The organism is Candidatus Mycolicibacterium alkanivorans (assembly GCF_022760805.1).
Classification (GTDB): Bacteria; Actinomycetota; Actinomycetes; order Mycobacteriales; family Mycobacteriaceae; genus Mycobacterium; species Mycobacterium alkanivorans.
Genome location: NZ_JAIVFL010000001.1, coordinates 2,453,888 through 2,568,845, shown reverse-complemented (window position 1 = coordinate 2,568,845; position 114,958 = coordinate 2,453,888). Strand labels below are relative to the sequence as shown.

101 protein-coding genes, 10 pseudogenes and 2 riboswitches (2 of these 113 cut by a window edge) are annotated in these 114,958 nt (G+C 67.2%); of the genes and pseudogenes, 68 read left to right on the top strand and 43 right to left on the bottom strand.

Annotated features, from left to right (window positions below; translation table 11 throughout):
- Window positions 1–1,027, top strand: partial view of a phosphoketolase family protein gene (locus K9U37_RS12730; protein WP_243071996.1) — the final stretch only. The gene continues 1,412 nt to the left of window position 1, outside the view; 1,027 of the gene's 2,439 nt are visible here — the last part of the coding sequence; its start codon lies beyond the left edge, outside the window; it ends in the stop codon at window positions 1,025–1,027.
- Window positions 1,028–1,098: 71 nt separating this feature from the next.
- Window positions 1,099–1,866, top strand: coding sequence for a CPBP family intramembrane glutamic endopeptidase (locus K9U37_RS12725; protein WP_243071995.1), 768 nt, complete (start codon window positions 1,099–1,101; stop codon window positions 1,864–1,866).
- 67 nt (window positions 1,867–1,933) lie between these two features.
- Here K9U37_RS12725 and K9U37_RS12720 read toward each other — a convergent pair whose 3' ends face one another.
- The gene (locus K9U37_RS12720) at window positions 1,934–2,938 is read right to left on the bottom strand and encodes a zinc-binding alcohol dehydrogenase family protein (protein ID WP_372489569.1); all 1,005 of its coding nucleotides are present in this window, start codon (window positions 2,936–2,938) and stop codon (window positions 1,934–1,936) included.
- A 147-nt stretch (window positions 2,939–3,085) separates the two neighbouring features.
- Here K9U37_RS12720 and K9U37_RS12715 point away from each other — a divergent pair, with 147 nt between their 5' ends.
- Window positions 3,086–4,087 (top strand): Acg family FMN-binding oxidoreductase, encoded by a 1,002-nt coding sequence (locus tag K9U37_RS12715; RefSeq protein ID WP_243071993.1) that lies wholly within the window; start codon window positions 3,086–3,088, stop codon window positions 4,085–4,087.
- 12 nt (window positions 4,088–4,099) lie between these two features.
- Here the strand turns inward: K9U37_RS12715 and K9U37_RS12710 are convergent, their stop codons facing one another.
- The 5 genes and pseudogenes from K9U37_RS12710 to K9U37_RS12695 all read right to left on the bottom strand — a co-directional run bounded on the left by K9U37_RS12710 (window position 4,100) and on the right by K9U37_RS12695 (window position 7,666).
- Window positions 4,100–4,396, bottom strand: a complete 297-nt coding sequence (locus tag K9U37_RS12710; RefSeq protein WP_243071992.1) for a GlsB/YeaQ/YmgE family stress response membrane protein — start codon at window positions 4,394–4,396, stop codon at window positions 4,100–4,102.
- 146 nt (window positions 4,397–4,542) lie between these two features.
- Complete coding sequence (locus tag K9U37_RS12705) at window positions 4,543–5,571, bottom strand: APA family fibronectin-binding glycoprotein (protein WP_243071991.1); 1,029 nt, start codon at window positions 5,569–5,571, stop codon at window positions 4,543–4,545.
- A gap of 175 nt (window positions 5,572–5,746) precedes the next feature.
- Window positions 5,747–6,232, bottom strand: coding sequence for a TOBE domain-containing protein (locus tag K9U37_RS20690; RefSeq protein ID WP_443627158.1), 486 nt, complete (start codon window positions 6,230–6,232; stop codon window positions 5,747–5,749).
- 138 nt (window positions 6,233–6,370) lie between these two features.
- A pseudogene (locus K9U37_RS20685) lies at window positions 6,371–6,820 on the bottom strand (ATP-binding cassette domain-containing protein); the annotation flags it as partial.
- A 33-nt stretch (window positions 6,821–6,853) separates the two neighbouring features.
- Window positions 6,854–7,666, bottom strand: a complete 813-nt coding sequence (locus K9U37_RS12695) for an ABC transporter permease (RefSeq protein WP_243071989.1) — start codon at window positions 7,664–7,666, stop codon at window positions 6,854–6,856.
- Between the two features lie 136 nt (window positions 7,667–7,802).
- On the opposite strand from K9U37_RS12695, the gene K9U37_RS12690 reads away from it, so the two are divergent.
- From K9U37_RS12690 to K9U37_RS12675, 4 genes are all read left to right on the top strand, one after another.
- A complete protein-coding gene (locus tag K9U37_RS12690) occupies window positions 7,803–8,474 on the top strand; it encodes an SDR family oxidoreductase (protein WP_243071988.1) in 672 nt (223 codons plus the stop codon).
- 151 nt (window positions 8,475–8,625) lie between these two features.
- The gene (locus K9U37_RS12685) at window positions 8,626–9,996 is read left to right on the top strand and encodes a type II NADH:quinone oxidoreductase Ndh (protein ID WP_243071987.1); all 1,371 of its coding nucleotides are present in this window, start codon (window positions 8,626–8,628) and stop codon (window positions 9,994–9,996) included.
- Window positions 9,997–10,136: 140 nt separating this feature from the next.
- Entirely contained in the window at window positions 10,137–10,499 is a 363-nt protein-coding gene (locus K9U37_RS12680) for a heme-binding protein (RefSeq protein WP_243071986.1), read from the top strand.
- A gap of 88 nt (window positions 10,500–10,587) precedes the next feature.
- On the top strand, window positions 10,588–11,958 hold the full coding sequence (locus K9U37_RS12675) for an ATP-binding protein (RefSeq protein WP_308197374.1): 1,371 nt from the start codon (window positions 10,588–10,590) through the stop codon (window positions 11,956–11,958).
- A 43-nt stretch (window positions 11,959–12,001) separates the two neighbouring features.
- Here K9U37_RS12675 and K9U37_RS12670 read toward each other — a convergent pair whose 3' ends face one another.
- Window positions 12,002–12,415 carry a PaaI family thioesterase gene (locus K9U37_RS12670; protein WP_243071985.1) on the bottom strand — a complete coding sequence of 138 codons (414 nt, stop codon included), beginning with the start codon at window positions 12,413–12,415 and terminating at the stop codon, window positions 12,002–12,004.
- A gap of 87 nt (window positions 12,416–12,502) precedes the next feature.
- Here K9U37_RS12670 and K9U37_RS12665 point away from each other — a divergent pair, with 87 nt between their 5' ends.
- From K9U37_RS12665 to K9U37_RS12625, 9 genes are all read left to right on the top strand, one after another.
- On the top strand, window positions 12,503–12,919 hold the full coding sequence (locus K9U37_RS12665; RefSeq protein ID WP_243071984.1) for a BlaI/MecI/CopY family transcriptional regulator: 417 nt from the start codon (window positions 12,503–12,505) through the stop codon (window positions 12,917–12,919).
- A gap of 14 nt (window positions 12,920–12,933) precedes the next feature.
- Window positions 12,934–13,860, top strand: a complete 927-nt coding sequence (locus tag K9U37_RS12660; RefSeq protein WP_243071983.1) for a M56 family metallopeptidase — start codon at window positions 12,934–12,936, stop codon at window positions 13,858–13,860.
- Between the two features lie 52 nt (window positions 13,861–13,912).
- Complete coding sequence (gene gnd, locus K9U37_RS12655) at window positions 13,913–15,376, top strand: NADP-dependent phosphogluconate dehydrogenase (protein WP_243071982.1); 1,464 nt, start codon at window positions 13,913–13,915, stop codon at window positions 15,374–15,376.
- A gap of 102 nt (window positions 15,377–15,478) precedes the next feature.
- Entirely contained in the window at window positions 15,479–16,915 is a 1,437-nt protein-coding gene (locus K9U37_RS12650; protein ID WP_243071981.1) for a GuaB1 family IMP dehydrogenase-related protein, read from the top strand.
- Window positions 16,916–17,114: 199 nt separating this feature from the next.
- Window positions 17,115–18,476: a hemolysin family protein gene (locus K9U37_RS12645; RefSeq protein ID WP_243071980.1), complete on the top strand. Its 1,362-nt coding sequence runs from the start codon at window positions 17,115–17,117 to the stop codon at window positions 18,474–18,476.
- Window positions 18,476–19,528, top strand: a complete 1,053-nt coding sequence (locus tag K9U37_RS12640; protein ID WP_243071979.1) for a hemolysin family protein — start codon at window positions 18,476–18,478, stop codon at window positions 19,526–19,528. Before K9U37_RS12645 ends, K9U37_RS12640 begins: the two co-directional genes overlap by 1 nt.
- Complete coding sequence (locus K9U37_RS12635) at window positions 19,521–20,417, top strand: 3-methyladenine DNA glycosylase (protein ID WP_243071978.1); 897 nt, start codon at window positions 19,521–19,523, stop codon at window positions 20,415–20,417. The genes K9U37_RS12640 and K9U37_RS12635 overlap by 8 nt, the downstream gene beginning before the upstream one ends.
- 29 nt (window positions 20,418–20,446) lie before the next feature.
- A complete protein-coding gene (locus K9U37_RS12630) occupies window positions 20,447–22,615 on the top strand; it encodes a malate synthase G (protein WP_243071977.1) in 2,169 nt (722 codons plus the stop codon).
- A 115-nt stretch (window positions 22,616–22,730) separates the two neighbouring features.
- The gene (locus K9U37_RS12625) at window positions 22,731–24,626 is read left to right on the top strand and encodes a vWA domain-containing protein (RefSeq protein ID WP_243071976.1); all 1,896 of its coding nucleotides are present in this window, start codon (window positions 22,731–22,733) and stop codon (window positions 24,624–24,626) included.
- A 52-nt stretch (window positions 24,627–24,678) separates the two neighbouring features.
- Here the strand turns inward: K9U37_RS12625 and gcvP are convergent, their stop codons facing one another.
- The 12 genes from gcvP to K9U37_RS12565 form a co-directional block, all read right to left on the bottom strand.
- Complete coding sequence (gene gcvP, locus K9U37_RS12620; protein ID WP_243071975.1) at window positions 24,679–27,522, bottom strand: aminomethyl-transferring glycine dehydrogenase; 2,844 nt, start codon at window positions 27,520–27,522, stop codon at window positions 24,679–24,681.
- A 56-nt stretch (window positions 27,523–27,578) separates the two neighbouring features.
- Window positions 27,579–27,677: riboswitch (glycine riboswitch) on the bottom strand.
- Window positions 27,678–27,775: riboswitch (glycine riboswitch) on the bottom strand.
- Window positions 27,776–27,839: 64 nt separating this feature from the next.
- A complete protein-coding gene (locus tag K9U37_RS12615; RefSeq protein ID WP_243071974.1) occupies window positions 27,840–28,487 on the bottom strand; it encodes a MerR family transcriptional regulator in 648 nt (215 codons plus the stop codon).
- A 257-nt stretch (window positions 28,488–28,744) separates the two neighbouring features.
- On the bottom strand, window positions 28,745–29,239 hold the full coding sequence (locus K9U37_RS12610; RefSeq protein ID WP_243071973.1) for a bifunctional nuclease family protein: 495 nt from the start codon (window positions 29,237–29,239) through the stop codon (window positions 28,745–28,747).
- Between the two features lie 49 nt (window positions 29,240–29,288).
- Window positions 29,289–30,020, bottom strand: a complete 732-nt coding sequence (gene ftsR / locus K9U37_RS12605) for a transcriptional regulator FtsR (protein WP_243071972.1) — start codon at window positions 30,018–30,020, stop codon at window positions 29,289–29,291.
- A complete protein-coding gene (garA, locus tag K9U37_RS12600) occupies window positions 30,021–30,503 on the bottom strand; it encodes a glycogen accumulation regulator GarA (RefSeq protein ID WP_243071971.1) in 483 nt (160 codons plus the stop codon).
- Window positions 30,504–30,662: 159 nt separating this feature from the next.
- Complete coding sequence (gcvH, locus tag K9U37_RS12595) at window positions 30,663–31,058, bottom strand: glycine cleavage system protein GcvH (protein WP_243071970.1); 396 nt, start codon at window positions 31,056–31,058, stop codon at window positions 30,663–30,665.
- 22 nt (window positions 31,059–31,080) lie between these two features.
- Window positions 31,081–31,857, bottom strand: a complete 777-nt coding sequence (locus K9U37_RS12590) for a DUF881 domain-containing protein (RefSeq protein ID WP_243071969.1) — start codon at window positions 31,855–31,857, stop codon at window positions 31,081–31,083.
- 1 nt (window position 31,858) lies between these two features.
- Entirely contained in the window at window positions 31,859–32,191 is a 333-nt protein-coding gene (locus K9U37_RS12585) for a small basic family protein (RefSeq protein ID WP_243071968.1), read from the bottom strand.
- Between the two features lie 30 nt (window positions 32,192–32,221).
- On the bottom strand, window positions 32,222–33,133 hold the full coding sequence (locus K9U37_RS12580; protein ID WP_243071967.1) for a DUF881 domain-containing protein: 912 nt from the start codon (window positions 33,131–33,133) through the stop codon (window positions 32,222–32,224).
- A complete protein-coding gene (locus K9U37_RS12575) occupies window positions 33,117–33,740 on the bottom strand; it encodes a CDP-alcohol phosphatidyltransferase family protein (RefSeq protein WP_243071966.1) in 624 nt (207 codons plus the stop codon). The genes K9U37_RS12580 and K9U37_RS12575 overlap by 17 nt, the downstream gene beginning before the upstream one ends.
- Before the next feature lie 16 nt (window positions 33,741–33,756).
- Complete coding sequence (gene secA2, locus K9U37_RS12570) at window positions 33,757–36,087, bottom strand: accessory Sec system translocase SecA2 (RefSeq protein ID WP_243071965.1); 2,331 nt, start codon at window positions 36,085–36,087, stop codon at window positions 33,757–33,759.
- A gap of 50 nt (window positions 36,088–36,137) precedes the next feature.
- The gene (locus K9U37_RS12565) at window positions 36,138–37,781 is read right to left on the bottom strand and encodes an acetolactate synthase (protein WP_243071964.1); all 1,644 of its coding nucleotides are present in this window, start codon (window positions 37,779–37,781) and stop codon (window positions 36,138–36,140) included.
- Window positions 37,782–37,989: 208 nt separating this feature from the next.
- On the opposite strand from K9U37_RS12565, the gene K9U37_RS12560 reads away from it, so the two are divergent.
- Together K9U37_RS12560 and K9U37_RS12555 are read left to right on the top strand one after the other, a co-directional pair.
- Window positions 37,990–39,906 (top strand): ABC transporter ATP-binding protein/permease, encoded by a 1,917-nt coding sequence (locus K9U37_RS12560; protein ID WP_372489568.1) that lies wholly within the window; start codon window positions 37,990–37,992, stop codon window positions 39,904–39,906.
- A 107-nt stretch (window positions 39,907–40,013) separates the two neighbouring features.
- Window positions 40,014–41,927 (top strand): ABC transporter ATP-binding protein/permease, encoded by a 1,914-nt coding sequence (locus K9U37_RS12555; protein WP_243071963.1) that lies wholly within the window; start codon window positions 40,014–40,016, stop codon window positions 41,925–41,927.
- Between the two features lie 143 nt (window positions 41,928–42,070).
- Here K9U37_RS12555 and K9U37_RS12550 read toward each other — a convergent pair whose 3' ends face one another.
- From K9U37_RS12550 to K9U37_RS12530, 5 genes are all read right to left on the bottom strand, one after another.
- On the bottom strand, window positions 42,071–42,757 hold the full coding sequence (locus tag K9U37_RS12550; RefSeq protein WP_372489509.1) for an Rv1815 family serine proteinase: 687 nt from the start codon (window positions 42,755–42,757) through the stop codon (window positions 42,071–42,073).
- A gap of 129 nt (window positions 42,758–42,886) precedes the next feature.
- A complete protein-coding gene (locus K9U37_RS12545; protein WP_243071962.1) occupies window positions 42,887–43,477 on the bottom strand; it encodes a LysM peptidoglycan-binding domain-containing protein in 591 nt (196 codons plus the stop codon).
- A gap of 267 nt (window positions 43,478–43,744) precedes the next feature.
- Entirely contained in the window at window positions 43,745–44,869 is a 1,125-nt protein-coding gene (locus K9U37_RS12540; protein WP_243071961.1) for a cation:proton antiporter, read from the bottom strand.
- Between the two features lie 4 nt (window positions 44,870–44,873).
- Window positions 44,874–45,356, bottom strand: a complete 483-nt coding sequence (locus K9U37_RS12535) for a cation:proton antiporter regulatory subunit (RefSeq protein WP_243071960.1) — start codon at window positions 45,354–45,356, stop codon at window positions 44,874–44,876.
- A 179-nt stretch (window positions 45,357–45,535) separates the two neighbouring features.
- Window positions 45,536–46,723, bottom strand: a complete 1,188-nt coding sequence (locus K9U37_RS12530) for an MFS transporter (protein WP_243071959.1) — start codon at window positions 46,721–46,723, stop codon at window positions 45,536–45,538.
- 68 nt (window positions 46,724–46,791) lie between these two features.
- Between K9U37_RS12530 and malQ the strand changes: the two genes are divergently transcribed.
- From malQ to K9U37_RS12510, 4 genes and pseudogenes are all read left to right on the top strand, one after another.
- A complete protein-coding gene (malQ, locus tag K9U37_RS12525; protein WP_243071958.1) occupies window positions 46,792–48,933 on the top strand; it encodes a 4-alpha-glucanotransferase in 2,142 nt (713 codons plus the stop codon).
- 7 nt (window positions 48,934–48,940) lie between these two features.
- On the top strand, window positions 48,941–49,441 hold the full coding sequence (locus K9U37_RS12520; protein ID WP_243071957.1) for an NUDIX hydrolase: 501 nt from the start codon (window positions 48,941–48,943) through the stop codon (window positions 49,439–49,441).
- 36 nt (window positions 49,442–49,477) lie between these two features.
- Window positions 49,478–49,995: pseudogene (locus tag K9U37_RS12515) on the top strand (LLM class flavin-dependent oxidoreductase); the annotation flags it as partial.
- A gap of 2 nt (window positions 49,996–49,997) precedes the next feature.
- Window positions 49,998–50,441 (top strand): nuclear transport factor 2 family protein, encoded by a 444-nt coding sequence (locus tag K9U37_RS12510; RefSeq protein ID WP_243073356.1) that lies wholly within the window; start codon window positions 49,998–50,000, stop codon window positions 50,439–50,441.
- On the opposite strand, the gene K9U37_RS12505 is transcribed toward K9U37_RS12510, so the two are convergent.
- The gene (locus K9U37_RS12505; RefSeq protein WP_243071956.1) at window positions 50,438–51,688 is read right to left on the bottom strand and encodes an HNH endonuclease signature motif containing protein; all 1,251 of its coding nucleotides are present in this window, start codon (window positions 51,686–51,688) and stop codon (window positions 50,438–50,440) included. The two genes, K9U37_RS12510 and K9U37_RS12505, sit on opposite strands and share 4 nt — an antisense overlap.
- 383 nt (window positions 51,689–52,071) lie before the next feature.
- On the opposite strand from K9U37_RS12505, the gene K9U37_RS12500 reads away from it, so the two are divergent.
- The 4 genes and pseudogenes from K9U37_RS12500 to K9U37_RS12485 all read left to right on the top strand — a co-directional run.
- Complete coding sequence (locus K9U37_RS12500; RefSeq protein ID WP_243071955.1) at window positions 52,072–53,520, top strand: serine/threonine-protein kinase; 1,449 nt, start codon at window positions 52,072–52,074, stop codon at window positions 53,518–53,520.
- A 113-nt stretch (window positions 53,521–53,633) separates the two neighbouring features.
- The gene (locus K9U37_RS12495; protein ID WP_243071954.1) at window positions 53,634–53,906 is read left to right on the top strand and encodes a hypothetical protein; all 273 of its coding nucleotides are present in this window, start codon (window positions 53,634–53,636) and stop codon (window positions 53,904–53,906) included.
- A gap of 110 nt (window positions 53,907–54,016) precedes the next feature.
- Window positions 54,017–54,242 (top strand): annotated as a pseudogene (gene sdhC, locus K9U37_RS12490) (succinate dehydrogenase subunit SdhC); the annotation flags it as partial.
- A gap of 75 nt (window positions 54,243–54,317) precedes the next feature.
- Window positions 54,318–54,410 (top strand): annotated as a pseudogene (locus tag K9U37_RS12485) (succinate dehydrogenase/fumarate reductase iron-sulfur subunit); the annotation flags it as partial.
- Window positions 54,411–54,557: 147 nt separating this feature from the next.
- Here the strand turns inward: K9U37_RS12485 and K9U37_RS12480 are convergent.
- Window positions 54,558–55,811 carry an NAD(P)/FAD-dependent oxidoreductase gene (locus tag K9U37_RS12480; protein WP_243071953.1) on the bottom strand — a complete coding sequence of 418 codons (1,254 nt, stop codon included), beginning with the start codon at window positions 55,809–55,811 and terminating at the stop codon, window positions 54,558–54,560.
- A gap of 37 nt (window positions 55,812–55,848) precedes the next feature.
- Window positions 55,849–57,699 (bottom strand): molybdopterin-dependent oxidoreductase, encoded by a 1,851-nt coding sequence (locus tag K9U37_RS12475; protein WP_243071952.1) that lies wholly within the window; start codon window positions 57,697–57,699, stop codon window positions 55,849–55,851.
- 282 nt (window positions 57,700–57,981) lie between these two features.
- Between K9U37_RS12475 and K9U37_RS12470 the strand changes: the two genes are divergently transcribed.
- A complete protein-coding gene (locus K9U37_RS12470) occupies window positions 57,982–58,314 on the top strand; it encodes a cupin domain-containing protein (RefSeq protein ID WP_243071951.1) in 333 nt (110 codons plus the stop codon).
- Window positions 58,315–58,726: 412 nt separating this feature from the next.
- Here the strand turns inward: K9U37_RS12470 and K9U37_RS12465 are convergent, their stop codons facing one another.
- Window positions 58,727–58,825, bottom strand: coding sequence for a hypothetical protein (locus K9U37_RS12465; RefSeq protein ID WP_243071950.1), 99 nt, complete (start codon window positions 58,823–58,825; stop codon window positions 58,727–58,729).
- Window positions 58,826–59,142: 317 nt separating this feature from the next.
- On the opposite strand from K9U37_RS12465, the gene K9U37_RS12460 reads away from it, so the two are divergent.
- The 3 genes from K9U37_RS12460 to K9U37_RS12450 all read left to right on the top strand — a co-directional run bounded on the left by K9U37_RS12460 (window position 59,143) and on the right by K9U37_RS12450 (window position 60,614).
- Window positions 59,143–59,520 carry a DUF488 domain-containing protein gene (locus K9U37_RS12460; protein ID WP_243071949.1) on the top strand — a complete coding sequence of 126 codons (378 nt, stop codon included), beginning with the start codon at window positions 59,143–59,145 and terminating at the stop codon, window positions 59,518–59,520.
- A gap of 332 nt (window positions 59,521–59,852) precedes the next feature.
- Window positions 59,853–60,068: a hypothetical protein gene (locus K9U37_RS12455; protein ID WP_243071948.1), complete on the top strand. Its 216-nt coding sequence runs from the start codon at window positions 59,853–59,855 to the stop codon at window positions 60,066–60,068.
- A gap of 129 nt (window positions 60,069–60,197) precedes the next feature.
- On the top strand, window positions 60,198–60,614 hold the full coding sequence (locus K9U37_RS12450; RefSeq protein ID WP_243071947.1) for a hypothetical protein: 417 nt from the start codon (window positions 60,198–60,200) through the stop codon (window positions 60,612–60,614).
- A 146-nt stretch (window positions 60,615–60,760) separates the two neighbouring features.
- Here K9U37_RS12450 and K9U37_RS12440 read toward each other — a convergent pair whose 3' ends face one another.
- Window positions 60,761–61,321, bottom strand: a complete 561-nt coding sequence (locus tag K9U37_RS12440) for a hypothetical protein (RefSeq protein WP_243071946.1) — start codon at window positions 61,319–61,321, stop codon at window positions 60,761–60,763.
- A 150-nt stretch (window positions 61,322–61,471) separates the two neighbouring features.
- On the opposite strand from K9U37_RS12440, the pseudogene K9U37_RS12435 reads away from it, so the two are divergent.
- A pseudogene (locus tag K9U37_RS12435) lies at window positions 61,472–61,711 on the top strand (MFS transporter); the annotation flags it as partial.
- On the opposite strand, the gene dtd reads toward K9U37_RS12435, so the two are convergent.
- The gene (dtd, locus tag K9U37_RS12430; protein ID WP_243071945.1) at window positions 61,689–62,120 is read right to left on the bottom strand and encodes a D-aminoacyl-tRNA deacylase; all 432 of its coding nucleotides are present in this window, start codon (window positions 62,118–62,120) and stop codon (window positions 61,689–61,691) included. The pseudogene K9U37_RS12435 and the gene dtd sit on opposite strands and share 23 nt — an antisense overlap.
- A gap of 81 nt (window positions 62,121–62,201) precedes the next feature.
- Window positions 62,202–63,638 carry an aldehyde dehydrogenase family protein gene (locus K9U37_RS12425; RefSeq protein WP_243071944.1) on the bottom strand — a complete coding sequence of 479 codons (1,437 nt, stop codon included), beginning with the start codon at window positions 63,636–63,638 and terminating at the stop codon, window positions 62,202–62,204.
- Window positions 63,639–64,493: 855 nt separating this feature from the next.
- Between K9U37_RS12425 and aceA the strand changes: the two genes are divergently transcribed.
- From aceA to K9U37_RS12410, 3 genes are all read left to right on the top strand, one after another.
- Window positions 64,494–66,785, top strand: a complete 2,292-nt coding sequence (gene aceA, locus K9U37_RS12420; RefSeq protein WP_243071943.1) for an isocitrate lyase ICL2 — start codon at window positions 64,494–64,496, stop codon at window positions 66,783–66,785.
- Between the two features lie 457 nt (window positions 66,786–67,242).
- Window positions 67,243–67,749 (top strand): Rv2253 family sensor-like surface protein, encoded by a 507-nt coding sequence (locus K9U37_RS12415; RefSeq protein WP_243071942.1) that lies wholly within the window; start codon window positions 67,243–67,245, stop codon window positions 67,747–67,749.
- Between the two features lie 92 nt (window positions 67,750–67,841).
- Window positions 67,842–69,257 carry an NCS2 family permease gene (locus K9U37_RS12410; protein ID WP_243071941.1) on the top strand — a complete coding sequence of 472 codons (1,416 nt, stop codon included), beginning with the start codon at window positions 67,842–67,844 and terminating at the stop codon, window positions 69,255–69,257.
- 176 nt (window positions 69,258–69,433) lie between these two features.
- On the opposite strand, the gene K9U37_RS12405 is transcribed toward K9U37_RS12410, so the two are convergent.
- A complete protein-coding gene (locus K9U37_RS12405) occupies window positions 69,434–70,039 on the bottom strand; it encodes a glycoside hydrolase family 16 protein (protein ID WP_308197373.1) in 606 nt (201 codons plus the stop codon).
- A gap of 175 nt (window positions 70,040–70,214) precedes the next feature.
- Here K9U37_RS12405 and K9U37_RS12400 point away from each other — a divergent pair, with 175 nt between their 5' ends.
- Window positions 70,215–71,534, top strand: coding sequence for a hypothetical protein (locus K9U37_RS12400; protein ID WP_243071939.1), 1,320 nt, complete (start codon window positions 70,215–70,217; stop codon window positions 71,532–71,534).
- Window positions 71,535–71,850: 316 nt separating this feature from the next.
- Here K9U37_RS12400 and K9U37_RS12395 read toward each other — a convergent pair whose 3' ends face one another.
- A complete protein-coding gene (locus K9U37_RS12395) occupies window positions 71,851–73,230 on the bottom strand; it encodes an MBL fold metallo-hydrolase (protein ID WP_243070387.1) in 1,380 nt (459 codons plus the stop codon).
- A 101-nt stretch (window positions 73,231–73,331) separates the two neighbouring features.
- Here K9U37_RS12395 and K9U37_RS20535 point away from each other — a divergent pair.
- Window positions 73,332–73,421 (top strand): annotated as a pseudogene (locus K9U37_RS20535) (universal stress protein); the annotation flags it as partial.
- A gap of 42 nt (window positions 73,422–73,463) precedes the next feature.
- Here the strand turns inward: K9U37_RS20535 and K9U37_RS20045 are convergent.
- The 3 genes from K9U37_RS20045 to K9U37_RS12380 all read right to left on the bottom strand — a co-directional run bounded on the left by K9U37_RS20045 (window position 73,464) and on the right by K9U37_RS12380 (window position 75,647).
- Entirely contained in the window at window positions 73,464–74,351 is an 888-nt protein-coding gene (locus K9U37_RS20045; RefSeq protein WP_308197372.1) for an HAD-IC family P-type ATPase, read from the bottom strand.
- Between the two features lie 76 nt (window positions 74,352–74,427).
- Entirely contained in the window at window positions 74,428–75,435 is a 1,008-nt protein-coding gene (locus K9U37_RS20040) for an HAD-IC family P-type ATPase (protein WP_272888118.1), read from the bottom strand.
- A gap of 56 nt (window positions 75,436–75,491) precedes the next feature.
- The gene (locus tag K9U37_RS12380; protein WP_243071938.1) at window positions 75,492–75,647 is read right to left on the bottom strand and encodes a hypothetical protein; all 156 of its coding nucleotides are present in this window, start codon (window positions 75,645–75,647) and stop codon (window positions 75,492–75,494) included.
- A 369-nt stretch (window positions 75,648–76,016) separates the two neighbouring features.
- Here K9U37_RS12380 and ctaD point away from each other — a divergent pair, with 369 nt between their 5' ends.
- From ctaD to K9U37_RS12285, 19 genes and pseudogenes are all read left to right on the top strand, one after another.
- Window positions 76,017–77,762: an aa3-type cytochrome oxidase subunit I gene (gene ctaD, locus K9U37_RS12375; RefSeq protein ID WP_243071937.1), complete on the top strand. Its 1,746-nt coding sequence runs from the start codon at window positions 76,017–76,019 to the stop codon at window positions 77,760–77,762.
- Between the two features lie 104 nt (window positions 77,763–77,866).
- The gene (locus tag K9U37_RS12370; protein WP_243071936.1) at window positions 77,867–79,201 is read left to right on the top strand and encodes a plasmid pRiA4b ORF-3 family protein; all 1,335 of its coding nucleotides are present in this window, start codon (window positions 77,867–77,869) and stop codon (window positions 79,199–79,201) included.
- Between the two features lie 299 nt (window positions 79,202–79,500).
- On the top strand, window positions 79,501–80,640 hold the full coding sequence (locus K9U37_RS12365; RefSeq protein WP_243071935.1) for a 3-oxoacyl-[acyl-carrier-protein] synthase III C-terminal domain-containing protein: 1,140 nt from the start codon (window positions 79,501–79,503) through the stop codon (window positions 80,638–80,640).
- Window positions 80,637–81,581, top strand: coding sequence for a hypothetical protein (locus K9U37_RS12360; RefSeq protein WP_243071934.1), 945 nt, complete (start codon window positions 80,637–80,639; stop codon window positions 81,579–81,581). Before K9U37_RS12365 ends, K9U37_RS12360 begins: the two co-directional genes overlap by 4 nt.
- A 59-nt stretch (window positions 81,582–81,640) precedes the next feature.
- Window positions 81,641–81,901 (top strand): acyl carrier protein, encoded by a 261-nt coding sequence (locus K9U37_RS12355; protein WP_243071933.1) that lies wholly within the window; start codon window positions 81,641–81,643, stop codon window positions 81,899–81,901.
- Window positions 81,898–84,846, top strand: a complete 2,949-nt coding sequence (locus tag K9U37_RS12350; protein ID WP_243071932.1) for a type I polyketide synthase — start codon at window positions 81,898–81,900, stop codon at window positions 84,844–84,846. Before K9U37_RS12355 ends, K9U37_RS12350 begins: the two co-directional genes overlap by 4 nt.
- Complete coding sequence (locus K9U37_RS12345) at window positions 84,843–85,016, top strand: hypothetical protein (protein ID WP_243073497.1); 174 nt, start codon at window positions 84,843–84,845, stop codon at window positions 85,014–85,016. Before K9U37_RS12350 ends, K9U37_RS12345 begins: the two co-directional genes overlap by 4 nt.
- Window positions 85,013–86,650 (top strand): fatty acyl-AMP ligase, encoded by a 1,638-nt coding sequence (locus tag K9U37_RS12340; protein WP_308197431.1) that lies wholly within the window; start codon window positions 85,013–85,015, stop codon window positions 86,648–86,650. Before K9U37_RS12345 ends, K9U37_RS12340 begins: the two co-directional genes overlap by 4 nt.
- Before the next feature lie 50 nt (window positions 86,651–86,700).
- Window positions 86,701–88,491, top strand: coding sequence for an FAD-dependent monooxygenase (locus K9U37_RS12335; protein WP_243071931.1), 1,791 nt, complete (start codon window positions 86,701–86,703; stop codon window positions 88,489–88,491).
- A gap of 113 nt (window positions 88,492–88,604) precedes the next feature.
- Window positions 88,605–89,687, top strand: coding sequence for a methyltransferase (locus K9U37_RS12330; RefSeq protein ID WP_443627150.1), 1,083 nt, complete (start codon window positions 88,605–88,607; stop codon window positions 89,685–89,687).
- 32 nt (window positions 89,688–89,719) lie between these two features.
- The gene (locus K9U37_RS12325; RefSeq protein WP_243071930.1) at window positions 89,720–90,931 is read left to right on the top strand and encodes an acyl-CoA dehydrogenase family protein; all 1,212 of its coding nucleotides are present in this window, start codon (window positions 89,720–89,722) and stop codon (window positions 90,929–90,931) included.
- Window positions 90,932–91,184: 253 nt separating this feature from the next.
- The gene (locus K9U37_RS12320; protein ID WP_243071929.1) at window positions 91,185–91,973 is read left to right on the top strand and encodes a CDP-diacylglycerol diphosphatase; all 789 of its coding nucleotides are present in this window, start codon (window positions 91,185–91,187) and stop codon (window positions 91,971–91,973) included.
- 101 nt (window positions 91,974–92,074) lie between these two features.
- Window positions 92,075–92,215 carry a hypothetical protein gene (locus K9U37_RS12315; protein WP_243073496.1) on the top strand — a complete coding sequence of 47 codons (141 nt, stop codon included), beginning with the start codon at window positions 92,075–92,077 and terminating at the stop codon, window positions 92,213–92,215.
- Window positions 92,216–92,218: 3 nt separating this feature from the next.
- A complete protein-coding gene (locus tag K9U37_RS12310) occupies window positions 92,219–93,337 on the top strand; it encodes a YeiH family protein (protein ID WP_372489508.1) in 1,119 nt (372 codons plus the stop codon).
- Window positions 93,338–93,433: 96 nt separating this feature from the next.
- The gene (locus tag K9U37_RS12305) at window positions 93,434–93,586 is read left to right on the top strand and encodes a hypothetical protein (protein ID WP_243071928.1); all 153 of its coding nucleotides are present in this window, start codon (window positions 93,434–93,436) and stop codon (window positions 93,584–93,586) included.
- Between the two features lie 279 nt (window positions 93,587–93,865).
- Entirely contained in the window at window positions 93,866–95,899 is a 2,034-nt protein-coding gene (locus K9U37_RS12300) for a toprim domain-containing protein (protein WP_243071927.1), read from the top strand.
- A gap of 15 nt (window positions 95,900–95,914) precedes the next feature.
- On the top strand, window positions 95,915–98,041 hold the full coding sequence (locus K9U37_RS12295) for a DNA gyrase subunit A (RefSeq protein ID WP_243071926.1): 2,127 nt from the start codon (window positions 95,915–95,917) through the stop codon (window positions 98,039–98,041).
- A 20-nt stretch (window positions 98,042–98,061) separates the two neighbouring features.
- Window positions 98,062–98,178 (top strand): annotated as a pseudogene (locus K9U37_RS12290) (DNA-binding protein); the annotation flags it as partial.
- Window positions 98,179–98,403: 225 nt separating this feature from the next.
- The gene (locus K9U37_RS12285; RefSeq protein WP_243071925.1) at window positions 98,404–99,495 is read left to right on the top strand and encodes a hypothetical protein; all 1,092 of its coding nucleotides are present in this window, start codon (window positions 98,404–98,406) and stop codon (window positions 99,493–99,495) included.
- Between the two features lie 42 nt (window positions 99,496–99,537).
- Here K9U37_RS12285 and K9U37_RS12280 read toward each other — a convergent pair.
- The 4 genes and pseudogenes from K9U37_RS12280 to K9U37_RS12265 form a co-directional block, all read right to left on the bottom strand.
- Window positions 99,538–99,680 (bottom strand): annotated as a pseudogene (locus tag K9U37_RS12280) (transposase); the annotation flags it as partial.
- Between the two features lie 329 nt (window positions 99,681–100,009).
- On the bottom strand, window positions 100,010–100,486 hold the full coding sequence (locus K9U37_RS12275; protein WP_243071924.1) for an LppA family lipoprotein: 477 nt from the start codon (window positions 100,484–100,486) through the stop codon (window positions 100,010–100,012).
- Window positions 100,487–100,584: 98 nt separating this feature from the next.
- The gene (locus K9U37_RS12270; protein WP_243071923.1) at window positions 100,585–102,402 is read right to left on the bottom strand and encodes an alpha/beta hydrolase; all 1,818 of its coding nucleotides are present in this window, start codon (window positions 102,400–102,402) and stop codon (window positions 100,585–100,587) included.
- 9 nt (window positions 102,403–102,411) lie between these two features.
- A complete protein-coding gene (locus K9U37_RS12265; protein WP_243071922.1) occupies window positions 102,412–102,741 on the bottom strand; it encodes a WXG100 family type VII secretion target in 330 nt (109 codons plus the stop codon).
- Window positions 102,742–103,042: 301 nt separating this feature from the next.
- Between K9U37_RS12265 and K9U37_RS12260 the strand changes: the two genes are divergently transcribed.
- The 7 genes from K9U37_RS12260 (at window position 103,043) to K9U37_RS12230 (ending at window position 110,253) form a co-directional block, all read left to right on the top strand.
- A complete protein-coding gene (locus K9U37_RS12260; RefSeq protein WP_243071921.1) occupies window positions 103,043–103,255 on the top strand; it encodes a hypothetical protein in 213 nt (70 codons plus the stop codon).
- Window positions 103,256–103,444: 189 nt separating this feature from the next.
- On the top strand, window positions 103,445–104,635 hold the full coding sequence (locus tag K9U37_RS12255) for a serine/threonine-protein kinase (protein ID WP_243071920.1): 1,191 nt from the start codon (window positions 103,445–103,447) through the stop codon (window positions 104,633–104,635).
- A gap of 744 nt (window positions 104,636–105,379) precedes the next feature.
- On the top strand, window positions 105,380–105,808 hold the full coding sequence (locus K9U37_RS12250; protein ID WP_243071919.1) for a hypothetical protein: 429 nt from the start codon (window positions 105,380–105,382) through the stop codon (window positions 105,806–105,808).
- The gene (locus K9U37_RS12245) at window positions 105,736–108,252 is read left to right on the top strand and encodes a DEAD/DEAH box helicase (protein WP_243071918.1); all 2,517 of its coding nucleotides are present in this window, start codon (window positions 105,736–105,738) and stop codon (window positions 108,250–108,252) included. Before K9U37_RS12250 ends, K9U37_RS12245 begins: the two co-directional genes overlap by 73 nt.
- On the top strand, window positions 108,249–108,659 hold the full coding sequence (locus tag K9U37_RS12240) for a transposase (protein WP_243073352.1): 411 nt from the start codon (window positions 108,249–108,251) through the stop codon (window positions 108,657–108,659). Before K9U37_RS12245 ends, K9U37_RS12240 begins: the two co-directional genes overlap by 4 nt.
- A gap of 878 nt (window positions 108,660–109,537) precedes the next feature.
- On the top strand, window positions 109,538–109,948 hold the full coding sequence (locus K9U37_RS12235; protein ID WP_243071917.1) for a type II toxin-antitoxin system RelE/ParE family toxin: 411 nt from the start codon (window positions 109,538–109,540) through the stop codon (window positions 109,946–109,948).
- Window positions 109,945–110,253, top strand: a complete 309-nt coding sequence (locus tag K9U37_RS12230; protein WP_078292487.1) for a type II toxin-antitoxin system RelB family anti-toxin — start codon at window positions 109,945–109,947, stop codon at window positions 110,251–110,253. The genes K9U37_RS12235 and K9U37_RS12230 overlap by 4 nt, the downstream gene beginning before the upstream one ends.
- Before the next feature lie 164 nt (window positions 110,254–110,417).
- Here K9U37_RS12230 and K9U37_RS20530 read toward each other — a convergent pair.
- Window positions 110,418–110,493: pseudogene (locus tag K9U37_RS20530) on the bottom strand (hypothetical protein); the annotation flags it as partial.
- A gap of 324 nt (window positions 110,494–110,817) precedes the next feature.
- On the opposite strand from K9U37_RS20530, the gene K9U37_RS12225 reads away from it, so the two are divergent.
- From K9U37_RS12225 to K9U37_RS20525, 4 genes and pseudogenes are all read left to right on the top strand, one after another.
- Window positions 110,818–111,138, top strand: coding sequence for a PIN domain-containing protein (locus tag K9U37_RS12225; protein WP_243071916.1), 321 nt, complete (start codon window positions 110,818–110,820; stop codon window positions 111,136–111,138).
- A 516-nt stretch (window positions 111,139–111,654) separates the two neighbouring features.
- Window positions 111,655–111,924 (top strand): type II toxin-antitoxin system TacA family antitoxin, encoded by a 270-nt coding sequence (locus tag K9U37_RS12220; RefSeq protein WP_068132094.1) that lies wholly within the window; start codon window positions 111,655–111,657, stop codon window positions 111,922–111,924.
- A 3-nt stretch (window positions 111,925–111,927) separates the two neighbouring features.
- Window positions 111,928–112,440, top strand: a complete 513-nt coding sequence (locus tag K9U37_RS12215) for a GNAT family N-acetyltransferase (protein WP_243071915.1) — start codon at window positions 111,928–111,930, stop codon at window positions 112,438–112,440.
- Window positions 112,441–112,456: 16 nt separating this feature from the next.
- Window positions 112,457–113,203 (top strand): annotated as a pseudogene (locus tag K9U37_RS20525) (TOTE conflict system archaeo-eukaryotic primase domain-containing protein); the annotation flags it as partial.
- Window positions 113,204–113,380: 177 nt separating this feature from the next.
- Here the strand turns inward: K9U37_RS20525 and K9U37_RS12210 are convergent.
- Complete coding sequence (locus K9U37_RS12210; RefSeq protein WP_243073351.1) at window positions 113,381–113,641, bottom strand: Ltp family lipoprotein; 261 nt, start codon at window positions 113,639–113,641, stop codon at window positions 113,381–113,383.
- The gene (locus K9U37_RS12205; protein WP_243071914.1) at window positions 113,608–114,018 is read right to left on the bottom strand and encodes a DUF2510 domain-containing protein; all 411 of its coding nucleotides are present in this window, start codon (window positions 114,016–114,018) and stop codon (window positions 113,608–113,610) included. Before K9U37_RS12205 ends, K9U37_RS12210 begins: the two co-directional genes overlap by 34 nt.
- A 329-nt stretch (window positions 114,019–114,347) precedes the next feature.
- On the opposite strand from K9U37_RS12205, the gene K9U37_RS12200 reads away from it, so the two are divergent.
- Both K9U37_RS12200 and K9U37_RS12195 read left to right on the top strand, forming a co-directional pair.
- Entirely contained in the window at window positions 114,348–114,515 is a 168-nt protein-coding gene (locus K9U37_RS12200) for a hypothetical protein (RefSeq protein WP_176138410.1), read from the top strand.
- 85 nt (window positions 114,516–114,600) lie between these two features.
- Window positions 114,601–114,958: the start of a TIGR02391 family protein gene (locus K9U37_RS12195; protein WP_243071913.1), read on the top strand. Its footprint extends 491 nt past the window's final position; 358 of the gene's 849 nt are visible here — the first part of the coding sequence; it begins with the start codon at window positions 114,601–114,603; its stop codon lies beyond the right edge, outside the window.

Below are 114,958 nucleotides of genomic sequence, written 5' to 3'. Positions count from 1 at the left end.
GCTCGAGGGCTACCTGCTGACCGGACGCCACGGGCTGTTCAACTGCTACGAGGCGTTCATCCACATCATCGACTCGATGTTCAACCAGCACGCCAAGTGGCTCAAGGTCACCGACGAGATTCCGTGGCGGCGTCCGATCGCCAGCCTCAACTACCTGTTGTCCAGTCACGTCTGGCGCCAGGACCACAATGGCTTCAGCCATCAGGACCCCGGCTTCATCGACCACGTCGTCAACAAGAGCGCCAAGGTGGTCCGGGTCTACCTGCCGCCGGATGCCAACACGCTGCTGTCCACCTACGACCACTGCCTGCGCTCGCGGCAGTACGTCAACGTCGTGGTCGCGGGCAAGCAGCCGCACCCGAACTTCCTCACCATGGAGCAGGCGGTCGCGCACTGCACCCGGGGCCTGGGCATCTGGGAGTGGGCCGGCAACGAACAGCTCGGCGAGGATCCCGACGTGGTGATCGCCGCGGCCGGCGACGTCCCCACGCTCGAGGCGCTGGCCGCCGTCGACCTGCTGCGCCGCCACCTCCCCGAGTTGAAGGTGCGCTTCGTCAACGTGGTGGACCTGATGCGCCTGCAGGACGAGGCCGAACACCCGCACGGGCTGTCCAGCCGGGAGTTCGACATGATCTTCACCGCCGACAAGCCGGTCATCTTCGCCTACCACGGGTATCCGTGGCTGATTCACCGGCTGACATACCGTCGCAGCAACGACAGCCGCATCCACGTCCGCGGCTACAAGGAGGAGGGCACCACCACCACCCCATTCGACATGATGATGCTCAACGACCTGGACCGCTACCACCTGGTCATCGACGTGATCGACCGCGTCCCCTTCCTGCAGTCGCAGTGCGCGACGTTGCGTCAGCAGATGGTCGACAAGCGGGTGGCCGCCCGGGAGTACACCCGCGAGCACGGCGACGACGTCCCCGAAGTGCGCGATTGGGCGTGGCCGGGCGCACGTGACGCCGAGGTGGCCGTGTCGATCGATGCCACCGCGGCCACCGGCGGTGACAACGAATAACGCGGGAGGTGGCCGGGGTCACGCGGCAACCGGCCCGGATTCTTCTTGCGCGCGCGTACAATAGTCAGCAAATGTCCGAGTCGAACGCGATAGCCGCGCAGCATCCCCATCCCGCGCTCTCGCAGTTGTCGGCGCTGCACCACTTCCACGGCTACGTCGACGTCGCCGTGGTCGTGGTGGTGCTGGCCATCACCAACCTGATCGCCCACTTCACCACGCCGTGGGCGAACATCGCGGTGGTCCCCGCCGCGGCGATCGGCCTGGTGCTGCTGGTGCGCTCGCGGGGTCTGGGCTGGGCTGAGCTGGGCCTGGGCCGCGAGCACTGGAAGTCCGGTGCGCTGTATGCGCTAGGCGCGGTGCTGCTGGTTCTGACCGTGATCGCCGTCGGCGCGATGCTGCCGTGGACCCGCCCGATGTTCCTCAACAACCACTACGCGACGTTGTCGGGTGCGCTGGTGGCCTCGATGATCATCATCCCTTTGCAGACCGTGATCCCCGAGGAACTGGCCTTCCGCGGTGTCCTGCACGGCGCGCTCGACCGCGCCTGGGGCTTCCGCGGGGTGGCGGCCGCCGGCTCGCTGCTGTTCGGCATGTGGCACATCGCCACCTCACTGGGGCTGACGAGCAGCAACGTCGGGTTCACCCGGCTTTTCGGCGGCGGCGTGGTCGGCATGCTGGCCGGTGTCACCATGGCCGTGCTGGCCACCGGTGCGGCCGGCTTCGTGTTCACCTGGCTGCGCAAGCGCAGCGGCAGCCTGATCGCGCCGATCGCCCTGCACTGGTCGCTGAACGGCCTGGGCGCGCTGGCCGCCGCCCTGGTGTGGCACCTGTCCACCTGACTGACGTCGGCGCTTGGTGCGCCGCGCCCGGAACTCCCGGTTCATGATCTAGGGTCCCCTCAGCGGCTCACGGCAGCAACACTGCCGCGCCGGCGATGCGGCCCTCGACCAGGTCGGTCAGCGCGCGGTCGGCCTGCTCCAGCGGATACTCCGGGCCGGTCACCTCGATGCGGTGCCGACCGGCGAAGGCCAGGAACTCGCGGGCGTCGGCGCGGGTGTTCGACGTGACCGAGCGAATCTGACGTTCCTGGAACAGGTGTCGCTGATAGTTCAGCGACGGGATGTCGCTGAGGTGGATACCCGCCACCGCCAGGGTGCCGCCTCGGTCGAGTGCCTCCAATGCGGGCAGCACCAGCTCTCCGACCGGGGCGAACAGGATCGCGGCGTCCAGCTTCACCGGCGGCGGATCGGCCGCCCCCTGCGCGGAGGCCGCACCCAGATCCAGGGCCAGCCGGCGAGCCTCCGCACCGCGCGTCATCACGTGCACCTCCGCACCCTGAGCCAGGGCCACCTGGGCGGTGAGGTGTGCGCTGCCGCCGAACCCGTACAACCCCAGCCGGCCACCCGCCGGCAGCTGCGCGCGCAGCAGTGACCGGTAGCCGATGATGCCCGCGCACAGCAGCGGAGCCAGCTCGCTGTCGGAGTAACCGTCGGGCAGGTGGTGCGCGAAAGCCGCTGGAACAGTGGCGAACTCGGCATAGCCGCCGTCGGCGTCCCAACCGGAGTAGCGCGAATTCGGGCACAGGTTCTCGTCGCCGCGCAGACAGTACTGGCACACCCCGCAGGTGTGCCGCAGCCAGGCGATGCCCACCCGGTCCCCGACGGCGAAGCCGTCACCGGCGTCCGGGCCGACCACCACCACCTCGCCGACCACCTCGTGGCCGGGCGTCACGCCCGGGCGATGGACCGCCAGATCGCCCTCGCTGACGTGCAGGTCGGTTCGGCACACCCCGCACGCCCGCACCGCCACCAACAGCTCGTCCGGAGCCGGCAGCGGGACCTCGGCCGAAGCGTCGAATTCCAACGGGTTGCTTCGCATCGGGCCGGGCCGGCGCACGCGCCAGGCGCGCATCGTGGTCGGGACCGTGAAACCTGCCATGTACCCATCGTGCAACGAAGGGACCAATGGCCCACGATCGGGGCCTTTCGATGACTGTGCCGTCAGGGTTTTCGGTGTGACGGTGGGATGGACACCCGACCGGTCAGGCAAGGAGTCAGCATGGAGAAGGAACTGCCCGACAAGGCGACCGTGGAGGCCGCGCTGGCGCTGGCGGTCCGTGCCCCATCAGTGCACAACTCACAGCCGTGGCGCTGGCGGGTCGGCGACGAGAGCGTGCACCTGTACGCCGACCCCGCCCGGCACCTGCCCCACATCGACCCCGCGCGGCGCGACCTGACCTTGAGTTGCGGTGTTGCGCTGCAACACTTCACCGTCGCCCTCTCGGCACTGGGCTGGGCCTCCGAAGTGCATCGCTTCCCGAACCCGGCCGACCCCGACCACCTGGCCGCCGTCGAGATCATCGGCCCGTACGTCGCCGACCAGGAGATCGCGCTGGCCGCCGCCATACCCCGGCGCCGCACCGACCGCCGCTGGTTCTCCTCCTGGCCGGTGCCCAGCGGCGACATCGCGCTGATCGCCTCGCGTGCCGCCCGCTCGGGCGTCTCGCTGCGCCGGGTCGAGGAGGAGGGTGAGCTCGCGCAGGTGGTGACCCGCGCTGTGCGACAACACCTCAGCGATCCCGAGTACCTGGCCGAACTGGCGATGTGGAGCGGCAGGCACGGCTCGCCCGCCGGGGTGCCCGCACGCAACACCCCCTCAGCCGAGAAGCAGGGAAAGTTCGCCCCGCGGGTCTTCGCCAACCCGGTGCTCGAACAGCCCTGCGGCGTGGAAGCACGCGACGACGCCGGGGTGGTTCTGGTGCTGGCCACCGCAACCGACGACCCGGCGGCACAGTTGCGTGCCGGGGAGGCCACCGGGACCGCCCTGCTGACCGCGACGGCCCTCGGTCTGGCCAGCTGCCCGCTGACCGAGCCCCTCGAACTCGCCGACACCCGCGAGGAGGTGCGCACCAAGCTGCTCGACGGCGACGGCTTTCCGCAGATGCTGCTGCGCGTCGGCTGGTCGGCGCTCAACGCCGATCCGCTACCGGCCACCCCGCGCCGACCGCTGTCGGACGTGGTGGTGCACCTGGACGGAACGCCGCTGCAGACGCCCGGCTGAGCCGGTCCCCGCCTACTTGCGGACCTTGCTCAGGATCCACAACAGGATCACCGAGCCCAGGATCGCGGTGAACAGCGTGAACCACCAGCCGCCCTCGGCGGTGTTCAGGAAGAAGCTCAGCAGGAAGCCACCGATCAGCGCGCCGACCACACCGATGACGATGTTCATCAGGATGCCCGAGCCGCCGCCCTTGACGATCTTGCCCGCGATCCAGCCCGCGATCGCGCCGATGATGATGTAGCCGATCCAGCCGACGCTGGTCAGCGTCGAGGAACGGGCGAGGAATTCGGTCGCCGCCAACATGTCCATCAGGATCTCTCCTCGGTGTCGCCGGCCGGGCGTGGCTGCCGGGCCGTCATCACACTGGTATACCTCCGCCGGGTACCGATTCGCGCGTTGAACCGGCCACATCGTCAGTTACCGGCGGCCAGCGATCCTGCTGGCCGCAAAGGGGCTCAGCCGGCCGGCTGCATCTCCGGCACCGGCGTCTGGACCGGGACGGGCACGCCGAGCGGAATGCGGCCACCGGGGGTGGGCGCCGGCGTCTCAGGTGCCGGGGCGTTCGGGTCCGGCGCCGGCGGAGGCGGCGGGCTGTACGGGCGGACGGACTCGGCCAGCGCCTTGGCGGCCGCCGGGTCGATCGGGTCCTTGGCGGTGCCCAGCCAGACCACGAACCACCGCTGGTTGCGCAGGTTCATCGGGGCGTTCGGCTGCGCCGTGCCCACCACGCCGGCCCAGATCTGACCGTTGGGCTTGCTGGTGTCGGTGAACTTGACCTCGTAGGAGGAGAAGTAGCCGGGCATGTCACCGGCCTGCAGCACACCGGTCTGCTGGTTGACCCGGACGCCTGGGAACGGCATGAAGAACTCGCCCATGTCCGAGGCCAGCCGGACCGCGGCCTTGCTGTTGTCCTGTTCGGCGCCAGCGAAGAGCTTCAGGTCGAGGCGGCCGAGCAGGACGCTCGTGTCGTTGGCCGTCGGCGCGGGCTGTCCGTTCTGGGCGGGACCGATCTCCTTGCTGAGCAGGGCCTGGCCGTAGTTCAGGCGAGAGGCATCCGAGACCACCCAGCCGGCTGGCAGCAGGTAGCTGAAGCCGCCGGTGGCGTTGTCGACGCGGCCGGGCTCGGGAGCCGGCGCAGGAACCGGTGCGGCATTGGGGTCGGCTGGCGGGGGCGCCGGGGCGTTGGGGTCGACCGGCACCGGGGGGCGCCGGGGCGTTGGGGTCGACCGGCACCGGGGCGCCGGTGCGGGTGGACCGGGCGCCGGAGCCTGGGCGTTCGGGTCGGCCGGCGGCGGGACATCGGTGGCCGGGGGGGCTGCCGGGGCAGCGGCCGTCGTGGACGGCGGCGCGGGGGCCACGGGATCGGCGGTCGCCGAGGTCGGCGGCAGGGCGATCGTGACGGCACCACCAGCCGCGGTCACGGCCGTGACCACGAGCGCTGTCCAACGGCCCGGGCGTCGTGATGTCGGGTCCGGCTCAGTCATGGCGATGAACCTACCGTGTTACAGCCGTGACGCAAGTGTGGCCTGCTCACGATGTGGTGCATGGCGCCGCTGTGGTGAATCCACAAATTTTCGCAACAGACCAGTTCAGCGGCCGGTACCAGCAGTCCGTTCCGGCAACCCGGCCCCGGCTCCGGTGACCGGCGGCGGGCCGTCCTCACAGCTGTCGCACAGTGGGGCGCGCCGCGGGGTGAAGGCCCACCTCCTGGGCTTTGACGTTGAACCACACCGCGTCCCCGGCAGTCAGTCGAAGGTCCGCGGCGGCCTCGGCGGTGATATCGGCGGCAAGTCCAGGCGCGCCGTCGGCCTGCTGGCCACCGCGAACCCGCACCGTCGCGCCGTTGGCGTCGAGTTCGGCGACGGTCACCTTCACGCAGTTGCGCGGGCTGCCGGCCGGCTGGTCGCGGTACACCGCCACCGCCGCCGGGGTGAACACCGCGATCACGGCCGACTGCTCGGCCAGATCCTCTGCGGGGGTGCCGTGCCACGGTGTGCCGTCGGCCGCGCGCACGGTGTGCGGGCCGTCCAGGACGCCGCGCACCACGTTCACACCCGCAATGCGTGCCCCGAACAGGCTCCGCGGGGCGGCGAGCACCTCGGCGACCGGCCCGATCTCGGCTACCGCGCCCCCTTCGATCACCATCACCCGATCCGCCAGGGTCAGGACGTCGAGCAGGTCATGGGTGATCAGGACGGTCGCGCGCCCGTCGGTGGCCGAGACCCGGCGAAGCACCGCCCGCACCGACGCGGCGACGGCGATGTCGAGCCCGGCCAGCGGTTCGTCGAGCAGCAGAACCTCCGGCTCGGCCGCCAGCGCGCGCGCGATCGCCACCCGCTTGGCCTGCCCGCCTGACAATTCCCCGGGTTTGCGGGCGGCCAGGTCCGCCACGCCCACATCGGCCAGCCAGCGGGCGGCGGCCCGCCGGGCCTTCGCCCGGCCCGCTCCCCGGCTTCGCGGTGCGAACTCGGCGTTGGCCTGCACGCTCAGGTGCGGAAACAGCAGCGGATCCTGCAGCAGCAGTCCGACCCGACGGTCGTGGGCGGCCACCTGGATACCGGCTGAGGTGTCGGTGAGCGTCCGTCCGCCGACCCGTACGACACCCGTATCGGGCCGCAGCAGACCGGCGATCACGTCCATCGTGGTCGACTTGCCGGCTCCGTTGGGGCCGAGAACGGCCAGCACCTCTCCGGCAGCGACGTCGAATTCGACGTCGAGCCCGCGTTGCCGCACCGCGGCCCCGACGTGCAGCTCAGCCATCGGCGCTCATGCGGAGTTCCAGCCGGACAACCGCCTGGCGCCCACGGCGAGGACGACGACGGCGGCCACGGCGACCAGCAGGATCGACAGGGCCACCGCGGCGTCGGGGTCGGCTTCGCGCTGAAGGTAGATCTCCAGCGGGAGCGTCCGGGTGACGCCCTGCCGGGACCCGGCGAAGGTGAGCGTCGCGCCGAACTCGCCCAGCGAGCGGGCGAAGGCCAGCACCGCACCCGAGACCAGGCCGGGTGCCAGCAGCGGCAGCGTGACCCGCCACCACACCGTCGCCGGGCGGGCCCCCAGCGTCGCGGCCACCAGGTCGTAGTCGGCGCCGGCGGTCCGGGCGGCACCTTCCAGCGCGATCACCAGGAAGGGCAGCGAGACGAATGTCTGCGCCAGCACCACCGCCGTCGTGCTGAAAGCGATGCGGATCCCCGCGGTCTCCAGGTACTGGCCCAGCAATCCCATCCGGCCGAAGGCATACAGCAGCGCGATGCCGCCGACCACCGGCGGCAGCACCAGCGGCAGCAGGATCAGCGGCCGCAACGCCCGGACAACTCGGCCGTCGCTGCGGGCCAGCACCAGTGCCATCGGCACGCCCACCAACACGCACAACACCGTGCTGGCCACGGCGGTGCGCAGGCTCAGCAGCAGGGCGGCCTGCGAGGGCGTGCTGGTGATCAGCGGCCAGAACTGCGGCCAGTCGACCCTCACCGCCATCGCCACCAGCGGCAGCACCACGAACCCCGCACCGAGGACGGCCGGGGCGTACACCCAGCCCGGCAGCCAGATGCTGGCCCCGGGCGTCCCGATCCGCCTCATTGGGCTCACTTTAGGGCGAAACGCGACCTCGTGTCCGGATCGTGTCGGAGCCGCATTAGCACCTTTAGCTACTGTCCAGTAACATTCCTCTGCGAACACTGGAATCCCAGCATTGGGCACGAGGAGGTCAAAGGCGATGGACGTGCTGGTCACCGGCGGCGATACCGAACTGGGTCGAATCGTCGCAGAAGGCTTCCGCGACGCCGGCCACAAGGTCGTCATCAGCGGCGCCCGCCGAGACGACCTCGAGGTCGCGGCCAAGGAACTCGAAGTCGACGCCATCGTCTGCGACACGACCGACCCGTCGGCCCTGGCCCAGGCGCGCAGCCAGTTCCCGCACCACCTCGACACCATCGTGCACGTGCCCGCGCCGCACTGGGTCGGCGGTGACCCGCGCACCTACACGCTTGCCGACACCGCCAGCGCCTGGCGCGCCACCCTGGACGCCACGGTCGTCTCGGCCGTCCTGCTCGTTCAGAACATCGGCGACCACCTGCGTTCCGGTGGCGCCGTCGTCACCGTCGCGCCGGAGAACCCGCGCGACGGCAGCGCCGAGGCCGCGGTCAAGGCCGCACTGTCCAACTGGACCGCCGGCCGGGCCGACCACTTCGGCACCCGCGGGATCACCGTCAACACGGTGGCCTGCGGCCACGGCGCGGAGCCGTCCTACGACGGGCTGAGCACCACACCGCCGTCGGTGGCTGCCGAAATCTGCCGCCTCGCGCTCTTTTTGACCACCCCCGCGGCGCGTCACATCACCGGTCAGACACTGCACGTCAGCCGCGGTGCGCTGGCCAGCTTCGACTGATTCACCGGCCGTTCGCCGACGATGAATATTGTCGGCTCGGTAACGATTCGACGGTGGCTGACATCACGTAGGCCGATCCGGGACCGACGCGAAGTCTGCGGGCAGGGCGACTACCGTAGGGGTGTCCTGTGCAAGTCGTTGAGGAGCGAAAATGACCCACCCCGGTGCCACCCCATCGGATAAGCACAAGGTCGTCATCATCGGATCCGGCTTCGGCGGGCTCACTGCCGCCAAGAAGCTCAAGCGTGCCGATGTCGACATCAAGCTGATCGCCAAGACCACCCACCACCTGTTCCAACCGCTGCTGTACCAGGTGGCGACGGGCATCATCTCCGAGGGCGAGATCGCCCCGCCCACCCGCGTGGTGCTGCGCAACCAGCAGAACTGCCAGGTCCTGCTCGGCGAGGTCACCCATGTCGACCTGAAGAACCAGACCGTCGACTCGATCCTGCTGGGCCACACCTACCGCACGCCCTACGACACGCTCATCGTGGCCGCCGGGGCCGGTCAGTCGTACTTCGGCAACGACCACTTCGCCGAGTGGGCGCCCGGCATGAAGACCATCGACGACGCGCTGGAACTGCGCGGACGGATCCTCGGTGCCTTCGAGCAGGCCGAGCGATCCAGCGACCCGGAACGCCGCGAGAAGCTCCTGACCTTCGTCGTGGTCGGCGCCGGCCCGACCGGCGTGGAGATGGCCGGGCAGATCGCCGAATTGGCGGATCACACCCTCAAGGGCGCGTTCCGTCACATCGACCCCACCGAGGCCAGGGTGATCCTGCTCGACGCCGCACCGGCGGTGCTGCCACCGATGGGCGAGAAGCTGGGTCAGAAGGCGGCCGCGCGGCTGGAGAAGCTGGGCGTGGAGATTCAACTCGGAGCCATGGTCACCGACGTCGACCGCAACGGCATCACCGTCAAACACAGCGACGGCACGATCAACCGCATCGAGGCTGCGACCAAGGTGTGGTCGGCCGGTGTCTCGGCCAGCCCGCTGGGCAAGATCATCGCCGACCAGTCCGGCGCCGAGATCGACCGGGCCGGCCGGGTCAAGGTGCTGCCGGACCTGACCGTTCCGGGGCATCCCAACGTCTTCGTCGTCGGCGACATGGCCTTCGTCGACGGCGTTCCCGGCATGGCGCAGGGCGCGATCCAGGGCGCCCGCTATGCCGCTAAGCAGATCAAGGCCGAACTCAAGGGCGCCGACCCGGCCGCCCGCGAGCCGTTCGAGTACTTCGACAAGGGCTCGATGGCCACCGTGTCACGCTACTCGGCGGTGGCCAAGGTCGGCCGAATCGAGTTCAGCGGCTACTTCGCCTGGCTGGCGTGGTTGTTCCTGCACCTGATCTACCTGGTCGGGTTCAGGGCGCGGCTCACCACCGCGCTGTCGTGGATCGGCACCTTCATCGGCAGCCAGCGCGGCCAGCTGACGATCACCGAACAGCAAGCCTACGCCCGTACCAGGATCGAACAGCTCGAGGAGATCGCGGCCTGCGTCGAAGACGAGAAGGCTGCTTCCTGACTCCGAAAGTCGTTGCCCCGATTGGCCGTCAGCTTCCTGTTGGCTGAGGATCACCCGCCAGCGGCGGCGAAAGCACCGTGTCACGCACCGCGCATGCCCTACCATCATCAGCGAATACAACTCCAAACCGAGGGGGCCCCATGTCATCAAGTCGTTCTGTGCGTCGCGTAGCCGCGGCAGCGCTGGGCGCAGGTGCGGTGTTGCTGAGCATGACGGGCCCCGCCGCGGCCGCCCCGCCGCCGAACTGCACCACCGCAGACATGACCGGCATCATGTCCGGCGTGTCCGCGGCGATGGCGGCATACCTGTTCAGTCATCCGGACGTCAACAACTTCTTCACCAGCCTGCAGGGCCTGCCGAAGAAGGAGGTCGCGGCCCGGACCCAGGGGTACCTGGACGCGAATCCGTCGATCCGCGCCGACCTGGACAACATCCGCCAGCCGTCGACCGACTTCCGCAATCGGTGCGGCATCGGACAGCGCCCGCTCGTCCCCAACGCCTAGCCGTCGCACCTGGTTCGCCGGCGCACTCTAAGGTGGTCGGCGTGATTGTCCGCTGTGAGTCCGTCGCGCCGGGCGACGGTGAACCGTCGTGGTCGTGAGGCCCGACGAGTTCGTCTACCGGGCGCTGCAGCGGTTGCCGACGCGGGTGCTGTCGTTGCGCACCATCGTCATCGTCGCCGCCCTGTCGGTGGTCGCGCTGGTGCTGACGCTCGGTATCTGGGTGTGGGTCGGCGTCACCAACGACCAGTACAGCCAGCTCGACCGACGGCTGGACTCGGTGAGTAGCCTGGGCGACTTCAGCTCACTGCTGTCCAGCACCCGGCCGCCGGCCGAAGGAACCACCACCCCGGACGGCAACCTGGTGCGCACCGTTCGCGTCGGCGGCATGGCCATCTCGGTGCCGCCCGACGTCGTCCTGCCCGAGCTGGCCAACGGCTACGCCAACACCACGATCGACGGCGTCGAGTACCGGGTGCGGACGTTCTCGGTGTCCGGCGCGACGATCGCGCTGGGAGCACCCCTTGCCGAGACCAAGCACCGCATCAACGAACTGCACCTGCGGGTGCTGCTCATCTGTGCCGGGGTCATCATCGGCACCGTCGTGGTGGGGTGGCTGATCTCGCTGATCATGGTCAATCCGTTCCGGCTGCTGGCCCAGCAGGCCCGCGCCATCAACGCGCAATCCAACCCCGACGAGGTGCAGGTGCGCGGGGTGCGCGAGGCGGTGGAGATCGCCGAGGCGGTCGAGGGGATGCTGGCCCGCATCGGCGACGAGCAGGCCCGCACCAAGGCCGCCCTGGAGTCCGCCCGTGACTTCGCCGCCGTGGCCTCCCACGAACTGCGGACTCCCCTGACGGCGATGCGGACCAACCTCGAGGTGCTCGCCACGCTGGATCTGGCTGCCGAGCAGCGCAACGAAGTAATCGGCGACGTGATGCGCACCCAGAGCCGCATCGAAGCCACCCTCACCGCACTCGAGCGCCTGGCGCAGGGCGAGCTGACCACGGCCGACGACTTCGTGCCGTTCGACATCGCCGACCTGTTGGACCGGGCCGCGCACGACGCCGAACGGACCTTCCCGGAGCTGAAGGTGTCGCTGGTGCCCTCGCCGGCGGTGTTGATGGTCGGGCTTCCGGTCGGCCTGCGGCTGGTGATCGACAACGCGATCGCCAACGCGGTCAAGCACGGCGGGGCCACCGAGGTGCGGCTGGCGGTCACCAGCTCGGCCGAGGGTGTCGAGATCACCGTCGACGACAACGGCAGCGGCGTGCCGGAGCACGAGCGGGCCGCGGTGTTCGAGCGGTTCTCCCGCGGCTCGACGGCGTCCCGCTCGGGATCCGGCCTCGGGCTGGCCCTTGTCGCACAGCAAGCCGAATTACACGGCGGCACAGCGTGTTTGGATACCAGCCCGCTGGGTGGGGCGCGGCTGGTGCTCAAGCTGTCCGGCCGTCAGGAGTAGAGCCGCTCGCCCTGCCAGGTGGAGATGCTGCCACCGCGGGCCATCAGGCCTCGAGATTCTGCAGACGCACCTGGCCGCGGGCGACGATGCGGTCCTGCTCGTCGCGGATGGTCACCAGCCACAACTGCTGGCGGCGGCCCCGGTGCACCGGCTCGGAGACGCCGTAGACCGTGCCCGAGCCGATGGCGCGCAGGAAGTCGGTGTTGTTGTTGACCCCGACGACGTTGCCGCCGCCGTTGGCGGACAGCCAGACGAAGGCCGACGTGCTGGCCATCGACTCGATCATCGCGCAGTACACGCCGCCGTGGACGATGCCCATCGGCTGCAACAGCTTGGGCTGTACCTGTAGCCGCGCCTTGGCGCCGTCCACGGTCAGCTCGGTGAACTCCAGTCCGAGCAGGTTGTCGAACGGTGCGTCGAAGGCGATCTTCTCGGTCAGCGACTCCTCTTGTGGCATGCCCTTGTGTTTACAGGCAAGTTGGATACGACGCCCGGTAGTAACCGGGAGTACGCTTGACTTCAGTGCTTTTGGAGATGAACGGATATGCCTAAGTTGACTCGTCTCGGCGAACTCGAACGCGCGGTGATGGATCACCTGTGGGCCGCCGGCGAGCCGCTGACGGTCCGCCAGGTGCATGAGGCCCTCTCCGCCGAACGCGACCTGGCCTACACCACGGTGATGACGGTCCTGCAGCGGTTGGCCCGCAAGAACCTCGTCTCTCAGATTCGTGACGACCGGGCACACCGGTACGCACCGGTCCACGGCCGCGACGAGCTGGTGGCCGGCTTGATGGTGGACGCGCTGGACCAGGCCTCCGACTCCGGTAGCCGGCAGGCGGCGCTGGTGTATTTCGTCGAGCGTGTGGGCGCCGACGAAGCCGAGGCGTTGCGCCGGGCGCTGGCCGAACTGGAGTCCAAGGACCGCTCAGCCTGGCCCGCTGGCGATGCCCCCATCGCCTGAGGGACACTGTCAGCGTGTCCGCGCTGGCCTTCGTTCTCGTAGCGCTGTTGCTTGTCGGCCCCGTGCCGGCCCTGCTGGCACGGGCGTCCTGGCCCATGCGCGCGCCCCGGGCCGCCATCGTGCTCTGGCAGTCGATCGCCGCCGCCGCCGTCCTGTCCGCCTTCAGCGCCGGACTGGCCATTGCCAGCAGGCTTTTCGTCCCCGGACCCGATGGCCGGCCGACCGCCACCATCACCAGCGAGACCCAGGTACTGGGCTGGCCGCTGTGGCTGGCCTACGTATCGGTCTTCGCGCTGACGCTGCTGATCGGCGGCCGCCTGGCGGTTGCCGTCGTGCAGGTCGCAATCGCCACCCGACGCCGCCGTGCCCACCACCGGACGGTCGTCGACCTGCTCGGTGACTGCCGCCACGGGATGAACGGGCTTCGGGTGCTGCACGTCTCCGAACCGCTGGCCTACTGCCTGCCCGGTGTGCGCAGCCGGGTGATCCTCAGCGAGGGCACACTGTCCGCGCTGAGCGACCCCGAGCTCGTCGCGATCCTCAGCCATGAACGTGCGCACCTGCGCGCCCGCCACGACCTGGTACTCGAGGCTTTCATCGCCGCCCACACCGCCTTTCCCCGGTTCGTTCGCAGCGGTAGCGCGCTGGCCGCGGTCCGGCTGTTGGTGGAGATGCTCGCCGATGATGCCGCGGTGCGCGCCGCGGGACCCGCTCCCCTGGCCCGGGCCCTGGTCGCCTGCGCCGCGGGGCACACCCCGTCGGGTGCATTGGCCGCCGGCGGCCCCACGACGGTGATCCGGGTCCAGCGGCTGGCCGGCCGGCCCAACAGCGGGTGGCTGTCGATGGCCGCATACACCGCCGCCGCGGCGGTCCTGTTCGTCCCGACCGTCGCGGTCGCCGTCCCGTGGTTGACCGAGCTGCACCGGCTCTTCGCTACGTAGATCTGCTAAACCCGCTCTGCCACAACATAATCGGACAATTGAAAGGCGCTTGATGAGCCTGTCGCAGACGAGCAGCACCAACAGTACCGCACAGATCGGCGTCACCGGCCTGGCCGTGATGGGTTCGAACATCGCGCGCAACTTCGCCCGCCACGGCTACACCGTCGCGCTGCACAACCGTTCCGTCGCCAAGACCGATGCGCTGCTCGAACAACACGGCTCGGACGGCAAGTTCGTCCGCTCGGAGACCATCGAGGAGTTCCTGGCCGCGCTGGAGAGGCCGCGCCGGGTGCTGATCATGGTCAAGGCCGGCGATCCCACCGACGCCGTCATCAACGAGCTAGCCGACGCCATGGAGCCCGGCGACATCATCATCGACGGCGGCAACGCGCTCTACACCGACACCATCCGCCGCGAGAAGGCCATGCGCGAACGCGGCCTGCACTTCGTCGGTGCCGGCATCTCCGGCGGCGAGGAGGGCGCGCTCAACGGCCCGTCGATCATGCCCGGCGGCCCCGCCGAGTCCTACAAGACGCTCGGCCCGCTGCTCGAGGAGATCTCGGCTCACGTCGATGGCGTCCCATGCTGCACCCACATCGGCCCGGACGGTGCCGGTCACTTCGTGAAGATGGTCCACAACGGCATCGAGTACTCCGACATGCAGCTCATCGGCGAGGCCTACCAACTGCTGCGCGACGGGCTGGGACTGTCCGCCCCGCAGATCGCCGACGTGTTCACCGAGTGGAACTCCGGCGACCTGGACAGCTTCCTGGTCGAGATCACCGCCGAGGTGCTGCGCCAGATCGATGCCAAGACCGGTAAGCCGCTGGTGGACGTCATCCTCGACGAGGCCGAGCAGAAGGGCACCGGCCGCTGGACGGTGAAGTCCGCGCTCGACCTCGGGGTGCCGGTCACCGGCATCGCCGAAGCCGTGTTCGCCCGGGCGCTGTCCGGGTCGGTGCCACAGCGCCGGGCCACCACCGGGCTGGCTTCCGGCAAGCTCGGCGAGAAGCCAACGGATGCACAGCAATTCACCGAAGACGTGCGCCAGGCGCTGTACGCCTCGAAGATCATCGCCTACGCGCAGGGCTTCAACCAGATCCAGGCCGGCTCGGCCGAATACACCTGGGGCGTCACACCCGGCGATCTGGCAACGATCTGGCGCGGCGGCTGCATCATCCGGGCCAAGTTCCTCAACCGCATCAAGGACGCATTCGACGAGAACCCCGACCTGCCGACGCTGATCGCCGCGCCGTACTTCCGCAGCGCGGTCGAGTCGGCGATCGACAGCTGGCGTCGGGTGGTGGTCACCGCCACCGAGCTGGGCATCCCGATCCCCGGGTTCGCCTCGGCGCTGTCCTACTACGACGCGCTGCGCACCGAGCGGCTGCCCGCCGCACTCACCCAGGGTCTGCGCGACTTCTTCGGCGCCCACACCTACGGCCGCACCGACGCCGCCCCCGCGGCCCGGTTCCACACACTGTGGAGCGGCGACCGCAGCGAGGTCGAGGTCTAGGTTCCCCTAGCGCGAGCAGACACAAAGGCCCCCAAACGCCCGGCGTGTCGAGTGCTTTTGCGTCTGCTCGGCAGGGAAACCGGGGCCAACTAGGCTGGTCGGGTGCGATTCCTCGACGGCCACCGGCCTCCGTACGACCTGACCTACGACGACGTCTTCATCGTCCCCAGCCGCTCCGACGTCACCAGCCGCTTCGACGTCGACCTGTCCACCGCCGACGGCACCGGGACCACGATCCCCGTCGTGGTCGCCAACATGACCGCGGTGGCGGGACGGCGGATGGCCGAGACGGTCGCCCGCCGCGGCGGCATTGTGGTGCTGCCGCAGGACCTCCCGATCGAGGCGGTCAAGCAGACCGTCGACTTCGTCAAGAGCCGTGATCTGGTCGCCGACACTCCGGTCACCCTCGGGCCCGAGGACTCGGTGTCCGACGCCGTCGCCCTGATCCACAAGCGGGCCCACGGCGCGGCCGTCGTCCTGGCCGACGGCAGGCCCGTCGGCCTGGTCACCGAGGCGGCCACCATCGGCGTCGACCGTTTCGCCCGGGTCCGCGATATCGCGGTCACCGATTTCGTCGTCGCTCCGGTACACACCGACCCGCGCCAGGTGTTCGAAAAGCTCGAGCACGCACCGGTCGACGTGGCCGTGCTCACCGGCGACGACGGATCGCTGGCCGGGGTGCTCAGCCGCATCGGCGCGGTACGCGCCGGCATCTACCGTCCCAACGTCGACGACGCGGGCAGGCTGCGGATCGCCGCGGCGGTGGGCATCAACGGCGACGTGGCGGCCAAGGCGCAAGCGCTGGCCGAGGCCGGCGTGGACGTCCTGGTCGTCGATACCGCGCACGGCCACCAGCTCAAAATGCTCGACGCGATCAAGGCGGTCTCGTCGCTGGGCCTGGGCGTCCCGCTGGCCGCAGGCAACGTCGTCTCCGCCGAGGGCGCCCGCGACCTGATCACCGCAGGAGCGACAATCGTCAAGGTCGGAGTGGGCCCCGGTGCGATGTGCACCACCCGGATGATGACCGGCGTCGGCCGCCCGCAGTTCTCCGCTGTTCTCGAATGTTCCAACGCCGCACGGCAACTCGGTGGACACGTCTGGGCCGACGGCGGAGTCCGCCACCCCCGCGACGTGGCACTGGCGCTTGCGGCGGGCGCCTCCAACGTGATGATCGGCTCCTGGTTCGCCGGTACCTACGAGTCCCCCGGCGACATGATGCACGACCGGGACAACCGCCCTTACAAGGAGAGCTACGGCATGGCCTCCAAACGCGCGGTCGCCGCGCGCACCAGTGGCGACAGCGCCTTCGACCGCGCCCGCAAGGCGCTTTTCGAAGAGGGCATCTCCACCTCGCGGATGGCCCTGGACCCCGACCGCGGCGGTGTGGAGGACCTCCTGGACCACATCACCTCCGGGGTGCGCAGCACCTGCACCTACGTCGGTGCCTCCACCATCGCCGAACTGCACGAACGGGCCGTTCTCGGGGTGCAGTCGGCGGCCGGGTTCGCCGAGGGACATCCACTGCCGACGGGCTGGTGAGCCGGTCCGGGGGCCTCGAGCCGCTACCATAGGGATTTGTTCGAGCTCCAACGAGGAAAGGGATCTGAGTGCCGCAGGCACCCGTCGAGACCCTCGCGGAGCGGGCTGCCCGGACCGAGCAGGCACCGGACGAAGCCGACGCCGAACCCTCCTCTAGTCAGCCGGGCACGAGGCCCGGCGGCCTATCGGTGAGGACACCATGAGCGTCGTCACCATCCTGCTCAGCCTGCTCGGATTCATCCTCCTGACCCTCGGCACCGCGGTGTTCGTGGCGGCCGAGTTCTCCCTGACCGCACTCGAGCGCAGCACCGTCGACGCCAACGCCCGTCTCGGCGGGCGCCGCGACAAGATGGTCCAGCGGGCCCACCGGACGCTGTCCTTCCAGCTCTCCGGCGCCCAGATCGGCATCTCGATCACCACGCTGATCACCGGCTACCTCGCCGAACCGTTCATCGCCCGGCTGCTGGCCCCGGTGCTGACCTCGGCCGGGGTGCCCGAGCGCTGGATCGACGGCAGTGCCCTGACTCTGGCGCTGCTCATCGCCACCTCGGTGTCGATGGTCTTCGGCGAGTTGGTGGCCCAGTACCTTGCCGTGGCCGTGCCGCTGCGCACCGCGCGGGTGGTCGCCGGCCCGCAGGTGATGTTCTCGGTGCTGTTCGCCCCGCTGATCCACCTGACCAACAAGACCGCCAACCGGGTGCTCAAGCGGTTCGGCCTCGAACCCGCCGACGATCTGCGCTCGGCGCGCTCGCCTCAGGAGCTGGTCTCGCTGGTGCGCACCTCCGCTCGGCGGGGCGCGCTGGACCAGACCACGGCGTCGCTGGTGGACCGCTCCCTGCAGTTCGGCGGGCGCACCGCCGAAGAGCTGATGACCCCGCGCTCCAAGATCGAGTCGCTGGCGGCCGACGACACCGTGGCCGACCTGTTGGCGATGGTCCGGGACACCGGGCACTCCCGGTTCCCCGTCACCCGCGGTGACCTCGACGAGACGATCGGTCTGGTCCATCTCAAGCAGATCTTCGAGGTGCCGCACCCCGAGCGGGAGCGCACCCGACTTTCCGTGCTGGCCCGCCCGGTGCCGGTGGTGCCCTCCACGCTCGACGGTGACGCGCTGATGTCGGAACTGCGGGCCACCGGCCTGCAGACCGCGCTGGTGGCCGACGAATACGGCGGCATCGCCGGCATGGTCACCGTCGAGGACCTGATCGAGGAGATCGTCGGCGACATCCGCGACGAGCACGACGAGTCGACCCCGGACGTCGAACGCGTCGGCGACGGGTGGCGGGTTTCGGGCCTGCTGCGCACCGACGAGGTGGCCGAGGCAACCGACTTCCGCGCTCATGAGGGCGACTACGAAACCATCGGCGGCCTGGTGATGCACGCGCTGGGCCACATCCCCGAAGAGGGCGAGTCGGTGGATCTGACCGGCTTCGACACCGAAGCGCCGCTCGACCGGCAGCCGCGCTGGACGGCGACCGTGGCGCGGATGGACGGCAGGCGCATCGACCTGGTCGACCTGGTGCCGGCCCCGGCCGAGCCGAGTCCGGAGGACGACGACTGATGGGCGACATCTTCGCGATCCTGCTGACCCTGCTGCTGATCCTGGCCAACGCGTTCTTCGTGGCTGCGGAGTTCGCCCTGATCTCGGCTCGCCGCGACCGGCTCGAGGCACTGGTCGAGCAGGGCAAGCGCAGCGCGCTGATCGTCATTCGGGCCGGTGAGAACCTGTCGGTGATGCTGGCCGGCGCGCAGTTGGGCATCACGCTGTGCTCGATCGTCCTGGGCCGGGTCGGCGAGCCGGCGGTGGCCCACCTGCTCGCCAAGCCGTTCGACCTGCTCGGCGTTCCCGACGCGGTGCTGCACACGGTGTCGTTCGTCGTCGCGATCACGGTGGTGGTGATCCTGCACGTGTTGCTCGGCGAGATGGTGCCCAAGAACATTGCGCTGGCCGGCCCGGAGAAGACCGCCATTCTGCTGGTGCCGCCATACCTGTTATGGGTCAAGGCAACCCGGCCGATCATCGCGTTCTATGACTGGTGCGCACGGATGACGGTGCGGGCGATGGGCATCGAACCCAAGACCGAGCTGGAGAACACCGTCTCGATGGTCGAGCTCTCGGAGATGATCGCCGAGTCGCTGTCGGAGGGTCTGCTGGACCCCGAGGAGCACACGCGCCTGTCGCGGGCGCTGCAGATCCGCAACCGGGTGGTCAACGACGTCGCGGTGCCGCTGGCCGAGATCTTCTCCGTCGCGGTCGCCGGCGAAGGTGCCCGACCCACTGTCGCCGCCATCGAACAAGCCCTGGCCACGACCGGGTACTCGCGCTTCCCGCTCACCGACCCCGCCGGGCAATTCGTCGGCTTCGTGCACATCAAGGACGTGCTCGACCAGATCGACGACCCCGGCGCGGTGATCGACGGCTCGGCGGTGCGGCCATTGCCGCAGCTGCCCGCTGACATGCCACTGCCGGACGCGCTGTCCCGGTTGCGCCGGGACAACAGCCACTTGGCCATGGTCACCAGGGCTGATGGCAACGTATGCGCGATGGTGGCGCTGGAGGACCTCGTCGAGGACCTGGTCGGCACGGTTCGCGACGGGATGCATCGTGCCTGAGCTCGTCCTCGCCGAGGACGACTGGCTCGACCGGGCCGCCGCGCACCGGGAGCGGGTCGAGGCGTTCACCGCGCCGCACCGCCGCCGCGCCCAACGTGGTGAAGCGCACCCCGTCTGGGATTTCCTGTTCACCTACTACAGTCTGCGGCCGCGCCAGCTGCGGGTTTGGCATCCGGGCTACGGCACCGCGCTGGCCGGGACGTCAGCCGCGCAGTACCTCAACCGCGCCGGCTACGTCACCACATCCTCCGGGGTCACCGTCGGCGAGTCCTACCTGCCGGCCAGGCTCGACACCGTCGGCTTCATCGCGGGTCTGCTGCGCGCCACCGCCGAGCGGCCGGCCCAGTACGGCTGCTTCGGCATGCACGAATGGGCGATGGTCTACCGCACCGACGACGTTCGCCACGACCGGGTGCCGCTGCGGCTGGGCACCGCCGGGACCGACGCCGTCGTCGAGTCAATGCCGTTGCGCTGCAGCCACTTCGACGCCTTCCGCTTCTTCACGCCGGCGGCGGCGCCGCGCAATCACGGTGCCCTGAGCCGCGAGACCCAGATCGACTGGGAGCAGCCCGCCTGCCTGCACGCGAACATGGACTTGTACAAGTGGGCTTACAAACTGGGCCCGCTGGCCGACTCACAGCTGCTGCTGAACTGCCTGCAGCTGGCCGCCGACGCCCGCGAGCTCGACATGCGGGCCAGCCCATATGACCTGACGGACTTCGGCTTCCAGCCGATCGCCGTGGAGGAGCCCGGTGGCCGCGCGGAATACGTGCGGCGCCAGGGCGCTGTGGCCGAGCGCGCCGCGCCGCTGCGCGCGGCACTGCTCGAACGCTGTGAGCAGCTGCTCAATGCCGCTGCCGGGGCACGAGGCCGCGTTACCGGCGGGTAAGATGAATTGATTGTCTTGAGGGAGGACAGATGACCGAACGCGTTTCCGTGGGCAACCTGCGTGTGGCCCAGGTGTTGTACGACTTCATCACCAACGAGGCGTTGCCCGGTATCGGTGTCGATCCCGACAGCTTCTGGTCCGGCGTGGACAAGGTGGTGGCCGACCTCAGCCCGCAGAACTCCGACCTGCTGGCCCGCCGCGACGAGCTGCAGGCGCAGATCGACAGGTGGCACCGCCAGCGCATCATCGGCGGCATCGACGCCGGTGAGTACAAGCAGTTCCTCGCCGATATCGGCTACCTGCTGCCCGAGCCCGAAGACTTCAGCATCGCCACTTCCGGCGTCGACGACGAGATCACCACGACCGCCGGCCCGCAGCTGGTGGTCCCCATCCTCAACGCCCGCTTCGCGCTGAACGCCGCCAACGCCCGCTGGGGATCGCTCTACGACGCCCTGTACGGCACCGACGTGATCAGCACCGAGGACGGCGCCGAGCCGGGCACCAGCTACAACAAGGTCCGCGGCGACAAGGTCATCGCCTACGCGCGCAACTTCCTCGACCAGGCCGTTCCGCTGGAAACCGGCTCGTGGAGCGACGCCACCGGCCTGTCCGTCGTCGACGGAGCTCTGCAGATTGCCCTCGGTGACGACCATTCCACCGGCCTGGCCAGCCCGGAGAAGTTCCTGGGCCACACCGGCACGCTCGGCTCGCCCGACTGGTCGGTGCTGCTGATCAACCACGGCCTGCACATCGAGATCCTGGTCGACCCGGAATCCCCCGTCGGATCCACCGACAAGGCCGACATCAAGGACGTCGTGCTCGAGTCCGCGATCACCACGATCATGGACTTCGAGGACTCGGTGGCCGCCGTCGACGCCGACGACAAGGTGCTGGGCTACCGCAACTGGCTCGGCCTGAACAAGGGCGACCTCGCCGAAGAGGTCACCAAGGGCGACAAGACCTTCACCCGCGTGCTCAACGGCGACCGCACCTACACCGCCCCTGACGGCTCGGAGTTCACCCTGCCCGGGCGCAGCCTGCTGTTCGTCCGCAACGTCGGGCACCTGATGACCAACGACGCCATCGTCGACGCCGACGGCAACGAGGTCTTCGAGGGCATCCAGGACGCCCTGTTCACCACGCTGATCGCCATGCACGGGCTGAACGGACAAAACAGCCGCACCGGCTCGATCTACATCGTGAAGCCCAAGATGCACGGGCCCGACGAGGTGGCGTTCACCTGCGAGCTGTTCAGCCGGGTCGAGGACGTTCTCGGGCTGCCGCAGAACACCATCAAGGTCGGCATCATGGACGAGGAGCGCCGCACCTCGGTGAACCTCAAGGCCTGCGTCAAGGCCGCCGCCGACCGGGTGGCGTTCATCAACACCGGCTTCCTGGACCGCACCGGCGACGAGATCCACACCTCGATGGAAGCCGGCCCGATGATCCGCAAGGGCGCGATGAAGACCCAGCCCTGGATCCTGGCCTACGAGGACCAGAACGTCGACGTCGGCCTAGCCACCGGGTTCTCCGGAAAGGCGCAGATCGGCAAGGGCATGTGGGCGATGACCGACCTGATGGCCGACATGGTCGAGCAGAAGATCGGCCAGCCCCGCGCCGGGGCCACCACCGCCTGGGTGCCCTCGCCGACCGCGGCCACCCTGCACGCCATGCACTACCACTACGTCGACGTCTACGCGGTGCACAAGGAACTGGCCGGCAAGACCCGCACCAGCATCGACCAGCTGCTCACCATCCCGCTGGCGGCCGAACTGGCCTGGTCGCCGGAGGAGATCCACGAAGAGGTCGACAACAACTGCCAGTCCATCCTCGGCTACGTGGTGCGCTGGATCGACGCCGGCGTCGGCTGCTCGAAGGTGCCCGACATCCACAACATCGCCCTGATGGAGGACCGCGCCACGCTGCGCATCTCCAGCCAGCTGCTGGCGAACTGGCTGCGCCACGGCGTGATCACCGAAGACGATGTCAGGGCGAGCCTGCGCCGGATGGCCGCGGTGGTCGACGAGCAGAACGCCAAGGACCCCGAATTCCGTCCGATGGCGCCGGATCCGGAGGGCAGCATCGCCTTCCAGGCCGCTCAGGATCTCATCCTGGCTGGTGCGAGCCAGCCCAGCGGCTACACCGAGCCGATCCTGCATCGCCGTCGCCGGGAGTACAAGGCCAGCGTCGGGGCCTGATCGGCTGTCGACTCGCCGCCGATCGGGGGCGGACCGCTGATCGCTAGACTCGTGCGGGATCCGGCGGCACACTTCGTGCGAACCGTTCGACGAAAGTAAGGATCACCTCACCGCCATGGGCAGGCACAGCAAACCCGGTCCCGGGGAATCCTTCGGTGAACCGGATGAGCCCGCCGACTCGTCGGACTCGACGGGTTACACCGCCGACGACGCCCCCGACTACGACGATCGAGGCGAACCGGATGCCACGGCCACCGCAGCCCGGCGGCGCGTCGCCGCCTGGGAGGGCGGCCACCGCAGCGAGGGCGGTCGGCGTGGTGTGAGCATCGGTGTGATCGCCGCCCTGATCACCGTCGTGGTGGTAGTGGGTGGGGTCATCCTGTGGCGCTTCTTCGGCGGCGTGCTGTCCCACCGCTCGACCGAAGCGGCCCAGCAGTGCCTGTCCGGCACCGCCAATGTCCCGGTGGTGGCCGACGCCTCGATCGCCGACAACGTCACGAAGTTCGCCGAGACCTACAATGCCCAGGCCACCCCGGTCGGCGACCGGTGCGTGAAAGTCGTTGTCACTGCGGCCGACTCCGACGCGGTGATCAACGGATTCGTCAGCAACTGGCCCGGCAACCTCGGCGAGCGCCCGGCACTGTGGATTCCGGCCAGCGCGGTGTCCTCGGCCCGGCTGCAGGCCGTCGCCGGCAAGGAGATCGTCACCGATGCGCGCTCCCTGGTCACCTCACCGGTGCTGCTCGCGGTACGCCCCCAGCTCAAAGACGCACTGGATCAACAGGGTTGGGGAGCACTGCCAGGGCTGCAGACCAATCCGACGGCCCTGGACTCGCTGGACCTGCCCGGCTGGGGACCGCTGCGCCTGGCCCTGCCGACCGCCGGGGACAGTGACGCCACCTACCTGCTGGCCGAGGCGGTCGCGGCGGCATCGGCTCCGCCGGGCGCCCCGGCCACCGCGGGCCTGGGCGCGGTCAACGCCTTGGTGGCCGGTCAGCCCAAGCTGGCCGACAACACCGCCGGGGAGGCGTGGAGGGCGCTGCTGGCTTCCGGAGACCCGGCTGCCGCCCCGGTGCATGCGGTGGCCACCACCGAACAGCAATTGTTCCAACGTGTTTCGTCGATCTCGGATGCCAAGGCGAACATCGCCGGCTGGCTGCCACCGGGTCCCGTCGCGCTGGCTGACTACCCCACCGTGCTGCTGGCGGGCAACTGGCTGGCCGAGGAGCAGGTCAGTGCGGCCAGTGAGTTCGCCCGCTACATGCGCAAGCCCGGGCAGCTCGCGGAACTCGCCAAGGCCGGGTTCCGCGCCGAGGGCACCAGCCCGCCGGGTAACGACGTGGTGAGCTTCGGGCCGCTGGGCGCACCGCTGGCCGCGGGTGACGATTCGGTGCGCGCCACGGTGGCCGCCGCGCTGTCCGCCCCTGCGGCGGGGGCAGCCACCACGATCATGCTCGACCGGGCGATGTCCGGGGACGAGGGCGGAAAGCCGCGGCTGGCCAACGTCGTGACGGCACTGGACAACCGGATCGGCGCGCTGCCGCCCAACGCCGCCGTGGGGCTGTGGACGTTCAACGGTGTCGCCGGCCGCTCGGTGGTGCCGATGGGCCCGCTGTCCGACCAGGTCGACGGTCAGCCACGCGCGGCCGCGTTGACGAACACCCTCAACGGGCTGTCGCCGGCCGGAAGCGGCGGGGTGTCGTTCACCACCCTGCGCCTGGTCTACGGCGATGCGCTGGCGAATTTCCGCCAGGGTCAGACGAATTCGGTTCTGGTGATCGTGCAGGGGCCGCATACCGACCAGTCGCTGGATGGCCCCGGGCTGCAGAACTACGTGAAGTCGGCCGTCGACCCGGCCAAGCCGGTGGCCATCAACGTCATCGACCTCGGTGACGACCAGGACCGTGCGACGTGGCAGGCGGTGGCCCAACTCTCCGGCGGGACCTACCAGAGCATCCCGGCGTCGGACTCCCCCGACCTGAGCACGGCCGTCACCTCGCTGCTTTCCTAGACCTCCGTCTTGCCACTGGCGAACCCTGGCGGGCGGCACAGGTGTGACGCTATCAGGCGAAGGCCTCCACCGGCGGGCAGGAGCACACCAGGTTGCGGTCACCGTAGGCGCCGTCGATGCGCCGCACCGGCGGCCACACCTTCGGCCGGAATCCCTTGCCCAGCGGGTAGGCCGCCTGCTCGCGGGTGTAGGGGTGCGTCCACTCGTCGACCAGCAGGCACTCGGCGGTGTGCGGGGCGTTGTGCAGCGGGTTGTCCTCGGCCGACCACTCCCCCGAGCCGACCTTGTCGATCTCGCCGCGGATGGCGATCATCGCCTCGCAGAACGCGTCCACCTCGGCCAGGCTCTCGCTCTCGGTCGGCTCCACCATCAACGTGCCCGCCACCGGGAAGCTCATCGTCGGCGCGTGGAAACCGTAGTCCGCCAACCGCTTCGCCACATCGTCGACCGTGACACCGGCGGCCTTGGTGATGCCGCGCAGATCAAGAATGCACTCGTGGGCCACCATGCCGTTCTCCCCGGTGTACAGCACCGGGTAGTACTCGTCGAGGCGGCGGGCGATGTAGTTCGCCGAGGCGATCGCCGTCAGCGAGGCGTCCCGCAGTCCGCGTCCGCCCATCATCCGGATGTAGGCCCACGTGATCGGCAGGATCGACGCCGACCCGTACGGGGCCGCCGACACGACATGCCCGTTCGGCAACTCCTCGGCAAGCGGATGGCCCGGCAGATACGGCGCCAGATGCGCACGCACCGCGACCGGGCCGACACCGGGGCCGCCGCCGCCGTGCGGAACGCAGAACGTCTTGTGCAGGTTCAGGTGACTCACGTCACCGCCGAACTTACCCGGCCGGGCCAGCCCGACCAGCGCATTGAGGTTGGCACCGTCGACGTAGACCTGACCGCCGGCGTCGTGAACGGCCGCGCAGATGTCGGCGATGTCGTGTTCGAACACCCCGTGGGTCGAGGGATAGGTGATCATCAGCGCCGCAAGCTTGTCGGCGTGCTCGGCCACCTTGGCGTGCAGGTCGTCGAGGTCGACGTCCCCGTTCTCCCGGCAGGCCACCACGACCACCCGCATGCCGGCCATCGCCGCCGAGGCCGCGTTGGTGCCGTGCGCGCTGGACGGGATCAGGCAGATGTCGCGGTGGGTGTCGCCACGGCCGGCGTGGTAGGCGTGGATGGCCAGCAGACCGGCGTACTCACCCTGCGATCCGGCGTTGGGCTGCAACGAGATTGCGTCGTAACCGGTGACCGCTGTCAACCAGCCCTCCAGATCGGCGATCAGCTTGCGCAGGCCCGGGGTGTCGCCGGCCGGGGCGAACGGATGCTGGCGGCCGAACTCCGGCCAGGTGATGGACTCCATCTCCGCGGCGGCGTTGAGCTTCATGGTGCACGAGCCCAGCGGGATCATGCTGCGGTCCAACGCGATGTCCTTGTCGGCCAGCGTGCGCAGGTACCGCATCATCTCGGTCTCGGTGCGGTACCGGGTGAACGCCGGATGGGTCAGGAATTCACTTGTCCGCGAGTCGATTTGGGGTCCGGAGTAATCCCCGGCCGGTGCGGCGCCGAAGCATTCCAGCACCAGCGCGACATGCTCGGAGGTGGTGGCTTCGTCGCAGGCGATGGAGACGTGGTCGGCGTCGACGCGCCAGATGTTGATGCCGCGGCCCTTGGCCTCGGCCTTCACGGCGCCGGCCCGGTTGGGCACCTGCACCAGGATCGTGTCGAAGAACGTGTCGTGCACCACCTCGACACCGGCGGCGGCCAGTCCGGCGGCAAGCGTGCGGGCATGTCCGTGCACGCGCCGCGCGATGCCGGTCAATCCGTCGGCACCGTGGTAGCTGGCATACATCGCGGCCATGATGGCCAGCAGCACCTGGGCGGTACAGATGTTGGAGGTCGCCTTGTCGCGGCGGATGTGCTGTTCGCGGGTCTGCAGCGACAGCCGGTAGGCCGGCGACCCGTCGGCGTCCACCGACACCCCGACCAGGCGGCCGGGCAACTGCCGGGCGTGCTTGCCGTGCACGGCCAGGTAGCCGGCGTGCGGGCCGCCGAAGCCCATTGGGACACCGAATCGTTGGGTGCTGCCGAACGCCACGTCGGCGCCGATCTCGCCCGGCGGGGCGATCAGGGTCAGCGCCAGCAGGTCGGCGCCCAACGCGATCAGGGCGCCGCGTTCGTGGGCCTGCTCGACGAGCTTCGACCAGTCCGTCACCCGCCCGCTGGCCCCGGGCAGTTGGGCGACGACACCGAAGAACTCGCCTTCGGGCAGCCCGTTGCGCAGGTCGGCGGTGACGATCTCGATGCCCAGCGGCTCCGCCCTAGTCGCCAAAATGGCCGCGGCCTGGGTGAGCAGGTCCTCGTCGACAGCCAGCCGGTTTGCCGATCCGCGCGACGCGCGGTGCATCAGCGTCATCGCCTCGGCGGCCGCGGTGCCCTCGTCGAGCATCGAGGCGTTGGCCACCTCCAGGCCGGTCAGGTCGGAGATCATGGTCTGGAAGTTCAGCAGCGCCTCGAGCCGTCCCTGGCTGATTTCCGGCTGGTACGGCGTGTACGCCGTGTACCAGGCCGGGTTTTCCAGGATGTTGCGCAGCAACACCGGCGGGGTGAGCGTGTCGTAGTAGCCCTGACCGATCATCGACACCGCGATGGTGTTGGCATCCGCCATCGCCTTCAGCTCGGCCAGCGCCGCGTGCTCGCCGACGGCGGCCGGCAGGCCGTCCAGCCCCGGCGCCAGACCGTCGGGGCCGACGGCGTCGAGAATTCCGGCGGGCAGTGCCTTGGCGGCGAGCTCGTCGAGTGAGGCCACACCGATCACGTCGAGCATGGCGGCAATGTCGTCGGAATCCGGTCCGATGTGACGATCGGCGAACAGTGGCTGGGTATGGTCGGACACTTCGAAGGACTCCTGACTGAGGGCGGACGCAGCCGTCTGTGGCGTCCTCTCCCTCTGTCGTCGACCCGGTTCGGGTGCCTGAGAGATTCGGCGCCGAACTCGGTGCCTTTCCCCATGGGCGGGTGACGTGCGGTCACCGCTTTCCAGAGGCATCGTGGCCACGCGCGGTCCGGGTGCCTGAGAGGTTGACGGAGAGGTGTTGCTCCTTCGGCGTCCGTGACTGGCGGCCACGGAACTCTCCCGCGCGGGGGCGATGCAGTATTGATCCTAGCCCGCTGGTCGGGTCATTCGCCGCGCTGCTCGCGAGGAGAAGGGCGTCAGCCGATCTTGCGGTCGCGGCTCTTGCGCCGCGAGGACAGCTCGTCCTCGGGCGCGGCGATCGACTCGCCGCCATCGGCGCGCTCGCCCGGGAAGTCGGCGATCACGCCGGTGAGCTCCCGCATCGCGCCGCTCACCGCGATGCCGAACACACCCTGACCGCCCTGCAGCAGGTCGACGACCTCTTCGGCCGAGGTGCATTCGTAGACCGTGGTGCCGTCGGAGAACAGTGTGATGTTGGCCAGGTCCTGGACGCCGCGCTGGCGCAGGTGGTCCACGGCGACGCGGATGTTATGCAGCGAGATGCCGGTGTCGAGAAGGCGCTTGACGATCTTGAGGACCAGGACGTCTTTGAACGAGTACAGCCGCTGGCTGCCCGAGCCGGCCGCGCCGCGGATCGACGGCACCACCAGCGAGGTGCGGGCCCAGTAATCGAGCTGGCGGTAGGTGATTCCGGCGATCTGGCAGGCGCTCGGCCCTCGGTAACCCACTAGCTCGTCGGGCACCGAATTGTCCGGGAAGAGACCCGGCTGCACCGCCTCGCCTACCGGGGCCGACCCGGCGCCGTCCACCTCGTAGCGACCCGCGGAATCGGAAAGACCGGTGCCGGCAAGATCCAGCTGTCCCTGACGTGGCTTCTCGCCCACGATGCTTCCTCTCGCCGTTCGAACCAGTGGCCCGCTGACCGCTCCACCAACCGCGTTTGCCCTAGTCCTAGTCCGAGTCCTCCGAGCATACGCTTATCGACGGGCAGTCGTGCTCGTCGTCGCAATCAAAGTATGGCCGCCGCAGGGCATGCTCCCCGGCATCCGCCGCGCGTGTCGAACCGCTGCCCACCCAGATGAGACGCATCCGTGATCTTGGTCGGCGACCGTGCTTTGCGAACCCGCGCCCGGACACCCGCTCAGGTGGCCTTGAAATCATCCGGGGAGACGCTGTCGAGGAACTCCTTGAATTTCTCGACCTCGTCCTCGCGGACGGCCCCTGCGCCTTCCTCGCCGCTCTCGTCGGGGATCAGCAGCCCGGCCTCGGCCAGCACCGCCTCCTCGACATAGATCGGCACGCCCATCCGCAAGGCGATAGCCACCGAGTCCGACGGGCGCGCCGACACCTTGATGTCGCGATCGAAGATCAGGTCGGCGTAGAAGGTGCCCTCCTGCAGATCGACGATTCTGACCTCCTTGAGCGAATGCCCAAGTGCGCCAATGAGATCTCGGATCAAATCGTGGGTCAGCGGCCGGGCGGGCTCCACGCCCTGCTGCTCGAGGGCGATCGCCGTGGCCTCCGACTGGCCGATCCAGATGGGCAGGTAGCGGTCTCCGTTGGACTCGCGCAGCAACAAGACCGGCTGGTTCTGGGGCTGCTCGACACGAATGCCGACCACACGAACCTCACCCATTTGTGTCTGACCTCCGCCCTGGTTGTGCCGCCGCGTCTGAGTCTAGTCCTCAGCGATCCAGTACGTCGCGTACAGCGGACTTGATCAGGGAGGTGTGCAAGGTGATCGCCAGGGCCGCCACCTCGCGGGCCAGATCGTCGGCCCGGTCGCGCGCACCGGTCTTGTCGGCCTTGCCCACCGGACCGGCGATCTGGGCGATCAGGTCGGACTGGCGGTCCGCCGCCGACCGGAACGCCCGCAGGTGCCGGGGCTCCACGCCGTATTCGCCAAGTGCGTTCGCGCACTGGACGATGACTACCGCGTGCTCGTCGAAGAACCCGCCCGGTCCGGTGGTGATCACGCCGGCCTTGCACAGCGCGGTCAGCAGATCCTCCCGGACACCCGAACGCTCCAGGACGTCTTCGCGGCTGAGCCGTACCTGTGCGCGGGTCACTGCCGCGGTGTCCGCGGCGGCGTGCTCGGAGACCGGCACCAAACGCGGTACGCCATAAGAGAATCCGGCCTGCGGCAGCTCGCCGTCGGGCTGCGCGTCGAGCTGGGCCTTGATGACCTTCAACGGCAGGTAGTGGTCGCGCTGGGCAGTCAGGATGAACCGCAACCTGGCGCAGTCGTAGGCGGTGAACCGCCGATACCCCGATGCGCTGCGCTGTGGCGTGACGAGACCCTCGGCTTCCAAGAACCGGATCTTGGAGATCGTCACGTCCGGGAAGTCCGGTCGCAGCAGTTCCAGGACCGCTCCGATCGACATCCCGGCAAGCGCGGGAGTATCGGGGGCGGTCATCTAGCTTCCCGGACCGCCTTCGTCGTCGGCGGGCTTCGGACCGATCAGGAACACCAGCCGGAATTTGCCGATCTGCACCTCGTCGCCGTTGGCCAGCGTCGCGGAGTCCACGGGCTCGCGGTTGACGTAGGTGCCGTTAAGGCTGCCGACGTCGACCACCTGGAATTCGTTGCCGTCCAACCGGAACTCGGCATGCCTGCGGCTGACGGTCACGTCGTCGAGGAAGATGTCGGAATCGGGATGCCGGCCCGCCGACGTGGTGGGCTGGTCGAGCAGGAACCTCGAGCCCGCATTGGGCCCACGTTTGACGACCAGCAGCGCCGAGCCGACCGGGAGGCCCTCGACCCCCGATACCGCGTTCTCACCGCTGGGGCTCGCCGGGGCGTCCAACTCGTTGAGGAAGTCGGCGCGGAAGACGGACGTCGTCTCCACGGTGACTTCGTCAGACGTTTCCGCCCCGGAGTTGTGGTCCTTGTCCGTCACCCGCTGTGCTCCTCACTGGCTGCCGTGGCGATACCTGGCGGGGTGTCCGCACAGGGCGCCCGTCCGCCTCACCATCACTTCCGTCGACCGTACCGCGCAGCGGTCGTCAGTGTGCCCACCGCCGCCGGATCGGTGACCAGCAGGTACCCTAACAACCGTTCATTCCGTCACTGTGCCCCGATAGGCATCCGCGTCCAGCAGGGCCGCCAACCCCTGTTCGAGGGTATCGCCGTCGGCCTCCAGCTCCAACAACCACCCCAGGCCGTACGGATCGGAGTTGACCAGTTGCGGGTTGGACTCCAGATCGCCGTTGACGGCAATTACTTTCGCGGTGACCGGCGCGTAGAGGTCGGACACCGACTTGGTGGACTCCACCTCGCCGAACGACTCGCCGGCCGTGACCTCGCTGCCGACGTCGGGCAACTGCACGTAGACCACATCGCCGAGGGACGACTGGGCGAAGTCGGTGATCCCGACCCGCACAGTGCCGTCACCGGTGACGCGCACCCACTCGTGTTCGGCGGTGTAGCGCAGGTCGGCTGGGATTTCGCTCACGGTGCTCCTTTGACAGCGGCGCTCATTTGACGGGCTGAGCGTATTGGCGCGGTTTCGGTTGCCGCAAGGTGGTGATCTCCACATGATCGGACTGGGTGACCGTCATCCGGCCGCCGACGCGCTCGACGCTGTCGACCGCGCCGCCCGGAATGTTCATCGCGGCGGCCAGGGTCGGCGGATCGCCAATGGCCAGAACGGAATACGGCGGAGCCAGCGTCTGGGTGTCGACCACCAGGGCGCCGGGGCTGCCGACCACCCAGGTGTCGACCCCGACCCGGACCGCCTGAGGGCCGGAGCGGATCTCCATCGCCTCGGCACCGGCGGCACGCAGTTCGTTGATGACGTCGAGCAAGGTTTCGGGCGCCACCCCCGGTCCGGGATCGTCGATGGTGATGTTGACCCCCGGCCCGCTGGCCGCCACCGTGCCGATCAAGATGGACAGCGCGGCCAGCCGGGCCTGGGCGTTCTGGATGGCGGCCTGGTCGCTGGTGCCGGCGGCCTGCATGGCGGCGAGGTTGCGTTGCAACTCGGCGACCTCGGTGTTGAGTGCGGCCTCTCGCTGCTGCAGCGAGCCCAGCAGGACCAGCAAGTCGGCCGGCCGGGCGGTTTCCAGGGCGTCACCGGACTCGGTCTGCCGGACCTGCGTGACGATCGCGATGCCCAGCACCAGGCACAACACCACCCCGAGCACCCCGAACACCACCTGCGAGCGGCTGCGGCGGCCCCGGGGCGGGGTCTGTCCTTCGGGCAGTTCATGCCGCCCGTGCTCGGCCTCGGCGGCCTGGTCCCCCTCGGTCATCTCAGGCGCCGAACAACCGTCGCCGCAAAGCGGCCGCGTTGCCGAAGATCCGGATGCCGAGCACCACGATGATCGCGGTCGACAGCTGCGAGCCCACGCCGAGTTGGTCGCCGACGTAGACGATCAGCGCCGCCACCAGCACGTTGAACACGAACGAGACGACGAAGACCTTGGCGTCGAAGATCTTCTCCAGGTAGGCGCGCAGACCGCCGAAGACGGCGTCGAGCGCGGCGACGACGGCGATGGGCAGATAGGGCTGGATGACCTCGGGCACGCTCGGGTGGAAGACGAGGCCCAGCACGATGCCGACCACCAGCGCGGCGATTCCGATCATGTCTGACGGCTCATTCCCCTGATGGATCCCTCACGGCCCGATCTGCTTGGCAAATGTAATCTCCCGGACCGTGCCCGCGGGCAGCGACAGGCCGTCGCCGCTGCTCACGCCGACCCCGACGCCGTAGTAGGCCTCCAGCAATCGCAGGCGCTGCAATCCGGAACTGCGCTCGAAGGTGTCGCGCATCGTGTTGGGCGGCCCCACCGCGAGGATGGCGTAGGGGCTGCTGACCGGATGATTGTCGACCAGGATCGCGCCGCCAGCCTGCCGGATGGTCGCGTTGGGCCCCATCCGGACCCCGCCGACCGAGATGGCCTCGGCGCCTGCGGCCCACAGCGAGTTCACCACCAGCTGCAGGTCCCGGTCCAGGATGACCTGGCGGCTGCCCGGCACGCGCTGCTTGGCGACGTCGGTCAGGTCACGACCCGCCCCCGGGTCGGTGATGGTGATGTTCAGCCCGGGGCCGATCACCGGCGTGGTGGCCGCGGTCAGGCTGAGCTCGTCGAGCCGGGTCAGCAGCTGCCGACCCGTTCTGTCGTCGCGCAATTGGCGGCGCTGGATGTCGTCGGCCTGCACGGCCAACGCATTGCGGCGGGTGGCCAGCTCGTCGGTGCTGCGTTCGGCCGAGCGCACGCTGGCCGCCAGCACCTGCTGTGCGGCGCTGACGCCCGGGGCCGTCGAGCGCGCCTGGGCGACCGCCGCGGCGAACACCACCGCGATCAGCAGCGCCGCCAGCGCCTGCCACAGGTGGTCGGCGGCCCGGCGCCGGGCGGCTCCGGCGCGGCGGCGCTCCGCCGCGGCGGCATAGCCGGGGTCGAGGTGATCGGTGAGCAGGGAACGCAGCAGCGACGGCAACGGGATCAGCGACGGCCGGTTCTCGGCCGGCCCGGATAGGCCCGCCGGTGGGTCGAAGCCCACGGCGCGGTCAGACGGCGCCGGCATCGCTGCTGTCGGTGCGTCGGCTGACGGCGGTGACTTTCGGCATCGTGCGCACGACCAGGCGCACCTGCAGCAGGTAGAGCACCGCCGACCACAGGTACATGCCCATGCCCCAGACGACGAAACCCCAGCCGCATGCGCCGATGACATGGCTCCAGACGGCGTCCCACTGACCCAGCAGGACCAGCGGGAAGCCGGACATCAACGCGAACGTCGCCGCCTTGCCGATGTAGGTGACCGGCAGCGAGGTCAGCCCGCGGCTGCGCACTACCGGGAGGGCGGCGGCCAGCACGGCGTCGCGTCCGATCAGGATGCCGACCACCCACCAGGGAACGACGCCGGAAAACCCCAGTCCCACCGGCACGGCGACCATGTAGATGCGGTCCACCAGGGGGTCGAGGAGTTCACCGAGCCGGGAGGACTGGTTGGCCACCAGGCGGGCGATCTTGCCGTCTGCCCAGTCGGAGAACCCGCTGAACATCAGGATCACCACCGCCCAGCCGTAGGCGTGGGTGAACAGCAGCAGGTACAGGAAGACCGGTACCAGGACGAGCCGGATGACGCTGAGCACGTTCGGGATGGTCAGCACCCGATCGACCCCGCGTTCCATGGGACTGAACCTAGCCCTAGCTGAACACCCCGGGCAGGCTCAGCGCTGACAACGTGTCGTCGTTGAGTGGGTTGTCGTGCACCATGTACGTCCACGTCGAGGTGGGCCGGGCCAGCTTGGACAGGTCCAGGCCCTGCTCCTGCTCGAGCACGTCGGCGGTCTCGAACGTCTGCTGGGCCGCCTCGATTGCGTCGGCGGCCAGGTGGGCGAACGCGTCGACGGCCATCCGGTGGAACTCGTCGAGCGGGTTCTGTCGCCCCAGGGCGCGCAGGTGGATGCTCTCCCGGATGTCCGACAGGTAGGCCAGGTGGTCGGCCCAGCCGCGGTCGAGGTGGAACAGCATGATGTCGCGGCAGATCTTCTCCAGCCGCTCCTCGGACACCTTCTCCGACAACATCTCGTAGCGCTCCGGTGAGAGCTCCGCGAGCTCCTCACGGGCCGCTGGCGTGCTGAGCAGGGTGTTGCGCCGCTCGACGATGATGGCCCGCTGCTGGGCGATCAGCTGGTTGTAGCGCCAGGTGTTGGCGTGCACGTCCAGCAGCCGGCCGTCGGCCACCCGCTGGGCATGGTCGAGCAGCGAGGCCGCCTTCGGGCTGGTGATCTTGCCGGTCTCGTCGCAGTCCAGTGGTAGCTTGCCACGCTCGACGTGGGAGGTGACGACTTCGTCTTCCCAGCTGGCGAAGAACACCGTGGAACCCGGGTCACCCTGGCGGCCAGCGCGGCCGCGCAGCTGGTTGTCCAGCCGCTCGGTGTTGTGCCGGCCGGTGCCGACGACGTGCAGGCCGCCCAGATCGGCCACCTTGTCGTGGTCGGCCTCGTCGGAGCCGCCGAGCCGGATATCGGTGCCGCGCCCGGCAATCTGGGTGGACACCGTCACCGCGCCGAGCTTGCCCGCCTCGGCGATGACGGCGGCCTCCTCCTCGTCGTTCTTGGCGTTGAGCACCACCGCGGGCACGCCGCGCCTGACCAGCCGCTCGTAGAGCTCCTCGGACTCGGCGACGTCGCGCGTGCCGACCAGGATCGGCTGGCCGGTCGCGTGGACCTCGATGATGTGCTCGATGATCGCCTCGGTCTTGGCCGCGGCGGTGATGTAGACGCGATCCGGCTCGTCCTCGCGGATGTTGGGCGCATTCGACGGGATCGGCGAGACGCCCAGCTTGTAGAACTGCCGCAGCTGTTCACCGGCGGCCAGCGCGGTACCGGTCATACCGCACACCGTCGGGTAGCGGTTGATCAGCGCCTGCACGGTGATGGTGTCGAGCACCTCACCGGTCTCGGTGGTTGCGATGCCCTCCTTGGCTTCCACCGCAGCCTGCAGGCCGTCCGGCCAGCGCTGTAGCTGGGCGACGCGGCCACGGGAGGAGTTGATCAGGCGCACCGCGCCGTTGCGCACGATGTAGTGCACATCGCGCTGCAGCAGCACGTGCGCGTGCAAGGCGACGTTGACCTCGGTCAGGGTGGTGCCGACGTGCTCCTCGGAGTACAGGTCGATGCCGCCGAGCGCCTTCTCCAGCTTCTGCGCACCGGTCTCGGTGAGGTGGACGTTGCGGCTGTCGGTGTCGGTGTCGTAGTGCTCGCCGGCCTGCAGCTGGCCCACCAGCCGCACGATGTCCAGCTTCGGGGTCTCGCGGTGCGTCGTCCCGGCCAGCACCAGCGGCACCAGCGCCTCGTCGACCAGCACCGAGTCAGCCTCGTCGATCAGCGCCACGTCGGGGTTGGGCGAGACCAGGTCGGCGACGTCGGTGACCAGCTGGTCGCGCAGCACATCGAAGCCGATCTCGTTGACCGACGCGTAGGTGACGTCGCACTGGTAGGCGGCGCGGCGCTCCTCGGCGGTCGAATCCTCGGTGATCCAGCCGACCGTCAGGCCCAACGCCTCGATCAGCGGCCCCATCCACTCCGCGTCGCGGCGGGCCAGGTAGTCGTTGATCGTCACGACGTGCACGTTGCGCCCGCTCAGGGCGTAACCGGCGGCGGCGATGGCACCGGAGAGCGTCTTGCCCTCACCGGTGGCCATCTCGATGACGTCACCGGCCATCATCCGCAGTGCGCCGAGCAACTGGACGTCGAAGGGCCGCAGCCCGGTGGCGCGTTCGGCGGCCTCCCGGGCGATGGCCAGGAACTGCGGGATGTCGGCCGAGCCGGCCAGCTCCTTGAGGTCCAGCAGCTGTGCGGCCTTCTTGAGCTGCTCGTCTTCGAGGCCCGCGGCCTTTTCGTCGAACTCCGCCGAGGCTTCCACCTCGGACATCGATTCGGCCCTGGTCTTGTCCGTGCTCGCCCCGAGCAGGCGCCAGAAGCCCCGGCTGACGCGACCCGACCCTGCGGTGGTCTTGCGATTCTTCGCCACGGGTCAACGGTACCGGCGGCCGCGCAAGGTCCTGTGGCGGCTGGCCCGGATCACCCCAAATTCGACCGCCGCGGGTAGGCCACCGAGGGGTCGGTCAGCGTATTCACCACCGCGGGCACCCCGGCTTCGAAGGCCCGGCGCAGTGCCGGGCGCAGCTCCTCGGGCGTCGCCACCAGCTCGCCGTGCCCGCCCAGCGCCCGCACCACCTCGTCGTAGCGGGTGCCCGGCCGCAATTCGGCGACCACCGAATAGCCGTAGAGCATCTCCATCGGATGCTTCTCCAGCGCCCAGATCCCGTTGTTGCCGATCACCGACACCACGTGCACGCCATGGCGAACCAGCGTGTCCCACTCCATCCCGGAGAAGCCGAACGCCCCGTCGCCCTGCAGCAGCACGACCTGCCGGTCGGGCCGGGCCAGCTTGGCGGCCAACGCGTAGCCCGGCCCCGACCCCAGGCAGCCGAACGGCCCGCTGTCGAGCCACGCGCCGGGCACGTAGCTGTCGATGACGCGGCCCGCGTAGGAACCGAAGTCACCGGCGTCGATGACCACGATCGCGTCGCGATCCAGCAGCGGCATCAGTTCGGCGTAGACCCGCATCGGGTGCAGCGGGGTGCGGTCGTCGGCCAGTTCCTCGGCCTCGGCGGCCCGGGCCCTGGCCTCGAGCGTGCGCAGCGAGCCGATCCAATCCTCATGTGCTCCGGCGGCGGCGCCGGCCAGCGCGGTAAGGATCACCGACAGGTCGCCGTAGAGGCCCGCGGCCACCGCGCGGGGATGGCCGCGGTCGGGGGCGACGCGGTCGGCGACGATCAGCCGGGTCTCGTTGCCGAAGACGGCGCCGAAGCCGAGCCGGAAGTCCATCGGCACCCCGACGACCAGAGCCACGTCGGCCTGCGAGAGCGCCGCCGACCGGGCGCGCGAGAACCCCAGGTCCCGGTCCGCGCCGACGATGCCGCGGGCCATTCCGTTGGCGAACACCGGGATTCGCAGTTTCTCGGCCAGGTCGAGCAGGGCCTCCTCGGCGTGCCCCCACCACACGTTGGTGCCGGCCATGATCACCGGGCGCTGCGCGTCGGAGAGCAGGTCGACGGCCCGCTGCAGTTCGAGTCCGTCCGGCGCCGGCAGCGCGGGCAGCTCAGTCAGTGCACCCGGTTCGTCGCGGTCGTGGGCCTCGCCGAACAGGTGGTCCATCGGGAAGTCGACGAATGCCGCCCCGGATGGCGCGCCGACTGCCGCGCGCAGCGCGTCGTCGACCCGGTCACCGACGGCGCCGGCCGACTCGGCGGTGACCGCGTAGCGGGTCAGCGGGGCCACGAACGGGACGTGGTCGATCTCCTGCAGCGAGCCCATCCCCCAGCGCAGCGCCGGGGCGCGCCCGCCGAGGACCAGCATCGGTGACTGGTTCTGCTGGGCGGCGGCCATCGCGCTCATCCCGTTGGTCACCCCGGGCCCGGCGGTCAGCGCGACGACACCGGGTACCCGCGTCACCTTCGACCAGCCCTCGGCGGCGAAGGCCGCGGTCTGCTCGTGGCGGGTATCGATCAGCCGGATTCCCTCGCTGCGGCAGCCGTCGTAGATCGGGAAGATGTGACCACCGGACAGGGTGAACACCGTGTCGATGCCGCTGGCTCGCAGCCGCCGTGCGACCAATGTGCCGGCGTGAACGGTGTGCGGAGAATCAGCGTCGGTGCCCATCGGCCGAGCCTAACCAGCGGACCCGCATAATCGGGTAGGTCTGGCCGCGGCGTCATGACGTCGTGGCCATTAGGGTGGGCCTCCCGGACTGGAATTGTGCCGGCCATCTCGGGTGGTCACGCCCCCGAACCCGCACGCCGGGGTAGGTTGCCGGGAAGCCACCGGATCGGTCGTCGTCGCGACGCCGCCGCCGCGGGAGGAGAACGCGTTGGAAATGTACACGCCGTCCATGGACTGGGGGCACGAGTTCGTGCCCTCGTTGCTGTGGATTCTCAATGCGTGGGCGATCAGCGCCGTACTCAGCATGGTCGTCTTGGTCCTGCTGGCCCGTTTCACGGTGTGGGGCCGTCAGTACTGGCGGGTCAGCGGCGACTACTTCAAGGGCAAGCAGAGCATCCCGGTGTGGATCTGGCTCGCGGGCCTGCTGCTGTCGGTGACGATGTCGGTACGCCTTGACGTGCTGCTCAGCTTCTACAGCAACGACCTGTTCACGTCCCTGCAGGTCGCGTTCCAGGGCGCCGGCGCGAACAACGCCGCTGTGCGCCAATCCGGCATCCACGGCTTCTGGACCGCCCTGATCATCTTCGCGATCCTGGCGACCATCTACATCAGCCGGGTGATGCTCGACATCTACGTGACTCAGCGCTTCATCATCCGCTGGCGGGTGTGGCTGACCGACCGGCTGACCTGCGACTGGCTCGACGACCACGCCTACTACCGCACCCGGTTCACCGAGTCCGACATCGACAACCCCGACCAGCGCATCCAGCAGGACGTGGACATCTTCACTGCCGGGGTTGGGTCATCGCCCAACACCCCGATGATCGGCTCGTCCAGCATGCTGCTGTTCGGGGCCATCAACTCGCTGATGACGGTTGTCTCGTTCACCCTGATCCTGTGGCACCTGTCCGGCCCGCTGACGGTGGCCGGCATCACGCTCGACCATGCGCTGTTCTGGGTGGTCCTGGTCTACGTGGTGTTCGCGACGGTGATCGCGTTCTGGATCGGCCATCCGCTGATCCGGCTGAGCTTCCGCAACGAGCTCACCAACGCCGTGTTCCGCTACGCGCTGGTGCGGCTGCGCGACGCCGCCGAGGCGGTCGGCTTCTACCGCGGCGAGGACGCCGAGCGCGGGCTGCTGCGCCGCAAGTTCGCCGAGATCATCGCCAACTACCGCCGGTATGTGAACCGCGCCATCGCGCTGACCGGGTGGAACCTGACGATGAGCCAGATCATCAACCCGCTGCCGCTGGTCATCCAGGCGCCCCGGTTGTTCTCCGGGGCGATCAACCTCGGTGACGTCACGCAGTCCTCGAGCGCATTCGGCTCGATCCACGACTCGCTGTCGTTCTTCCGCAACGCCTACGACTCCTTCGCCGCCTACCGGGCCGCGATCATCCGTCTGCACGGCCTGGTCCAGACCAACTCGGTGGCCCGCGAGCTGCCCAAGCTGACCACCGTGGCCAGCCACGACGGCTCGGTGGAACTGCAGCGCGTCGAGGTCCGCACCCCCAGCGGCGCACAGCTGCTCGATCCCATCGACCTGCGGCTGGAGCCCGGCGAGACCCTGGTGATCACCGGACCGTCCGGCACCGGCAAGACCACGCTGCTGCGCAGCCTGGCCCAGATGTGGCCCTACACCTCGGGCACCTTGCGCCGCCCGATCGACGACCACGACACCATGTTCCTGTCGCAAATGCCGTATGTCCCGCTCGGTGATCTGCGCACGGTGGTGTCCTACCCCGCCAACTCCGGTGCAATCCCTGACGAGGAGTTGCAGCGGGCGCTGACCCAGGTGGCGTTGTCGCACCTGACCATCCGGCTCAACGAGGTCCAGGACTGGGCCAAGGTGCTGTCCCCGGGTGAGCAGCAGCGCATCGCCTTCGCCCGGGTCCTGCTCACCCGGCCCAAGGCGGCCTTCCTCGACGAGGCCACTTCCGCGCTCGACGAAGGTCTGGAGTTCGCGCTCTACGACCTGATCCGCACCGAGCTGCCCAACACCATCCTGGTCAGCGTCAGCCATCGCAGCACCGTCGAGCAACACCACACCCGGCATCTGGAGTTGCTCGGCGAGGGCGCCTGGCACCTGGGCCGGGTCGAGGGCAACGAACCCGCGCCAGTCTGAGCTGACGCAGGGGTCAATCGCGCGAGACGGGGCACCTTCCCGCCGGGTTGCTGAAAAGCTTGGCCGCGAACCGATCACGCTCGTGTCGCGGCCGAGGAGAACAGCCCATGGAGATGTACAAGCCCTCCCTTGACTGGAGCAACGAGATCCCGCACTCGCTGCTGTGGGCGGCCAAGGCGTGGACTATCAGCGCGGTGGTGGCGGTCGTCGTCCTGGTCCTCCTCGCCCGCTACACCACCTGGGGCCGGCAGTTCTGGCGGATCACCGGTGGATACTTCCGCGGGCGCGCCAGTGTGGCGGTGTGGCTGTGGCTGGGCGTGCTGCTGTTCTCGACGATGATCGCCGTGCGCCTCGACGTGCTCCTGAGCTATTACAGCAACGACCTTTACTCCTCGCTGCAGGTCGCGTTCGAGGGCGCCGGAGCCGGCAACGAGGCGGTGCGGGACTCCGGAGTGCACGGATTTTGGCTCGCCATACTGACTTTCGTGATCATCGCCGCGGTCTACGTCAGCAGGCAGATAGTCGACATCTACCTGACGCAGCGCTTCATCATCCGCTGGCGGGTGTGGCTGACCGATCGGCTCACCGGGGACTGGCTCGAACAGGAGGCCTACTACCGCAGCCGGTTCATCGACAACCCGATCGACAACCCCGACCAGCGCATCCAGATGGACATCGACATCTTCACCACAGGCACTGGCGCCGAACCGGATTCGCCCACCGTGAGCTCGTCGACGACGCTGTTGTTCGAGGCCATCAACTCGGTGGTGTCGGTGGTGTCGTTCACCCCGATCCTGTGGAACCTGTCCGGTCCGCTCAGCCTGTTCGGGAACACACTCAACCACGCGCTGTTCTGGCTGGTGCTGCTCTATGTCGCGGTGGCCACCGTGATCGCGTTCTGGATCGGTAAGCCGCTGATCCTGCTGAGCTTCCGAAACGAGTTGACCAACGCGGCTTTCCGCTATGCGCTGGTCCGGTTGCGCGATGCCGCCGAGGCGATCGGGTTCTACCGCGGCGAGATCGCCGAACGCTCCATCCTGGCATCGCGGTTCACCGCGATCATCGCCAACTACCGGGCCTTGGTGGTGCGCAGCCTGTACCTGCTGGGCTGGAACCAGACGATGAGCCAGGTCATCACCCCTCTGCCGCTGGTGGTCCAGGCGCCACGGCTGTTCGCCGGCCAGATCAGCTTCGGCGACGTCACCCAGTCTTCGAGCGCGTTCCTCAACATTCACGACTCGCTGGCCTTCTTCCGCAGCGTCTACGACTCGTTCGCCGGCTACCGGGCCACGATCATCCGCCTCGACGGACTGGTCGAGGCCAACGCCGAAGCACGCGCCCTGCCCCGGCTGGATGCCGAGCAAACCACCGACGGCACTTTCGAACTGCGTGACGTCGACGTGTGCCGGCCCAACGGTGACATGCTGATCGACGGGCTCGATCTCCAGCTGCAGCCCGGCGAGGCGCTGGTGATCACCGGCCCGCCCGGGTGCGGGCGCACCACCCTGCTGCGCAGCATCGCCCGGCTGTGGCCCTACGGCTCCGGGACGGTTCGGCAGCCCGGCGGTGGTGACGGGGAGACGATGTTCCTGTCCCAGGTCCCCTACGTCCCGCTGGGTGACCTGCGCGCCGTGCTGACCTATCCGGCGATCGAAGGCAGCATTGCCGACGAACGACTCGTCGCCACCCTCGACGACGTCGCGCTCGGGCATCTCAGCGGCCGGCTCGACGAGGTCCAGGACTGGGCCAAGGTCCTCTCGCCGGGTGAGCAGCAGCGCATCGCATTCGCGCGGATCCTGCTGACCGAGCCCAAGGTGGTCTTCCTCGACGAGGCGACCTCGGCCGTCGACGAGGGTCAGGAGTACTCACTCTACCGGCTGCTGCGCACCCGGTTGCCGGACTGCATCGTCGTCTCGGTCACCCACCGCAGCACCGTCGAACAACACCATGACCACCACCTGCGCCTGCTGGGTGGCGGTGAGTGGCAGCTCGACCGCCGGGCCGAGACCGTGGGAATGTGATTGCGCCACAAGGAATTCAGTTGCAGCTACAGCGCATCGACCACGGCGAACCCGTCGCCCCGGGTGGTCACCTGGAAGGCGCGCGGACACGCCGCCCGAGCCGGATGCAGACGCACACTCACGGCAGGACAGCGCGAAGAACCCTAGTTGTGCTGCGACACCGCCACGTTGACCACGCCCACGTCCTCGCGGACCTGCTGGCCGGTGGCCTGCCAGGACACCGCGGCCGGCAGCGCGCCCCAGGTGCTGTTGAACAGTCCGATGATGACGGCCTTGTTGCTGTCGGCCAGCACGTAGACCGGCCCGCCGGAGTCGCCCTTCTTGCTGACGACACCGTTGTCCATCGTGAACCAGCCGTTGTTGACCCGCTCGACCGAGCCGCAGCTCTCCCCGGTCACCACTCCGAAGTGGCACACCGGAGCACCCGCGGTCAGCGGTGGCGCGACGTCGGCGACCAGTTGGCGGCCGCCGGGAAGGATGTTGTTGACGACGACATCGGTGGCCAGGCCGATGGTCTCGTAGTCGGAGATCACCTCATCGGTGCGCACGACGGTGCCGTCGGGGGTGTTGTCGCGGAATGTCGACACCATGCCGATGAACCGGCCGTCCTTGTCGGTGACCGGCCCGCTGCCGCGGCAATGCCCGGCCGAGAAGGCCACCCGCTGGACCGGGTCGACGTAGCCGAGGGTGCAGACGTTGCTGTCCTGGTGGATCTCCATGCCGGGAGAAACCACCACACCGGGGTCGGCCTGGGCCACCGGGGCCACGGCCGAGCACGCGGCGACGGCAGCGGCCGCTGCGACGAGGTACCGAAGAGGTAAGCGAGCCACCTTACACCCCGATCCGTCGGCGACCCGTCAACGACGCGGTCGCAATAGTGTGTCGACTGTGTATCGGCGTCGAGAGCCGATCGTTACCGACGCACTATTGCGGGCCCGCGTCGTTCCCGCAGGAATCCGTCAGGGAATGGTGACGACCTGCCCGATCTGGATCAGATCCGGGTTGGAGATTCCACTCGCCGCGGCGATCTCCGGGTAACGGTTGCCGTCACCGTAGAAGCGCTCGGCAATGGCGAACAGGGTGTCACCGGCCACGACGGTGTAGGTCCGCGGCGTCGGCTCCGGCGGAGGCGGCGGCGTCGGCGTCGGCTCCTCGACGACCACCGGGGCCACCTCAACGACCTCGGCCTCGGCCTCGGGGGCCGGCGGCGGCGGGGCGTCGGTCTCGGTGCGCGAGGACCAGGCCGGTCCGTCGGCGGCGTAGAGCACCAGGTTGCGGTCGTCCTGCAACACCAGCTTCACGCTCTTCTTGCCCTTGGTGTCGGTGTGCCAAATCGGCTTGTCCGACGTGTACAGCACGAAGTTGCCGTCGGCCTGCACCTCGGCACGCACGACGTCCTGGCCGTTGGTACCGGTCGCCCAAACTGCTTCCCCGCGCGCAGCCAGAACGAGGTTGCCGTCGCCCTGCAGCGTCAGGGTGTAAGCCCCATTGTTCGAGGTGAGTGAACCGCCCTTCTCGAGTCTCTGGCCTTCGGTGAGTGTGTCTCCCATGACAATTCCTCCTGTAAGCCGCCCGCTTCTTGGGCGCGCGTCCGGAAGCCTATTGAGTAACCCAGGCGCCGTGGGGAGCTGTGATCGAGACGACGGCAACGCACAGGTGAACGGCAAACCAACCCACCAAAGGCCCGGTCCAGCGACCAGCGGGTGGTCTGGATGCCGATGCTGGCGATCGGCTCCGGCGGGAACGGCAGCGGCTTCTTGTCTACGCGGCGGTCGAAAACGGTCTGCACCCGGCCATGGCGCCGCGCCGCGCGCTCGCTACTTGGCGAACCGCGTGAGCACGGGGCCCAGCGTGGCCAACACGAATACATACGGTGTGGCCACCGGCCCGATGGCAGCGACGGTCGATCCCACCAGTCCGATTATCACCAGGGAGAACTCGCCGCGGGCGATCAGGGCGGCACCGGCGCGGATCCGGCCGGCCCGGGCAACGCCGTCGCGACGCGCGGCGTAGGCGCCGGTGAGAACCTTGGTCACCGCGGTGACGGCGGCCAGGGCCAGCGCCGCCGGCAGCATCGGCAGCAGGTCGGCAGGGCTCACCGAGAAGCCGATCGCCAGGAAGAACACCGCCGCGAACAGGTCGCGCAGCGGACCCAGCACGCCGCGGGCGCGGTCGGCGGTCGGGCCGGTCAGGGTCAGGCCGACCAGGAATGCGCCCACCGCCGCCGAGGCGTGCAGGTGCTCGGCCAGTGCGGCCACGATCAGGGTCAGACCCAGGATCCGCAGCAGCAACTGCTCGTCGTCGGGGTGTGCGATCAGCCGGCCGACGTGGCGCCCCCAGCGGTAGGACGCCACGAACGCACCACCGAGCGCGGCCAGCCCCGCCGCCATCCACAGCAGTGCCTCCCCCCAGCCGCGGCGGGCGGCGAGTACCGCGAGCAGGGGCAGGTAGGCAGCCATCGCGAAGTCCTCGAGCACCAGGACCGACAGCACCGCCGGGGTCTCCCGGTTGCCCAGCCGGCGCAGGTCGTTCAGCAGCCGGGCGATGACGCCGGACGACGAGATGAACGTGATTCCGGCCATCGCGAGGATGCCGACACCGTCGAGGCCGAGCAGCCAGCCAGCGATGGCGCCGGGGGTTGCGTTGAGCACCAAGTCGACACCGACCGAGGGCAGGTGGCGGCGCATGCTGGACGCGAACTCGGCGATGGAGAACTCCAGGCCCAGGGTGAGCAGCAGCAGCACCACGCCGATCGAAGCGCCGGTGGAGACGAACTCCCCCGCCGCCGCCATGGGCGCGATCCCGCCGTTGCCCAGCGCCAGCCCGGCCAGCAGGTACAGCGGAATCGGAGAAAGGGCGAAGCGGCGGGCCACCGAGCCCAGGACCGCCAAAGCGGTGAGGATGACGCCGAGTTCGAACAGCAGCGCCACCGACACTTCCATGGAGTCAGCCCTGGTCGACGATCTGCCGAACTCCCGCGATCCCGTCCTCGGTGCCGATGACGACCAGCACGTCGTGGGCGCGCAGCACCTCGTCCGGTCCGGGCGAGGCCAGCACCTCCTCGTCGCGCACGATCGCCACGATCGACGCGCCGGTGCGGGTGCGGGCCCGGGTCTCGCCGAGTGCGCGGTCGGCGAACGGTGAGCCGGCGGCGACCGCGATCTGCCCGGCGTCCAAGCCGGGCACCTCTTTGGTCAGGTCGGCGAAGCGTTCCACCATGCGGGGTGCGCCGAGGATCTGAGCCAGGGCATCGGCTTCCTCATCGGTCAGGCGGAACACCGGGCGGGCCTGGTCCGGATCGGCGGCCGCATAGACAACGACGTCGAAATCGCCTGTGCGCCGAGCGATCACACCGATGCGGTCACCGTCGCGATTGTCGAACTCGTAGCGCAGGCCGACGCCGGGCAGCAGGACTTCCCTGACCTCCATGGGCTCCATCCTCACGACACCGTGTCGACTATCCCGCCGCCACGACCGGTGACCTGGCCGGTTCCCACCCCGGCGGGCCGAAGACGTACCTTAGCCGATCGCGCCGCCGGGACCGGTTATGACGGTCGACACAGCGCGTTAGCGGGCTATCCTCGCCGGGCTGATCATCGCCGGGGTGCTCACGATCGAGCTGACCGGTTCCGTGGGCTGAGGGAGCCTGCGAGCAGCACCGCGGCGAGACCGGCCACCGGAACGGTCAGCAGCCCGGCACGCAGGCCGGCGGCGTCGGCGACGGCGCCCACGACAATCGGCGAACCGAGAAATCCCACCCGCATCAGCCAGGTCAGCGCCGTCAGACCGGTCCCGGGCCGCAGGCCGGGCAGTTCGTCGGCGGCGTGCATGGCGGCCGGCACCAGGGTGGCCGACCCGAACCCGGCGGCCGCGAACCCGGCGATGGTGCCCGGCACACCCGGGAACGCCAGTGCCGCGCCCATGCCGGTGGCGGCGATCAGACCGCCGGCCCGCACCACGGTGTGCTGGCCGAAGCGGTCCACCGTGCGGTCGCCGAGCAGGCGGCCGATGAACTGGAAGCCGACCACCGCCACGTAACCCATCGCCGCGATCGCGGCCGGGGCGGCCAGCGAGTCCCGCAGGTACAGGGTGGCCCACGAGCTTCCGGCGTCCTCGACCACGGCCCCGGCGACGGCGATGCCCACCAGGGCCGCCAGCGCCAGGTACACGGTGCGCCCAGGCCGCGCGGTCGCCCGCTCGTCCCGCGGCCCGCCTTCGTGGTCGGCGCCCGGCAGCAGGTAGCGGTAACCGACCAAGCACACCGCGCTGAACAGCAGCCCGGATGCCGACAACTGCACCGCGCGGGGCACGCCCAGGTAGATGGCGCCGGCACCCATCAGCCCGCCGAGCACCGCACCCGCCGACCACACGGCGTGTAGCGAGTTGATGATGAACCGCCCGTAGTGCCGTTGCACCCGCAGCCCGTGCACGTTCTGGGCGACGTCGGTGACCGAGTCGGCCGCTCCCGCACAGAACAGCGCCAGAGCCAGGATGATGCCGGTGGGCGCCAGACCGGCGGCCACGGTGAAGACGGCGATCAGCACGCTGCCGGCGACCGCCACCACCGCCGAGCGGAACCGCCGGATCAGCGTCGCCGCGGCCGGGCCCGTCATCAGCGCTCCGGCCGAGAAGGCGGCCACCGCGAGCCCGAACACCGTGTTGGACAGCCCGAGATCGGACTTGATCTCCGGGTAGCGCGGCAGCAGGTTGGCGAACAGCGCGCCGTTGGTCAGGAACAGCCCCGCCGTCGCGACCCGGGCCCTGCGGTCACGTGAATCGAGCCCCGGGCTGCCCATGTGCGGCGACGTTACGCGAGGCGACGATGACGCGCCCTACCGCACGCGAACGCCAGTAACCGAGCAAGATGACTCCCATGACACACCCGTCGCTGTCCGAACTGGCCCACCGGTTCGGGGTCGCCACCGACTACCACGACTGGAGCGGGCGCCACACCGTCGTCGACGCCGCTACGCTGGTGGCCGTGCTGGCTGCGCTGGGCGTCGACGCGAGCACCGAAGAGTCCTGCGCCGCAGCGCTTTCCGAGGCCGATCGCCGGTACTGGTCGCGGCCGTTGCCCCCGACGATCGTCGGGCGCAACGGCACCGAGACCTCGTTCTGGGCGCACGTCACCCACGGCGACCCGGCCCATGTCTGGGTTCGGCTCGAGGACGGCACGGTGCGCAGCGGAGTCCGCCAGGCCGACAACTTCACCCCGCCGTTCGACCTGGACGGCCGGATCGTCGGGGAGGCGACGTTCGTGCTGCCGGCGGACCTGCCGCTGGGGTATCACCGGGTGCACTTGAGCTCCGGCGGACACGAGACCAGCACGCCGCTGATCGTCTCCCCCGCCTGGTTGGGACTGCCGCCGCGCCTCGGAGCCCGCCGAAGCTGGGGGCTGGCCACCCAGCTCTACAGCGTCCGGTCGAAGAACTCCTGGGGTATCGGCGATCTCGCCGATCTGACCGACCTCGCGGTGTGGGCGGGCTTCCGGCACGGGGCCGCCTATGTGTTGGTCAACCCGCTGCACGCGGCCGCCCCGACCAGGCCGATGGAACCCTCGCCCTACCTGCCCACCTCGCGCCGCTACACCAATCCCCTCTACCTGCGGGTGGAGGACATCACGGAATTCGCCTACCTGCCCGAGCGCCGGCGGGTGTGGAAACTGCGCGCCGACATACAGTCCCACTCCAACAAGATTGACGCCATCGACCGTGACGCCGTGTGGGCGGCCAAACGCGCCGCGCTGAAAATGGTGTACCGCGTGCCGCGCTCGGCTGGCCGCCAGCTGGCCTTCGACGCCTACAAGGCACGGGAGGGTCAGGCACTGCACAACTTCGCCACCTGGTGCGCGCTGGCCGAGAAGTACGGCGGCAACTGGCACAACTGGCCCGCCGGCCTGCAGCACCCGGCCAACCCCGAGGTGGCCGATTTCGTCGAACGGCACGGCCGCGCAGTCGATTTCCACCGCTGGCTGCAGTGGCAGCTCGACGACCAGCTCGCCGACGCGCAGTCCCATGCCCTGCGCACCGGTATGCCGCTGGGCATCATGCACGACCTCGCGGTCGGTGTGCACCCCGACGGCGCCGACGCGTGGGCGCTTCAGGATGTGCTGGCGCTAGGGGTGACCGGGGGTGCGCCACCGGACGAGTTCAACCAGCTCGGCCAGGACTGGTCGCAGCCGCCATGGCGTCCCGATCAGCTCGAAGAGCTTGGCTACCAACCCTTCCGGGCGCTCGTCGAGGCGATCCTGCGGCACGCGGGCGGGGTGCGCATCGACCACATCATCGGGTTGTTCCGGCTGTGGTGGATCCCGGAGGGGGCAGCGCCGACGGCCGGCACCTACGTTCGGTACAACCACGACGCGATGATCGGGATTGTCGCGCTGGAGGCCCACCGGGCCGGGGCGGTCGTGGTCGGCGAAGACCTGGGCACCGTAGAACCGTGGGTGCGGCATTATCTGCACGAGCGGGGCCTGCTGGGGACGTCCGTTCTGTGGTTCGAGCTCGACCACGACGGTCACGGCGGGCCGCTGGAGGCCGAGCGGTGGCGGGAGTTCTGCCTGTCGTCGGTGACCACCCACGACCTGCCGCCGACGCCGGGTTATCTGGCGGGCGAGCATATCCGGTTGCGTCATGCGCTGGGCCTGCTCGCCCGCCCAGCCGAGCGCGAACTGGAGGACGACCGTGCCGAGCAGGCGGCCTGGATGGCTGAGCTGCGCCGCGTCGGTCTGCTGGGCGCCGAGGCCGACGAGGAGAACGTGATCCTGGGGCTCTACCGGTATCTGGGCCGCACCCCGTCGCGGCTGCTGGCACTGGCGCTGACCGACGCCGTGGGCGACAAGCGCACCCAGAACCAGCCGGGCACCACCGACGAGTACCCCAACTGGCGGGTGCCGCTGACCGGGCCCGACGGCGCGCCGCTGCTACTGGAGGACGTACTCGCCGACCGACGGGCAGCCGCACTGGCGGACGCACTGCAACGCGCGACCGAACCGGGCCCGCAGTGAGCCGCCGATGCCCAAGCTGAGCGCCGGGGTTCTGCTGCACCGGGTGCGCGCCGATGTGGTGGAGGTCCTCATCGGTCATCCCGGCGGCCCGTTCTGGGCCCGCAAGGACGACGGCGCGTGGTCAATTCCCAAGGGCGAGTACGGTACCGACGACGACCCGTGGCAGGCGGCGCAACGCGAGTTCGCCGAAGAGATCGGCTGCCCCGTTCCGCAGGGATCGCCCATCGCGCTCGAGCCCGTCAAACAACCCAGCGGCAAGGTTCTCACCGTGTTCGCCGTCGCCGCCGACCTCGACGTCGGCGCGGCCCGCTCCAATACCTTCACGCTGGAGTGGCCGAAGGGTTCCGGACGGATGCAGGAGTTTCCCGAACTCGACCGGGTCGCCTGGCTTCCGGTGGCGCAGGCGCGCCGCAAACTGCTCAAGGGCCACGTGGTGTTCCTCGACCGGTTGATGGCGCAGCCTCACCTGGCGGGATTTTCCGAGGGTCATGCCCCTCCGGCGGACTAGCCTCGTGACCGTGAAGGTCGCCGTCGTCGCCCCCGTCGCAGCCGGGAAGAGTGCGGGTTCGAGTCGATCGTGGCCGTCGAGCACACCGTGCTCATGACCCGCTACGACAGCGTCTATCCGCATGAGGCCTGGGGCCGCGTCGAACTGAGCGCCAACTGCCCGGTGCCCGACCCGCTGGACCTGCTGGCGCTCCTGGCCGGCCAGACGACCACGTTGGGTTTGGCCACCCCGAAACCTGTTGCCAACAAACGTATTCCGACTCACATCGGCGGGCACAGCCGGGCCGCCGCGCGCCGCGCCGGCCAACTCGGGGACGGTCTTCAGCCGTTGGGGGTGGCCGGTGACGGCCTCGCCGCACTGGTGTCGGTGATGCGTGCCGCTGCCGAAGAGGCCGGCCGCGACCCGGACGGGCTGGAACTGTCGCGGGGGCACCTCGTCACGAAAGTCGACGCCGAGCGGGCCGGCTGCTGGCCTTGCCGCCGGTCATCGATATCAGCGAGGCGGCCAGGGACGTGCTGTCGTCCTGCGCGCAACGGCTGGGGTTGGTCCGGTGAATATGGCTGACCGGCTGGATCTTTCGGCCCTGGTGCACCGTTATGCCGCCGCGGTCGACGATCGCGACATCGACGCGGCCATCGGGCTGCTGACGTCCGACGCGCATTTGATCCTGCCGAATCCGCCCGATGTCCTGACCCCGGTACGCGAGCACCGCGGCGCCGACGCCATCCGCGCGGCACTTGCCGCTGTCACCACCGTGGGCCGCACCCACCACAGCATCGACTCCGAGGTCTATCGGGCGGGGGCGGAAGACCATGTGGCCCATGGCCGTATCGGCGGCACGGCACATCACTGGACCCGGCAGCACGACACGATCGCCGACCTGGTGTGGTACCTGCGCTATGACGACGACTACCGCCGCACCGACTCCGGGTGGCGGATTGCCCGCCGCGCTTTGACGATCGACGCGATCGAGACGCGCCCAGCCCGCCGACTGCGCTAGTTGGTCGTTGGTGGTGGTTGGGGCTGGAAGGGCTCGTACCACCACCAGTCGGCGCGTTCGCCGGTGGGTCCAGGGCAGGGTGGGACATCGGGTGCGGGACGGTTGGGTGCACGCGCGATCGATCCAGCGCTGAGCCGTCGACCGTCACTGTCGCTGACGACGAGATCGTCTGCGGGGCCGGTGATGGTGATGACGCCGCGGTGGTGCAACCGATGGTGGTACGGGCATAGCAGCACCAGATTGGACAACTCGGTGAGTCCCCCGTCCTCCCAGTGACGCAGGTGGTGGGCGTGCAGGCCTCGGGTGGCGCCACAGCCGGGAACCGCACACGTCGGGTGGCGGTGTTCGAGAGCGCGGCGAAGCCGCCGGCTGATCAGGCGGGTCGTTCGGCCCGCACCGATCACCTCGCCACGGCGTTCAAACCACACTTCGCAGGTGGCATCACAAGAGAGGTATCGCCGCTCGGCCGCGGTGAGCAGCGGGCCCAGATGCAGGGCGGCAGCGCGCTGTTCGACATCGATGTGCACCACCACGGTGGTGTGATGCCCGTGCGGGCGGCGGGCTGCCTCGGCGTCCCATCCGGCCTCGACCAGACGCATGAACGCTTCGACGTCACCGGGCATCGGTGGTGCGGTCTGCGATGCGCGATCACCGTTGCCGCGAGCCTGTTTCCACTCGGTGACCAACGCGTCACGATGCGACGCCAGCGCCGCCTCGACCTTCGCTGCCTCGGCGTGCGGCAGCTTGATCCGCCACCAAGTGAACTGCTCATCGGAGGTCTTGGTGATCGAAGGCTGGGGATCGGGCCGGGGATCGGGTTCAGGGCGCGGTTCGAGCTTCACCGCGGTGCGCAGCTGGTTGACCGTGGCGACCCGTGCCAACTGCGCGTAGTGCGCATCAGAGCCATCGGCTGCCCGCGCGGCGATGACACCGACCTGATCCAGCGACAGCCGACCATCTTGCAAATCCGCCACGCAGCAAGGGAAAGCCTCACGCCGGCGGGCAACGGTGGCGATCGTCGCGGCGTTGGCCGACGACGAACCCAGTTTCCAGGCCACCAACGCCGCCACCGACCGGGCGCCCGTCGCGCCCCATAACTCGTCGCGATCCACCTCGGCCACGATCTCCACGATGCGGCCATCGATCGCGTTGCGCTGACCGGCCAACTCCGCCAATTCCTCGAACAACACCTCGAGACGCTGGTCAGGGCTCATCACCGCGGAGCCGAACGCTTCGGACGAGGACATGACCTCATCATCGCAGCCGGGTACGACATTGAAGCATCCCCGGTTTCATGCACGCCAGACCGTGACCCCGACGCCGGGTTTCTGGTCCGGCCTGCGCAGCGTCGACCCGCCGCTGTCGCCGACGCCGTACCTGCCCCGGAGTTGCGCGAGGCGAGGCTGGCCACGTTCTGGACCGAACGCGAGCGGCTGCGGCTGGGCTACCTGAATCTGAGCCGGGCGATCCTCGCCACGACCGGGGTGGCCGACGACGCCGCCGATCTGTCGTTCCGGCTGGTGCAGTCGCTGGTCAACATGTGGTCAGGACGGCCGCGCCCGAACCACACCGAGCTGCCGGTGGTGCTGAGCTGCGAGGGGTCCGCTGAGGCGCACCGGAGGATCGGGCCATGCCGTTGGCCGAGGGCGCGACGTTCGCCGGCTACACAATCCTGCGGTTGCTCGGAGTGGGGGGAATGGGCGAGGTCTACCTTGCTCAGCATCCCCGGCTGCCCCGTCGCGACGCGCTGAAGGTGCTGCCTGCCTCGGTGAGCAACGACAGCGAGTACCGGGCCCGCTTCGAGCGTGAGGCCGACATCGCGGCCACGCTGTGGCACCCCAACATCGTCGGGGTGCACGACTGCGGTGAGATCGATGGCCAGCTGTGGATCGCTATGGACTACGTCGACGGCACCGATGCCGCCGAACTGCTGCGCAGCTACCCCAACGGGCTGCCGCAGCGCGAGGCCCTCAACATCGTCACCGCTGTCGCCGACGCGCTGGACTACGCCCACCAACGCCACCTGCTGCACCGCGACGTCAAGCCGGCCAACATCCTGATCGCCCGCCTGGAGAACGGTAAGCAGCGAATCATGTTGGCGGACTTCGGCATTGCCCGCTGGGACAACGAGTCCAGCGGATTGACGCAGACGAACATGACGGTGGGCACGGTCTCCTATGCCGCCCCCGAGCAACTGATGGGCCGCGACCTCGACGGCCGCGCCGACCAGTACGCACTCGCCGCGACCGCCTACCACCTGCTGACCGGTTCGCCGCCGTTCCAGCACTCCAATCCCGCGGTGGTCATCAGCCAGCACCTGACCGCTACGCCGCCGAGCCTGGGCGACCGGCGCCCCGAGTTGGCCAATCTCGACCCGGCGCTGCGCAAGGCGATGTCCAAGGACCCCGCCGACCGCTACGAACGGTGCGCGGACCTGGCCCGGGCACTGGGCCAGCACATCACCACACCGCCGTCCGGCGACGTCGGCACCGACCCCAACGCCACCCGGCTGACCCCGATCACCGACGCCGCCGCGCTCGGCGGCGAGCCCCCGTCCCCGTCCCGCGCATCGTGGCTGCGCCCCAAGGTTCTGCTTCCGGTGCTGCTGGCGCTGCTACTCCTGGTGGGCGTCGCCTTCGTCGCCGGCCGGTTCCGCGGCGAGGACCTGTCGATGGCACAGCGGACCGACACGACGACCACCAGGACGTCGACCAGCATCGCACCACCCCCACCCCCGCCGCCCGCGACGACCACGGTCATCACCGCGCCGAGCGTGACGGCCACCGACACCGTCACCGTCGACCAGACCCCCACCGCCGCGGCGGGCTCCCGGTGCAGCGAGCCGGGAGCCACCGGTACCACCGCCGACGGAGCCACGGTGTACTGCACGCGGTTGCAGTACACCAGCCGCTACCTGTGGTCGGTGCATCAAGACCAGATCCCCAATCCGGTGCTCACCACCTCGCCGACCGCCGCCCCGCCCTCGGAGGACGAGTCGCCCGTCCGGATCTGCATGCAGGAGACCGGCCACAGCCGGTTGCGGTGCGCAGAAGAAATCTTGCGCGGCAACGGGGGCTAGGCAAACCGCATCGTGACGGCCCGGCCCAGCGATGACACACCTCACAGGCTGTTCGCCGACCAACTCGGTCCCCGCGTCTACGGCGGTGCGCACGCGCACCGACCGGTGTCCCGGTGGTGGAGGCCACCTCCGCGCTGCGCCGTCGCCGCGATCACCGCCAGAAGCTGCAGATGGTGATATCCGGACCGCGCCACGCGGTCTTATGGCTAACGTTCGACAGCGAAACCAGCGAACTCGAGGTATCCGACAAGCCACTGGGCCGGCCCGCCGATGAGGAGCTCGTTGATCTGGATACCGATGCGGAATTCTGCCGTGATGTCGACGACGACGCAACCTCGAGGACAATCCGGACGACGATACAAAGAAGACAGATTGATCGGGAGTGATTAGATGAGCACGCCGACAACGCAACGCACAGGCGTCTTTTCGCCAACCTGCGCCGAAATACGGCAACGCACACTGCGCACCTATGCGTGGTGGCTCCCACCGCTGATGCAAGGCCTACTACCGATCGGTGTGGCAGTCCCCCACCAGCTGCGCAATCCCCGAGCCGCGCGCCCGCTACAACGGAGGAACCCGGCTGGCTTTGGACGAAGGTCACCTGGTTCAACGAGCGGCACATGCTGTTCGCGTGGATCACCCTGGGCACGCTGGCACTCACCGACTTCTACATCATGCTGGTGGCCAGCGGCACCATCAGCGATCTGAGATTCAGTGGCTGACAGCTAATCCACGAACAACCGGCGACGAACTGGCCAAGCACCCGGGACGGAGAAGTTAGATGAGCTGCAACGCGATCGTGCTCGGCAGAAATCAACGGCCACCCGAAGTTGATGTGTACGACCGGGACGTCGACGTTCGCCGAGGACGAGGTCGTGACCCTGACGCCGACGACGAAGCAACGCGTTGCCGGCCGCAGGCACGCCGCTGGCTGGGCGACAAGCTGTTCCGCCGGCCTGGGTGCTGCAGCGGAGCAGTTTGGGTGGCCAGGCGGGCGGCGAGGTCGAGCCGTTGGGCGGTCATCGGCGCCGTCATCATCACGCTCCCGACACGGGTACGCCGGCGACCTGGTCCAGCGGCACGTCGGGGTCGACGAGCTTCGCCCGGTCGACCGGCCGGCCAGAGCGGACTAGGGCGGCGATCGTGTCGGTGAGGTCCCACACGTTGACGTTCATGCCGGCCAGCACGCGACCGTCACGCAACCAGAAGGCGACGTACTCGCCCTTGGCCACGTCGCCGCGAAAGGCCACCTCATCGTAGTTGCCCCTCGCGACGTAGCCGGAGTACTCCATGCCCATCTCGTACTGGTCGGAGAAGAAGTAGGGCACGTGGTCATAGGCCGCGTCGCGCCCGAGCATGGTGGCCGCGGCCACCGCTGGCTGGTTGAGCGCGGCCGACCAGTGCTCCAGGCGCAGGTGGGTGTGCAGGTGGGGGTAGTAGGCGTTGGCGACGTCCCCGGCGGCGACGACGTCGGGGTCGGAGGTGGCCAGGTGTTCGTCGACGACGACGCCGTTGTCGACGTGCAGTCCGGCCACCTCGGCCAACGCGGCGTTGGGGGTGATGCCCACGCCGACCACGATGGCGTCGGCGTCGATCACGCTGCCGTCGGCCAGACGCACCCCGGTGGCGCGGCGGTTCGTCCCGGTGATTTCTTCGACGCCGGCGCCCAGCCGTAGGGTGACGCCGTGTGCGCGGTGCAGGGCGGCATAGATCTCGGCCACCTCGCGGCCTAGCACCTTGAGCAGCGGCAGCTCACCCATCTCGATCACGGTGACCTCACAGTCGGCGGCGCGCGCCGCGGCGGCGGTTTCCAGCCCGATCCAGCCACCCCCGATGATCGCCACCCGCCCGGCGGTGGTGAACGCGGCCTTGATGGCTTCGCAGTCGGCGAGGCTGCGCAGGTAGTACACGCCGTCGAACTCGGCGCCGGGCACGCTCAGGCGGCGCACGTCCGACCCGGTCGCCAGCAGCAGCTTGTCGTAGCCGATCCGCTCACCGCCGGTCATGCTGAGGCGGTGGGCGGTGAGGTCGAGGCCGGTCACCCGGGTGTCGACCCGCAGCTCGACGTCATGCTCGGCGTACCAAGCCTTGGGGTGTACGTAGATCTTGTCCTTCTCCGACTTGCCTTGCAGGTAGCCCTTGGACAGCGGGGGCCGGTTGTAGGGCCGTTCGGTTTCCTCGCCGAGCAGCACGACCCGGCCGGTGAAACCGTCGGTGCGGAGTGCCTCGGCGGCTCCGGCACCGGCCAGGCCCGCGCCCACGATCACGAATGTTTGCTGTCCGGTAGTCATATTCGGTCCTGTCCCTTAAAACTGTTGCTGGCCGTGTCTAGATCGTTTGCCGGTAGCCGAAGAACTCGTGGTCTTGGTTGTAGCCGCCGTAGCCTCCGCCGACCTCGGAGAAGCGCCCGACGAACTCGATGCCCTTGATCCACTTCACCTGTTTGAATCCGAGCTGGATCTCGTTGCGCAGCCGCAGCGGCGCGCCGTGGCCGAAGGAGAGCGGTTCGCCGTTCATGTCGTAGGCGAGCATGCTGAGGTGGTTACTCATCTGCTCGATGGGATGCGCGTCGTAGTAGATACCCGCGTCGGGGCCATCGCCCAGCGAGTAGAACACCACCCATTTCGCTTCCGGCTGCGGTTTGACCAGGTCGAGGATCGTCTGCATCGACACCCCACCCCACTTCGCGACGCCCGACCAGCCCTGGATGCAGAAGTGCTGGGTGATCTGCTCATGGTGGGGCAGCGCCCGCAGCTGGGTCAGGGTGAGCTCGACCGGATGCTCCACGAGGCCGTTGATCCGAAGCCGGTAGTCGGCGAAGTGCCCGTCGAACAGGGCGGTGTACTCCGGCGAGTCAGGGTACTCGCCGTTGTGCCAGAAGTACGGCGAGATGTCTTTCTCGCCGTACTCGCCCGGGGTCGCGTCGAGGTGTTCGAAGAGCCGTTGCAGCGGGCCGATCAGCGCGGAGCCGACCCGCTGCACCACCCGCGGGTGGCGCAACGTGAATGGGGTGGCCGCCACCCAGCCCACCACGACCACCACCATCGAGGCGGCGAAGACCGCGAAACCGACCCAGTCCGTCGCGTCGCGGCCAGCGTAGATGTGGTTGAGGTTGCGCAGCAGACCCGTGGTGAACACCAGCGCGACGTGGATGGTGATGAAGAACAGGAACCACACCAACACCAGGAAGTGCAGCGAGCGGGCCAGCTGGATGCTGAACAGCCTGCTGATCGGTTTGAACCGGGTCGACAGCGCCGGCGACATGCCCAGCCCGGTCACCAGCGCGAGCGGGGCGGCGATGAAGATGGTGATGAAGTAGGCGATCAGCTGCAGACTGTTGTAGGCCACCCAGCCGTTCTCGACCGGCCACTGCAGCGACAGATACTGGATCAGCACCGATACCGCATTGGGGATCACCGACCAGCTGGTCGGCACCACGTGCCGCCACTGCCCGGTGGTGAACAACAGCACGTAAAACACCGCGCCGTTGAGCAGCCACAGGGTGTCCACGCCCAGATGCCACCAGCGGGCCAACCCGATCGAATGCCGGATGCCGGGCAACCCGACCTGGCCGGGCAGGCTGATGGAGTCCTTCTTCGCCGTCCACAATGGGTCGGCGGGAACCGGTTTCTGGATGCGGAACCAGTCGCGGCCCGGGGTGCTGTGCCGGGTCCAGTACAGCCGGGGATGATCGCTGAGGATCTGAATTCCGGAGCGGATAATGAAGATCAGCAGGAACAGGTTGAAGAAGTGCTGCACCCCCACCCAGACCGGCAGCCCCGGATGGCGTATAGCGTCGGCTGACACGACGGTGCCCGGGTAGCTGGCGATGAAGTGCTGCACTGAGGTCATGTCACGCAGACCCTTGCCGGCGGCGACCGCGACGATCAGGACCACGAATCCGATCGGCAGCAACCACAACAGGTTGAACCACCTGCTATCTCCCACCCGGACGCGGGGCGCGATGCCGTGCGCGACCGGCACCGAACCGGCCCAGGTGCTCGGGTCCACCACGTCCTTGCCGATGCTCAGTTGCGAACGAAAGCTGGCTACCGCGTGTGGGGTGACGCTGGAGTCCGGCGCGGCAGGCAGCTCGACCGGCGGGTCGGTCGGTTCGCGCCCCGCATGGGGGAGGCCTTCGCCGTCGCCGCCGTGGTTCACGGTGCTGGGTTCGGTCATCAGAGCTCCGTATGGTCCAAGCGCTGAGCCACACGACGCGAGCAACGTCGCTGGCGGCGAGTTTCCGGCGATGCGGTTTCGCTAACGAACGTGCGACCTGGTGGCGGCGCCCTAGTGTCGGAACGGCTGCTGCTCAGCGATTTTGACGCTACGCCGTTCAGGTAACACTGTCACGCGACCCATCCACGCATCGGGACCGGCGTCGCGAACCCAGCCACGTCTACAGATCCCTGCCATTGACGATTGCCCGGTTCGGGCGATCGAGCGATCATACTGAGAGTCATGCAACGGATCTCTCTGGACGCGCTGGCCACTCAGCAACTCGAACTGGCCGCCGCCCACGGTGGGCGGCCAGCCGCCGACACCGTCGTCGGCGGTCATGAACGGGTGCTGCGCCAGACCGTGGTCGGCATGATCAAAGGCACCGAGTTGGGCGAGCACAACAACCCCGGAGAGGCCACGGTGCACGTGCTGCGCGGTCGGGTCCGCTTGACCTCCGAGGGCCAGGCCTGGGAGGGTCGGTCCGGTGACCTTCTGAAGGTGCCCGACGCCCGTCACGGCCTGCAGGCGCTGGAAGACTCGGCGATCTTGCTTACCGTGGCCAAGCTCCCGTGAGGTCAACGGCTTGCATCCGCGTCAACCGTTTGCGCGCCAAGATCCCGGGTGATTCCGCAGTTCACCAGGATGTCCACCTCCCCGCTGCGGTTGTCAGCGGTCATCTCTCACCTTGTCTTCTCTCCTCCCCAGCGGCGAGCCGCACGGTGCGCCGCGAGCGTCTAACGGGTCGTTACCACCCAACCCGCCAGCCCATCGGACCTCGCGTTACAGATTGAAGCCCGGATAGGTGTAGCTGGCTGACCAGTAGGGTGCGCAGCCGTAGTGGACATAGATGCTGCTCTGGTAGCTGCGATCGTTCATCAGGTAAGGGTCATAGCCGGGCGCCTCGGCGACGTGGTCACGAGTGTCGTGATGTAGACGTCATCACTGGTGGTCCGGCGGATCACGTCGACCGGATTGAAAGACTTCTTTATCGTCGATACCGAGGACCGCCGTGTTCGACGAGCAGGAAGCGGGCCGTGCGTTCGCGGTCGTCGACGAACACGTCGTGCACCTTGCCGACGTCCATTCCGTCCCTGTCCGTTACCTTCCGCAATACCAATGAACCTACGCTCTGCCAGCCCACTGTCGGCCTGCCCTAACTAATCACTTGACGGACCGCACGTCGACTGCCCTCGTTAGCCGACCCACACCTCCTCGTCGAGGAAGGTCGGCTGACCGGGTAGTGCGCAGAAACGGCAGCCGGTGTCAACACGAACTGGTCAGCCCGCCCGATCAAGGGGACAGTTGAAGAAGATCGAGAAGGTGCGATCGCACCAACCATGGGAGCCGTCCACCTGACGGCCCGGGGAGCCGTCGGCGCGGCCCACCGACAGGAGGCAGCAAATGAGCACACACAAGGTGCAGGTGCGCCGCGTCTACGACGACCCGGCCCGCGGGGACGGGAACCGCGTGCTGGTGGACCGGATCTGGCCGCGCGGTATGACCAAGGAGAAAGCGAAGCTGGACGAGTGGTGTAAGACGATCGCCCCCTCCACCGAACTGCGCAAGTGGTATCACCACGATCCGGCACGGTTCACGGAGTTCACCCGGCGCTACCGCGACGAGCTGACCCAACCCGAACGGGCCGAGGCGCTGGCACATCTGCAGACGCTGGCGAAGGACCGAAACCTCACCCTGCTCACGGCAAGCAAGGCCGTCGACATCAGCGAGGCCACCGTGATCGCCGAGATGCTGAGTCGAGCGGCGTCGCCGGCGACATAGGCAGTCGACGATGCCCAACTGCTCAGGGTGCACCGGGCGCCACCCAGGCTTCCAGATCTATTTCACCCCACATGAGGCGTCCGTCCGGGACAAGCGGCATCGACCAGGGTTGGAGTTGGGCCAAACCCTATGCGGCACTTCACAACTGATGTACGCGGTACCAACAACGACGAGAGAGGTCCGCCATTCGCCGCACATTGAGGTTTTCTCACTTGGGGCGTGTGAGGTCGGTGTGACTGGAGTCTCCAGCGTGTCGTGAGAGCAGACCGTGGGGTCCCTGCTCAAGGATCGGTTTCGACCAAGAAAGCCGTTCCGCTGCACGAGGACCCCACGTGTTCACCTACTCTGCCAGCTGCGACGTCCCCGAGGAAACCCTGCTGTATGTGACCGCGTTGCTACACGCGCACCGGCGCGAGATCGGCACCCGCGCCGGGCGACGCACGGGCACGGTGCGCACGCAGGCCAAGCCGGTGCTCCGCTGGTTCGGCGACGACGCCCCGATCCAGCTGCTGCCCTTCGAGGCCCAGCTGGCGATCTCCCCGAGGTGAAACGCCGCGGCGTGTTCCCGACGATAAAACCCTCAGGCGAGGTCACCAGGCTCTGTGAGGCCTCGTCCAGGTTCTTCACAGCTGTCACAACTGCGCTATGTTCGACCCCAGACTCAAGACGGAGGATCCGTGAAGAAGTTCATCCTGGTGGCCGCCGGCGCACTTGTGGCAGGTTCGGCCGTTGCCGCCCTGGCCATGGGGTCCAGCAACGCCGACCCGGCTAGTGCGGGCGGCACCCTCAACGTGCTGGGTGAGCCCTACTACAAGGCGGTCGCAATCCTGCACGCGCAGGGCGTCCAGACCGTCTTCGGCGGGTCGGTGGGCAGTGACGTGCCGCAGGCCAAGTGCATCGTGTCGACGCAGAAGTACCTGAACAGCGGCAAGATGCAGCTGATGCTCAACTGCACGAAGGCGGCCCAGCCCAATGAGCCGACGGCGACGTCGGTGGCCACCGCGCCCACCGCGGGCACCTCGGACGGTGGCGGTGCGCGTCCCACGCCGGGCGCGCCGGGCGTGGTCACGGTGACCCCGACTCAGGTCGGCTAGGACTCTTCCTCGATTAGACTCCGGGCAGTCGCGCGGGCGACCGCTTCGTGGCCGCGGCGCACGAGTTCGGCGATACTGTAGTCCCAGCACCAGGCGGCGTGAAAGCCGCCGTGCACAAGAACGAATCGCCCGACCTGTCCGTCTTCTCAGACGTCCCAGGCCGAGGCCACCGCGTCGGCGACGTCGATGACCTTCGCCCGCTGGGAGGCCGGGCTGTCGATCTCGTCGGCGACGTAGGCCGCGACGAATCGCCGGATCTCGGTGTCCACGCCGCCGATGATGCGCACGATCTCCCCGCGCACCGACTTGGAGGTCACGTGCACGGCGATGTCGGACGGTCGGGGTTTGGCCACGTCGATCACAAGCAGCAGCGGCTCCGCTGCGCGCGCCGTTGCGCGCAGCGCGATGTCACCGTCGACCTTGAACTTCTGCTTGTCCACCCGCAAGTCGACCAGCAGTTCGATGATCAGCGGAATGCGGATGCTGAACGTGAGCGTCTCGCCGGCGTTGCGCCGGACGATGGCCTGCTGGATCTGAACCTTGGCGCTGACTTTGGCCAGCCCTGCCGGCCCTTGGGCCATCGGACCCATCTCGAACTCACCGCCGGCGATCTCCGCGAAAGCGGCGGCCACACGGTCCTCGGTCACCGCGACGTCGAAGAACCGGCGGCCGAACTCCTCATAGGTGACGAAGTTGTGCGTGTGCATAGGGTTCTACCGTCTCACGTCCGAAGTCGATGCACGGCCGCAGACCGGTAACAAGTCATTCGTGTCAGGCAACCCCGGTGAGCGGCGCGATGCGGTTCTAACCGCTGCCACCGCCGCCGAACTGTTCGCCACCCGGGTTCGCTACAGCGGGCTGTCGGGGTTCGCTACGGCGGGCTGTCGGTCGGTTACAACGTCTCGGTGGCGGTGTTCGGCGGAACCACCCCGTACGTCGTCACGTTGCTGGCCGCGCGCACCGGCAACGACTATGCCGCCGGGATCTACGTCGTCATTGCCGCGGTCGTCTCGCTGCTGACTGTGCTGACGATGCGGGAGACCGCCGCCAAACCACTGCCGGATCTGGGGAGATTCACAGCTCCAGCAGCACCGTAACCGGCCCGTCGTTGACCAATTCGACCTGCATGTCGGCGCCGAACACACCGGTGGCCACCTCGGCGCCGAGTTCCCGCAGCGCGTCGGCGAACACCGTCACCAGCGGTTCGGCCACCGCGCCGGGGGCTGCGGCGTTCCACGTCGGCCGCCGGCCCTTGGCGGTGTTGGCGTACAGGGTGAACTGACTGACCACCAGGATCGGCGCCGAGGCGTCGGCGGCCGAGCGCTCGCCATCGAGAATCCTTAGCTGCCAGAGCTTTTCAGCCATCCGCCGCGCGATTGACTCGGTGTCGGTATGGGTGACACCGGCCAGGGCCAGCAGACCCTGGCCGTCGGGCCGGATCGCGCCGACCACCTCACCGCCCACCGACACCGACGCAGAGGTGACCCGCTGCACCAGCACCCGCATGGGCGACGATGCTAGCGGGCGTCGAGTCGACGATGCCGCCGAGGGACGAGGCGGAGAAGCTAGACAGTCGGGATCAGTCGGCTACTCCCCCGAACCGGCCGGCGCGTAGCCCAGGATGGCCTTGGTCTCCAGGAAGTCGTCGAAGCCCTCTTCGCCCCACTCGCGACCGTTGCCGCTGGTCTTGTAACCGCCGAACGGCGCCTTGATGTCGAACGCGTGATTGATGGTGACCGCACCGGCCCGGATCCGGCGGGCCAGCGCCCGCGCCTGGTCCAGGTCGGCTCCGGAGACGTAGCCGTACAGACCGTAGTCGGTGTCATTGCCGATCTCGACGGCCTGATCCAGGTCGTCGTAACCCAGGATGCATAGCACCGGGCCGAAGATCTCCTCACGGGCGATGGTCATGTCGTTGTTCACACCGGCGAACACCGTCGGGCGCACGTAGTAGCCGGTGTCGAGACCGTCGGGACGGCCCGGTCCGCCGGCTACCACCGTCGCTCCCTCGTCGATGCCCTTCTGGATCAGGCCCTGCACCTTGTCGAACTGCATCTGCGAGGCAACCGGCCCGATCGCCGAGCCATCGGACAGGTCGCCGACCTTGACGGCTTCTGCGGTGGCCTTGGCCACGGCGACGGCCTCGTCCATCCGGGTGTTCGGAACGAGCATGCGCGACGGTGCGTTACAGCTCTGCCCGGAGTTCATCATCATCGCCGCGACACCGGCCGCCACGCTCTGTCCGAAGGCCTGGTCGTCGAGCACGATGTTCGGGCTCTTGCCGCCGAGTTCCTGGCTGACGCGCTTGACGGTCGGGGCGGCGTTGCGGGCCACCTCGATACCGGCCCGGGTCGACCCGGTGAAGGAGACCATGTCGATGCCGGGGTGGCTCGACAGTGCGACACCGACGCCGGGCCCGTCGCCGAAGACCATGTTGTAGACGCCCGCGGGCAGTCCGGCGTCGTCGAGGATCTCGGTGAAGATCTGCCCGGAGAACGGGGCAACCTCCGACGGCTTGAGCACCATCGTGCAGCCGGCGGCCAGCGCCGGGAACACCTTGCACGCGATCTGGTTGATCGGCCAGTTCCACGGCGTGATCAGCCCGCACACCCCGATCGGTTCCTTGACCACCATGGTCTCGCCGCGCTGCTCTTCGAAGCTGTAGTTCTTCAGCACGTCGATGGCGGTGCCCAGGTGACCGAGGCCCATCATCACCTGCGGCCCGGCGGCCAGTGACGGTGGGGCGCCCATCTCCTCGTGGACCGCGTCGGCGAGGTCCTTGCCGCGCTTCTGATAGTGATCGAGGATCGCCTGCAGCAGGTCGAGGCGGTCTTCCTTGGTGCTCACCGACCAGCTGCCGAATGCCTTGCGGGCGGCCTTGACGGCCTTGTCCACGTCGGCGCTCGAGCCGATCGCAATCTTTCCGCCGACCTGTTCGGTGGTCGGGTTGTCGACGTCGAGCGTCCGCAGCTCGACCGGATCGAGCCATTGTCCATCGATGTAGAACTTTAGATAATCACGCATAGGTTCATCCTCTCCTGATGAGTGCCTTCGGCGTACCGGGTTCGGGAAATGGTCGTACTCGGGCATCTCTTCTGAGTTGGCCTTCGGGGCTGCTTTCCGTCTTGAACCCGATTACAATCCAACACGTGAGCAGGACACGGCATCGCCCAAAACCCCTGGTCACGGACCCACGGCAATGTCAGACCCGATTTCGCGAGTAAGCCGGGCAATCGGTCAGCGGGACATAGTTGGTCATGGTTTGGGGGGCGGGCAGGTCTGATGCCCGGTTGCGCCGGGTTCGCCGTTGGGGCAACGAGTTTCGGTTTCGGGGCCGTTGGCGGCCGGGTGGTCATGGGGCTTCGGGGAACGTGAGGCGGTGTGCTGGTGGCACCAGCCGGCGATGCTCGCGGCGATCAATGCCGGCTCAGCGTCGCGACCACATCCAGCCGATCGCACAGTTCGGTGATCGCGGCCATTCCCGCGTTGCCCGTCAGGCTCGGATCCGGCGCGCCGACACCCACCCGCCTGCGTGTACGTCCCCGTCCGCGGTTCCGCTTGTGTATTCTGCTCACCAGATGGGTGCTCGCTTCCGGGTCGACAATCAAGCTTTAGCAACTCGAATTGTCCTATCCCACAACAGCATCCATCGCCAACTTCAGCGCGTGTCCCCCGACTACTCGCGAAATCGGGTCAGAAGAGTCTCAATTCGCCGATATCACCGCGGCCGATCGGGAACAGGCCGCCGCGTCTGGGCAGCCGCGGGTCGCCGAGTGCGGCCAAACCTACTCCGGTTGGCAGAGGAATCGGGATAATGAGAACTGTCGCCCAGGCGCTGATGCCTGCGCGGGAACCGGCTCAGCAAGGAGCGTAAGACTCATGTCCATCATCGAAGCGGACGCAGAGGCCAAGTCGGCCTTCGACCGGGAGGTCGCCGACACCCAGCGGTACTTCGACAGTCCGCGATTCGAGGGGATCACGCGCCTCTACACCGCCCGGCAGGTCGTTGAGCAGCGCGGCACCATACCGGTCGACTACACCGTCGCACGCGAGGCATCCAAGGCCTTCTATCAGCGGCTGCGCGAGTTGTTCGCCGAGAAGAAGAGCATCACCACCTTCGGCCCCTACTCGCCGGGCCAGGCCGTGACGATGAAGCGGATGGGCATCGAGGGCATCTACCTCGGCGGCTGGGCCACCTCGGCCAAGGGTTCGACCACAGAGGATCCCGGACCCGATCTCGCCAGCTATCCGCTGAGCCAGGTGCCCGACGAGGCCGCCGGCCTGGTCCGCGGCCTGCTCACCGCCGACCGCAACCAGCAGTACCTGCGGCTGCAGATGACCGAGGAGCAGCGGGCGGCGACGCCGGCCGTCGACTACCGGCCGTTCATCATCGCCGACGCCGACACCGGTCACGGCGGAGACCCCCACGTGCGCAACCTGATCCGCCGCTTCGTCGAGGCGGGTGTCTCGGGCTACCACATCGAAGACCAGCGGCCCGGCACCAAGAAGTGCGGCCACCAGGGCGGCAAGGTCTTGGTTCCCTCCGACGAGCAGATCAAGCGACTCAACACCGCACGCTTCCAGCTCGACATCATGCGGGTGCCCGGCATCATCGTGGCCCGCACCGACGCCGAGGCGGCCAACCTCGTCGAGAGCCGCTCCGACGAGCGCGACCAGCCGTTCCTGCTCGGCGCCACGAACCTCAAGATTCCGCCCTACAAGTCGTGTTTCCTGGCCATGGTGCGCCGCTTCTACGAGTCCGGGGTCCCCGAACTCAACGGCCACCTGCTCTACGCCCTGCCGGAAGGCGAGTACGCCGTCGCCGACGCCTGGCTCGAACGGCATGGGGTCACCGCCGCGATCACTGAGGCCGCCGCGGCGTGGAAAGACGGCCGCGAGCAGTTCCTCGACCCGCTCTTCGACAAGGTGGAGTCGAAGTTCGTCGAGGCCTGGCAGGACGACGCCGGATTGGAGACCTACGGGGATGCGGTCGCCGAGCTGCTGAAGTTCCGCGAAAGCGAAGGCGAATCGCTGGAGATGAGCGTCGCGGACTGGAATGCGTTCGCCAAGACGGCGTCGCTGTTCGCCGCACGGGAGAAGGCCCGGCAGCTCGGTGCCGACGCCGCGTGGGAGTGCGAGCGGGCCAAGACCCCGGAAGGTTACTACCAGGTGCGTGGTGGCATTCCCTACGCCATCGCGAAATCCCTTGCGGCAGCTCCGTTTGCGGATCTGCTCTGGATGGAGACCAAAACCGCCGACCTGGCCGACGCGAAGCAGTTCGCTGACGCCATCCACGCCGTCTACCCGGACAAGATGCTGGCTTACAACCTGTCCCCCTCGTTCAACTGGGACACCACCGGGATGAGCGAGGACGAGATGCGGGCCTTCCCGGAGGAGATCGGGAAGATGGGCTTCGTCTTCAACTTCATGACCTACGGCGGTCACCAGATCGACGGTGTCGCCGCCGAGGAGTTCGCCACCGCACTGCGCCAGGACGGCATGCTCGCCCTGGCGCGGCTGCAACGCAAGATGCGGCTGGTCGAATCCCCTTACCGCACACCGCAAACGCTCGTCGGTGGTCCGCGTAGCGACGCCGCGCTGGCGGCGTCGTCCGGTCGCACGGCGACCACCAAGGCGATGGGCAAAGGTTCCACCCAGCATCAGCATCTGGTGCAGACCGAGGTGCCCAAGAAGCTCCTCGAGGACTGGCTGGCGCTGTGGAGCGAGCACTACAAGCTCGGCGAGAAGCTGCGGGTGACCCTGCGGCCGCGCCGCGCCGGCTCCGATGTCCTCGAGCTGGACATCTACGGCGCCGACGACGGCGAGAAACTGGCCGATGTGGTCTTCGACCCGATCAAGGACCGGCACGGTCGCAGCATCCTGCAGGTGCGCGACCAGAACACCCACGCCGAGAAGCTGCGCCAGAAGCGGCTGATGACGGTGATCCACCTGTGGATGGTGCACCGGTTCAAGGCCGACGCCGTGTACTACGTGACGCCGACCGAGGACAACGTCTATCAGGCCGACAAGATGAAGGCCCACGGCATCTTCAGCGATGTGCACAAGGACGTCGGCGAGATTCTCGTCGCCGACGTGAACCAGGCGCGGATCGCCCAGCTGCTCGAGCCCGATCGCGCGGCCCTCAAGCGGTTGATCGCCAAGAAGGACTGAGCTGTCCTGGGGCGCCGTCGGCATCAACCTGCTGGGCGTCCGGTCACCGGCCCCGAGAGCGAACTGAAAGCCCAACAGTCTCGCTCCGGGTTCGGTTTGGCGAACGGAAGATGAACACCCAGCTCAGCCCGTCATTCTGACGCTTGTCCCGCGGCTGACCGGGCTTCGGCCGAGCCGTCTGTCAGCAACCTTTCAGGCGCTCATCCGCTCATCCGGCGCTCAAGGCCCGGTGGCAGCCGGTACGGAAGATAGCGAAGCATGCTATCGCGGCAGATCAGGCCAGGTAGCGTGCCCTGCGTGGGGAAACACCGGTTAGCCAAGCCGCGGCGTCGCTGGTCCGTTGCCGGCGTCGCGCTCGCCGCGATCCCCATCGCCACCGCGTACGCCGCGTTCGTCGGCTCCGCTCGATTCGCCGAATAGGGCGCACAACATGCGCCTCATCTGAAACAGTTCAGACATGCGCGAGACCCACTTTCGCCGACTGGTGGCAACCGCCGTCGTGGCCGCCGCGGCACTGATCGCTGCGCCGTCCGCGCACGCTGACGAAACCCCGTTCTGGGGCGGCTGGTACAAGATCACCTTCCACACCGACCAGAAGTCGGGCACCAGTATCGCGGCGACACAGCAGGAGACGCCGTACTCCGCCTGGTACAAGATCACCACCAACTGCTCGGGTGGCAAGTGCGTCGCCTCGGTGATCGACGGGCCGACGCCGAAGGACAACGTGGTGCAGTCGGTGACGTTCGACTGGACCGGATCGAAGTGGTCGCGGTCGAACAGTTGGAGCTGGGACTGCCTGCATCCGGACGGCGCCACCACGCTCGACCCGGCGAACTCGACCACCACCTACACCCCGCAGTCCGACGGCTCGCTGGCCGGAACGTTCCAGACCACCATCGAGGGCGGCGCGTGCCAAGGCACGGTCACCGTTCCGCTGACTGCCGTTGCGGGCCAACCCAATTAGCCGTCAAGTGAGGGACCTTGCAGAGGGTTACTCGCATTTCGTGCGCAGGATATGTGGTGCAGACCGGCGCGCGGCAACCTAGGGTGCCAGACGTGAATCGTCTGGACCGCTTTTTCGAGGTAACGGCCCGCGGGTCGTCGGTGGGCGCCGAGATCCGCGGCGGAGTGGTCACGTTCATCGCGATGGCCTACATCATCGTGCTGAACCCGATCATCCTGTCCGGTGCGGCAGACGTCGCCGGCAACAGGCTTCAGTTCGCCCAGGTGTCGGCGACCACCTCGCTGGCGGCCGGTGTCATGACGATCCTGTTCGGTCTGTTCGCGCGACTGCCGTTCGCCTTCTCCGCCGGACTCGGCATCAACTCGTTCCTGGCCACCACCGTCGTGGGCACCCTCACCTGGCCGGAGGCGATGGGCCTGGTGGTGGTCAACGGCCTCATCATCGTCGCCCTGGCCGTCACCGGACTGCGCAGGCTGGTGTTCGACGCGGTCCCGATGCAACTCAAGCTCGCGATCACCGCTGGCATCGGGCTGTTCATCTTGTTCATAGGACTGGTCGACTCCGGGTTCATCGAATCCACCGGGCTGCCGTCACCGCCGGTCGGGCTGGGCGGCGGCGGTCACGGGTCGATCAACACCGTGCCGACGCTGGTGTTCATTTCCACCCTGCTGGTCACCGGGATCCTCGTGGTGCGAAAGGTTCGCGGCGGCATCCTCATCGGCGTGGTGATCGGCACGCTCGTCGCGATGGGCATTGAGGCGATCTGGCATCTCGGGTCGGCGGTGAAGAACCCCGGCGGATGGTCGCTGTCGGTACCGACGCTGTCGGGGGCACCGTTCGCCCTTCCCGATCTCTCGCTCGTCGGCGCTTTCAGCTTCGAAAGTGTCAGCCGCATAGGCATTCTCGCCGCCACCATGCTGGTATTCACCCTGGTGTTCGCCAACTTCTTCGACGCGATGGGCACCTTCACCGGGCTGTCTCGCGAGGCCGGTGTCGCCGACGAGCAAGGCAGTTTCCCGCGGCTGCGCGCGGCCCTGATCGTCGAGGGCGCCGGCGCCGTCGTCGGCGGCGCCACCTCGGCGTCGTCGAACACCGTGTTCATCGAATCGGGCGCCGGCATCGAGGAAGGTGCGCGCACCGGCCTGGCCAACCTGGTGACCGGCGGGCTGTTCCTGGTCGCAATGTTCGTCTCGCCGCTGGCCTCGATCGTGCCCACCGAGGTCGCCGCCGCCGCGCTGGTGATCGTGGGCACGATGATGTTCTCCCAACTGCGTCACGTCGACGTCTCGGAGTTCTCCGTGGCGCTGCCGGTCGTGTTGACCGTCGCGGTGATGCCGTTCAGCTATTCGATCGCCAACGGAATCGGAGTCGGCTTCGTCACCTGGGTGGTGGTCCGTTCGGCGGCCGGAAAAGCGCGGGAGATCAGTCCACTGCTGTGGATCGTGGCGACCGGCTTCGTCGTGTACTTCGCCCGCGACTGGGTCCAGTCACTGATCGGGACGCAATAGCCGCATGAGTGGTCAACCTGCACACGACGTTCGCCAGCGCGCCCGTGCGCGAGTCCGTGGCACTGTTCGTCGAGCGCAGGGCCAACGCGGCCCTGGAGGAACTGTCCGCCTCCTAATGACAACCTGCCGTCGGCACGCCCCAAACAGCAGGCCACCGCCGTCTCGCTGGCGACCCACTAGCGCCTCAGTCGGGCAGCCACTGCACCCAGTCGAGCATGGCCGCGGACGACGGCGTCGTGCTGTCCGGCGGACCGGCCCACGGCCACACTCATGACCGCGTAGAACGATTTGTTGAACACCCACTGGGCGGTGGGCGGAAGCGACTCGGGGGTGAACGTTGCCAAGACGGTGTTGTCGACGCCGAACGTGATCGAGTTCTCGGCGTGACTCACCCAGTAGTTGTGGAAGTCGGCGGTCACACCAGCGCCGTGATTGACGAGCTGGAGCTGCAGGTAGTCGCCGACCCCTGAGATGGGTCCATGGATCGATGAGTATGTCGTCGTCGGATCCGAGGCGAGTTCCACGACGTCGATTTCTCCTGCGCCAGGCCAGGGACTGGTGTTCTCGTCGGCTCCCACCAGCCAGAACGCGGGCGCCAGGCCCCGGCCGGCAGCTTGATCCGCGCGATGAGCGTGCCGTAACCGAAGGTCGCGGTGCCCTTGGTTCGAGGCGGCCGGAGGTGTACTCGGTGTCGGCGGCCGACCGGCAACAGGCTCCGGCAAAGTCCGACAGCGCCAAGAAGGCCAAGGGTGAATCGACCGGTGGCCACGGTCGATCCGCACGGGCCAAGTCGCACGACGCGGCCTGACCGGGGATCCGTCGTTCACCGAGATATCTGCTCATCCCGGAGGCGGTGGCCTGACCGCGAAAAAGCGGTAATACACTCGGGCCACTGAGCCATACTGATCATCCAGCAAATTCAACAAGAGCGATCTTGTTGTGAGGGGAAAGGGCATCATGATCACCACCGCAAAGTCTCGCACGGTTACCGGCGTCCTCGCCGCTAGTGCGGCGGCAACCGGGTTGCTCGCTGGAGTCGCATTGGGGTCCGCCCCCGCTGCGAACGCGAGCTGCGCGTCCTTCTTCGGTCTCGGCAACAGCGCCGACTGCAGCAGCACGCTGCTGAGCGTCGCCGTCGCGTTCGGCGACGGCGCAACCGCTCACTCGACTGCATTGTTCGGCGCATCCTTCGCTGTCGGTACCAACGCTTCCGCTTCGACAACCGACGCCCTGACCCTCGCAACCGCTGCCGGCGACGAGTCGGACGCGAAGGCCGGCGGTTTGTTCGGCATCGCGACACAAATTGGAGCGGCTGGGGGCTCTACCACGGTTAATCCGGGCGGTGTGTTCAACGCCGCGACGAACATCGGAGGCGACAGTAATACCGTCGCAACCGGCGATGCCACGACGGGAACTGTCCTCAACTTGGCTACAAACCTCTTCGGCAACGGCAACACCGTCACGGGGCAAGGTGGAATTGCGAACTGGGCCACGAACTTCGGTGGCAACACCAACACCGTGACGACAGAAGGGAGCCTGTCGAACACCGCCACCAATATTCTGGGCAGCAACAACGAGGTCACGACAGCGGGCGGCTACTTGAACTGGGCGCGAAACATTTTCGGTGACCACAACAAGGTCACGATAACGGGCGGCTACTACAACTCGGCCCGAAACCTCATCGGCAGCTACAACACCGTCACGACAACCGGTGGCTACGGAAATTCTGTGCGGAACCTGGTCGGCAACCATAATGAAATCTCGACGACGGCGGGCATTTCGGCCCTCGCCACCAATCTCTTGGGCAACGACAACCACGCCAACGTGACAGGCGGGTATTACAACACCGCGAGGAACTGGGTCGGTAACGGGAACATCCTGACGATCGGCGGCGGCGGCAGCAACCTGGATTTCGGCGTCAACCTGCTCGGCAACGAAAATACGCTGGCCTCGGGGCCCGGCGACTTGAATCTCGGATTCACCGCGTTCGGCGGCCAGAATCAGGTCAAGGCTGGCCCGGGACCGCTCGCCCTTGCCGGCTCCATCTTCCGCGACGGTCAGACCGTCACCAAGACGAACCCCGGCATCGCGATCAACAGCTTCCGCGTCGGTGGGGCGCAGACGACGGGTGGCCAGAGCAACAAGGCTCCGGCGGCCCAAGCCGAAGATGGCGGCAGCAAGACGAACACGGCTGCTACGGCCAAAGCCGGAGACAGCGGCAAGAAGACAACTAAGCCGTCCGGAACCTCTGGAAGCAAGCGGAGCACGAAAAACTAGCGACCCCGCTGGGTCTTGCGTCCGGCCGAGTCGCTTGTGCCGCAACAGCTTCACGCGGTGCGCATCTCATCCCGGGGCTTGCCCTTGAGGCCTCAGATGTGTTGTCTGAGGCGAGGTCCGTCGGGATAGCGCACATGCCGCATCGTGTGCTTGTTGATATCGACGTATCCGGCCACACCACCGGCCGTCCCCGGACTGGACTTGATTCAGTCCGGGGACGGCCGTCTTGGCCGTGCCGCCGCCGACGATCAGGACCTTGTGTTTGGCGGTGGTGTGTTCATGCTTCCCGTTACCTCGTGGCTCAGAGTTGTTGTGTTCAGGCGTTTTGGATGGCGTCTTCCCAGGCGCCGTAGCCGCCCAGGACATCACTGACATCGGCGAAGCCGCGCCGGCGCAGCAGGCTCGCAGCGATCGACGAGCGGTAACCGCCGGCGCAGTACACGACAGTCGGCCTACGCCGGTCGAGCTCGTCGATACGGTCCGGAAGCTGGCCGATCGGGATGTTCACCGCCCCCGCGATCATGCCGGCGGCCGCCTCACCGGGGTTGCGCACATCGACGATCTGCAGCTCGGGCACATCGGCCATCCGCTCACCCAACGCGTTGCTGGTCAGTCGCGAGGCGACCTCGACGTCGTCGCGGTGGGTGAACATCACCTGGTACGGCTCGGCCAGGTAGCCGACGACCCGGTCGAAACCGATTCGCGCCAACCGGTTCTTGCCCTCCAACTCCAGACCCGGCTCGGTCATCAAGATGATGTCCACATCGGGCTTGACCACCGATCCGGCGAACTCGGCGTAACGACCCTCCAGTCCGATATTGACCGCGCCACGCAGGTAACCCAGCGCGAACTCCTCGGGGCTGCGGCCGTCGACCAGCATCGCCCCGGACTCCATGGCCGCACGCACCTCGTCGTAGGTCATCGGCTGCGGCATCTCGGCCTCATCGAGCAGGTCGCGGTCCTTGCGGTTGAGGATCGCGTCGTAGACGAAGTAGCCGGGGGCCGGCGGCTGACCCTCGGTGACCAACTCCATGAAGGTCGCCTTGTCCGGGGCCCGCAGCGCGTAGTTGGTCTTGCGCTGTTCACCCATCGTCGACCACAGATCGGTCGACAGGTTCTTGCCGCAGGCCGAGCCGGCGCCGTGCGCCGGGTAGACCCGGGTGGTATCGGGCAGGGTCATCAGCTTGCCGTGCAACGAGTCGTAGAGCTTGTCGGCCAACTCCTCACGGGTGAAACCGATCGAGGCCAACAGATCCGGCCGGCCCACATCACCGATGAACAAGGTGTCACCGGTCAACACGCCGTAGGGAACGGTGTCACCGGCATGCTCATAGAGCACGATGCTCAGCGACTCGGGAGTGTGACCCGGAGTGTGCCGGAACTCCAACTGCACCTCGCCCAGGCAGTAACGCTCGCCGTCCTCAACCGGCAAGTAGTCGAACTCCGGCTTGGCCACCGACGAGTAGACGATCCTGGCGCCGGTCGCCTTCGCCAACTCCAAGTGCCCAGACAAGAAGTCGGCATGAAAATGCGTCTCGATGACAAGGTCAATCGTCATCCCGAGTTCCTTCGCGTCGGCGACGTACTCGGACACATCGCGCTGCGGGTCGACCACAACGGCGCGGCCGGTGGTCTCATCACCGATCAAGTACGACGCATGCGACAGACAATCCAGGTAGTACTGGTTGAACTTCATGGCTCTGGTTTCCCTTTCCGTTCGTGGTGGCGATGAGGCCATCATCGAAATACCCATACGGGTATGTAAAGTACCCCCTGGGGTATAGATATTCCCCTGTTGGAGGATTCGCCGGAGTGCTGCTCGGATCGGTGAGTACCGCCGTGGTGCACGCAGCCCGCACACCCGTGATCGTTGCGCGGCAGCCCTAATCACACGGCACCCGCGTACGCGGCGGTCTGAGTCGAACAGCGCTAGAGGCGGTGCAGTGCAAGGGCTTTGAAGGTCGGGATCTTGATGAGATCGGCAATGAGGGCGGCGGCGAGCAGCGTCCCGAGCGCGAGGAGCGCGACGGCGGCCGGTAGCGGGGCCATGAGCGTTCCGGTGAGCGCGAGGGTCAGCGCAATGGCGAGGTTAGCGGCGGTCGCGGCGATCAGGGGTGTGCTGGGGCGGCTGGTCCAGGCGTGGCCGCGGGTGCGGACGAGGTAGATGGTGGCCTGGCTGCTGGCGAGCAGGGTGAGGTAACTCAGGGTGCGCAGCCGGTCGAGGTCTAGTCCCTGCCAGACGTCGCGGGTGAACCACAGCAACCCGATCGAGGCTGTGAGCAGCGGGGCCGCGATGACACTCGCCCCGGCGATGATGTTGCGTACGGCCCACCGGTCGGGTCGGCGGGCGTAGTCGGCGCGGTCGGTGGTGATGGCCATGCTGACCACGTCGTTGCCGAGCAGCAGCAGCGCCATCAGCAGCGGGGTGAACACGAACTGACCCCAGGCGAACACCCCGACGGTGAGCAGGATCGGCACTTCGAGTTTCTTGACACTCACGTTGATGGCGTAGGTCAGCGAACGCTGATGGATGCGGCGGCTCTCCTGGACCAGGCCTACGATGTCGGCGAGTCCCTCGCGGGTCAGCACGACCCCGGCGGCGGACTTGGCGACGTCGGTGCCCCCCACAACCGCGATGCCGACGTCGGCTTGGCGCAGCGCGGGCGCGTCGTTGACGCCATCGCCGGTCATGCCCACCGTGTGCCCGGCGTCCTGCAGCTGTTTGACGAGATGGTGCTTGTCTTCGGGGAGAACCTCGGCGATGACACCGGTGGTGATCGGGGCGGCACGTTCGTCGTGGACCGCGTCGGCATTCACGACCGGTCCGTCGATGCCAACCTGAGCGGCAATGGCGGCGGCGGTGGCGGCGCTGTCGCCGTGATCATCACGACGCTCACGCCGAGTTCTGCCAGGGAAGCGAGCATGGCGGCGGCGTCCGGGCGCGGCTGGTCGGCCAGCGCGAGCAGGCCGACCTGGTGCCAAGCGTCGCCCGCTTCGGCGAGCGCCACAGCCACCACCCGGGCACCGTCGGCGGCCAGGTGGGCGACGTCGGGATCGGGGGCTGTCCGGCCAGCGCGGCGATGACCTGCGGTGCCCCTTTGGCCTCCCGCACGGTCTGGGTGCCGGAGTGCAGGGTGGCTTCGGAACGTTTGGTGGCGGGATCGAACGGCGTGAACCCGGCGCGGTGGTCGGCGTGCACGCCGCGTTCGGCTGCGGCACGCAGGATGGCCAGGTCGATCGGGTCCTGGGTGGCCTCGTCGGAGGCGCCCCCAGCCAAACGCAACACCTCTGCCTCGGACATACCCGGCCGGGCGGTGATTGCCGCGACGGCCAGCCGGTTACGGGTGATCGTGCCGGTCTTGTCCACACACAGCACGTCCATTTCGGCGGCAGCAGTCACACTTGACAGGCGCGCGGTCAGGATTCCGCGTCCGGCCAGGTACTGGGCGCCCAGCGCCCCGGCCAGGGCAAACGCGGCCGGCAGCGCCACCGGCACCGAGGCCAGCAGCAACACCACCGCGAACGAGGCGATGTCGGCTGCGCCGGCGCCGCGCACCGCCAAATACGTGGTCGCTGCAACAGCGAGCAGCAGATCAATGACGATGAACACCCGCACCATGCGTAACACCACGCCGCCCAAGTGATCGGTGGAGCCGGAGGAGCGGACGAGCTCGGCGGTACGACCGAAAAACGTCCGAGTTCCCGTCGCGCCGACTGTCCCGGTCGCCTCACCCCGCACGATGGTCGACCCGGCATACACCGTCTCACCGCTGCCGCGATCAACAGCCACCGATTCCCCGCTCAGGCTCGACTGATCCACCAGGACACTGCCCGAAATCACCCGGAGGTCAGCCGGAGCGAGGTCGCCGACCCGGATATGGACCACATCGCCATCGACCAGCTCAACGGCCGATACCAGCTGCCACGAGCCGTCGCGACATGCGCGCGCGTTGACCGCTAACCTAACCGGTGTCGCAGCAATTCCAACGCCGCCCTGGCCCGGCCCTGCTGGAGGAACCCCAATGCGGCATTGAACACCAGCACCGCCGCCACAATCACCGCGTCCAGCCACTTGCCCAGCACCAACTTCAGCACGATCGTCGCTTCCAGCATCCACGGCACTGGAGCCCACAGCGAACCACGAACCCGCCAGCCGCGCCGCCACGCTCGGCCGTTCCTCCCGCACGGTGTTCGGCCCGAGTTCGGCAAGCAACATCCTCGCCTGAGCCGATGACAAGCCGGCCGGTGCACTGGCCAGCATGCCCTCAACGGCCGCAGCGTCCCGCATCCCGCCATCGTCAGGGGCACTGGTCATTCCACCTATCGTGCCCGCCAAGGCTGGGAACGCGATACAGATCAACGGTCATTCTCACAAACGTTGACACCCGGCCCTGCAACACCGATTGGTCAGGTGATTCTCAGGAAGGATTCAACGATTTCCCGCTACAGTGATACCCATCCCCTGGATGGTTGGAGGCTCCCTTGACAGCCGTAGTCCCGTCCCGGGGAGAACTCGAAGCGACGCGTCCGTTCGCGGCCCGAACAGGCCCGAAGGGCAATCTCGTCTACAAGCTGATCACGACGACTGACCACAAGTTGATCGGGATCATGTACGTGGTTGCCTGCTTTGTCTTCTTCTTCGTCGGCGGGCTGATGGCGTTGTTCATCCGGGCCGAATTGGCGGTCCCGGGTCTGCAGTTATTGTCCAACGAGCAGTACAACCAGCTGTTCACCATGCACGGCACGGCGATGCTGCTGTTCTATGCCACCCCGGTGGTGTTCGGGTTCGCCAACCTGGTGTTGCCGCTGCAGATCGGCGCCCCCGATGTGGCGTTCCCCCGGTTGAACGCCCTGTCGTTCTGGCTGTTCGTCTGCGGCGCGTTGATCGCGTTGGGCGGATTCATCACCCCCGGTGGTGCGGCCGACTTCGGCTGGACGGCCTACACCCCGCTGTCCGACGCGATGCACAGCCCGGGCGCCGGGGGTGATCTGTGGATTCTGGGTGTGGCTGTGGGTGGCTTGGGCACCATCCTGGGTGCGGTGAACATGATCACCACTGTGGTGTGCATGCGCTGCCCGGGTATGACGATGTTCCGGATGCCGATCTTCACCTGGAACATCTTCGTCACCTCGATAATGGTGCTGCTCATCTTCCCGTTATTGACCGCGGCGTTGTTCGGCTTGGCCGCCGATCGTCGCCTCGGGGCGCACATCTACGACCCGGCCAACGGCGGGATGACCCTATACCAACACCTGTTCTGGTTCTTCGGGCACCCCGAGGTGTACGTCATTGCGCTGCCGTTCTTCGGCATCGTCTCGGAGATCTTCCCGGTGTTCAGCCGCAAGCCGATCTTCGGCTACACCACCCTCGTCTTCGCCACGATCGCCATCGCCGCCCTGTCCATGGGCGTGTGGGGCCACCACATGTACGTCACCGGAGCCGTTCTGCTGCCGTTCTTCTCGTTCATGACGTTTATGATCGCGGTGCCCACGGGCATCAAATTCTTCAACTGGATCGGCACGATGTGGAAGGGGCAGTTGACGTTCGAGACCCCGATGCTGTTCTCGATCGGCTTCCTGGTGACGTTCCTGCTCGGCGGCCTGTCTGGCGTGTTGCTGGCCAGTTCGCCGCTGGACTTCCACGTCAGCGACACCTATTTCGTGGTGGCGCACTTCCACTACGTCCTGTTCGGCACGATCGTGTTCGCCACCTATGCGGGCGTCTACTTCTGGTTTCCGAAGATGACCGGCCGACTGCTCGACGAGCGGTTGGGCAAGCTGCACTTCTGGCTGACCCTGATCGGGTTCCACACCACGTTCCTGGTGCAGCACTGGCTCGGCGACGCCGGCATGCCCCGTCGTTATGCTGACTATCTTCCCACCGACGGGTTCACCACCTTGAACATCATCTCGACCGTCGGGGCGTTCATCTTGGGCGTGTCCGTGATTCCGTTCATCTGGAACGTGTTCAAGAGCTGGCGCTACGGCGAAGTCGTGACGGTGGACGACCCGTGGGGCTACGGCAACTCGCTGGAATGGGCCACGTCCTGCCCGCCGCCGCGGCACAACTTCACCGAACTGCCACCGATCCGTTCGGAGCGGCCGGCTTTCGAACTGCACTACCCGCACATGGTCGAGCGGATGCGGGCCGAAGCCCACGTCGGCCGCTCGCACGGTCGGTCCGGCGGCGACGTGATCCCGCCCGGCGACCAGAACATCCGCACCTAAACGGAGTCGCACGGCCTCAGTGAGGGGCGCCTGCCGTAGTCTCGCCGGATCTTGGCGATGTACAACTCGGCGACGACAGCTCTAACTTAACTAAGGTGAGCGGCATGAGCGAGCGCCCCTACCTGCGTCTGGTGCCGGAACCGCTGCCGCGCCCCGATCTGCGTCGGGCGCGACGGCGGGATGTCGTCGTCTACCGGGTCCGGGCACACCTCGACGACAGTGATCCAACGATCTGGCGACGGCTGGACCTGCGCTCGAACCTGACGCTGGACCTGGTGCACCAGGTCCTGCAGGTGGCGTTCGACTGGACCGACTCGCACCTGCATCGCTTCTCGCTCGGCGGCGGCGCCTTCGATCACAACAGCCAGCTGTTCCTGTGCCCGTACGACGTGGACAACAAGGAGTGGCCCGAAGACGACGACGGCCTGCCCGCCGCCGAGACTCGACTCGACGAAACCCTCAGTGAGCCTGGCGATGTCCTGCACTACCTCTACGATTACGGCGACAACTGGGAGCTGACGCTTCGCCTCGAAGACATTCTTCCCGCCGAGAGTGACTGTTCCGCAGCGGTTGTCGTCGACGGTGAGCGCGCCGCGCCGCCAGAAGACTGCGGGCATCTGGTCGATGCCGAGAGCCTCTCCGAGGTGCTCTCTGACCCCGCGCTGTTCGAGCCGGAACGGGTCAACAAGGGGTTTGGCGACGCGTACTTCGTGCTGCGCGAGGCTGGCATCGACACGCGCCTGGTCGACCTGGTTCATCGGCTCACGTATGCCCAGTATGGCGAGGACCTGACGAAGGCGGCGCTCACGCTGGCCGGTACGCGACCGCTGGACACGGCCGCTGTTGCCGACAATCTGCGCGCGTATCAGTGGTTTCTGGACCGCGCCAAGGACGGCGGCATTCCGTTGACGAACGCCGGATACCTCAAACCGGCCGAGGTCGAGGAAGCCTCGAAAGTCGTTCCTGCAATGGATGATTGGATAGGCAAGCACAACCGCGAGGCCCAATGCTACCCGCTGTTGCGGTTCCGCGAAGGCGTGCAGTCGTTGGGGCTGCTGCGCAAGCACAAGGGCAGGCTGTTGCTGACCAAGGCTGGCGTAGTGGCCCAGCGTGACACCGACAGACTGTGGGAGCAGATGGCCGGTCGGTTGATTCCCAAGTCCGACGAGACGTTCGACGCACAAGCGACCATGCTGATGCTGGCCTTTGCGGCGGCTTCGGCCGGTTCCGAACTGCCGTTCGACAAGATGACGGCGTTGCTGACCGAACTCGGCTGGCGCTACACCGACGGTCGGTCTATCTCGCAATCGTCCCTGCGCCAACTCCCCGTCTACGATGTCCTGATCAACGTGACCGACCAGCCCGCCACCCAGGCGCAGCGGACCATCATCAGTCCTGCGGCAGCGGCATTGGCGCGGAGGGCGCTCAGCGGGAACTGAAAGCATCAGCCACGCGGAGGTTGACCCGGGGGGTAAAGTGGCGTGGTCGCGCGCAAGTACTGTCAGTGTCTTGCGCGGGTCAGGGACCAGGAAGCAGCGGTAGAGCGTTGGCCGGGGGACGAGGTGTCCGGCGCGGACATTGCGTTGCGCGGTGTCTGCCAGCGCCGGGGCGTCGGCTACGTGCTCAACGTGATCCGGGTGCCGATCGAACCAAGGGCCCCGCCAATACGTCTAGCTCAGTAGGGATGGCAAACACTACTACCCCCTGTGACAAAGACGGACGACCACTGGAGCCGAACATGAGCGCTTACATCACGGCCACCGGCAGCTTTCTCCCCGGCGACCCCGTGCCTAACGACGAAATCGAGGATTACATCGGAGTGGCGGGACGCTCGACCTCCGACCTCAAGGACATCACCCTCGCCAACTGCGGCATCAAGACGCGCCACTACGCGATCGACAAGAATCAGCAGACGGTCATCTCCAACGCGGCGATGGCGGCCAACGCCGTTCGGAACGCAGCCGAGCACATCGGCCTCGGCCCGGACGACATCGAACTGCTGTGTGCGGCCACCACGCTGCCGGACCTGATGGCGCCCGGACACGCCAGCATGGTGCACGGCGAGCTGGCCTACGGTCCCCTCGAAATCGCGACCCTGCACGGGATCTGCAGTTCAGGGATGATGGCCATCAAGAACGCGTACCTGCAGGTGGCGATCGGTGAGAAGCGCACCGCGATCAGCGTCGCCAGCGAGTTCGCCTCCCGCTTCTTCAAGAACTCCCGGTACGAGGAGATGGGCGTTGTCGCCGAGGAGGGGACGCTCCCGCTCGAAGCCGCGTTCTTGCGCTACATGCTCTCGGATGGGGCCGGCGCACTGGTGATCCAGGACGAGCCCAAAGCCTCTGGTATCAGCCTGCGCATCGACTGGATCTCGCTGACGTCGTACGCGAACACCGAGAAGACGTGTATGTACGGTGGCACTCCGGACACTTCAGCCACGAAGTCATGGGGGGACTACCCGAACGCTTCGGCCGCCGCCGCCGACGGGGCGTTGGTCCTGCGACAGGACCTTTCCCTACTGCCGCACCTGGTGAAGGTCGGCGTCGACGAGTATGACCGCCTGCTCCGACTGGGCAAATTCGATCCGTCGACACTGACTTGGATCCCAGCGCACTATTCGAGCGAGCGAATGAAAGACATTGTGATGAAGGAGTTCTCGCGACGCGGCATTGACGGTGGCCGGCCCGAAATGTGGTACAGCAACCTGACCAGCGTCGGAAACATCGGCAGCGCTTCCATGTACGTCATCCTCGACGAGATGATGCAGCAGGGTCTGATCAAGGACGGCGACACGATGCTGTGCATGGTCCCCGAGTCCGGCCGGTTCACGGTTTCTTTCATGCATCTCACCGCGGTGTCGTCGGATACCCGACGGTGACCGGGGGGTCAGAAGCCGCCCCGACAGGGCGGCAGCGCCGTCGGGCAGTCGTTTACCTGTACACGCAGACCGGACAGTTGCGCGAGGTGGCCCAGGCATTGACCGCCCCGCTGGAAGCGCATGGGTGGGACATCCGTTGGGTCGACGTGCGGCCACGTGACGCCTTCCCGTTCCCCTGGCCGATTCGACGATTCTTCGGAGTGTTCCCGCAAGCGGTGGATCCGGAGGCGCTCGTGAAGCTCGTCGAGCCGGCGGGTGGTTTCGCCGCGGCTGCAGACGAATTGGTCGTCCTGGCCTACCAGGTCTGGTACCTGGCGCCATCGCTGCCGATCCGGTCGCTGCTGAAGACGCATCCAGAGGCGGTCCGGGATCGCACCGTCGTCTCGCTGATCGCATGCCGCAACATGTGGTACTCGGCGGCAATCGAAGCGTCCGGGCTGCTGCGATCCGCGGGTGCCCGGCGGGTCGATGTCGTCGCCGCCACCGATACGCGTGGGTCGTCGACGACCCTGGTAACCACCCTGCGCTGGCTGTTGACCGGAAGACGCGCACCCTTTCTTTGGTTTGGGCGAGCCGGCGTAGGCGATGACGAACTCACAAGAGTCGCCGCCGTCGGGCAGTGCATCGCCGAGTCGCGGCCATGCCCGCAAGATGCGGCGCCCATCGTGCCTGCGTTGGCTGCGGCGGACGTCATCGCCGGCAAGGCGTTTCGCAAGTGGGGCGCAACGGTGAGATCCATGCGCCGATTCGGCGGTGCCGCGCACGCCGCGACTCTGATCACGTTCGTGTTCAGCCTGGGGATCGCCATCGTGATCGGTCTGCCGTTGCTCGCATTCGCCGCAGTCGTGGGCGGTGAACGCTTCGCTACCCGCGTGCGCGGGTACGTCTACGGTCGGATCTCCTTCGATCTGCCGGTAGTCGACGAGGCGGTGAGCGCATGACCGCACAAGCACCCCGCGCCGGGCCGACCGGCGACGGCGAGCCGGGATGAGAGGCAACGATGACCGCTGAGACCCGTTATTACCAGGACCTCGTGGACTGGCTGACCGCAAGAGTTGCCCGGCAACTCAACGTGGCGCCGGACACCATCGACATCGACACCCCGTTGGCCGATTACGGGATTGACTCCGCCGCGAGTCTGAGGCTGTGCGCCGACCTGGAGTTCGAGAAGGGGATTCCCGTCGAAACCACGATTGTGTGGGATTACGCCACCATTGATGCCATCGCGGCGTACCTGGTCACCGAGCGGGTGCTGCCATGATGCCGATCGCCGTGGTCGGTATCGATTGCCGCCTTCCCGGCGCGCCCGACAAGGACGCGTTCTGGCGACTGCTGATGGATGGCGTGGTGGCCGACAGCGAAGTGCCTTCGCAGCGTTGGGATGTCGACGCCTACTATCGCTCCGACGGTGCCCCGGGATCGACGAACACCCGGCGTGGGCACTTCATCGACAATGTCGACACATTCGACAACGACTTCTTCGGGATAGCACCCGTCGAGGCGGGGGCGCTTGACCCGCAGCAGCGCCTGCTCCTGGAATCAACCTGGCGCGCCATCGAAGATGCCGGAATCGACCCGCGGTCGCTGGCCGGCACCCCGACCGGAGTCTTCGTCGGCATCATGTCCAGCGAGTGGAGCAACCTGCAGATTCTCGACTTCGCCGGGCTCACGGCCGTCCGCGGCACGGGCAGTGGCTATTTCATGGCCGCCAACCGAATCTCCTACCACCTTGGTCTTACCGGACCAAGCGTGGCCATCGATTCAGCCTGCTCGTCCTCGCTGACTGCCGTCCACCAGGGCTGCGCAGCCCTTCGCTCGGGTGAGGCCGATACCGTCATCGCCGCTGGTGCGAATCTCATTCTGACACCGTCACTTTCGATCTTCTACACCCAAGCCGGGCTGTCCGCGCCGGACGGTCGCTGCAAGCCGTTCGGGCTTGGCGCCGACGGCATCGGGCGGGGCGAGGGCGTGGCCGCGGTGGTGCTGCGCCGACTCGACGACGCACTTGCCGACGGGCAGCCGATCTATGCCGTGGTGAAGAGTTCGGTCACCAACCACGACGGCCGAAGCAACGGCATCACCGCCCCGAGCCGCCGGTCGCAGGTGGAGCTGATGCGCCGGGCGCTGAGCCTGGCAGAGGTCGAGGCCGGACAGGTCGGCTTCGTCGAAGCGCACGGCACCGGCACCGTGCTCGGCGACATGATCGAAGCCAACGCTCTTGGCGACGTGCACAAGACGCGAGCCGGCGAGCCCTGCCTGCTCGGTTCCGTGAAGGGAAACATCGGGCACACCGAAGGCAGTGCGGGGATCGCGGCTTTCATCAAGACGTGCCTGTCGCTACACCATGGCGTGTTGCCACCGACGGTGTTCGGCGACAACGCCAATCCAGCCTTGCGGCTGGCCGAGCACGGCCTGCAGTTGGCCGACGGTCCGCGGAAGTTACCGGCGAACGGCACGCTCGGCGCGGTGAGCTCCTTCGGCCTCGGCGGCAGTAACGCGCACGCGATTCTGGAGACGGCGCCGGCTACGGCACTGCCCGTCCCTGGTGCGATCGGCGTCCTTACCATTTCGGCGCCGTCGGCGCAGGCGTTGCGGCGCAACGCCGAATCGATGAGCGCCGCGCTGGAGACCCTCGACACCACGCAGGTGGCGTCCTGGTGCCGCTCGACCAACGTCGTCAAGCGATCAAATCGGCATCGCCTTGTCGTCGCAGGCGACCGCGACACCCTGATTGATAGGATCCGCCAATTTGCGGCAGGCGCCGGTGTCGATCTCGTATCGTCCACCCCGCCCCACCGAGCCCCGGCCGGCGTCGGGCTCCTGTTCTCGGGTCAGGGCTCCCAGTACCCGGGCATGACACGGCGACTCTACGACGCTCATCCTATTTACCGGGCGAATCTCGACTCCGCGGCGGCCGCCCTTGATCCGCACGTTGGATCGGACCTGCTCGCAACGATTTTCGGCCGCACAGCCGGCCTTGATCACACGAGCCTCGCGCAACCTGCATTGTTCGCAGTGTCCTACGCGCTGGGAAAGACTCTGCTGCAGAGCAGAATTCGGGTGCGATTCGGCATCGGCCACAGCGTCGGGGAGATCGCCGCAGCCTGCCTGGCCGGTGTGTTTACCCTCGACACCGCCGCCAAGCTCATCGCAACCAGAGCGCGGTTGATGGGCGCGCTGCCTCCGGGTGGGGCAATGATCGCGGTCGACCTGAGCGTCGAGCAGGTGCAGGAACTCGTCGCCGGCGAACCCGGGTGCGGGATCGCGGCCATCAATGGGCCGCGATCCGTGACCATCTCCGGGGACGCCGATTCCGTGGCACGAGCCGAAACACTGATTCGGCAGCACGGCGGTAAAGCGAAGACACTGGCCACCTCACATGCCTTCCACTCGCCGCTCATGGAGCCGATGGTGGCGGACTTCCGGCGCGAGATGGCCGGACTCGAGCCAGGACCCGCCGAGTTTCCACTGTTCTCCACGGTGCTCGGTCGCGAAGTTGATGGCGCGGAAATGACCGTCGACTACTGGGCCGGGCAGATCTGTTCGCCCGTACTGTTCTTCGACGCGGTCCAGGCCGCCCTCAGGACCGGTCGCGCCAACTATCTCGCCGAGGCCGGTCCCAAACCCGCGCTGCTCCCCCTCGCCCGACAGGGCGGACTCCCGCCGCAGACACGCTCGCTCACGTTGTGCAGCGGCCCGGATTCCGACGGGACAGAACTGCTCGGGGTGGCGGCCACGATGATGCGCGACGGCTACTCACCCGATCTGGCGACGCTGTACGGAGGGTCGGCCGGCCCGCCGCAGCGGATCCCGCCCTATGTCTTCGACACGTCAAGCCGGTTCTGGTTCGACGGCCCGATCACCTACCGCCGGCAGCCGGCGCAGACCGCAGAGACTCACGCCGGCGATCCCGTCGGCGAGCCTGCGGATACCGAGCAACCGCAGATCGGTGCGGAGGGCGGGGTTCTGGCGCTGATCGCCGATGTCGGCGGCTATTCGGTCACCACGCTCGGCCGATCCAAACGGCTCGCGGACGACTTGGGTTACGACTCGTTGCTGCAGCTTCGCCTTCTGGACCGGCTGCGGGCGGAGTATCCGCCACTGCACGACATCACCGTCGCCGAGGTGCTACCGAGGAGTCACAGCGTCGGCGATCTCGTCGACTTCGTGATGGAGCGGCTCGACGAGGGCGGCACAGCACGATGACGCCCGTCGAATTGGTGTGCTCTCACCACGTCGGTGGCGGGGCCGCATCGTTTCATCCGCTGCGCCTGGCGCTGGCGGACTTCCTGTTCCGTTCGCCGGAACAGGCATTGGTAGCCACCATCGCGCGTGTCGCCAAGGAAGCGGCACGGGAAAGGAATGCACTCCCGTGAGCGTATTAACCCGCGAAATGTCCGCGGCAGCGCGATTTTCGACGCGGCACTTGACCGCAGGCACGGTCGCCGACCCAGTCCGGTTGACCTGGCGTGAAGTCCACGAACAGGCGAAGCGGATGGCCGGCGGTCTGGCCGCGCGGAGAATAGGCCGCCACGGTTCGGTCGCGGTGCTGGCCACCGATGCCGCTGATATCGCGCCGCTCGCGCAGGCGGCCTGGCTGAGTCGCGCCGCGGTGACGATGCTGCAGCAACCAACTCCCCGCACCGACCTGGAAGTCTGGCTGGCCGACACGGTTCGGGCGACTTTGATGATCAAGGCCGATGTGGTCGTTCTCGGCGAGCAGTTCCTGGGTGCCCTGGATCCGCTGACGGCTCAGGGCCTGACAGTCTGCACCGTCGAGTCCTTGCGTCGCGCCGACCCGATCGAACTCGACATGTCGGACCAAGCCGCCGAGTCGGATATCGCGCTGCGGCAGTTGACATCGGGATCAACCGGCATGCCCAAAGCCGTCGAGATCAGTCACGGCAATCTCGCCGCGAATGCCGTCGCCTTGCACGACGGGCTGGAACTCGATCTCAACACCGACGTGATGGCGAGCTGGCTGCCGCTGTCTCATGACATGGGGATGATCGCCTTCGTGTGCTTCCCCATGCAGTTGGGTATCGAAACCGTCGTCGTCCCACCGGAGGAGTTCCTCAAACGACCGCTGGTCTGGGCGGAGTTGATCAGCAGGCACGGCGCGACCATCACCTCAGGCCCCAATTTCGCGTACTCCGTGCTCGCTCGCGTGCTGCAGCGGGCCGACCCGGGCGCCATCGACCTTTCGACGCTGCGGATCGCGGTGAACGGAGCCGAACCGATCGACTACCGCGACCTGACCGAGTTCTCTTCGGTCGGCGCGCGCTTCGGTCTGAGCCCGACGGCGCTGACGCCCGCCTACGGACTCGCCGAAGCCACATTGGTTGCGTCGCTAGGATCGGCGCACAGCCAGGCGACCGTCGACGAGGTCTCGCGGCAGGCCATTGCGGAAGCGCACCGCGCGCAACCGGTCCAAGGCGACTCCGCTGATGTGCAGCATGTCGTGTGTGTGGGGTTACCGGTGACGGGCCTGGAGCTACGGCTGACCCGGAACGGAAGAGCGTTGGCGCCCCGAGAGATTGGCGCAATCGAACTGCGCGGCCCGATGATCGCCGACAACTATCTCACCTCCGGCGGTGTCGTGCCGCTGGCAACAGATGGCTGGTTCGACAGCGGAGACCTCGGTTACCTCGACGAGGAGGGGCGACTCTATGTCTGTGGCCGCACAAAGGATCTCATCGTGCTGGCCGGCAGGAATCTCTATCCGCACGATATCGAGCGCGCGGCCGAGAGCGTCGACGGCGTGCGAAGGGGCTGCGTGATCGCGCTGCGTGTCCACGGTGATCAAGAGGGTTTTGCGGTGCTCGCCGAAGTACGCAACGCGACCGACGACGACGCGCGCGCACGGATCAGCCGCGATATCGCCGCCAGGGTGAGCCGTCAAGTCGGGCACCGCCCGCGGGACATCCTGTTGTTCCCCGCCGGCGCCTTGCCGAAGACGCCGTCCGGCAAGCTACGCCGCAACAGCGCTCGAGAACTGCTCCCGACGTGAACGCCCACAACGGCTATCCGCCAGATCGCCTGGAGCCAGGCGCAGAACAGGTGAGGGACACCTGCGATGTTCTCGTCGTCGGCGCCGGGCCGGTGGGTGCCACCGCGGCGCTGCTGCTCGCCAGCTACGGCATCGACTGCACCGTGGTGGAAGCACGCCGCGAGCCACAACGCCATCCCGCCGCGCATGTGCTCTCCACGCGGTCGATGGAGATTTGGCGTGAGATCGGCCTCGAGCGCGACATCCGCGGCCTCAGCGCCCCTATGCATGAGCTGCGGTGCATCGCCTACTGCACCACTTTCGCCGGGCCCGAACTCGGGCGGGTGCCACTGGCGGACCTGCCCGACGCGCAGATGGACGCGATCGAATCGATCAGCCCTACCGGCAGCGCGCACCTACCTCAGAACATCCTGGAACCGCTGCTGTGGCAACACCTTCGCGACAGTGATCGCATCAATGTGCGTACTGGCTGGCAGTATCGCTCCCACACCGACACCGCCGACGGCATCGCGGTCACTGTCGCCGACACCACTACCGGATCGCGCCGAACAATCTTGGCGCGCTACCTCATCGCGGCCGACGGCGCAGCCAGCACAGTACGGCGCGCGCTAGGGATCACGATGGAGGGTCCGATCCTGCAGAACGTGGTCAGCGTCCTTTTCTCTGCCGATCTCGAGGCATACCGGCGCCACCGCCGCGGCCCGGTCATGTGGACCCACACCGCCAAGGGTTTGGGCGCCACCATCGTGCACCGGCCGCCAGACGACCTGGTGTTCCAGATCCCCTACTTTCCGCCATTTGAGTCGGTGGAAGACTTCCCGGCTGCGATCTGCCACAAGCACATAGTCGATGCGATTGGCGACCCCGCTGTTCGCGTTGACATCAAGTCGATCCAGACGTGGGCGATGACCGCACAAGTCGCCACCGCCTACCGGGCGGGCCGCGTATTCCTGGCCGGCGATGCCGCGCACCGGTTTCCACCGACCGGCGGGCTGGGGCTCAACACCGGCGTCGCCGACGTGCACAACCTGGCCTGGAAGCTGGCATGGGTCATCGCCGGCCGTGCCGACGAGGCGCTGCTGGACAGCTACGAACGAGAACGCCGTCCGGTTGGCGCGGCCGCCACCGCCGACTCGGTGGCCAACTTCGAGGGAATGTTCGATGTCGTTGCCGCACTGGGGTTGCCGCGGCGAGCCGTGCGCATGCTCCCCCAAGCCGTCGCTGCCATCCCGGACTGGGTACCGCGACGCCCCGTGCGCGCCCTCATCCGCGGGCTCACCACGCTGGGATATCAGCGGTTTCGCCTGGCCAAGTCGCCCGGCCGAGTCGGTCAGCGGATCCGCCGCCGGGCCGCGGCTGCGATCGCCCAGCAGGGTCCGCACTATCGCAGCTGGGGACGTGACCTCGGGGTGCGTTACGAACGCGGCGCCATCATTGGCGATCGGCTGCCCCCACCGGTCAGCGATCCAGAGTTCTATATCCCGTCTGTGCGCGCCGGCGGCCGGCTGCCGCACGTCTGGCTCGAGGACCGCGAACGGCGGGTCTCCACCCTGGATCTGATCAGCCGCGACGACCTGACGCTCCTGGTGTCCGACGAAAGCCATTCCGTGTGGTCGCTTGCGGCGGAGGGGCTTCCGTTGTCGGTGGTGCCGGTCGGCGACGCTCGGCGCGAAATATTTCACACCGGGGTCGCTGGCGCCGATCCGGATGCCCTGCTGGTACGCCCCGACGGGCATATCGCCGCCCTGCTGCACTCGGACCGGGATGGTGCTGCGCTGCTGCGGCAAGCATTGCAGGTCGTCCGCGCCTTTGCGCCGACCGACAAAGGACTGATCGCATGAACGACGTTGCGGCACAGGCCATCGAGCCGCGGCTGCTCACCCACCGGCCGGGCTCGCATTTTTCGGTTCACGCTCACGCAACCACCCGCTCTACGTCAAAGGTCATGGTCACTATGTCTGCAATTCCCCCCACGAAATTGGTGCGACTCGTTGAGCGTGCCCGCCATCGTCTGGCACTGACCCATCTGCGGATGGTCCCACCGTATGCGGCGATGATGGAGCTGATCGTCGGCGCCTGGACATCACAAGCCATCACAGCGGCCGTGGAACTCGGTATCGCCGACGTTCTCGACAAGGGGCCGCTGCGGTTGGAAGAGTTGGCCTCTCGGGTGGAGGCGGATCCCGACGCGCTGCGTCGACTGCTACGGGCATTGATCGGCCGCGGCATATTTCGTCAGCGCCGCGACGGTCGCTACGCGCTCAACGCGCTCGCTAAATCGTTGCGTGCCAACGCTCCGCTGTCGGCGGCGGCGATGGCCCAGATGGTGGGTTCGGTCCAACATCGAGAGCATTGGAGCTATCTGACGGACGCGATCAGAACCGGCAAGGCGGTTCTGCCGGTCCTGCACGGCATGGAAGCCTTCGACTACCTCGTCGGGGAGCCCGAACTCAATGAGGTTTTCAACCGCGCCATGGCCGATACCACCGAGATGGCGGTGGATTACCTGATGGCCGCCTACTCGTTCGAGGACTACCAGACCGTTGTCGATGTTGGCGGTGGGGTGGGAAGGCTGCTTTCTGCCATCCTCAAGGCGACCCCGTCCGCCCGAGGGGTTCTCTACGACCTACCGCACGCGCTCGCCGAAGCCCCACCCGTGTTGCGTCAGCACAATGTCGCAGATCGAGTGGAGTTACTGGAGGGATCGTTCTTCGACAGTGTTCCCACGGGTGGCGATGTCTACGTGCTCAAGACGATCCTGCATGACTGGCCCGACGACAAGGCGGTCGAGATTCTCCATTGCGTCCGCTCGGCGGCGAAGGTCGGCACAAAGGTACTGGTGATCGAGTGCGTGATCCCGGACCACGGTCGCGAATTCTTCGGTCATTGGACCGATCTGGAGATGCTGCTGATGCAGGCTGGACGCGAACGAACGGTGCCGGAGTACCGCAGTCTCCTCGAGCGCGCCGGGTTCCGGATGACCCGATGGGTGCCCACTGCCTCACCATTGAGCTTCGTCGAAGCCGAGGCCATCTAGCTCAGGTACGGGGAACGAAAGGATGATTCCCGATGACGTTCTCGCTGGCTCTGTCCGATGAACAGCAACACCTGCGCGATTGGGCGCATGAATTCTCCCTAAAGGTGATTCGCCCGGCTGCGTTCGACTGGGACGACCGCGAGGAGACGCCATGGCCGATCTTGCAGGAGGCCGCCGGTATCGGGCTTTACGGCGACGAGATATTGATGGCGCTCCTGGGCGACCCAACCGGACAGGGTTTTCCGATCCTGGCCGAGGAGCTGTTCTGGGGTGACGCCGGAATAGCGATGTCGATCATGGGAAGCACGCTCGCCGCCGTTGGCATCATCGCTTCGGGCACCGCCGAGCAGATCGCGGAATGGGTGCCGCGATGTTACGGCACCGACAAGGACGTCAAGCTGGGCGCGTTCTGTTCGTCTGAGCCAGAGGCCGGCTCCGACGTGGCGAACATGCTGACCACCGCCAAATACGATGAAGCGTCCGATGAGTGGATGATCTCCGGCCAGAAGGCCTGGGTGACAAACGGCGGCGTGGCCGACGTTCTGGTGGTCCAGGCGGTGGTCGAACCCGGACTCGGTGCACGCGGACAGGCCGCGTTCGTCATGAGCGCCGACACTGCCGGTATCGCGACGCCGCGGAAGCTGCGCAAGCACGGTTTGCGTGCCTCGAACACCGCGGACATCTTCTTCGACAGCGTGCGGGTTCCAGGCAGCGCCCTGCTCGGCGGCAAAGACAAGCTCGACGAGAAGCTCGCACGTGCACGCGAAGGCCGCAAGACATCCCAGCAGGCGGCGATGGCCACCTTCGAGCTATCGCGGCCCACCGTCGGGGCGATGGCCGTCGGAGTCGCCCGCGCCGCCTACGAATACGCACTCGACTACGCGAAGGATCGAGTTGTCTTCGGGCGACCCATCATCGAGAAACAAGCCATCTCGTTCCTCCTCGCCGACATCGCCACCGAGATCGACGCGGCGCGGCTGCTCGTCAGGCGCGCGGCGTGGATGGGCGCAACCGGCCAGAAGTTCGCCTCCGCGGAGGGATCCATGAGCAAGCTGAAGGCCGGCCGGGTCGCGGTATGGACGACCGAACGGGCCATCCAAATCCTCGGCGGCAACGGTTACACGCGCGAATATCCGGTCGAGCGGATGCACCGCGACGCTAAGATCTTCGACATATTCGAGGGGACCGAGCAGATCCAACAGCTGGTCATCGCCCGTTCCATCAGCGGGCTCCGATTGCAGTGACACCGGCCGGTTAGCCAAAATGCGCATGCAACGAACACCTTGGCCACCTCACCAACGGACCGTCGGTGGGGCGCTGTCAGGTTGGTGAGCCCGGGCAGGAGGGAGTATTCGAACCAGCTGCGCCGTCGTGGTCCGCGGCCGGGCGACGAATGGCCACCGCGACGCTTCCCGGTTCGAGGTTCAGGTCCCGCACGGCCTCGGTATTCACTAGGTTCAGCTCGGGCGGTTCTCGTCGCGGCCGTAGGGTGTGGCCGTGCGACCCACACTCAGCAGCGTGCTGCTGGCGGCAGCGCTGGCCATGTGTCTGCTCGGATCGGCCACAGCGCAGGCCGACCCGAACGCCTTGTGGACGATCGTCCACGACCAGTGCGTCGCCGATGAGCAGCAGCAGCACGACCCGGCACCGTGTTCCCGGGTCGATCTCAGCCGCGGCGAAGCCGGCGGCTACGCGGTGTTAAAGGACCTGGTGGGGTACCGACAGTATCTGCTGATCCCGACCGCGCGCATCGACGGAATGGAGAGCGCCGAGCTGCTGGAACCCGGTGCGACGAACTACTTCGCCGCTGCCTGGCGGGCCCGATCGTTCGTCGAGCAGCGGGCCGGCGGAACGATCGCGCGGGACTGGATGAGCCTGGCGGTCAACTCGGCGGTGGCGCGTACCCAGAACCAGCTGCACATCCACGTCGACTGCCTGCGCGCCGACATCCACGATGCGCTGCACGCCGCGGCCGCCACCATCGGCCCGGCGTGGACACCCCTTCCGGTCCCGCTGGTCGGCCACACCTACTGGGCGATGACCGTCGGCGGCACCGATCTGAACGCCAACCCGTTCACCCTGCTCGCCGATGGCCTCGCCAGCGCACGCGCCGACATGGGACTGCACACGCTGGTGGTCGTTGGCGCCACCGACCCCGCGGGCAGGCCGGGTTTCATCATCCTGGCCGACCGCGCCGACGGCGAGACCGACGCCGGCGGCGAGGAGCTGCAGGACCACGACGCCTGTCCGCCGCCGCTGCCGGCGACACCGACCACCGCCAAGTAGTTGCCGCTTCCGAGAAAATCACCGCGAGCGCATTGCTGGTCAGTCCGCCGCCACATTGCCAACATCGGCGACATACATGCAGCGCTAGCGGGGAGGCAACCGTGGCCGAATCCAGGCAGTCCGACGAGGGCGACGCCAGCCGGGACCGTTTCAACATCGGCGTGGACTGGTGGGCAACCATCGTGGCGGGCGTCTTCGTCGTCCTTGCCGTCGCCAACGTCCTTCCCAAGATTCCGTGGTGACCCGTGGCCACCAGTGACCTCGCGCAGACATCCGAAGAGCAGCCGATCTTCACCAGCCGCAACCTGCTGGACTACGTCCCAGGCGTGCTGCTGCTGATCGGGATCGGACTGCTCGGCAAGTACGCCCAGATCTGGTGGAATTCGCTTGCCAAACACCAACATTGGACGGTTCCCGACATCGAGTACGTGTTGTGGGCCATCCTGATCGGCCTACTGATCACCAACACCGTCGGCGTACACCGAATCTTCCGGCCCGGCGTGCAAACCTATGAGTTCTGGTTGAAGATCGGCATCGTCGTCCTCGGCGCCCGGTTCGTCCTGGGTGACATCGCCAAGCTGGGCGGGATCTCTCTGGTACAGATCCTGGTGGACATGGCGATCGCGGGCACAATAATCCTGACGGCCGCCCGGTTGTTCGGGCTGTCCGGGAAGTTGGGCTCGCTGTTGGCCATCGGCACCTCCATCTGCGGAGTGTCGGCCATCATCGCGTCCAAGGGCGCGATCCGGGCCCGCAACTCCGACGTCAGCTATGCGATCGCGGCGATCCTGGCGCTGGGGGCCGTCGCCCTGTTCACGCTGCCCGTGCTGGGCCACGCGCTGGGGCTCAGCGACCACGAGTTCGGGCTGTGGGCCGGCCTGGCGGTCGACAACACCGCCGAGACCACCGCAACGGGTTACCTGTATTCCGAGGAGGCCGGCAAGCTCGCCGTGTTGGTGAAGTCCGTACGCAACTCACTGATCGGGTTCGTCGTGCTGGGCTTCGCGCTGTACTGGGCGTCCCGCGGCGAGGCCGACGAAGTCGCACCCGGGTTCGCGGCGAAGGCCCGATTTGTGTGGGAGAAGTTCCCCAAGTTCGTGCTGGGCTTTCTGGCGGTGTCGGCGATCGTCACGGCCGGCTGGCTGACCAAGGGGCAGGTTGCCAACCTGGGCAATGTGTCGAAGTGGGCATTTCTGCTGACCTTCGCCGGCGTCGGGCTCAACACCAACTTCCGCGAGCTGGCGCGCACCGGGTGGCGGCCGCTGGTCGTCGCGGTGATCGGTTTGGTCGTGGTGGCCGCGGTATCACTGGGGCTGGTCCTGGTGACCTCACGGGTGCTGCACTGGGGCGTGGGCGCCAGCTAGGGCACCCGGACTCAGCTCAGTAGTGTGGCAGCTGCCCGATGCCGGACTGACCGGCCATCCCGTTGAGCTGATCGAGGTAGAGGCGCAGCTGAAGCTGTGACAGACGGCCCCCGGTTCGAGAAGGTGACCGGGCTGCGGGTCGAGGACTTCAAGCTCCTCGATCAGATCGGGGTCTTCAACCCGAGAAGAACCGCCTGTTACCAGGCGGTTCTTCTCGGGTTGACAGGATTTGAACCTGCGACCACTTGACCCCCAGGAACGCGCGGTCGTTCGCTTGATCACCGACGGTCGACATCGACGCTGACGCCTGCGACAGTGTATCGAACGGACGTTCGATACACTGTCGCAGTTGTCACGCCCTCGCCCGTTGCTTCCCTGGGCGCTGAGCCGGCCCACCCCGTTTCGGCGTGTCGCGGAAGCAGAAGCGAGACCTGCCGCCATCAGGGTGTTTTGTCGAGTTCTACGCCCGACAGGCACACGCATGTCACCACACCACCGCACCGCTCCGGCGGGAAAGGACGACCATCCGTGAGCTACACCGCCGCCGACATCACCGAGCTCGACGACGTCCAGCACACACGGCTGCGCCCGGCGGTCAACCTGGGCCAGGACGTGCTGCTCACCGCATTGCGCGAGCTGGTCGACAACGCCGTGGAGGAGGTCGCCGACCCCAGCCACGGCGGGTCGACGGTGACGATCGTGCTGCACACCGACTCCTCGGTGACGGTGACCGACGACGGACGCGGCCTGCCGGTCGACTCCGATCCCGTCACCGGCAAGAACGGCATCGTCAAGACGCTGGGCACCGCGAGGGCCGGCGGCAAGTTCTCGGTGCACACCGACGCCGCCGCCACCGGGGCCGGGTTGAACGGCATCGGCGCGGCCGCAGCGGTGTTCATCTCCGCCCGCACCGACGTCACGGTGCTGCGCGGCGGCAAGACCTACACGCAGAGCTTCGGCCGCGGCTACCCGGGCACTTTCGACGGGACCGACTTCGACCCTGACGCTGAATTCACCCGCGACGACACCCAGAAGCTGCGCGGGGTGGCCAACCGGCGTCCCGACGCCCACGGCACCTCGGTGCGGATCCTGTTCGACCCGCAGGTGGCCCCCGACTGCTCCATCGACATCGGCGAGGTGTTGCTGCGTGCCCACGCCGCCGCGCGGATGTGCCCGGGTGTGCATCTGCAGGTGATCGACGAGGGCTGGCCGCTGAGCGAGGTTCCGGAGATGTTGGTCCGGCCCTTCGACGGCCACTGGGGAACCGTCGCGCTGCTGGAGCTGATGTGCGCCGCGGCGGGCACCTCCCCGCCCGAGTTGAACCTGCTGGTCGAGGGATCCGGTTCCTACACCACCGGCCGGGGACCCACCCCGATGCGCTGGTCGGTGGCAGCCGGGCCCGCCGAGCCGGCCACCGTGGCTGCGTTCTGCAACACCGTCCGCACCGCCAACGGCGGCTCGCATCTGTCCGCGGCGGTGCGCGGCCTGACCGAGGCGCTGGCCGACAAGGCCAGCCGCATGCGCGATCTCGGCCTGGCCAAGGGCGAGGACGGGCCGGAAGCGCAGGACTTCGCGGCGGTCACCGCGCTGGCCGTCGACACCCGCGCACCGGACGTGTCGTGGGACTCCCAGGCCAAGACCTCGGTGTCGTCGCGGTCACTGAACCTGGCGATGGCCCCAGAAGTGGCCCGCGCGGTCGCCGTGTGGGCGGCCAACCCCGCCAACTCCGCGGCGATCACCACCTGGTCGAAGCTGGCCCTGGAGGCGGCGCGGGCCCGCCGCAGCGCCGAGGGCGCCAAGGAACGCTCCCGGGCGGCGTCGAAAGCCAAAGGTCTGGGGACCAACCTGTCCCTGCCGCCCAAGCTGCTGCCCAGTCGCGAGAGCGGTCGCGGCAGTGGCGCGGAGCTGTTCATCTGCGAGGGCGACTCAGCCCTGGGGACGGTACGCGCCGCCCGCGACGCCACCTTCCAGGCGGCGTTCCCGCTGAAAGGCAAGCCGCCCAACACCTTCGGCTGGACCGCCGCCAAGGCCCGCGCCAAAGAGGAATTCGACGCCATCGAACGCATCCTCGGTTGCGGGGTACGCGACCACTGCGATCCGGAGAAGTGCCGGTACGACCGGATCCTGTTCGCCTCCGACGCCGACCCCGACGGAGCCAACATCAACTCCAGCCTGATCTCGATGTTCCTCGACTTCTACCGGCCCCTGGTCGCGGCCGGCATGGTCTACGTGACGCTGCCGCCGCTGTTCGTCGTCTATGACCCGGAGACCCGGATCTACTGCCAGGACGAGGCCGAGCGGGACGAGGCGGTGGCCCGGCTGCGTGCCACCTCCAGGCGCAAGGTCGAGGTGCAGCGCAACAAAGGTCTCGGCGAGATGAACGCCGATGACTTCTGGAACACCGTGCTCGACCCGGCCCAGCGCACCGTCTACCGCATCGGCACCGACGACAAAGCCCTCCAGTTGCACCACACCCTGTTCGGCGGCCCTCCGGAGGGACGTCGTGACTGGATGGCCGCTGCCGCTGCGCGTGTCGACACCGCCGCCCTCGACCTCAACTAAGGACAAACCAGACCGATGACCGTCATCGAACAGAACCCCGACCTGGTCCACGACGTCTCCGCCGAGGACTACTGGAACCACTACCAGCTGATCTTCGCGCTGTATTCCGTCAGCGACAGGGCGATTCCGTCGGCCTACGACGGTCTCAAGCCTGGACAGCGGCGTCTGCTCTACCAGATGTATTCGTCGAATCTGTTGCCCGGCAACAAGCCTCAGAAGTCCTCGAAGGTCTGCTCGGCGGTGACGGGCAACCTCCACCCTCACGGTGGGGTCGCCATGTACGGCGCCGCGGCGCTGCTGGCCGCCGACTTCCAGCGGGTGAAGATCATCGACGGCCAGGGGGCGTTCCCCCGCATCCAGGGCGACATCCCCGCGGCCGACCGCTACACCGAGATGCGGCTGTCGCCGGCCGGAGCGGCGCTGACCGCGGAGCTGGCCGACCACGCGGTGCCGATGACGGAGACCTTCGACGGCGAGTGGGTCGAGCCGCTCGTACTGCCGGCCCGCTTCCCGGTTCTGCTCGTCAACGGAGCCATCGGCATCGCCGAGGGCTGGGCCACCAAGGTTCCCGCACACAACCCGCGCGAGGTGATGACTGCCTGCCGTGCGCTGCTGGCCGACCCGGAGCTGTCCGACGACGCCCTCGTGGAGCTGCTCCCCGGACCCGACTGGGGCTGCGGCGGATCGGTGGTGGGCTCCGAGGGTCTGCGCGACTACGTCACCACCGGAAAGGGTTCGTTCACCGTGCGCGGGAAGCTATCGGTGGAGGGACGCAACGTCGTCATCACCGAACTGCCGCCCGGGGTGGCGAGTTCGACTGTGCAGGAACGCATCCGCTCCCTGATCACCGGCGGCGACCTTCCCGCCGCGGCCGACATGTCCGACCTCACCGACCGGCGCAACGGGCTGCGGATCGTGGTCAGCGCCAAACGCGGGCACTACCCCCAGCAGCTGGTCACCACGCTGCTCGCACTCACCCCGCTGGAGTCCACGTTCGCCGCCAGCCTGGTGGCCCTCGACGCCGACCGCATCCCGCGGTGGTGGTCGGTGCGGGAGTTGATCGCCTCGTTCCTGACGCTGCGCGACTCCGTGGTGGTGCGCCGCAGCGAGCATCGGCTGGAAAGGGTCACTGCCCGCAGGCATCTGGTGTCGGGTCTGCTGCTGGTGCACATCGACATCGACGCCGCCGTCGCGGTCATCCGTGGTTCGGACACCGTCGACGAGGCCCGCGCCGGACTGTGCGCCCGCTTCGGCATCGACGACGTACAGGCCGACTACGTGCTGGCGCTGCAGCTGCGCCGGCTGACCCGCCTGGACGTCCTCGAGCTGCGCGCCGAAGCCGACAAGCTCGACGCCGAGCACGCTCAGCTCACCGAACTGCTCGCCTCCCCCGAGGCCCGCAAGGTGCTCATCGACGCCGAACTGGCGCAGACCGCCAACCTGTTCGACGGAGCGGAGTTCGACCGGCGCACCGCTTTGGACTTCGACGCCACTCCGATCGGCGGATCTTCCGGCGAGGATGGCTCACGGGAGCGCAAGCCCAACCCGGCGTGGCGCCTGGACCACCAGGGCATCCTCTCCGAGAGCCACGGCGAACTGCTTTCCGGTGGGCTGGGTTGGGCCGTCTGGACCGACGGCCGGGTCAAGTTCACCACCGGCGCCGGTCTTCCGACCCGCATCCGTGACGTTCCGGTCGCGCCTGACATCACCGGACTTCTCGGCTCAGGAGTTCTGCGTGCGGGGGCGCACCTGGCGCTGGTCACCCGCCGCGGCAAGGTGCTGCGCATCGACCCCGCAGTGATCAACCCGCAGGGCGCGGCCGGCAACGGGGTCGCCGGGGTTCGCCTGGCCGAGGACGGTGACCAGGTGATCGCCGCGCTGCCGATCACCGGCGCCGAAACCGAGGCGATCCTGTCGGTGTCGGAGAAAGGCTGGAAAGTGACCGCCTGCACCGACATTCCGGTGAAGGGCCGCGGCGGAGGCGGGGTCGGATTCCACCCCTTTATCGCCGGCGAGGACATCCTGCTGTCGGTGACCGTCTCCCCCGCCGGATTTGCCCGGAACGGGAAGACGGTGCGGGCCGAGGTCAGGTCCAAGGCGACAGTCAAGGGCGCAGCCGGGGACGTGGCTCCGGCGGGGTAACCCGACGCCGGCGCATCATTGTCGAGTTACCGCGTTCAGTGCACCAAGCATTGATCAAGGTTGTCGCGGCGTTGCATGCCGGCAAGGCCGTCACCATCGCGCCGCAGACGATGAAGTTGACCACCCAGCAAGCTGCGCGCCGAATCGCCCCCGAACTGCTCCACCCTTGACCTCACCCGCCTCACCTCCGTGACCAGCAATCCGGACTTCGATCTAACTGGTTTCCGATATATGCCGTTGCCGGTGCGACTGAGCGTAGCGTTCGAGCCAGAGCCGACAGCGCCTTCGCGATCGTGAAGCAAGATGAGACGAGAGTGTTAGATCAGCTTTCCGGCACGCTAATTACGGCAGGAGCACTACTCATGAGCACGATTACCGCCAATACGAACCCGATCGTCGTCGACAACACCATCTCTCCGCCCGAGGCCACGGGCACCACGACGGTCACGTACAAAAAGGAACCCGAGGAGGAGCTGTGGGAGATGCAGCCGGGGACCGGCTGGGCGAAGGTCAACGTCCATACCTTGACCGGTCTCGGTGACGAGGCCGACTACTCGGGAACATACTCAATCACTTTGAGCCCCGGCCAGATCTACACTGCGGGCTTGTTCTTTCCGCTGCATTCACCCGTGTCGACCGATCCCCTCGGCCCCAAAGTCGTTGTCATTGCGGTGTTGAAGAAGCCGACGGCAAAGAAGCTGATCACCGATCACAGTGGCTCCGGCGGGGGCACCTGGCTGAGCCATGGGATCAAGACGAGCAAGCCGACAACACTCTTCCTCGCCGGCGCCAGCCGGTCCCGGGCCGTCCTGAGCAAAATCGGCATCCCACATCTGGCTGATCCCGACGCTGCCATCCCCGCGCCGCTCGGACCCGCAGTGAGTCATATGTTCGAGCTCAAGCCTCTGGTACCGGGCCACCACTACTTCCTCACTGCGATGGTCGTCGATGCAGGCGGCAACTGGGAAGTGCTCGAGGTCGAGCAGGACTCGCTCAAGCGAAAATTGACCATTCAATTTCCCAAAATGGTCGTCTTCAACGACGGCGACTGGGCGACAACAGGTGAAGCGGAATTCTGGTTCGATGTTTCAGCGGGAAGCGACAGCGCCCCGACCAACTCACTGCAATCCTTCAACCTCCCCGAGCCTGACCTCGACGACTGGGGCGAAACCGGTCGCCCTTACACCCTAGGTTACGCCTACATAGAGGCCGAGGCACAGACAGTGCCGGCAGGGCGGACCAAAATCTGGGTTCACTCATGGGCGCGCGAGGACGACGGACCGTGGGGCGACGACACGGCGGGAAGCGCGATCGACCGCGGAAAACGAATCGACCTTCCCGACGGGCCCGCGGAGAAAGTATCCAGTAGCAGCTTCAAGATGAACATTCCCGCAACGTCAGGCGCCTTGCACTACTCGGTCGACGTCAGCTTCGCCGTCGACTACCTCCCGTGACTGGGGAGAAGCAAGGGCATCAGGGACCAGCGTTCGAGAGGTGTTGAGCCACGACGACGAGGTCGGGGTGAAATGCAGGTGAAACCGTTTGTGTCGGCCCGCCGACGTTGTTCGTCTGGGTGTTTGTGGGTGGCGCAATTATCCAGAATCAGGTGCACGGCAAGGCCTCTGGGGACTTGTCGATCACGGCTAGCGGTGCCGGACCGGACAATCTTCTGATGCCCGTCAAACCAAAAACCGGACCCACGCAAAAGCCGGAAGCGCCCTTGGTCGAAACCGATCCTTGAGCAGGGACCCCACGTCCTGCTCTCACGACACGCTGGAAACTCCAGTCACACCGACCTCACACGCCCCAAGTGAGAAAACCTCACTGTCTCACAGCCGCAAAGCGGTCCCGGCGTGATGGCGAGGACTAAGCGACGCGAGCCACACACCCAAGGAGATAGAAGGTCCTTTACGCGCACGACCGCCAACGTCGCTGCCTCTGCTGCACGATCTTTGCACCCGCCCTCCATTACGGACCGGGTTTGGAGGTGGAAAGTCGGCAGCCGGTACCCCCGGATAGGAGGGCAGCTTTCTGCGATCCCAGACGCAGGGTGGTGCCGGTTTCGGTGGAGAATTGGACATCGTGGTCGTTGGGGGCGTCTTTGAACACAGTCACGGCGACGTCACCCAAGCCAGCAGCAGCGCGGCGGGCGATGTCGTAGGCCTGTGGCCAATTCTGTTCAGGGATAGGAACATCGGAGACGTAGTTGGCTATCAGGATTTGGTGGCCATCTGACTGCTCATAGGGCGGGTTGCACCCACCCCGGCTTTCCTCGCGGCGCCACGACCAGGTAACAGCTGGGGCCAAGGCTGAGATTTGTTGTCCGACTTGCTCGATGACCGCCTTTACGTGCTCATGTGTGTCCTCGAGCGAGGGCAGGGATGTCAACGATGCCGCAGCCTTGCTCGCATCGGTGGGATCGGTGGGTTGATAGGGATTGCCCATGTGACATCCTGCCGCTAGTAGTGCGATTGACGCTAAGCACGCCACGGCGCTGAGCCGTCGCGAAGCGATGGTGGATCGCAGTGTCATAGTCGATGTGCTCACTTCTGTACGACGGGGGTGGTGCCGGCGATGACGGCGGCGATGTTGTATCCGCTGGTGTAGAGCTGGTTGTGGGTGCTATCCCAACGGGGGTAGTCGCTGTGTCCGCTCGCGGCGCCAAAAGTACGTCCATCAGGGACGGTGGCCGCACCGGTCTCGAGGTGGGTGAAGTTCGGGTTGGTCGCCGGGTTCGGGCCGAATTGACCTGCGCCGCTGAGGTCCATCTCGGTGACCACCGTCCTCGCAAGCGGCCCCAAAGGTGGCGGCAAAAGTTCGGTCGCGTGGATGAGCGGTTTGCCGTCGTAGGTCCATCGGATCGGATCATCCGGGGTCTCCATGGCGAAGACGTGCCCCGATTGGAGTCCGAGCTGCGCCGGGGTGCTGGCTTCGATGCCGGGTGACCCGTAGAACAGTGCGTTGTCGACGCCGTGATTTCCCGGTTCCTGCAACGCCAGTCCGGTAGTCAGCGATCCGTAGGAGTGGCCGATCGCAGTGAGGTCCATCGGGCCCTGGTGGGTGGCGTTGATGCCGTCGTAGAACCCGGCCAGGTCATGGGCGCCAGCCTTGGCGACCGCGTCGTGGCTGACTTCCCAACCACCCGTGACCGATCCGCCGATGTCGTCAGGGCCGGGAATCTGTGGCGGGTCGTATCCGATCCACGCGATCGCCGCGACCGATTCGTTGCCTCGTCCTAAGAGGTCGAGCTGCTTGCCGGCCTCTTGCCGCACGTTCATCGCCTCGTCGGTCATTCCGCCGATGGCGCCGTGCACCGTGGTGTTCAGACCTGGGGCGGTCACCGAGACGTGATCGGCGGTGTCGGGGTCGCCGACGGCGATCGCAGCGCGGGCTTGGCGGCCAGTGTCCGTGTCGAGCAGCATCAGTTTGCGGTCCGGGTTCCCTTCGAGCGCGCCGTACACGGCTTTCAGATCAGGCAGGTACTTCGCTCGGTTCGTCGCGTCGTCCAGCTGAGTTTTCCAGACCTGGTAGGCATCTCGGTTGCGCCCGTCGTTTCCGGCTTGTCGGGGGTTGGGCAGGTTCTGGCCGTTGGCCCAGTCGGGGTGTGCCGCCTTGAGTGCGTCGACCTGGCGCTGTGCTGGCTGAGCCCGAGCGAGCTGGTCGGCTAGGTTGAGGCGGTTGTAGTGGTCCTTGCCCGGGATCTGATCATCACCGACCGGCATGCCGTTGTGGTTGCCGATATTGTGATCGCGGCTGTACAGGTAATCCTTCTGCTCTTTGGACAACTTGTTCCACATGTCCTCGAACTGTTTGGGATCCTCGGGCAGCGGCTTGTCCAGTGCCGTCTTGTCGATCGGGGTGTTCGGGATCGGCACCGAACCGTCGGCCATGTGAATGGCGTTGGCCAGCGCCATATCCACCAGGTTGGCTTCGCCGACGATCTTGTCGACCCGCGGCTGCAGCTGTTCTTGTTTGAGCAGCAGTTCCATCGCGTCGCCCTTGAATCCTGGCCCGGCAACGACCCTCCCGGAGACCGGATCGATCTCCATCCCCAGCAATTCGGCGTCAGCTTTCACTGTCGCCAGCTCCGACCGGATGCGCTCGATGTTGTCCGCGGCGCTGCGGGCGGCATTGGCCACCGCTTGGGCTTCGTTGCCGTGTGCGTCGAGGTCTGTGCGGGTCTTGCCGAGCGCCTCTTTCGCCGCCTCGGCGGTCTCGCCACCCCAGTCGGTGAACCCGGGCAACGTCGCCAACCCGTTCGCGGCGTCTCGGGCGGCCTGCGCGCGGCTGGTCGCGGCGTGAAACACCTCCCGGACATCCCCGGCGTCCCACCGTTCGATGTCGGCAACCGTCAACGTCACGGCGACAAATCAGCGCGCCGTCTGCCCGGCGACCGCATCGGCTGCCTGCCCGACGGCACCCAGCGCGCGGGCGTTGGCAGTTTCCATCTCGTGGAAGCACTGAGCGGTGGTGTGCAGGCCTTGCGCGTGATCGCTGAGCCTGGTGAGCAGCGCAGTCGTCGTCGCGGCCCACGCCTGCGACTTGGCCACCATCGCCACCGCCGACTGACCCTGCCACCCGCTTTGAGCTGCCTCTACCCGATTGTCAGCGGCGGCGTGCTTTGCCGCCACGTCCTCGCCGTGCCCAGTCACAACCACACCGGCCGCGAGAAGGTCCTGCGGATTGGCCCGCAAAGCCACGATGACACCCCCCTTGACTGATCGCTCTTCCGCAACCATGCATAGCAGCGAACAGAGTACGTGCGCCAGTCACCCAGAGGCGCCGCTTAAACGCACGTCATGCACGCCGGAACCGGCGTCGCTGGTAGAACCGGGAATGTGATGGCCCAATCACACCGTGCCCATCGACCCTCAACAAGCGGCATTAAGCCCGCCGACACGACACACCGGCCGAAATCTGGGACACCGACGATCCCCTGACAACGCGATATTGATCCGTTCATCGTCATCATCGGTCCGTCACAGAATGGGAGACACAGCCATGGAACGGCCCAACACGCGAAACCTCGACACCTCGGAACAGGCGACCTCCCGCAAAAACCGGGCACCATTGAGCGAAGACGCAATTAGGACCATCGCGGAACGTTCCGCCGCGGCATCGATGAAGCTTGAGAACCGCGAACTCCCCGCCTACTACGTTCGGCCCATCCGTCACGGCGCGGGGCTGTTCTGTTCGCTGGAAATCGGGCCATAGCGGCGCTCGGAGATGGCCGCACCGCCGCGAAGCGGCAGAGGGCGGTCGAATCGTCAACGCGACGGAACACGATCGCACATCGACTTTGCTTCGGTCGCGCCGCCGATCGGTCTAACACTCACGAAGCCGTGGATCATCAGTGATCCACCAGCACGTTTGTGCCACGCCGAAACCGGCTACGGTACACATATGGAGGGCGGCGCGCTGCTAGCCGACCGCTACGAGGTGAGAGGCGTTTTGGGCTGCGGCGGGATGGCCGAAGTCCGCGACGGCTGGGACACACGGCTACAGCGGCCGGTGGCGGTGAAGCTGCTGCTTCCGGCCCAGAGCATCCACCCCGACATTCGGCGGAGATTCGAGGATGAGGCCCGTGCGGCGGCCACCCTCAATCACCCCAACATCGTGTTGGTCCACGACTTCGGCGATCACCAGGGCACTCCCTTTATCGTGATGGAACGTTTGCCCGGTGTCACCCTTGCGGACCGCATCGCTCAAGGTCCGCTGGCACCGACGCATGTACGGGCGGTGCTCAACGACGTTTTGTCTGCCCTCGCGGTCGCACACAATGCCGGGATCCTGCACCGGGACATCAAGCCCGGCAACATCCTCGTCTCGGCTACCGGGAATACGGTGAAGGTGGCCGACTTCGGCATCGCCAAGACCGCCGGAGCTGCGCTCACGATGACAGGCCAGATCGTCGGCACGATGGCCTACATGAGCCCTGAGCGAATTGCCGGGGCACCGGCCTCGGTGGCAGATGATCTCTACGCCGTTGGCGTCGTGGGATATGAGGCGCTCGCCGGGCACAGGGCCTTTCCGCACGACAATCCGGCCGCCTTGGCCCACGCTGTCTTGAATGTCCCGCCGCCGCCGCTTGCCATGGTCCGTCCTGATCTCGATCCCGCACTCGCCGGGGTGGTGGATCGTGCAATGAAACGGGATCCCGGCCAACGCTTTGGCAGCGCAGACCAGATGCGCGCCGCCTTCGCACGTGATCAGATGGCACTGTTCGCTGGTGTGACTCCCGTTGCCGCCGCAGCGCGGCCATCGACCAAGGTGCTCACCGGGCCGTTCGCACCGTCGGCAACGCAGTTCGTACCGCCGCCCCCGCGACGCCGACTGGATAGTGGCAGGCGCAAGGTCGTGGCCGCTGCCGCCGTTTTCGCAGCGCTCATCCTGGCAGTGCTCGGCCTCGCCCTGGACCCGTCGTCGTCCCAGCAAGCACCGCATCCGATCAGCACAAGCACGCCCGTGCCCACCCCGACCAGCTCGCCACCGCCGCCGTCCCCGGCGTCTCCCACGGTGCAGAGTCCGCAGGTAGAACCCGGCCCCGGCCCCGGTGGCGGGCACAAGAAGGGCGGAGGGGGCAAACACCGTTAACCGCAATGCCCTTTGCGCTAGACCTGCTGAGATTCGTTCTCGAGCTGTTGGACGCATACGGGACGGGCTCGAGGAGCGGAAGGATGCGCCTCGTCGTCCCAAGGTGCCGCTGCATGAGGAAAGGACTTACCGGACACAGCAACCCTGGCTCCTGCTAAACACGGCATGAGCTACTACGGCGCGGGAATGGGGTCCAGCGGGTTGCCTGGCGGAATCGATGAACGGTTGTCGGGCGCCGGCACGCCGTCGAAGCGCTCCATGATCCAATCAATGGAGCGGGGCAGCCAGGGCGCGAGGCTTGAGAGGTGGCTGAGGTCGTTGTACCGTCCACGGTCATGGCAAACGACAGTCTTCCCAGGTCGCGGGTGGTTCCTGCGCTGGCGGCGTGATGCGGACGTTCATGGACGCCCAGGTCGTTCGGCATCGCGCATGACGTGTGGTCCCTAAGTGGTCCCAGCGCAGCCTCCCCCGACGGCAGCCTGGGTCAGTCGATCTCGCAGTGAACGCAAGTTCGTCGGTGGTTCCGAATAGGGCTGGTCACGCCGACGCCCCCTTCGTTCGAGCCCGCGCGCGGTCGGCGGGTGCATCGAGGTACGGCTGTTCGATCGCACCATCGCATGACTGGCCAAGAATCGATGCCCGTCGCAACTGGCCACTCTCCAGCGTGACAATCCCCCTCACTGTCGGCCCCGCAAAGTAAGGTCAGCTTCGTTTGGTGCTTGACATCGAGGAAGGGGGCGCCGCATGGACGCGTTCGGTGTCCTGAACGAGGTCTTGGGCGACTACGAGAACTTCGTCAAGGGCTTCCTGGAAATCAAGGACGACCAGATTCGCAGCAAGGTCGAGAAGGAGATCGCCGACGGCCTGCTGTGGCCGGAGCCGTGGCTCGGGCTGAATCCGGCGTTCGAGTCCGGCGGCACCGTCGGCGAACTCGTCGAACGCGACGTCCTGGCTCCCGAGGCGACCCAGATCTTCCGAGACCCGACCGGCAAAGAGATCGCCTTCCACCGCCATCAGACCGACGCCTTCGAAATCGCCAACCGCCGCGAGTCCTACGTACTCACCACCGCACCGGCTCGGGCAAGTCGATGGCGTACATCGTGCCGATCGTCGACCGGGTGCTGCGCGAGGGCTCGGGCAAGGGCGTGCGGGCCATCATCGTCTATCCGATGAATGCGTTGGCCAACAGCCAACGCAACGAGCTGGAGAAGTTCCTCGGGAAGACGAACCCGAAGGTCAGCTTCGCGCGGTACACGGGCCAGGAGAACAGGGATGAGCGCGAGAAGACCCTCGCCTCTCCCCCGGACATCCTGCTGACCAACTACGTCATGTTGGAACTGATGCTCACCCGTCCGAAGGAGCGCACGAACCTCATCAGCAGCGCAGCGAACCTGTCATTTCTGGTTCTCGACGAGCTGCACACCTACCGTGGCCGACAGGGCGCCGATGTGGCGATGCTGGTCCGCCGGCTGCGCGGCGCCGTCACCTCGAATGACGTCCAGTGCGTCGGTACCAGTGCGACGCTCGCCGGTCCCGGCACCAAGGCCGAGCAGCGCGAACAGGTCGCCGAACTGGCGACGAGGATCTTCGGCGTCGCGATCCCCGCAGCCAACATCGTCGGCGAAACCCTACGACGGGCCACCACGGGCGAGGCAGACCCGGCCACGCTGGCGGCACGGCTGGCAGCGCCGACGCCGGCAGAGTGGGACGAGCTCAAGGCCGACCCGCTGGCCGTCTGGACCGAGCAGCATTTCGGCCTGCACACCGACGACGAGGGCAAGCTGGCTCGACGCCCGCCCTCCAAGCTCAGCGATGCCGCCACGAAGTTGCATGACGAGACCGGTGTGGACGAGGCGGTCTGCCGGGAGAAGCTGCAGGAGCTATTGCTTGCCGGCTCGCGGGCCCGCGATCCGCAAGGCCGTGCACTGTTCGCCTTCAAGCTCCACCAGTTCATCGGGAAGGGCGACACCGTCTACACCACCCTGGAACCCCCGGCGAAACGTTTCCTCACCACCCAATATCAGCGCAGTGCACCCAACAGGCCCCCGGGACAGCCGCTGTTCCCGTTGGCGTTCTGCCGCGAGTGCGGCCAGGAGTTCCTCGTCGTTAACCTGGAGCGCGGCGGTGAGAGCGTCAGCCCCCGCATCCCGAACTCCGATCTTGTCGAACATCCCGACGCCGACGGTCTGTTACTCGTGACAGACGAGCCTTGGCCCGACCCGCAGGATCCCGCGTTGCTCGACCTGGTCCCTGAGGACTGGGTGGTGTCCGGCGGGGGCGGTCAGGTTCTCGACAAGGCTCGAATCACGAAGCTGCCCAACTCATTACGTGTCGACCAGTCTGGAACCATCACCGACGACGGTATGCCGGTGGCGTTCTTCGAGCGGCTCGAATTCTGCCCATCGTGCAAGACGAGTTACGAGAGCAGCCGCCAGTCGCAGTTCTCCCGGGTTGCCAGCCTGGGCACCGAAGGTCGCGCGAGTGCGGTGACGGTGCTCTCGCAGTCGATCGTCAGAGCGCTGCGAGGCGAGTCCGACCTCGACGACGACGCCCGAAAGTTCCTGGCGTTCAGCGACAACCGCCAGGACGCGAGCCTGCAGGCCGGTCATTTCAACGACTTCGTGCTGGTCGGGCTGATCCGGTCAGCCCTGTACCGTGCTGCCAGCGTTCACCAGGAACAGAACCCCGGAAAACCGCTCACCGACGAGAACCTTGGACCCGAAGTGGTCAAAGCGCTCGGCGGCAAGAGCCTGAAGTTCTTCGCCCGCGACGAGGAGACCGCCGACGAGCACATCCCGCGGAAGAAGATCGCCCGCGCGCTGCGTGATGTCGTCGCCTATCGCTTGTGGGCCGACCTCAAGCGGGGTTGGCGTATCACCATGCCCAACCTGGAACAGACCGGACAGCTGCGCCTGGCGTATGAGGGTGTGGACGAACTCGCCGGCAACGACGACAAATGGGCAAGCTGCGGAGAACCACTGGCGAGCGCCAGTGCCGAGACGCGACGGGACGTGATGCATGTCCTTCTCGACGAACTTCGCCGCAACCTCTGCATCGACACCGAGTTCCTCACCGACGAGAAGTTCGATGCCGTCCGGCGCGCTAGCCGGGAGTGGCTGAAAGACCCGTGGGCCATCTCCGATGACGCCGGCACGTACAGCGGCCTGGCCTACCCCGGTGGCCGACCGAAGGGGACGACCGGGATCGGCGCCGATCTCTACCTGTCGGGGTTGGGTGCGTACGGGCGCTGGCTGCGACGCCCCAACCGCTTCCCCGGCTTCCAGCATGCGCTCAAGACGGCCGATGCCCAGGTGATCATCGAGCATCTGATGGACGTGATGGCCGGCGTCGGCATCTTGGCGCGTATTGCGGTTCCCAAGCGGCCCACGGGTTACCAGCTGCGTGCCGACCTCATCGCCTGGCATCCCGACACCGGCGAACATCGCGCGCCCGACCCCATCCGCAGCAATCAGACCGAGGGCCGGGTCAACCCGTACTTCCGCGCGCTCTACGCCGAGACGGCCAAGGCGCTCGTCGGCTTGGAGGCCCGCGAACACACCGCTCAGGTCGAGCCGTCCAAACGCCAGAAGCGGGAAGAAGAGTTCAGCGAGGGCTGAAGAACCCGGAATCCCTCACCAACACCCAGAAAGCCACCCTCGCCCAGCTCAAACGCGAGGGCGGCGCACTGGTCCGCGCCTACGAGCTCAAGGAATCACTGCGGGCGGTGTTCGCCGGAGACCTCGACGCCGACACCGTCACCGACATGCTCGGGAAATGGTGCTCATGGGCGCAACGGTGCCCGATCCCGCAGTTCGTCAAGGTCGGCCGAACCATCAAGAAACACCTCGATGGCACCCAAGCCGCAGTGGAGCGCGGCCTGGCCAACAGCCGCCACGAAGGGCTCAACAACAAGGTCCGGCTGATCATCCACAGGGCCTACGGCTACCACAACGCCGAGCACGCACTCACCATGATCATGCTCGTTTGCGGGCCGGTCACCCTCGAACTCCCATACCACACATGAGGTCATCCACATTCATGGCAATAGAGCCAATTTTCGACTGCTCAGCCACCGACCAGCACGCCGTCCAGCTCCCGCACCTGCTTAACCAGGTGCCGCACTTCCGCCACGGAGGGCTGGAGCTCGTAGCGTGATGATGGACGGTCCGGCTCAGTGCGCTCCAGATTCGCCGGGCCCGCTCGCCGAGATGGTTGTCGTCAAGTGCTTCCAGCGCAATCAGTTTCGACTTCGTCGTGGGGAAGGAATATCTTGACGTCGACCACGAAGCGCTCTGCTCGTCGAGCCACTCCTCCAGCGCGCAGCGCGCTAGCAGGGCGGCGGTTCCCCCACTGGACAATCCGAGGGCGACCTTTCCGTCCAGCACCTGCTCGGATTCTCGCCGACGCGATCATCGATCGCATCACCACCAACGCCCATGCCACCGTGCTGAGCTGCGACGAATCGATGCGCAAGTACTTCAGCCAACTCGACTGACCGCCGCCGGCGGGCGGAGCATCGAGCCGGTCCGTCCCGCCGGCACCACCAGACCCCACCCAGGCAGCAGCGACGTGCCCCGCGCATGCCTGCCTGCACCCACCAGCACAGCGGCGCCACAGCTCACCTCTCACCGGCGCGATGGCCCACCGGCCAAAGGAACAGTGGCCCACCCCACAGCGGAACAGCGGCTCTCACCGAGCGTGATATCCAAGCAGCGGTAGAGCGTTTCCGCAGGTCACGTGCGGTCTTCGCTACTGGGACGCGACGGGTGACGTTCATGGACGCCCGGGTCGTTCGGCATCGCGCATGACGTGTGGTCCCTAAGTGGTCCCAGCGCAGCCTCCCCCGACGGCCCCTGGGAATCATCTCTAGCTGATATCAGTTGAAGCTGATAGTATCCCGTTGTGCGGAAATGGGAGGTCGATCTGACCCTCATCGAAGCATGGATCGACACCCTCGATGACGAGGAATACGACAACGTGATTGCGGCTCTGGAGCAATTGGAGGAACACGGACCCGTCACGCGCCGACCATTCGTGGACACCCTCGACGGATCGGAGCACCCGAACATGAAGGAGCTTCGACCACGCGCCACGAAAGGCGGAGCCCACATACGAGTGCTCTTCGCCTTCGACATCCAGTCTCGGGCGATCATGCTGGTCGCCGGGGACAAGGCAGGAAATTGGACCAAGTGGTATGCGACGAACATCCCCATCGCCGATCGCCTGTTCACCGAGCACCAAGAGAAGCTATTGAAGGAGGCTGACGCGGCCAAAGCCGCCAAGCCGAAGACAAGAAAGGGGAAGAAACGATGACCACGCTTGATGACCTTCGACGTCGCCGGCCGGGCAACCGTGCCCGCATCGACACAATCAAGGACGAGATGGATCGCGAGGTTGCGCAGTACCGCCTCCGCGAGCTGCGTGAAGACGCTGGTTACACCCAGACCTCCCTCGCCGCAGCCATCGGCGTTGGACAGAACCGCGTTTCCCAGATGGAGCACGGCAACCTGGGCACCAGCCGCGTCGATACCCTCCGCAAGTACGTCGAGGCCACCGGCGGCGAGCTGGAGGTCGCGGTGAAGCGTCCAGACGGCTCTCGCGTCTTACTGAGCCTCTAGCATCCGCCGACGGCCCACGGCCTTGGGCTCCACACGCTCGTCAGCGCGACTCGGTCGGCCATCCGGGTCGCATTGACCGAGCGGCATCCAGGTTTCCCTGCTGCTCAAAGTAGTTGGCAAGGCTGAGCTGTTGCTCTTTGCGCCTGAGCTTTTGTGCATCGTGTGCGGCTTAATGGGCATGCCCGGAATGTCGATCTCCTCGGGGACGGTGAAGGTCGCGGTGAACCCTTCCCAGCCTGGGTCAGTCGATCTCGCAGTGAACGCAAGTTCGTCGGTGGTTCCGAATAGGGCTGGTCACGCCGACGCCCCCTTCGTTCGAGCCCGCGCGCGGTCGGCGGGTGCATCGAGGTACGGCTGTTCGATCGCACCATCGCATGACTGGCCAAGAATCGATGCCCGTCGCAACTGGCCACTCTCCAGCGCGATAATCGCCTTCACTGTCGGCCCCGCAAAGTAAGGTCAGCTTCGTTTGGTGCTCTTGACGTCGAAGAAAATGGGGGCGTGGCATGGACGCGTTCGGTGTCCTGAGCGAGGTCTTGGGCCACGCGCTGACAACACCTGCGAATGTTCGCCGCGTTGTTGGATACCTCGGTGCTGTGGCCCGGTCTGCAGCGCGACTTCCTGCTCTCGTTGCCGGTCGAGAGGGTGTATCGGCCGTTGTGGTCAACGGCGATTCTCGATGAATTGTGTTACCACGAAGCGCGAAAGCTCATCGATCACGGTCACGACCCGGCTCTCGCATCGCAGCGGGCGCAACGCCTAATCGATCGAATGAGGACGGCATTCGATGACGCCATCGTTGTGAGCTGGGAAAGCCTGGAAGGCACGTTTGGCCTGCCCGACATCGACGACGAACACGTTGTTGCGGCGACCCGCGCAAGATGATCCAATAGAACTGCGCGCCACCCCACTTGACCAGCGGTCAATTTCGGCGCAAGGACAGCGCCCTCGCCAAGCCATATAACGTGCACAGGCGCGCATGACGTGAGGTCCAACTGGCCGAATCTCCCCCGCACGAGTCCATCGAGCGCACCGCTGGCATCCGTGTGGTCCCCAGGGTGGTTGTCACCTCCAGCAACCGTCGAGGCGGCATAGCTCCATTACCGCAGCTCAAACCCTACTTCGCGTTGTCGGGCTGACAGGATTTGAACCTGCGACCACTTGACCCCCAGGAAGTAGCGGTAACGTGTTCCCCCAGGTCGTCGGCGTCTTACGTCGTTGTTGCGTGATGTGTAGCGTTCACGCACGCGCAGGTCGTTCAGCATCGCGCATAACGTGTGGTCCCAGAGTGGTCCCCAGCGGTGGTCGCGATCATCATTAGCCATGTACGTACATTCGCCGTACGATGGAGTTATCGACAGCTGCAGGCAGAGATGACTAAAGGAACAAGGAGGTGTCGCTGTGGCAGTCAAAACGAAGCGCATCGAGCTTCGCGCGGAGCAAGCGACCTTGGACCGTATCCAGCACGCCGCCAACCTTGTCCATGAGCAGACGTCGGAGTTCGTCCGGAAAGCTGCAATGCAACGGGCCGAAGACGTCCTGCGTCAGGAGCTGGTAACGGCCATGGAGCCCGAACAGTTCGACAAACTGATGTCCTCGCTCGATGCTGCTGACGACGCACCACGGCTGGCGGCAGCCGCACGCAAACCAGCGGTCTTCACAAGGCGTTGAACAATGTTCGAGTCCGCGCGACTCACTGAAGCACACACGCTGGAAGGATTCGACTGCGGTAAGGAGTCGCTGAATACCTGGCTCATCGCCCATGCCCGTCGCGCGGACAGCAACGGGGTCGCCCACGTCTACGTGTGGACCCCGCTCGGCGAACAGAAAGTCAACGCCTATTTCGCCATCTGCCCCACCGAAGTAGTGCGCAACGACGACGGCGTCTCGGGATCCTTGGCCGGCGGCTATTCTCGCATACCCGGATACTTGATTGCCCGCCTGGCGATCGACACGTCGCTGCGGGGCCAGGGTTATGGCGAGCAGCTGCTCCTCGACGCACTCGGAAAAGCCGTCGCCGCATCAGAAATCGGCGGCGGCCGGCTCATCGTCGTCGATGCCAAGGACGACGAGGCACAATCCTTCTACGAGCACTACCACTTCGTTCCCGTCCGCAACCGGGAGCGTCGTCTGGTCATGAAAGTGCCCACCGCTGCGAAAGCGCTCGGCGAGCGCTGGCGGGAGTAAAGCCTTCCGAGGACGAATGTGCTGCACAAAGGAGTTGACCGTTACCGGGGTCGAGGGTGTCCCTGGCGAGTTGGACACGCTGCGTGCCGACAACGCGCGTTTGCGTCACCTTCTTCGGCTGAGTGAAGAACAGGCACGTGCAGCTGCCAGTGACCAGGCGACACTGACAGGAGCGCCGGCCTCACCGGTCACGATGGGATCCAGCTCTGCTGATAAGGCCCGGTTCTTCTTCGACCTGTTCCGTTGTCGCACCGATGTTTACGCGGTGCGATGGGAGAACCGGCGAGATGGCCGATCGGGTTGGACGCCGGCGATCAAAGGCTACTGGCGCAAGGGGATGAATCGGGCAGACGCCCCCTACCTGCCGCTGACCCTAGAGGTCGTTGATGCCCATCTGCGGGGCGAGGCGCACATCGGCCTGTACCCACTCGGCGATGACGACACTTGCTGGTGGGTCGCGGCCGATTTCGACAAGGAAGCCGCGATGCTCGACGCGCTCGCGTACATGAAAGCGGCTCGCTCGTCTAGGATTCCGGCTGCATTGGAGGTATCACAATCGGGGCGAGGAGCTCACGTGCGGATCTTCTTCGCTCATGCGATCTCGGCTTCGGTCGCCCGCAACGTCGCTACAAGTCTGCTGAGTGAGGCATTTCGGCTGCGTGGCAGCATGCATCTGAGTAGCTATGACCGCTTGTTCCCATCCCAGGACGTGCACACCGGGCGTGGGGTGGGCAATCTGATCGCCGCACCGATGAACGGTAAGCGCCGTCGGACCCGGATCGGACAGTGCCGAACTGTGGGCCTCGCTCGCCTGCCTCGGCGATGCGTGGTCGGAGTACCTGCGGTTAGAGGACCAGCTGACCCAGGCAGAACGCTCGGTCGCCATCACCGACGAGCAATGGCGAGCGACCAAAGAGGGCACGGCCCTGATTGCCTTCGTTCAGCCTCCGTATGCCGTGTTGGCACCGTACTGAGCCTGATCCGGGGTGAAACCGTCAAACTCCAGTTGGTTGACCAAGGCCGAAAGGGAGAACGAGGTGTAATCCAGGTAGCTCTTGGCCTTCTTGACTGCCTGCTCATTCCAGTCCACACCCCCATTGGCCTCGATGTGCTCGACCGCGAAGGTGCCGTCTGCCGTACTGAAATCGTCGAACTCCAGTTGCTTGATCAACCCTTGCTTGGAGAACGCGGTGTATCCCAGGTAGCTCTCGGCTTTCGCGATTGCGTTGTCCTGGGCGGGGGTGAAGCGGGGCTTAGCGGGGGCGGGGGTTCTGTTGTCGTCGGGGCGACAGCCAAAGTCCTGGACGTGGTGCCGGAGTTGGACGACGAGGACGACGAGGACGAGGTCTTCTTGTCGCTGTTGCCGATGGAACCGAGGACGATCAACGCCAATATCGCCGCTCCTACTCCGAGGGCGATCTTCGCTCCTCTGGACATGCCCGGCTTCGCGGCTTGGCCAACGGCTTGTGTCGGTGGGCCAAATGGGGCGTAGTTCTCAGTCCACGCTTTGCCGTCGAAATACCGTTGGCGGCTCGGATCAGATGGATCGGGATACCAACCCGCTGTTGGCTGTGTCATCAAGTCCCCCTCTTGCTTTGCTGCTCAACCACAGGCGAGGGACAGCATAACCACATGGTTGAGGAACTGGTTAACATTTACCCCAGGTCAGAAGATACTTCTCTCGGTCGGGCTGACAGGATTTGAACCTGCGACCACTTGACCCCCAGGTAGCCGAACGGTGTTAGCGGGTACCCACCCGTGACCGGTCTTCGCAGCTCAGCGCAATTTGGTTACACGGACGGACACCCGCGGATCGGCCCGAAATTGGCGTGGTTGGGGTACGCGTAGGGGTACGACAGCGATTCGCAGGCGGCCTGCATGTCGGTACCTTGCGAGACCATCGTGCGATGAGCACACAGCACCCGTTCCATGAGGACCGGCCCGACGATCTACCCATAACGGCCGAAGTGTGGGAAGCGGCCCGAAAGTACGTCGACATCGGGTTGACCACCGCCATCTATCGGGCGATCAAGCAGCTTGAGGCCGAAGTCGTCGCGCTGCGCGACAGCCGATGAACCCGCGGTGGTTCGCCTCCGGCGAACGGTGCACCGGCATGTCGCGGAACCGCAATCGGCGCGGCCGCAAGTAGCGTCGGTGGTCATGGCGGATGCCGACCGCAACCCCACCTACCTCCGCGACCTCGCCGGGTATGTCGCGGAGTTCCGCGCCGCGTTCATGTCGTTCCTCGAGCTGCACACACCGACCTATAGAGGGCCTGGCATCGGGATGCTGCCCGCCGTCATGCCGCTCGACGGTGTCGACGAAGCCGAACTGGAAACCCGGCGCGCCCGCGTATCGACCGCGGCCGGACGTGCACGCCGTGCGCCGTCACTGACCGGCGTTCTGTTCGGCGTCCGAGGATTCAACGGTGCCGTCGACCCGGTTGCCGCATGGAACACAGTCACCCAGCCCAAGCCTCTGCTCGAACCGGCCAACATTATCGACGCCTGCGACCAGA

What these genes read in the sequence shown, in the direction of transcription:
- K9U37_RS12725 (WP_243071995.1), top strand. Translation starts at nt 1,099, where the DNA reads ATGTCCGAGTCGAACGCGATAGCCGCGCAGCATCCCCATCCCGCGCTC.
- K9U37_RS12720 (WP_372489569.1), bottom strand. Translation starts at nt 2,938, where the DNA reads ATGCGCGCCTGGCGCGTGCGCCGGCCCGGCCCGATGCGAAGCAACCCG.
- K9U37_RS12715 (WP_243071993.1), top strand. Translation starts at nt 3,086, where the DNA reads ATGGAGAAGGAACTGCCCGACAAGGCGACCGTGGAGGCCGCGCTGGCG.
- K9U37_RS12710 (WP_243071992.1), bottom strand. Translation starts at nt 4,396, where the DNA reads ATGGACATGTTGGCGGCGACCGAATTCCTCGCCCGTTCCTCGACGCTG.
- K9U37_RS12705 (WP_243071991.1), bottom strand. Translation starts at nt 5,571, where the DNA reads ATGACTGAGCCGGACCCGACATCACGACGCCCGGGCCGTTGGACAGCG.
- K9U37_RS20690 (WP_443627158.1), bottom strand. Translation starts at nt 6,232, where the DNA reads ATGGTGATCGAAGGGGGCGCGGTAGCCGAGATCGGGCCGGTCGCCGAG.
- K9U37_RS12695 (WP_243071989.1), bottom strand. Translation starts at nt 7,666, where the DNA reads ATGAGGCGGATCGGGACGCCCGGGGCCAGCATCTGGCTGCCGGGCTGG.
- K9U37_RS12690 (WP_243071988.1), top strand. Translation starts at nt 7,803, where the DNA reads ATGGACGTGCTGGTCACCGGCGGCGATACCGAACTGGGTCGAATCGTC.
- K9U37_RS12685 (WP_243071987.1), top strand. Translation starts at nt 8,626, where the DNA reads ATGACCCACCCCGGTGCCACCCCATCGGATAAGCACAAGGTCGTCATC.
- K9U37_RS12680 (WP_243071986.1), top strand. Translation starts at nt 10,137, where the DNA reads ATGTCATCAAGTCGTTCTGTGCGTCGCGTAGCCGCGGCAGCGCTGGGC.
- K9U37_RS12670 (WP_243071985.1), bottom strand. Translation starts at nt 12,415, where the DNA reads ATGCCACAAGAGGAGTCGCTGACCGAGAAGATCGCCTTCGACGCACCG.
- K9U37_RS12665 (WP_243071984.1), top strand. Translation starts at nt 12,503, where the DNA reads ATGCCTAAGTTGACTCGTCTCGGCGAACTCGAACGCGCGGTGATGGAT.
- gnd (WP_243071982.1), top strand. Translation starts at nt 13,913, where the DNA reads ATGAGCCTGTCGCAGACGAGCAGCACCAACAGTACCGCACAGATCGGC.
- K9U37_RS12645 (WP_243071980.1), top strand. Translation starts at nt 17,115, where the DNA reads ATGAGCGTCGTCACCATCCTGCTCAGCCTGCTCGGATTCATCCTCCTG.
- K9U37_RS12640 (WP_243071979.1), top strand. Translation starts at nt 18,476, where the DNA reads ATGGGCGACATCTTCGCGATCCTGCTGACCCTGCTGCTGATCCTGGCC.
- K9U37_RS12630 (WP_243071977.1), top strand. Translation starts at nt 20,447, where the DNA reads ATGACCGAACGCGTTTCCGTGGGCAACCTGCGTGTGGCCCAGGTGTTG.
- K9U37_RS12625 (WP_243071976.1), top strand. Translation starts at nt 22,731, where the DNA reads ATGGGCAGGCACAGCAAACCCGGTCCCGGGGAATCCTTCGGTGAACCG.
- K9U37_RS12610 (WP_243071973.1), bottom strand. Translation starts at nt 29,239, where the DNA reads ATGGGTGAGGTTCGTGTGGTCGGCATTCGTGTCGAGCAGCCCCAGAAC.
- ftsR (WP_243071972.1), bottom strand. Translation starts at nt 30,020, where the DNA reads ATGACCGCCCCCGATACTCCCGCGCTTGCCGGGATGTCGATCGGAGCG.
- K9U37_RS12590 (WP_243071969.1), bottom strand. Translation starts at nt 31,857, where the DNA reads ATGACCGAGGGGGACCAGGCCGCCGAGGCCGAGCACGGGCGGCATGAA.
- K9U37_RS12585 (WP_243071968.1), bottom strand. Translation starts at nt 32,191, where the DNA reads ATGATCGGAATCGCCGCGCTGGTGGTCGGCATCGTGCTGGGCCTCGTC.
- K9U37_RS12580 (WP_243071967.1), bottom strand. Translation starts at nt 33,133, where the DNA reads ATGCCGGCGCCGTCTGACCGCGCCGTGGGCTTCGACCCACCGGCGGGC.
- K9U37_RS12575 (WP_243071966.1), bottom strand. Translation starts at nt 33,740, where the DNA reads ATGGAACGCGGGGTCGATCGGGTGCTGACCATCCCGAACGTGCTCAGC.
- K9U37_RS12565 (WP_243071964.1), bottom strand. Translation starts at nt 37,781, where the DNA reads ATGGGCACCGACGCTGATTCTCCGCACACCGTTCACGCCGGCACATTG.
- K9U37_RS12555 (WP_243071963.1), top strand. Translation starts at nt 40,014, where the DNA reads ATGGAGATGTACAAGCCCTCCCTTGACTGGAGCAACGAGATCCCGCAC.
- K9U37_RS12545 (WP_243071962.1), bottom strand. Translation starts at nt 43,477, where the DNA reads ATGGGAGACACACTCACCGAAGGCCAGAGACTCGAGAAGGGCGGTTCA.
- K9U37_RS12540 (WP_243071961.1), bottom strand. Translation starts at nt 44,869, where the DNA reads ATGGAAGTGTCGGTGGCGCTGCTGTTCGAACTCGGCGTCATCCTCACC.
- K9U37_RS12535 (WP_243071960.1), bottom strand. Translation starts at nt 45,356, where the DNA reads ATGGAGGTCAGGGAAGTCCTGCTGCCCGGCGTCGGCCTGCGCTACGAG.
- K9U37_RS12530 (WP_243071959.1), bottom strand. Translation starts at nt 46,723, where the DNA reads ATGGGCAGCCCGGGGCTCGATTCACGTGACCGCAGGGCCCGGGTCGCG.
- malQ (WP_243071958.1), top strand. Translation starts at nt 46,792, where the DNA reads ATGACTCCCATGACACACCCGTCGCTGTCCGAACTGGCCCACCGGTTC.
- K9U37_RS12520 (WP_243071957.1), top strand. Translation starts at nt 48,941, where the DNA reads ATGCCCAAGCTGAGCGCCGGGGTTCTGCTGCACCGGGTGCGCGCCGAT.
- K9U37_RS12510 (WP_243073356.1), top strand. Translation starts at nt 49,998, where the DNA reads ATGGCTGACCGGCTGGATCTTTCGGCCCTGGTGCACCGTTATGCCGCC.
- K9U37_RS12505 (WP_243071956.1), bottom strand. Translation starts at nt 51,688, where the DNA reads ATGTCCTCGTCCGAAGCGTTCGGCTCCGCGGTGATGAGCCCTGACCAG.
- K9U37_RS12500 (WP_243071955.1), top strand. Translation starts at nt 52,072, where the DNA reads ATGCCGTTGGCCGAGGGCGCGACGTTCGCCGGCTACACAATCCTGCGG.
- K9U37_RS12480 (WP_243071953.1), bottom strand. Translation starts at nt 55,811, where the DNA reads ATGACTACCGGACAGCAAACATTCGTGATCGTGGGCGCGGGCCTGGCC.
- K9U37_RS12475 (WP_243071952.1), bottom strand. Translation starts at nt 57,699, where the DNA reads ATGACCGAACCCAGCACCGTGAACCACGGCGGCGACGGCGAAGGCCTC.
- K9U37_RS12470 (WP_243071951.1), top strand. Translation starts at nt 57,982, where the DNA reads ATGCAACGGATCTCTCTGGACGCGCTGGCCACTCAGCAACTCGAACTG.
- K9U37_RS12465 (WP_243071950.1), bottom strand. Translation starts at nt 58,825, where the DNA reads ATGGACGTCGGCAAGGTGCACGACGTGTTCGTCGACGACCGCGAACGC.
- K9U37_RS12460 (WP_243071949.1), top strand. Translation starts at nt 59,143, where the DNA reads ATGAGCACACACAAGGTGCAGGTGCGCCGCGTCTACGACGACCCGGCC.
- K9U37_RS12440 (WP_243071946.1), bottom strand. Translation starts at nt 61,321, where the DNA reads ATGCACACGCACAACTTCGTCACCTATGAGGAGTTCGGCCGCCGGTTC.
- dtd (WP_243071945.1), bottom strand. Translation starts at nt 62,120, where the DNA reads ATGCGGGTGCTGGTGCAGCGGGTCACCTCTGCGTCGGTGTCGGTGGGC.
- K9U37_RS12425 (WP_243071944.1), bottom strand. Translation starts at nt 63,638, where the DNA reads ATGCGTGATTATCTAAAGTTCTACATCGATGGACAATGGCTCGATCCG.
- aceA (WP_243071943.1), top strand. Translation starts at nt 64,494, where the DNA reads ATGTCCATCATCGAAGCGGACGCAGAGGCCAAGTCGGCCTTCGACCGG.
- K9U37_RS12415 (WP_243071942.1), top strand. Translation starts at nt 67,243, where the DNA reads ATGCGCGAGACCCACTTTCGCCGACTGGTGGCAACCGCCGTCGTGGCC.
- K9U37_RS12400 (WP_243071939.1), top strand. Translation starts at nt 70,215, where the DNA reads ATGATCACCACCGCAAAGTCTCGCACGGTTACCGGCGTCCTCGCCGCT.
- K9U37_RS12395 (WP_243070387.1), bottom strand. Translation starts at nt 73,230, where the DNA reads ATGAAGTTCAACCAGTACTACCTGGATTGTCTGTCGCATGCGTCGTAC.
- K9U37_RS12380 (WP_243071938.1), bottom strand. Translation starts at nt 75,647, where the DNA reads ATGCTGGAAGCGACGATCGTGCTGAAGTTGGTGCTGGGCAAGTGGCTG.
- K9U37_RS12370 (WP_243071936.1), top strand. Translation starts at nt 77,867, where the DNA reads ATGAGCGAGCGCCCCTACCTGCGTCTGGTGCCGGAACCGCTGCCGCGC.
- K9U37_RS12365 (WP_243071935.1), top strand. Translation starts at nt 79,501, where the DNA reads ATGAGCGCTTACATCACGGCCACCGGCAGCTTTCTCCCCGGCGACCCC.
- K9U37_RS12355 (WP_243071933.1), top strand. Translation starts at nt 81,641, where the DNA reads ATGACCGCTGAGACCCGTTATTACCAGGACCTCGTGGACTGGCTGACC.
- K9U37_RS12350 (WP_243071932.1), top strand. Translation starts at nt 81,898, where the DNA reads ATGATGCCGATCGCCGTGGTCGGTATCGATTGCCGCCTTCCCGGCGCG.
- K9U37_RS12345 (WP_243073497.1), top strand. Translation starts at nt 84,843, where the DNA reads ATGACGCCCGTCGAATTGGTGTGCTCTCACCACGTCGGTGGCGGGGCC.
- K9U37_RS12330 (WP_443627150.1), top strand. Translation starts at nt 88,605, where the DNA reads ATGTCTGCAATTCCCCCCACGAAATTGGTGCGACTCGTTGAGCGTGCC.
- K9U37_RS12325 (WP_243071930.1), top strand. Translation starts at nt 89,720, where the DNA reads ATGACGTTCTCGCTGGCTCTGTCCGATGAACAGCAACACCTGCGCGAT.
- K9U37_RS12295 (WP_243071926.1), top strand. Translation starts at nt 95,915, where the DNA reads ATGACCGTCATCGAACAGAACCCCGACCTGGTCCACGACGTCTCCGCC.
- K9U37_RS12285 (WP_243071925.1), top strand. Translation starts at nt 98,404, where the DNA reads ATGAGCACGATTACCGCCAATACGAACCCGATCGTCGTCGACAACACC.
- K9U37_RS12275 (WP_243071924.1), bottom strand. Translation starts at nt 100,486, where the DNA reads ATGGGCAATCCCTATCAACCCACCGATCCCACCGATGCGAGCAAGGCT.
- K9U37_RS12260 (WP_243071921.1), top strand. Translation starts at nt 103,043, where the DNA reads ATGGAACGGCCCAACACGCGAAACCTCGACACCTCGGAACAGGCGACC.
- K9U37_RS12255 (WP_243071920.1), top strand. Translation starts at nt 103,445, where the DNA reads ATGGAGGGCGGCGCGCTGCTAGCCGACCGCTACGAGGTGAGAGGCGTT.
- K9U37_RS12250 (WP_243071919.1), top strand. Translation starts at nt 105,380, where the DNA reads ATGGACGCGTTCGGTGTCCTGAACGAGGTCTTGGGCGACTACGAGAAC.
- K9U37_RS12230 (WP_078292487.1), top strand. Translation starts at nt 109,945, where the DNA reads ATGACCACGCTTGATGACCTTCGACGTCGCCGGCCGGGCAACCGTGCC.
- K9U37_RS12225 (WP_243071916.1), top strand. Translation starts at nt 110,818, where the DNA reads ATGTTCGCCGCGTTGTTGGATACCTCGGTGCTGTGGCCCGGTCTGCAG.
- K9U37_RS12215 (WP_243071915.1), top strand. Translation starts at nt 111,928, where the DNA reads ATGTTCGAGTCCGCGCGACTCACTGAAGCACACACGCTGGAAGGATTC.
- K9U37_RS12205 (WP_243071914.1), bottom strand. Translation starts at nt 114,018, where the DNA reads ATGACACAGCCAACAGCGGGTTGGTATCCCGATCCATCTGATCCGAGC.
- K9U37_RS12200 (WP_176138410.1), top strand. Translation starts at nt 114,348, where the DNA reads ATGAGCACACAGCACCCGTTCCATGAGGACCGGCCCGACGATCTACCC.